Raw genomic sequence first — 112,988 nt, forward strand, 5'->3', positions numbered from 1 at the left:
GTGCCGCCCTCGATCAAGGATGACCTTCTGGTCCGGCTCTATGCGCTCGACTGCGTCGACATCGAGCCGTTGCGCACCGACCTGATGGCGCGGCTGGAGCATCACCGCGACCGCTATGAGCGCTATGAGCGCCTGCTCAACAAGCGCTTTCCCGACGGCACCGCGCCGCCGGCCGATGTCGGCAAGATGCTCAGTCTGCGCCTCGGCATGCGCCATGAGCACATGGTGGTGGAATGGTGCGGCGAGGCGCTCGACGCGCTCTCGGCAATGTCCGGCCGCAGCAACGTGCTGCCGCTCGACGACGGCAAGCGCGAAAGCAACGGCTAGGCACCCACCTCCCCTTGAAACGGGGGTCGCTTTGCTCGCCAGAGCAAAGCGGGTGGGGATCCGCTCGCTCCACATACAGCGTCGCCCGCGGCAAACCCCCATCCCGACCTTCCCCCTTTCAGGGGGAAGGAGAAATTTGGCGGCGACACAAGTCGCTGTCCTGATCCGGCGCAACAGGTTCCCGGATTCCCTAACTTTAGCGCCCGTCGGCCGCATTCCTTAACCCGTTATTTACCGTGACGGGAAAAAGTCAGCAGCTGAGGCAGACGCCCGGCGCAGAATTCGATTGTCTCTTAACGGGAATGCGCGGGGAGGCTGCGGGCGCAGGGTGTAGCGCCGGAGTCGGGACCGGACGGAATCATGAATTCGCGCGTATCGTGGAGTGTTGACGGCATCGATCCCTCCGTCCGCGACAGGGCCGAGGCGGCTGCGCGCCGCGCCGGGATGTCGCTGAACGACTGGCTCAACTCCACCATCGGTGAACCGAGCCCGCCGGATTGGCGCATGGAGCAACGGCAGCCGATGCCGAGCCGGGAAAGCCGCGAGGTCGCAGATATCCACCAGCGGCTCGACGCCATCACCAGGCAGATCGAACAGATTGCAAAGCCTCTGACGCGCGCCGAAGCGGTGCGCGCCGAAGTCCCGCGCGGCCAGCCCGCCGTCGCGCGGCAGCTGAACGATGCGATCTCGCGCCTCGATGCCCGGCTGTCGCAAATTTCGCGGCCGCAGCCGGCGCGCGAACCGCAGCCACAGCCGATGCGTGAATCGCAGATGCAGCGCGAGCCGCAGATGCACGACCGGCAACTGGAGGAGAGGCTGCGCCAGGCGGAAGCGGTCGAGCGCGCCGCAGCCCAGGTCTATCGCCCCTCGCCGCCACTGAGCCCGGCCTCGTTCGATTTCGCGATCGCGGAGATCGCCGCGCGCCAGAACGAGCTCGACGTGTCGGCACAACGGCAGATGCCGCCGCGCGGTGCGCCGCCGATGCCGCAATCGGCGCCGCCGATGGCCGCCTATGCGCCGCCGCCGGCTGCGCCGGCCGGACCCGACTTCTCCTCGCTCGAGCGTCATCTGCTCAAGATCACGAGCCAGATCGAGGCGCTGCAGCGGCCCGACCATATCGAGCAGTCGATCGCGGCCTTCCGCGGCGAGCTTGCGGAGATCCGCCAGGCGATCACCGAGGCGATGCCGCGCCGGGCGATCGAGTCGATCGAGAACGAGATCCGCTCGTTGCATCACCGGATCGATGAGCTCCGCCAGGAGGGCCGCAACGGCCAGGGCCAGGCGATCGCCGGCATCGAACGTGCGCTGTCGGAAATCCGCGAGGCGCTGCGCACGCTCACGCCCGCCGAGCAGCTCACCGGCTACGACGAGGCGATCCGCAATCTCGGCGCCAAGCTCGACATGATCCTGCGCGCCAACGACGATCCGTCGACGGTGCATCAGCTCGAGAGCGCGATCGCCGCGTTGCGCGCCATCGTCTCCAACGTCGCCTCCAACGACGCGCTGCTGCAGCTCTCCGGGGACGTGCATGCCCTGGCCGCGAAGGTCGACCAGCTGTCGCAAATGTCGCGCGCCGAGAGCCATGGCGATGCCTTCGCCGGGATCGAGCAACGCATTGCCGCATTGGCCTCGACGCTGGAGACCCGCGAGCGGCCGGCCGGCAATGACAACACCGATGCCATCGAAGGCGCCCTGCGCTCGCTGTCGGAGCGGATCGACCGCCTGCAGGTCGGCAACGACAGTTCGTCGGCATTCACCCATCTCGAGCAGCGCGTCTCCTATCTGCTCGAGCGCCTGGAGTCCGCCGACCAGCGCTCCGGCAATCTCGGCCGGGTCGAGGAAGCGCTGCATGACATCATGCGGCACCTCGAGGCGCAGCACGCCCACATCGCCTCGCTTGCCGACGCCGCCCGCAACGTCAGCACGTCCTCGCCGCAGCCGATGATGGACAGCGGCATCGTCGACATGGTGAAGCGCGAGCTGTCCGACATCCGCTTCAGCCAGTCGGAGACTGACCGCCGCACCCAGGATTCGCTGGAGACCGTTCACAACACGCTCGGCCATGTCGTCGATCGTCTCGCGATGATCGAGAACGATCTGCGTACCGTGCGCACCGCGCCGCCTGCTCCCGCGCCGGCCGAGTCGCGGATGGAAGCTCCGCGGATGGAAATGCCGCGGGCGGCGATGTCGCAGCCGATCGCGCAGCCCAAAGCTGAAGCGTACAAGCCTGACTCGTACAGGCCCGAATTGCCCAATCCTGCGCTGGCGCAGGAGCACTTCATGTCCGCGCCGCGCGAATTCCATGCCGCGCAGCCGGTCGAGAGCGCGGCGCCGCCGCCGCCGCTGCCGCCGCGCGCGATCAGCGAGATCCTCGAGCCGCATGCGGCGTCCGCTCGTGCCGCGATCGCGCCGGAACTGCCGCCGGATCATCCGCTCGAACCGGGCACACGCCCCTCCGGCCGCGTCGCTTCGCCGTCGGAGCGGATCGCGGATTCCGAGCGCGCGATCAGCGATCTTCCCGCCGGCAAGAAGGAGCCGGTCTCGACATCGAGCTTCATCGCCGCCGCGCGCCGCGCCGCGCAGGCCGCTGCCGCGCAACCCGTCAACGAGAAGGCGGCGCGCGCCGCGAGCAAGGCTGCAGCCAAGGCCAAGGAGAAGGCCGACAAGGCCGCGAAGGCGGCTGCCGCCAAGGCCGGCACGGTTGCGGCCGGCGCGCCGGCGACTGGCGCGCCGGAGGCACAGCCTTCGACCATCACCTCCAAGATCCGTTCGCTGCTGGTCGGCGCGAGCGTGGTCGTGATCCTGCTCTCAACCGCCAAGATGGCGATGAACCTGCTCGACACCAGCTCCGCGCCGCGGGTGCCGGCGATCGAGCATAGCGAGCCGGCCACGCCGCCCATGCAGCCGCCTGCCGAGAATTCCTTCGCGCCCGCCCCGGCTGCGCCGTCTGGCGTGCCCGGGCCGTCGATGACCTCGCCGACCCCGCTCGGCCGCCAGTCCAACAATACTCCGGCGCCGAACACGCTCGACAGCGCGCAGGTGACGATCCCACCGGCAATCGCGCCCGCACCCGCCGTCGCGCCTGAGCCGACCGCGGCGCCAACGGCCGCCGCCAACGACGTCACCGGCACGATTCCGACCGCACCGCCGCTCGGCGGCAAGCTCGTCATGGTCCAGATCCCGGCGGGCGAGAAGCTGCCCGATGCAATCGGTGGTCCGGCGCTGCGCAGCGCCGCGATCAAGGGCGATGCGGCCGCGGCCTATGAAGTCGGCGTCCGCTTTGCCGAGGGCAAGGGCGTGACCGCCAATGTCGACGAAGCCGCCAAATGGTATGCCCGCGCGGCGCAGGCCGGCGTGGTGCCCGCGATGTTCCGGCTCGGCACCTTCTACGAGAAGGGCCTCAGCGTGAAGCGCGACTTCGATGTGGCGCGACGCTACTACGTGCAGGCCGCCGAGCGCGGCAACGCCAAGGCGATGCACAATCTCGCCGTGCTCGACGCCGATGGCGGCGGCAAGGGCGCCGACTACAAGAGCGCCGCGCAGTGGTTCCGCAAGGCGGCCGATCGCGGCGTTGCCGACAGCCAGGTCAATCTCGGCATCCTCTATGCCCGCGGCATCGGTGTCGAACAGAACCTCGCCGAGTCCTTCAAGTGGTTCAGCCTCGCGGCCGCGCAGGGCGACGCCGACGCCGGCCACAAGCGCGACGATATTGCCAAGCGGCTCGATCCGCAGTCGCTGGCCGCAGCGAAGCTGGCGATCCAGACCTTCACCGCCGAGCCGCAGCCGAGCGATGCGGTCAACGTGCCGGCGCCCGCCGGCGGCTGGGATGGCGCGGCCGCGCAGCCCGCAGCGGCGAAACCGGTCAAGCAACCCTCGAAGCGGACTGCGGCGCTCGCCGCTCCAGCTCACTAAAGCATGATCCGGAAAAGTGCGAAGCGGTTTTCCGAAAAGATCATGCTCAAACAAAGAGCTAAGGCGCGATGACGATTCAACCTAATCTCATCGCGCTTTAGGTTCGAGACGGCTGCGGCGCCTTGACGGCGCCGCTGTCCTATACCTCCGGCCTTCGGCCGTGTAGACAGGCGCGCAGTTCCGCGCCGTCGGCGTACGTCCCGGAGGGTCAGGCTTGTCTGTCGACGATCGCCAGGATGATGGAACGGGCCACCGTTCGTCGCCGACCGGTCCCCGCGTTGCGCCGCCGCGGCAGGCGCCGTCTCCATTTGCCCGGCGCCCCTCAGCCCCGCCTCCGCCGACGCCCCAAGAGAACGTGGCATCGCCGCCCCGCGCCTTCCGGTTCTCGCTCTGGTCCATCATCATCTTCGTGCTGCTGTTGTCGAGCGTCGCCATCCAGGCTTACCGGGACCTGTCGACGCCGGGCGCCTGGGACTTCTGGCGCGAGACCTACATCGCGGCCAGCATGACGTCCGCGGTGATTCCCGACGTCGACATCGATGGATCGGGCCGCGGACGGCGGGCGCTTGCGATCAGCGGCAAGATCGGCTCGGCCAGCGCGAGCTGGTTCCGCGACCGGCTCAGCGAGGCGCGTCTCGCACCAGGCGACGTCGTGCTGCTGTCGTCGCCCGGCGGCGCGCTGAACCAGGCCGCCATCATGGGCGAGGTCATCCGCACGCGCGGGCTCGTCACCGCGGTCGCCACCGCCGATGCCTCGGGCAAGCTCCGCCCCGCGTCCTGCGCCAGCGCTTGCGTCCTGGTCTATGCCGGCGGCCAGACCCGCTATGGCATCGCGGGCTCACGGCTCGGCGTGCATCGCTTCACGACGAGCGCGCCGGTCAGCGATCCCCTCGCCGAGGCGCAACGCATCCAGGGCATGGTGCTGGGCTACATGACCAAGATGGGCGTCTCCTCCGCGATCGTCGAGGCGATGTCGCAAACCTCCGATATCCGCTGGCTGAACCCCAACGAAGCGCTCGCGCTGAACCTGATCACCAGGCCTGTCGATCGGCCCTAAAGCATGATCCGGAAAAGTGCGGAGCGGTTTTCCCTCGCGACAAACGCGGAACGCGTTTGCGCGGAAATCATGCTCAAACAAGGCGACACGGGCGTCATTAATCTGAATCATCAACCACGTCCGCAGCACGGCGGCCAGATGCGGCGAAAAATGCCCCCCGGGGTGGATTCTTTAGTCCCTCCCCCTGCCGAATTCGGTTATGCAAGAACGCGGCAATCGACCCGCGTTCGCCTGCGTCTTGCGCGCCGACCGGATTCGTTCAGCCGGAGAATGCCCGACCAGAACGACATCACGCCGTAATGCGGCCCTGTGCCGAGTTCGCGGCGAACCGACAAGAAGCGACGCGCGTGCAGCTCTATCTCCCGATCGCCGACATTCCGGTCAATGTCTTCCTCATCCTGGCGATGGGCGCGGCGGTTGGATTCGTCTCCGGCATGTTCGGCATCGGCGGCGGCTTCCTGATGACGCCGCTGCTGATCTTCGTCGGCATCGCGCCCGCGGTCGCGGTCGCCTCCGTCGCCAGCCACATCGCGGCCTCCTCGTTCTCCGGTGCCATTTCCTATTGGCGCAGACGCGCGATCGACCCGCTGCTGGCGGCGGTGCTGCTGATCGGAGGCACGCTCGGCACCACGCTCGGGGTGTGGACCTTCACCTTCCTGCGCTCGCTCGGCCAGCTCGACCTGATGATCGCGCTGTCCTACGTCATCCTGCTGACGACGGTCGGCGGGCTGATGTTCTGGGAAGGCCTGCGCGCGATGCTGCGCGCCCGCGGCGGCCGCCCCGTCACGCTGCGCAAGCCCGGCAGCCATGGCTGGATCCACGGCCTGCCGCTGAAGCTGCGCTTCAAGCGCTCCAAGATCTACCTCTCGGTCATCCCGGTGGTCGTGGTCGGGCTCGCGATCGGCTTCATCGGCGCAGTGATGGGGATCGGCGGCGGCTTCATCCTGGTGCCGCTGATGATCTATGTGCTGCGGGTGCCGACCTCCACCGTGATCGGCACTTCGATGGTGCTCACCCTCGTCACCATGGTGTTCGCAACCATGCTGCACGCGGTGACCAACCATCTGGTCGACGCCGTGCTGGCGCTGATCCTGATGGTCGGCGGCGTCACCGGTGCGCAGTTCGGCGCCCGCGCCGGCCAGAAGATCCGCGGCGAGCATCTGCGCCTGCTGCTCGGCCTGCTCGTGCTCGCGGTCGGCATTCGCTTTGCGGTCGAACTGGTGATCCGGCCGCAGGACCTGTTCAGCATCCGCGAAACCGGCGGAGCCCCGCCATGAGGCTGCGCGCGTCGCTCGCGATCATCAGCCTCGTCGCAGCCAGCCTGGCGGCCGCGCCCGCTCATGCCGAACGGCTGATCGTGTCGGTCTCCAACCACCGCGTCACGGTGACGCCGAACTATTCCGGCGGCGAGCTCGTGCTGTTCGGCTCGGTCGAGAAGGACGACAAGACGCCGGCCAATCGCAGCAATTACGATCTCGTCGTCACGGTGTCCGGCCCGCGCGCCGACATGGTGACGCGGCGCAAGGAGCGCAAGTTCGGCATCTGGATCAACACCGACTCGCGCCAGTTCCTGCAGGTGCCGGGCTATCTCGCGCTGTTCTCGAATCGCCCGTTCGACCAGATCGCCTCGCCCGAGGTGCAGCGGCGGCAGCAGCTCGGGCTCAACAACGTGCTGCTGATGCAGCGGGTCGGGCCCGACTATGCCGACGTGGTGCCGAACGACCCGTTCCGCAGCGCCTTCGTGCGGCTGCGCTCCGAGCACGGGCTGTACCGTGAGGCGACCTCGGCGGTGACCTTCCTGACCCCGACCCTGTTCCGCACCGGCATTCCGCTGCCGGCGGAGGTGCCGATCGGCACCTATAATGTCGAGATCAAGCTGTTTTCCGACGGCGCGCTGGTGACCAAGGCCGAGACCGCGTTCGAGATCGTCAAGGTCGGCTTCGAGCAATTCGTCGCCACCACTGCGCGGCATAACGGCCTTGTCTACGGCCTGATCACCGCGTTCATGGCGCTGATGACCGGCTGGATGGCCTCAATCGTGTTCCGCAAGGATTGATCTAGCCAGCCCTGCTTTGCAATGCGCTTTCGAACGCGTCGCTGAGGATCGAGAGGCCAAGATCGATCTCGTCGTCGCTGATTGTCAGCGGCGGGGCGATGCGGAATACGCTGCCCATGCCGGGCAACTGAACGATGTTGGTGCTCAGTCCAAGCTGCATGCAGCGCTGAGAGACACGCGTTCCAAGCGCTTCGTCAGGCTCCTTGCTGTAACGGTCGCGCACGATCTCGATGCCCTGCATCAGCCCCCTGCCGCGCACGTCACCGATGCATTCGAACCGGTTCTGAAGCGCGAGGAGCCCATCCCTGAGCCGCGTGCCCGCGATCCTGGCGCGCTCGACCAATCGGTCGCGCAGGATGATCTCGATGACCTTCAGCCCGACCGCGGCCGGCATCGGGTCCGACACATGTGTCGTGTAGAACAGGAAGCCACGTTCATGGCACCGCTCTTCGATCTCGGCGGAGGTGATGACCGCGGCCAGAGGCAGGCCGGCGCCGAGCGTCTTCGACAAGGTCAGGATATCAGGCACGACGCCGTCGCGCTCGAAAGCGAACATGGCGCCGGTTCGACCGAGGCCGGTCTGGGCTTCATCGACGATCAGCAGCATGCCGCGTACCCGGCACAGCTCTTTCAGCTCGGCAAGGTAGCCTTCGGGTAGATCGATCAGCCCGCCGGAGCTGAGGATCGGCTCGGCGATCATGCAGGCAAGCGAGCCGGTCGATTGGCGATCGATCAGATCGAAGGCGTAGGCCAGCTCGGCCCGCCAATCAGCCGCATTGCCGAAGCGCGGGCGATAGGGGTTCGGCGTCGGGATCGCGAGCGAGCCGACCGGCGCCGGACCATAACCCTTGCGGCCGGCCGAATAGGTCGTTCCGGCCGCGCCAGACGTCATTCCGTGCCAGGACTGCGCGAACGCGACGGTCTCGAAGCCGCCGGTGGCGAGCTTGGCCATCTTGATGGCCGCCTCGTTCGACTCGCCGCCCGTGCTGAGCAGCATGACGCGATCAAGCGCCGGCGGCAGCAGGCCCGCAAGCTGTTCGGCCAGCGCGACGACTGGGCGCGTCAGCATGCCACTGAAGAGATGGTCGAGCCGTTCGGCATGCTCGGTGATGGTCTGGACGATCTCCGGGTGACCATGACCGAGCACGGCGCTCATCTGTCCGGACGTGAAATCCAGGATGGCCCGGCCGTCGGCGTCATAGACGAAGGACCCGGAGGCGCGCTCGATGATGACGGGAGCGAACGTCCCACCGTAGCGAATGAGGTGCCGCCGCGCGCGATCCCAAAAGGATTTGTCGTTATTTCCGGCCATGCCCGCTCCTTGCTGCTCGGTCGCAGCGATCAAAGAACCCTCGCATCACATCTTATGCGCGCGGGAGGGCAATGACATTGCGATTTGAGATGCATTTCAGCCCTTCTTCTGCAATCAATTGCGTAAAAGATCGAAAATGCGAAAGAAATGGGAACCACGATCGTGATCGACGAGATCGACCGGAAGATCCTCGACGTGCTGCAGGTCGAGGGGCGCATCACGAATCTCGAGCTGGCCGAACGGATCGGCCTCTCGTCCGCCCCCTGCATGCGACGCGTTCGCACCCTCGAAGAGGCCGGCGTCATCAACTCCTATGTGGCGCTGGTGGACCCGACGCGGGTTGGACTCGGGTTCGACGTGATCGTCGAGGTCCGTCTCAAGCAACAGAACAGGGAATCCTTCGCGCGCTTCGAGAAGAAGGTGATCGCCCTTCCGGAGGTCGTCGAATGCTGCATGATTGCCGGCGATTGGGATTACTCGCTACGGATCGTGTCCTCGGACCTCGCGCGCTATCAATCGTTCATCCTCGACCGCCTCATGCATCCGGACAGCGATATCGCGAGCTATCGCACGACGATCATCCTGCGAAAGGTCAAATCGACGACCAAGATCGATAGCTCGCTGTTCGGCGAGGGCTGAGGAGTTCGAACAAGCTACAGCAGGAAGCCGATCCCCATCGCGATCACGCTGAGCGCCATCGCGCCGGTCGAGAGCCAGCCGAGCCAGTACAGCCAGCCGCCGACCACAAAGCGGTCCATGACGTCCCGGCGGCGGGCCATGAACATCAACAGCACCATCACGGGCACCGCGAGCACGCCGTTGACGACCGCGCTCCAGTACAGCGCCGCGATCGGATCGATCGGCGTGAAGTTGAGCGCGATGCCGATGCCGCCCGACAGCGCCAGCACCGAATAGAACGCGATCGCCTCCTTCGGCCTGCGCGTCAGCCCAACCCGCCATCGCCGGCCCTCGCCGACCGCATAGGCCGTCGCACCTGCGAGCACCGGGATCGCCAATAGGCCGGTGCCGACGATGCCGAGCGCGAAGATCACCTCGGCAAACGGCCCGGCGATCGGGCGCAGCGCCTCGGCGGCCTGCGCCGAGGTCTGGATATCGGTCTTGCCGGTGGCATGCAGCGATGCGGCGGCGGTGACGATGATCGACAATGCAATCAGGTTCGAAAACGCCATGCCCGTGATGGTATCGGCACGGATGCGCGAGAATTCGCGCCGGGCCCCGTAATGCCGCTCGATCAGCGGATGCTTGGCGACATCGACCCGCTGCTCCTCCGCCTCCTGCGAGGCCTGCCAGAAGAACAGATAGGGCGAGATCGTGGTGCCGAGGATCGCAACGATGGTCGTGAAATAGTCGGCGCTCCAGCTGATGCGCGGCAGCAGCACGCCGGCCAGCGCCTGCATCCACGACACCTTGGCAAAGGCGAGCGCCGCGACGTAGGCGAACAGGCTGAGCGTCAGCCATTTCAGGATAGCGACGTAGCGCCGGTAGTTCATGAAGATCTGCGCGGCCACCGAGGTGACGCCGAACAGCACCACATAGAGGATGGCCGGACCGCCGATCAGGAGCTTTGTGGCATCGGCCATGGCCGAGAGGTCGGCCGCGATGTTGATGGTGTTGGCAATCGACAGCAGCGCCACCACGACGGCGAGCAGCCAGCCCGGATAATGCCGGCATACATTGCCCGCGATTCCATGCCCGGTGACGCGGCCGACGCGCGCCGAGATCTCCTGGATCGCGCTCATCAGCGGAAACGTCAGCAGCATGGTCCAGCCGATGCCGTAGCCGAGTTGCGCGCCGGCCTGGCTGTAGGTGCCGATCCCCGAAGGGTCGTCGTCGGAAGCGCCGGTGATCAGCCCGGGTCCGAGCGTCTTCAGGACGCGGCTGAAACTGAACGGCTGTCGCCGGGGCTTCGCCGCCGGCGCATCGTCATGTTTGTCGTGTGGTGGGATCGTCCCTTGCCGCGTCATGTCCGGTTCCAGCCGTCTGACAACGAGCCGGATACCGGCAAGGTTCCTGGGACGAAACCTACGGCTCGATGACCGTGGCGATGCCGGGCTCGAGGATGCGCAGACGGCGGCCGAAGCCGAGCGTATCGAAGCTCGCGCGCAGGTCGCTCGCGCTCTGCCGGAAATGCGCCCAGCCGTCGGTATGAACCGGCACGATCACCGCGTCCGCAAAGGCGCGCGCGGTCTCGATCGCGTCATTGGTGTCCATGGTGAGATGGAAGGGGCCGCGGGTTTGCGCTGCGCCTGCGAACGGCAGCACCACGCAGCAGTCGAAACGCCGCGCAACCTCGGCGACGCCGTCGAACCAGGTGGTGTCGCCGCTGACATAGACCGGACGGCCCGGTTTTGCCGGCTGCACGACGAAGCCGATGACGTCGCCGGACAACGGCTCGATCCCGGCCGGTCCGTGCCGCGCCGGCGTCGCGGTGATGGTGAGCGTCCGGCCGCCCTTCTGCAACTCGGTCGAGGCCCAGGGTGCAAAGCCCTCGGCGTTGCCGCCGAGCCGCCTGGCGCCGGCCTCCGTCGTCAGCACGCGCCTCGCGCCTTTGAGGAAATCCCGGCCGGAATGGTCGAGATTGTCGGAATGCTGGTCGTGGCTCAGCAGCACCGCATCGATCGCGCCAACATCGCGCGCGCCGAGCGCGGGGCCCGTCAGCTTCTCCAGTTTCACATGCGGCAATCGATACTCGCCGGGCGCATCGAAGGTCGGATCGGTGAGCAGGCGGAACCCGTCGATCTCGATCAGGGCGGTGGGGCCTCCGACCAGCGTGATGGTGATGCTCACGACATACTCCTGTTGGCCGCGGCGGCTGCCGGGCGGGTCACCAGGTAAATGCCGAGCGCCACCGGAACGATCCCGAGCAGGTCGCGAAATTCGACATGCTCGCCGAGCACGAGGTAGGCGAACAGCATGCCGAGCGGCGGCATCAGGAAGTGATAGGCGCTTGCGGCGGTCGCGCCACACACTTTCAGCAGATGAAACCAGAGCAGATAGGCAAGGATCGAGCCGCCGAGCACGAGGAAGGTGAAGGCGCCGGCAAGCCGCATGCTGGGCACGATGTCGCTGACGCTGGAGAGCGCGAAGGCGAACGGCATCACCGCAAGGCCGCCGGCGATGTTCTGGATGCCGTTGCCGATCCACAGGCTGCCCTTCGGTGCCAGCAGCTTGAACAGCACGGTGCCGGCGACGATCGAGGCGAGCGAGGCCAGCGTGAACAGGATGCCATGCGGGCTGTCCGATCCGACCGACATGCGATGCCAGACGATGAAGGCGACGCCGACGATGCCGAGCACGAGACCAATCACCTTGCGCAAGGTCATGCTCTCACCGAGGAACAGCGCCGCCAGCATGGCGGTGAACACCGGATTGGCCGAGACGATCAGCGCGCCGAGTCCGGCGGAGACCGTCTTCAGGCCGGTATAGCCGAGGCCGAGATAGAGCGCGTTGTTGGCGACGCCGAGCACTGCGAACACCGCCGCATCGCGCCAGGTGAGATCCCATTGGTCGCGGCGCAGCCAGGAGATGGCGAGGATCAGAACCCCGGCGAGCGAAAACCGCGCGGCCAGCAGGATCAGCGGCGGGCAATCGGTGACGCCGATCTTGCCGGCGATGAACGCGTAGCTCCAGAGCAGGCAGAACAGGGCGATCAGCAGCGGCAGGGTGTTGAAGCGGGCGCGCGGGGCGGCCATCGAGGTTGCGGCGGACATGGGCGAATTCTCCTTCGGTCATGATCTAGGCCCACGCCTTGATATTTGGAAATTAAATGATAGACTGGCATGCAGTTGATTTATAAATGGAGGCTGCGATGCTCGACCTGGAGCTGTTGCGCAGTTTCGTCTCGGTGGTCGATGCCGGCGGCTTCACCCGCGCCGGAGAGCGCGTCCACCGCACGCAGTCGACGGTGAGCCAGCAGATCAAGCGCCTGGAGGAGGATGTCGGCCAGCCGCTGCTGATCCGTAGCGGCAAGGATGTCACCCCGACGGAAGCCGGCGAGCGGCTGTTGACCTATGCGCGGCGGCTATTGTCGCTCGCCGAAGAGGCCCGTGACGTGCTCTCGCGACCCGGCAGCGAAGGCGCGATCCGGATCGGCATCACCGAGGACTTTGCCGCCTATCGGCTGACAAAGCTGCTCGCCACCTTCGCGCGCAGCCATCCGAACTTGCGGCTCGACGTGCGCTCCGGCCAGAGCTTGTTCCTTTACCGTGATCTCGAGCGCGGCGATCTCGATCTGGCGCTGATCAAGCGCGCCGCCAATGAGAAGGGCGGCATCGCGGTCTGGCCTGAACGCGTGCACTGGGTCACCAGCAAGAGCCACCCGCGCGATACGACGGCCGGCTCGGTTCCGCTGATCGGTTTCGCCTCGGGCTGTCTCTACCGCGCCCGCGCCATCCATGCGCTGGAGAGCGCCGGCCGCAACTGGCACATGGCCTACACCTCCTCCAGCCTCGCCGGCATCCAGGCCGCGGTCGCCGCGGGCCTCGGGCTCAGCATTCTGTCGGAAATGTCGATCCAGCCCGAGCATCGCGTGCTGACCGCAAAGGACGGCTTTGCGCCGATCGACCGCACCGAGGTCGCCCTCGTCGCCGCCCCCGAAGCCAGCCCGGCGACACTGCGGCTGGCGGACAGGCTGGCGGAGTATTGCGAGAGCGTGCAGGCCAAGGCGGCTTAGGGCGAGATCGCGCCGCTACTCCGCTGTCGTCCCTGCGAAAGCAGGGACCCACAACCACAGGGTCGAGTTGTTAAAGCAGGCGGTGGCCCCATCGTTGCGCAACAACGACGATCGATGGTTCTGGTCTCGGGTCGCGCTGCGCTTGCCCGGGACGACGCCGAATGTGCGGCGCGGCAGGCGAAGGCGGCGTAGGGCTGAGACCGCACCGCTACTCCGCTGTCGTCCCTGCGAAAGCAGGGACCCATAACCACAGGGTCGAGTTGTTAAAGCAGGCAGTGGCCCCATCGTCGCGCAACAACGACGATCGGTGGTTATGGGTCCCGGGTCGCGCTGCGCTTGCCCGGGACGACACCGGGTGTGTGGTACGCGATCCTCAATAACACCGCGACGCGACGAACGCGTGGACGCGGTTGTCGCCGAGCACATGGGCCATGAAGCCGGGCGATCCGAAAATCCGTGTGAACGCGGCGTCGCGGATGCTCAGGCCCCCGGTGTAGGCGCCGAACGCCGGCATCACCGCGCGCTCGCCGTCACTGGCGAAGCAGCGGCGCTCGATCGAGCGGCCGCGGGTCGGCACCCGCGCCTTGGGGTGCAGGTGCCCGGCGATCTCGCCGGCTGCGCCGGTCGGCTCATGGCGGAACACGATCGGACCGATCGCGACTTCGGTCGCGACCACGCCGCCGAGATCGGACGGCAGCGCCGGATCGTGATTGCCCGAGATCCAGATCCAGTTGCGCCGCAGCTGCAACGCCGCGAGCGCCTCGCGATCCGGATCCGACAGGCGTTCATGCGCATCGCGATCGTGAAAGCTGTCGCCGAGCGCGATCACCCGCTGCGGATCGTGACGCGCAATCACGGCAGCGAGCCGGCTCAGCGTGGCGACCGTATCGTAGGGCGGCAGCAGCACGCCGCGGCTGGCGAAGCTCGAGCCTTTTTCCAGATGCAGGTCGGACACCACGAGCAGGCGCTGCGCTTCCCAGAACAGCGCGCCGGAGAAATCCGCCACGAATCCGACATCCGCCACCGTGACCCTCGAAACGCGCATGTCGTCACCGTCTCGCAAAACCTGCGCGCTTGCCGTCACGTCCTGTTCCCCAGAGTACCAGCGTTACGTCGTCGCCTCCCGCACGAGTTCCTCGGCCGCCTCGGCCAGGAGCTCGTCGGATGCTTCGCCATAAACTGACTCGCGGCCGATTTCCAGCAGCGCGGGGACGGCAAGCGGAGAAACGTGGTCGAGGTCCTTGTGGGTGATTCGGCCGTGGATGCGCGCAAGCATGTCGCTGAGGCGGCGGAGATCGAGCAATCCCGCGGCGGCGTCGCCGCGCGCGGCGCGCAGCAGCACATGGTCGGCCTGGTGCTTGCGCAGCACGTCGTAGATCAGGTCGGTCGAGAACAGCACCTGGCGGCGCGACTTCTCCTCGTCGGTAAAGCGGCGCGCGATCAGCCCGGAGATGATGGCGCAGTTGCGGAAGGTCCGCTTCATCAGCGCGGATTCCGCAAGCCACGCCTCGAGGTCGTCGCCGAGCATGTCGGGATCGAACAGCGCGTTGAGATCGAGCTTGCCGTGGCGGATCATGAAGGAGAGATCGCCGACGCCCCAGACCGCGAGCGCATATTCGTTGGCGACGAAGCCGAGCGGACGGGCGCGGGCGCGCTCCAGCCGGCGCGTCAGCAGCATGCCGAGCGTCTGATGCGCGAGCCGGCCCTCGAAGGGGTAGCAGACCAGATAATGGCTGCCGCCGCGCGGAAAGGTCTCGACCAGTAGCTCGCGCACCGCCGGGACACGCGAGAATTTTCGCTGCAGTGACAGCCAGTCGTGCACCTGGTCCGGCAATCCGTTCCAGGCGCGGCTGTTGTCCAGCAGCTTGCGGACGCGTTCGGCGAGATAGGTCGACAGCGGGAACTTGCCGCCCATATAGGACGGCACTTTTGCATCTTTATCATTGGCACGGGAGACATAGACCTGGTCTTCAACCAAGGCCTCGTAGCGCACCACCTCGCCGCCAAAGACAAACGTGTCGCCGGGCACGAGGCCCTCGATGAAGACTTCCTCGATCTCACCCAGCATCCGGCCGCCGCGGGCGATCGCGCCGGTCGATCCGCTACTTTTTCCTTGGCCGCCGGCGCGCGAGCGCACCAGCCGCACCTTGAGCATGGTCTCTTCGACGATGGTGCCGACGTTGAGGCGATAGCTCTGCCGCACCTTCGGATTGGTGACGCGCCAGCGGCCCTGCTTATCCTGCTTGATGCGCGCGAAACGCTCATAGGTCTTCAGCGCGTAGCCGCCGGTGGCGACGAAGTCGACCACATCGTCGAAATCGGAGCGTGCGAGCGATGCATAGGGCGCGACGGTCCTGACCTCATCATAGAGTTCATCGGACAGAAACGGCTTGCCGCAGGCGCAGCCGAGCACGTGCTGGGCCAACACGTCGAGCGCGCCCGAGCGCAGCGGCGGCGTGTCCTGCGCATTCTCGGCGATCGCGTCGATCGCGACACGGCATTCCAGCACCTCGAACCGGTTGGCCGGCACCAGCACGGCGCGCGAGGCCTCATCGAAGCGGTGGTTGGCGCGGCCGATCCGCTGCATCAGCCGCGACGAACCTTTCGGCGCGCCGATATTGATGACGAGGTCGACATCGCCCCAGTCGACGCCGAGATCGAGCGAAGAGGTACAGACCACGCCGCGCAGCTTTCCGGCGGCCATCGCGTCCTCGACCTTGCGGCGCTGCGCGACGTCGAGCGAGCCGTGATGCAGCGCGATCGCAAGGCCATCGTCATTCATGCGCCAGAGATCCTGGAACAGCATCTCGGCCTGGCTGCGGGTGTTGACGAACACCAGCGTGGTCTTGTTGCGCTTGATCAGCTCGTAGACCTCGGGCAGCGCGTGGCGCGCGCTGTGGCCGGACCATGGCAGCCGTTCCCGCGTGTCGAGCATCTCGACCACCGGCGGCGCGGCGCCGCCGGCGGTGACGACGTCAGCGGACGCGTTCTCGCCACCGGGCTGCGGCACCAGGAAGCGCGCGAGCTGCTCCGGCTCGGCGACCGTCGCCGAGAGACCAATGGCGCGGATCTGCGGCGCGATGGTCCAGAGCCGCGCAAGTCCGAGCGACAGCAGATCGCCGCGCTTGGAGGTGACGAGCGCATGCAGCTCGTCGAGCACAATGCGCTTCAGCGAGGAGAACAGGAACGGCGCGTCATCGGATGCCAGCAGCAGCGCCAGCTGCTCCGGCGTGGTGAGCAGGATGTCGGGCGGATAGCGCCGCTGCCGCTGCCGCCGCGACACCGGCGTGTCGCCGGTGCGGGTCTCGATCCTGATCGGCAGCCCCATCTCGGCGACTGGCGTCTCCAGATTGCGCGCGATATCGACCGCGAGCGCTTTCAGCGGTGAGATGTAAAGCGTGTGCAGCCCGCCGCTGCGGCGAACGCCACGGCCGGTGGAGATAAGGGCTGGGCGAACTGTCCTCGATTCAATTTCGTCGCTTGCGAGATCGTCGGGCTCCCTCCCCCTGAAACGGGGAGGGTTGGGGTGGGGGTCAGGCGCTTGCTCCGTGCCCGTGGCTGACCCCCACCCGTCGCGCTCGGCCGCGCTATCGCGCGCCGGAGCACGCCGACCTCCCCTTTCAGGGGGAGGTGAGCAGAAGCACCGCGGTCGAATCCTTCTCCACTCAACTCCACCAGTGTCGGCAAGAACCCCGCCAGCGTCTTGCCCGCCCCAGTGGGCGCGATCAGCAGCGCGGAGCGTTGCTCGCGCGCTTTCGCCAGCAGCGCGAGCTGATGCTCGCGCGGCGACCAGCCGCGTGAGGCAAACCAGTCGCGAAACCGGCGCGGCAGGAGATCGGCCGTTTCCGACGGCGGAACGGAGAAGAGATCGAGCGTCGACACGCCCAAGAGGTAGGTGGTTCAGGCGGCTTCGTCGAGGGCGGACGGAAATGGCGGCAGGTGGCAAGGGGCCGCGACAGGACGCTTCGACTCCCTCTCCCCGTCCTTCACGGGGAGGGTTGGGGTGAGGGACTGCTTCCGCGAGCGGCGAGTGCCGTGAGACCTGTGCCCCCTCACCCGGATCGCATCTTGCGATGCGATCCGACCTCTCCCCGCAAGCGGGGCGAGGTTAAGGAACAGCGTGCTCCACCGCTACTCCGTCATCGGCTGGCCGGAGAGGTCCCAATCCTTGCCGTTGAAGATCGAGACATAGAGCGTCTTCATCGGCGTGTAGTCGTCGGGCGTATAGCTGTAATTGATGCCTTCAAGGAAATAGGGCGAGTGGAAACCGGCGAGCGTGGTAGCCTGCTTCAGCACGTTGGCGCGGGTCAGGTCGTCGCCGCAGCGGCGCAGGATTTCGCCCATCGTTGCCGCCTGCCCATAGCCGGCGAAGGCGATGGTGTTGTCGGGGTCGATGTTCGGCAGGTACTTCTTGCGCAGCTCCTCGAACGCGATCACGTCCGGATCCTTCTCATACCGGGGTACGCCGACTTCCTTGTTGTAGCGGATCGCGACGATGTCCTTGGCGTTCTCGAGGCCCGCGGCGCTCAGGATCGAACGGCCGGTCGAGCCCGCCGACAGCAATTGCAGCGGCTTCCAGCCGAGCTCGGTCACCTTGCGGATCGACTGCGACGTCGCCTTGCCGGTGGTGATGTTGTAGAAGACGTCGGCGCCCGACTTCGAGAGATTGATGAGCTGCGAATCGACCGTCGGATCGGTGAGATCATAGGTCTGCTCCATGATCACCTGTGCCTTGCCGCCGGCATCGGCCAGCACCTTCTTGAACGGCCCGAGGAAGTCGCGGCCGAAATCATCGTTCTGGTAGAGGATGCCGACCTTGGCGTTGGGCTTCACGCTGACGACGTGCTTGGCGAGGATGCGCGCCTCGGTCGGATAGAGCGGCAGGCCGGCCATGGTCCATTTGAAGTTCTTCGGATCGTTCCACTTCGAGGCGCCGGTGTTGAGCAACAGCTGCGGCACGCCCTTGGAATTGAGGTATTTGTGCACGGAGGTCTGCGGCGCGGTGCCGAGCGAGCCATACAGCGCCAGCACCTCCTCCTGCTCGACCAGACGGCGTGTCGCCTCGACGCATTTCGGCGCGCTGTAGGCATCGTCCATGGTGAGGAATTTCACCTTGCGGCCGTTGATGCCGCCCTTGTCGTTCAGCATCTGGAAATAGGCTTCGCCGACGCGGCCCAGCACACCATAGAGCGAGCCGGGGCCGGAATGCGGCACGGTCTGGCCGAGCTTGATCTCGGTGTCGCTGGCACCCGGATCGTACTTCTTGTCGGCGGCCCGGACGAAAGGCGCGGGCAGCACGGACGCGGCGATCACAGACAATGCAGTGGCGCCGAACTCGCGCCGTGTATGTTTTTTCATTATTTCTCTCCCTGAGGCGAAAAGCTCTCGCATTCCGCTTTGCGCCGGGCAAGCGCGAAGTCATGACTTTGCGGCGCAATGCCGCGTCACGGCAAATGCGTAGCGTGTAGACTCAAGTTTGAGTGTGAGGCGACGCTCTCTTCCCTTCTCCCCTTGTGGGAGAGGGTGCGTTAAGGCTTGACCGCGACGGCGACGAGTCCGGGTGCCGGGATATTGTCTTCATTGCGCGCCGAGAGATCGTCGAGCTGGGCCAGCGTCAGCCCCGCGGCAGCGACGGTGTCGCGCACGTAAGCTGCGCTGTGGGCGTAGCGCAGTCCCTCGCCGATAATGACGCCTTCGCCGTCATGGGTCTCGGCCGTGAAGGCGAGCACGCCGCCCGCCACCAGCACGCGGCTGGCCTCGGCGAGCACCGGCGCGAGATCGGCGACATAGACCATTGCATCGGCGGCCAGGATCAATTCGGCGCTGGCCTCGCGCTTGGCCGAAACGGCCTTCAACATGTCGTCGACCTCGAGCTCGGCATAAAGGCCGGTCGCGCGCGCCTTGTCGATCATGCGCGGCGACAGGTCGATGCCGATGAAGCGATCGACATGCCGGGCGAATGCACCGGCCGCCAGCCCGGTGCCGCAGCCGAGATCGATCGCGCGCTTGAAGAAGGCCGGTTTCTTTGCGCCCGCACGCACCGACAGCACCGCCTTGAACAGCAGCGCCGGGCCGCGATAGCCGAGATCGCCGACCAGCGCGGCCTCGAAGCGCGGCGCATATTGATCGAACAGCGTCTGGACATAGCCCGGCGGCATCGAACTGACGGCCTCGACGCCGAGCTGCATCAGGTGAAGGCCGGCGCCATGCCGGTCTTCGGGATCGGCGTCGCGCGCGCCGCGGAACGCTGCGATCGCGGCCTCGCGCTGGCCGAGCTCCAGGCGGATCTTGCCCAGCGTGTACCAGGCCGACGGGAATTTCGGCACAAGCTCGATCGCCTGTTCGAGCAGCTCGGCGGCAGCCGGCAGATCGCCCTTCAATTGCAGGTCGCGCGCGAACTCGTAGCGGCGGTCGGCGACGAGGTCGCCGGAGGACAGAAACAGGCGGAGGGCCATTCGCTTTAAGGAACCAATCTCGGCCGGGTCCGGCCATCCATCAAAGCACGGACTTTTTCCGGAGATGGATGCACGGGTCAAGCCTGCGGATCCGGCTAAACATCGCGGATCGAGCGCCTATATAGGGACGATGCGCCCGCAAGACATCCTGATGCCCGTCCCGGCCGGGCTTTGCTGCAAGCCCGGCGGCTTCCACATCGATCCTGTCAGGCCGGTCGAACGGGCACTGATCACCCATGGGCATTCCGACCATGCGCGGGCGGGTCACGGCGCCGTGCTCGCGACCCAGGAAACGCTCGACATGATGCGGCTGCGCTATGGCGAGAATTTCGCCGGATCGGTGCAGGCGATCGCCTATGGCGAGGAGATCGGGCTCGGCGACGTCACGGTGACGTTTCATCCCGCCGGTCACGTATTGGGCTCCGCCCAGATTTCCGTCACCTGCAAGGACACCCGCGTCGTCGCCTCCGGCGACTACAAGGATGCGCGCGACCCGACCTGCGCGCCGTTCGAGCTGGTGCCCTGCGACGTCTTCATATCAGAGGCGACGTTTGGATTGCCGGTGTTCCGCCATGGCGATGCCGCCGGCGAAGTGAACAAGCTGCTGGCGTCGGTCAAATTGTTCCCGGAGCGCGCGCATCTGGTCGGCGCCTATTCGCTCGGCAAGGCGCAGCGCGTGATCGCGCTGCTACGCGAGGCCGGCTACGACGCGCCGATCTACCTGCATGGCGCGATGGAGAAGATCACTTACTACTATCAGGAGCGCGGCATTGCGCTCGGCGAGCTCCGGCCCGCGCGCGGCATGAAGAAGGCCGAGCTGGCCGGCACCATCACGCTGGCGCCGCCGAGCGCGACATCCGATGTCTGGACGCGCCGTTTCCCCGATCCGGTCACCGCATTCGCCTCGGGCTGGATGCGCGTGCGCGCCCGGGCCCGGCAGGGCGGCGTCGAGCTGCCGCTGGTGATATCAGATCATGCGGACTGGGACGGGCTGACGGCGACGATCGCGGCGACCGGCGCCGGCGAGATCTGGGTCACCCACGGCCAGGAAGATGCGCTGGTGCATTGGTGCAAGACCAAAGGCCTTGCCGCGCGGCCGCTCGATCTGGTCGGCTATGGCGACGAGGACGAGGGCGAGACGGCCGCACTGACCGGCGAGGCCAAGCCCGCTGGCGAAGCCGAGTCCGCCGGCGAGGCAGAAACATGAACCGCTTCGCCGAGCTGCTCGACCGCCTCGCCTACGAGTCCGGCCGCAACAACAAGATCAAGCTGTTAGTCGCCTATTTCCGCGAGACCGAGGACCCCGACCGCGGCTACGCGCTGGCGGCGCTGACCGGCGCGCTGTCGTTCAAGCACGCCAAGCCTGGCCTGATCCGCGACCTGATCACCGAGCGCGCCGACCCGGTGCTGTTCGGCTACTCCTACGACTACGTCGGTGATCTTTCGGAAACAGTCGCGCTGATGTGGCCGAAGGCGACTGATGCATCTCGCAACGAGTCATTGCTGGGCCACCGCGGGCAGGATAGCAGTGAGATTCTCCGCACCCACAACAACCCGCCGCCTCCCACCCTGACCGACGTCGTCACCACGTTGCGCACGCTCGGCAAGGCCGAGTTGCCGGCACAGCTGGCGCGCTGGCTGGACGAGCTCGACGAGATCGGGCGCTGGGCGCTCTTGAAGCTCGTCACCGGCGCGATGCGGATCGGGATCTCGGCGCGGCTGGCGAAGACCGCGGCTGCGGCGCTCGGCGACAAAGACCCGCACGAGATCGAGCTGATGTGGCCCGGCCTGTCGCCGCCCTATCTCGACCTGTTCGCCTGGCTCGAGGGCCGCGGCGACAAACCGGTCAACCGCGACCCTGCGCCGTTCCGCCCGGTGATGCTGGCGCACGCGATCGAGGATGGCGATTTCGCCAATCTCGACGCCGCCGATTTCAGCGCGGAATGGAAATGGGACGGCATCCGGGTGCAGGCGGTGTCCGGCCGCGACGCGCGCGGCCATGTCCAGGCGCGGCTCTATTCGCGCACCGGCGAGAACATCACCGGCAGCTTTCCGGATCTCGTGCCGTCGCTGCATCTGCCCGGCGCGATCGACGGCGAATTGCTGGTGCTGCGCGACGGCCGCGTGCAGACCTTCAACGTGTTGCAGCAGCGGCTGAACCGCAAAGTCGTTTCGCCGAAGCTGATCAAGGAATTTCCGATCCACCTGCGCGCCTACGACCTGCTCGGCGACGACGAGAACGATCTGCGCGAGCTGCCCTTCACCGAACGCCGCGCGCATCTCGAAGCCTTCGTCGCCAAGCTGAATGATCCGCGCATCGATCTGTCGCCAACCGTCCCGTTCGCGAGCTGGGAAGAGCTGGCCGCGGCGCGCGCCGATCCCAAGAGCGCCGGCGCCGGCGACGATGCCGACGCGGTCGAAGGCGTGATGCTGAAGCGGCGCGACGCGCCCTATCTGCCCGGACGGCCGAAGGGCCCGTGGTGGAAGTGGAAACGCGATCCACACATCATCGACGCCGTGCTGATGTATGCCCAGCGCGGCCACGGCAAGCGCTCGTCCTATTACTCCGACTATACGTTCGGGGTCTGGACCCATGGCGAGGCCGGCGACGAGTTGGTGCCGGTCGGCAAGGCCTATTTCGGCTTCACCGACGAGGAGCTGTTGCAGATCGACCGCTTCGTCCGCCGCAACACCACCGAGAAGTTCGGCCCGGTGCGCCATGTCGTGCATGAGCCGGATCAGGGGCTGGTGCTGGAGGTCGCCTTCGAGGGATTGCAGCGCTCGCCGCGTCACAAATCCGGCGTCGCAATGCGCTTCCCCCGGATCAGCCGCCTGCGCTGGGACAAGCCGCCGCGCGAAGCCGACCGGCTGGAGACGCTTGAACGGATGTTAATCTCCATGACAGGAAGTTAAATCCCAAGCGTGCATGGCAGCCATTGATCGCGGTGCGCGGGTTTCCCATGTGCACCGCCGTGACCTATAATGCGGGCGATTCCGCGGGAGAGAGCAATGCCAAACGACATCCGGGACTTGCCGGCCGGCCGCAGTGACGGCCTGTACCGCTTTCTCGGCGGATCGCCGCTCTCTGTGGCGTTCCGGTTGATTCTGCTGTCGATTTTGGTTGGTGTCGTGCTCGCCGCGATCGGCCTCGATCCGTGGAACATCCTCAACAGCATCCGCAGGCTGTTCCAGAGCATCTGGGATTTCGGCTTCGACGCGATCAACTGGGCCTGGCGCTACTTCCTGCTCGGCGCCGTCATCGTGATTCCGATCTGGCTGTTGTCGCGGCTGTTCGGCGCGCCGCGCGGCCGCTGATCCCAAGGAGGGTTCGCAGCCGATGCAATTGCGATTTGTCGGCTGCGGCGATGCATTCGGTTCCGGCGGCCGCTTCAACACCTGTTTCCACGTCAGCGGTGCACGCACCAATCTCCTGATCGATTGCGGCGCCTCGTCGCTGCCGGCGATGAAGCGGCTCGAGGTCGACCGCGACGCGATCGACGTGATCCTGATTACGCATTTCCACGGCGACCATTTTGCCGGCCTGCCGTTCTTCCTGCTCGACGCGCAGTTCTCCCGCCGCACCCGGCCGCTGGTGATTGCCGGGCCTCAAGGTATCGAAACGAAACTGCCTGCGGTGATGGAGGTGATGTTCGAGCATTCCTCCAAAACCAGGCAGCGCTTCGATCTGTCCGTCGTCACGCTGGCGCCGCGCGAAAGGCGCAGCTTTGGCGAGGTGGCCGTGACGCCCTATCCTGTCGTGCATGGCGAATCCGGCGGGCCGTTCCTGGCCTATCGCGTCGAGGCCGAGGGACGCATCATCAGCTACAGCGCCGATACCGAATGGACCGACGCGCTGATTCCGGCGGCGCAGGACGCCGACCTCTTCATCGCCGAAGCCTACATGTACGACAAGATGGTCAAGAACCATCTCAGCCTGAAGACACTGGAAGCGCATTTGCCGGCCATCAACGCCAAGCGCGTGGTGCTGACCCATATGAGCGACGACATGCTCGGCCGCGTCGACGATTTGCGCTACACGGCGGCAAGCGATGGCATGGTCGTGGTGTTCTGACCATGCACGCCTTGTCGGCTGCCCCTCCGCCATCGCATTGCTCCGAGAACAATTCCAGCATGGCCGCGCGACGGTTGACGCGATAGAAGCGAATATTCCTTGCAACTGTAGCCATGCACGCACCCATCCACCCGAAGATCACGACGCGCGAGGTGTTCGCCATCGCCGGCCCCGCGATGGTCGCCAACCTGACCACGCCGCTGATCGGCATCGTCTCGACCACCGCGATCGGTCGCCTCGACGATGCTGCGCTGCTCGGCGGCGTTGCGATGGCCTCGGTGATCTTCGACTGCCTGTTCTGGCTGTTCGCCTTCCTGCGCATGAGCACGCTGGCCTTCACCGCGCAGGCGCAGGGCGCCGGCGAGATCAAGGAATATGCCGCAATCCTGGTGCGCGGCTTCATCGTCGCCGGCCTGATCGGCGCGGCGCTGATCGCGCTGCAGGTGCCGCTCGCCGCCGTCACATTCCAGCTGATGGGCGGCAGCGAGGGCGTCACGCGCGCGGCCGAGAGCTATTTCATGATCCGGATCTGGTCGGCGCCGCTGGCGCTCGCCAATTACGTCATCCTGGGCTGGCTGGTCGGCCAGGCCCGCGCCAATCTGGCGCTGGCGCTGCAGATCGTGATCAACATCATCAACATGATCGCAACCGTGCTGCTGGTGCAGGTCTACGGCGCCGGCATCGCCGGTGCCGCGATCGCCGCGGTGCTTGCGGAGACCACGGGTTTTGCGGTCGGCATCGTCGTGGCGTGGCGGATCTCGCAAAATGGCTTCGCGGTTCCCGCGGCCACGCTGTTCGATCGCGCCAAGCTGATGCGCATGCTGGCCGTCAACCGCGACATCATGGTCCGCACCGCGGCGCTGATCGTCGTGTTCCTGTTCTTCACCGCCAAGGGCGCGCGCGAAGGCGACGTGACGCTGGCGGCGAATTCGGTGCTGAACAATTTCCTGCTGGTCAGCGCCTTCTTTCTCGACGGCCTCGCCAACGCCGCCCAGCAACTGTGCGGCCGCGCATTCGGCGCGCGCGATGCACGCGGCTTTTCCGATTCGACCCGGCTGGTGCTGCTGTGGGGCATCGGCTTTGCGCTGATGGTGTCGGTGCTGTTCGCACTGTTCGGAGCGGCGCTGATCAATCTGATGACGACCAGCGACGACGTGCGCCGCTATGCGCGCGAGTTCCTGCCGTTCGTGATCCTGGCACCCCTGCCCGGCGTCTTCGCGTTCGGCTTCGACGGCATCTATGTCGGTGCTACCTGGGCGCGCGAGATGCGCAATCTGATGCTGGCCTCGCTCGCGATCTTCCTCGCCACCTGGTGGGTGCTCAGCTCGTTCGGCAACACCGGCCTGTGGATCGCGCTGCTCGGCTTCTACGTCGCACGCGGCGGCCTGCAGGGCCTGCGCTATCCGGCGCTGCTCAGGAAGACGTTCAAGACTGTGTAAGTCCGTAGCCCGGATGAAGCGAAGCGAAATTTGGGGAGCTGTGCCGCGACGAGACTGTCCCGAATTGCGCTGCGCTTCCGGGCTACGAAGTTCTCTTCCCCTTCCTGAAAAGGGGGAAGGTCGGGATGGGGGTCAGCCACAGGCGACGCAGCTCATGGAGAGAGCTGATCCCTACCCGCTTTGCTCTGGCGAGCAAAGCGACCTCCCCTTTTCAAGGGGAGGTTGGGGCGCAGCCGGATTTCGCTTCATCCGGGCGACGGGCAACTACCTCACCGGCCAGTCCTCGGCGGTGATGGTCGCCGCGTCGGCGCCGACGATTTCCGACAGCGAATCCCGGCCGGTGCGCAGCAGGGTCGAGGACAGATCGCGCTTGATGTCGTCGACAAGGCCGAGGCCCTTGTAGACCAGCGAGGAGTAGAGCTGGATCAGGCTGGCCCCGGCGCGGATCTTGGTCAGTGCGGCGCCGCCGCTATCGATGCCGCCGACGCCGATCAGCGGAAACGCGCCTTCGACACGGACATAGGTCTCGGCCACCATCCGCGTCGACAGCCGGAACAGCGGACGGCCCGACAGGCCGCCCTGCTCCTTGGCGCGATTCTCCTCACGCAAGGTCGAGGGACGCGCCAGCGTGGTGTTGGCGACGATCATGCCGTCGACGCGCCGCGAGCGGGCGATGTGCACGACGTCGTCGAGCTCGGCAAGGCTGAGGTCCGGCGCGATCTTGAGCAGCACCGGCGAGTCGCCGGCGTTCTTGCGCACGCGCTCGCGGGTGTCGATGACCCGCGCCAGCAGATCGTCGAGCGCCGCCGATTGCTGCAGATTGCGCAGGCCCGGCGTGTTCGGCGAGGAGACGTTGACGGTGAAATAGCTCGCGACCGGCGCAAAGGTCTCGATCAGCTTCACATAATCGGCGGCGCGGTCGGGCGAATCCTTGTTGGCCCCGACATTGACCCCGACGATGCCGCCGGCGCTGGCGCGCGCGGCGAGCCGCCGCAGCACGGCCTCCGCACCATCATTGTTGAAGCCCATGCGGTTGATGACGGCCTCGTCACGCTCCAGGCGAAACAGCCGCGGCCGCGGGTTGCCGCCTTGCGGCTTCGGCGTCACCGAGCCGATCTCGACAAAGCCGAAGCCGAGCCGCAGCAGCGCGTCGGGCGCCTCCGCGCTCTTGTCGAAGCCCGCCGCCATGCCGATCGGGTTTGGAAAGTTGAGTCCGAAGGCGCGCACCGCGAGCTTGGGGTCGTCCGGCCGCTGCCGGATCGGCGGCAGCAGCTTCAGGCCCTGGATCGCCATGCGATGGGCATCCTCGGGATCGAACCAGCGCAGCAGCGGCAGCGAGAAGGCGTCGAAGGCACGGATCACGGCTTGAGCTCCGGAACGTCGTGGCCACCGTCGGAGCGCGCGCGCAGGTCGAGTATCTCCGTGACCGCGCCGAGGTCGAGCTCGCCATAGAGATGCGGGAACAGCTCGTCATTGCGTGACCGCTCCCAGCGCAGGGCGTCGCCGAGCGCATCGGCATCGACCGCGACCAGGAACAGGCCGGTTTGCCCGTGGTAGTGCTTGCGCGCGGTCTCGGCCACCTGGGAGGCGGTGGAAAAATGGATGAAGCCGTCGCGTTTGTCGTCGGCACTGCCCCGGTACACGCCCTGCCGTTCGGCCTCGCGCCAGGCCGAAGCGGGGGTGATTTTGTAGATCATCGGCACGGGCCGGCCTTCCCTTTTGTCCTTGAGTCTCTTGGGGTTTTATCCGGATTTGAGGGGAAAATGCCCCAGACGCCATCTGGCGAGCGAGGGACCGTATCGGCGGCGGCGGCGCAACTCAAGCGGTGTCGGGACAGATCCGGCGGCAGATTTGCGAAAATCGAAGTTTCAGGCAATAATTCCTACCATCCGGGATCTCCTCGATGGCCAAACAGCCCAAAGCCACCCGACCGCTGACCCACGCGCAGGTCTGGGCCGCGCTCGACCGGCTCGCCGAACGCGCCGGCCTGTCGCCGTCGGGCCTTGCCAAGCAGTCCGGACTCGACCCCACCACCTTCAACAAATCCAAGCGCGTGACCGGCGACGGGCGCGAGCGCTGGCCCTCGACCGAGTCGCTCTCCAAGGCGCTGGCGGCGAGCAATGCCAGCATGGAGACCTTCGTGCAGTTGCTCGGCGATGGCGCGCGCGGCGGACAGTCGGTGCCGCTGATCGGCTTCGCGCAGGCCGGGGCCGGCGGCTATTTCGACGACAGCGGCTTTCCCGCCGGCAAGGGCTGGGACGAAGTGGCGCTGCCGGCGACCACCGACGAACACGCCTATGCGCTGGAGATCGAGGGCGACTCGATGCAGCCGGCCTATCGCGAAGGTGACATCATCGTGGTGTCACCCGCGACCGCGATCCGCCGCGGCGACCGCGTGGTGGTGCGCACGACCGGCGGCGAGGTGATGGTGAAGGAATTGAGACGCCGCACCGCCAAGATGCTGGAACTCGCATCGCTCAATCCGGAGCACCCCGACCGCATGCTCGATGCCGAAGAGGTCGCGTGGATCGCGCGCGTCGTGTGGGCGAGCCAGTAGCGGTCATCGCGAGACGCCACAACAACGGTGTCGTCCCGGCCTAGTGCGCAATTGCGCACGGGAGCCGGGACCCATAACCACCGCTCATTGCGCTTACGCACGCTGGGGCCACAGCCTGCTCTAACAACCCAGCCCTGCGGTAATGGGTCCCGGCTTTCGCCGGGACGACGGCGGAGGTTGCGGTGCGCCTCTTACGTCGCGTAGTCCGGCTCCTTGCGATCCAGCATCCGCTTCAGCGCATCGAAATGCCGCTGCGCCGGGGACGGGCCGTTGTAGAGATGGTCGTCGCGGAAATCGCGCTTGGTCTTCTCCACCACATGCTGCGGCAATTGCTTGAGCGGCTGCTGGGTCCACATCGCATAGATCTGCACCTGCGCGGCGCGCTCGATGTAATAGAGCCGGTCATACGCATCGGCGACCGTCTCGCCGACGGTCGAGATGCCATGATTGGCCATGAACAGGATGGTCTTGTTGCCGATCACGTTGGCGAGCCGTGCGCCTTCCTCGGGATCGAGCGCGGGGCCGGTGTAGAGATCGTCATAGGCGATCGCTTCCGACAGCCCGACCTCGGTCTGCCCGATCTCCTTGATCCGCGGATCCTCGAGCCGTGTCAGCGCGCTCGCATAGGGCATGTGGGTGTGGAACACGGCCTTGGCCTGCGGCAGCGCCTTGTGGATCGGTGCATGGATGCAATAGCAGGAGCGCTCGACCTCACCCTCGCCGCGCTTCACCTCGGCGTCGTCGATGCCGACCTCCATGAAGGAGGATGCTGTCACCTCCGACCAGTGCATGCCGAACGGGATCTGGTAGTAGCGGTCGGTGCGGCCGGGCACCACCAAGGTGAGATGGTTGAAAATACCTTCCGAAAAGCCGTGGATATAGGCGAGCCGATGCGCCGCCGCGAGATCGACCCGCGCCTGCCATTCCTCGGCGCTCGAACTGTCCTGCAGCGATGTCGGCGAAACCCTGAACTGCATGCGCATGCTCCCATCTGTGCCGGCCTCTCGGCGGAGGCCGTGCTGATTTTATGGATGCGAGTGTAGCGCAATCCGGCGCCAGGCTCCGGTGAAATTGCCGATGGCCTGCTATCCGAATTTTGCGGGCTCGCCACCATTATGTGATGATGCGCTGCGAAGACGGCGGATCGGCGGCTTCGTTGGCTGCGGCGGAAAGCCACATGAGCGGCCTGACTTTCCAACCCAACGCAACACACTCCGCAAAGCCCAGAGTTACGCAATGACAGGACCATCCGACCGCAAGACCATCGCCATCGTCGGCCTCGGCAGCATCGGCGGCATCATCGCCGGCCTGCTGCGGGCGGTCGACAGGCATGACGTGATCGCCTGTGTCCGGCGCCCGCTCGATCGGCTCACGGTCGAGCGGGCGGAAGGCACGGTGGAGGTGCCGCTGCGCGCCCTCACCGATCCGGCGGAGGTGACGCCGGTCGACTGGGTGTTGTTGTCGACCAAGGCGCAGGACACGGAATCGAGCGCGCCCTGGCTGCAAAGGCTGTGCGGGCCGCGGACGCGCGTCGCGGTGCTGCAGAACGGCATCGGCCACGCCGAGCGGCTGGCGCCATTGGTCGGCGCCGCCACCGTTGTGCCGACCATCGTCTATTACAACGGCGAGCGGCTGGCGCCGGATCGCGTCCGTTTCCGCCGCGCCGGCGAGCATGAATTCGCGGTTGCCGATGACACGGACGGACGCGCGTTCGAAGGGCTGCTGGATGGTACGGCGATGCGCGTGCGGCGCTCCGCCGATTTCACCACGCTGGCGTGGCGCAAGCTTCTGCTCAATGCGGTCGCCAATCCGATCACCGCGCTCACCTTGCAGCGGCAGGCGGTGTTCCGCCGCGCGGACGTCAAGGCGCTGTGCCACGCCATCCTCGAGGAGGCGGCGAATGTCGGCCGCGCCGACGGCGCCCAGCTCGCGCCCGACGAGGCCGAGCTGATGCTGGCGACGTTGTTGACCTATCCGCCAGACGCCGGCACCTCGATGTATTTCGATCGTGTCGCGGGACGCCCGTTCGAAGCCGATGCTCTCACCGGCGCGATCGTCGCGGCCGGCGAACGGCACGGCGTGCCGACGCCGCTCAACGGCCTGCTGCTGACGCTGTTGCGCGCCACCAGCGACGGCCTGCGCGACGCGGCGCAGGCCGAGCGGCGATGAGCGGCGCGATCCCTACGACGACCGCGCCAGCGCGCCGTCGATCATGTTGACCGCGTTCTGCACGCCGTAGACCGCGACGAAGGAGCCGAAGCGCGGGCCCTTCTCCTGGCCGAGCAGCACCTGGTAGAGCATGTTGAACCAGTCGAGCGAGACGCCGGGACGGCCGTCCTTGCCCTTCTTGACCATGTCGAGGAACGGCTCGCGGCGGCCGATCTCATAGACCACGTTCTGGATGTCTTCCGCGCTCGCGTTCGCCGGCATGTTGGCGAGCGCATCGCGCAGATCCTGCAACGCCGCGCGCTCTCCCTCGGTCGGCTCGCGGAACTGCTTGGTCGGCGCCACGAAGTCGCGATAGTAGTTGATGGCGTAGCCGACCATCGCGTCGAGCTTCGGATGAGTCTGCGGCGTCACGCCCGGCCGGTAGCGGCCGATGAAACCCCACAGCGTCTCGGCATTCTCCGCGTTCGACGACGACACCAGCGTCAGCAGCAGCTGGAAGGTGACAGGCATGTCGGCCTGCGGCGGCTTGCCGGAATGGATGTGCCAGACCGGATTCTGCAGCTGCTGCCGCGCTTCCTGCCGCGTGAAGCCGTCGAGGAATTGCTGGTAGTCGTCGACATTGCGCGGGATGACGTCGAAATAGAGCCGCTTCGCCGCTTTGGGCTCGCGATACATGAACAGCGACAGCGACTCCGGCGAGGCGTAGCGCAGCCACTCGTCGATCGTCAGGCCGTTGCCCTTCGACTTCGAGATCTTCTGGCCCTTCTCGTCGAGGAACAGTTCGTAGTTGAAACCTTCCGGCGGCGTGCCGCCGAGCGCCGAGCAGATCTTGCCCGACAGCTTCACCGAGTCGATCAGGTCCTTGCCGGCCATTTCATAGTCGACGCCGAGGGCGTACCAGCGCATCGCCCAGTCCGGCTTCCATTGCAGCTTGCAACGGCCGCCGGTGACAGGAACGGTGACGGTCTCCTTGGTATCGGGATCTTCATACGAGATCGTGCCGGCCTTGGCGTCGTGCGCCGTCACCGGCACGTAGAGCACGAGGCCGGTGCGCGGGCAGATCGGCAGGAACGGCGAGTAGCTCGCCGCGCGCTCCTCGCGCAGCGACGGCAGCATGATCGCCATCACCTTCTCGATCCGCTCCAGCATGCGCAGCAGCGCGGCATCGAAACGGCCGGAGGTGTAGTACTCGGTCGAGCTCGCGAACTCGTAATCGAAGCCGAACTGGTCGAGAAAGGCGCGCAGCCGCGCATTGTTGTGCTGGCCGAAGCTCGGATGGGTGCCGAACGGATCGGGCACCTTGGTCAGCGGCTTGCCGAGATGCTGCTCCAGCAGCTCCTTGTTCGGCACGTTGTCCGGCACCTTGCGCAGGCCGTCCATGTCGTCGGAGAAGGCGAGCAGGCGGGTCTTGATCTTGTCCTCGGTGAGCACGCGGAAGGCGTGGCGCACCATCGTGGTGCGCGCGACCTCGCCGAACGTGCCGATATGCGGCAGGCCCGACGGGCCGTAGCCGGTCTCGAACAGCACCTCGTCCTTGGGATTTTTCTTCAGCCGCGCCACAATCGCTTTCGCCTGCTCGAACGGCCAGGCGTTGGATTGTTCGGCGAGCGCCCGCAGGTCGCTCGGGCTGGCAGAAGGATCAATCACGGACATTCCTCAGGTTCTCTCCAAAAAGGCCGCGAAAACTAACGCTTTCGCGGCAAAATGCAAAACGACGCTCCCTCGCCCCGCTCTTGCGGGGAGAGGGTTGGGGTGAGGGGCTCCATCCGCGTAACCGGCAAGAGAGGAATTCGCGGTGGGGGTCCCCCTCACCCGGAATTCAAGCTGCGCTTGAATTCCGACCTCTCCCCGCAAGCGGGGAGAGGTGAAGAGCACAGCATCAGAACGGGCTGACCGAGAAATAGCGCAGCCACAGATCGGTGAAGCGGCCTTTTTCCCAGATCCGGAACAGCGCCCAGTTCAGCGACTGCCGGAGCAGGTCGTTGCCCTTGCGGACGGCGATGCCCACGCCCTCGCCGAAATAGCGGCTCTCGACAAAGGGGCCGCCGGCAAAGGCGCAGCATTCGGCGGAATCGGTGCCGTTGATCCAGAACGCGAGCGAGATCGCATCGCCGAAGATGAAGTCGACCTCGCCGCGGCGCAGCGCCGCGCGCAGCGTGTCGTTATCCGGATAGGAATGGATCTCCGCGTCGGTGAACATCGCCTTGAGGTAGGCCTCGTGCGAGGTGCCGGCGATGACGCCGACCTTCTTGCCCTCGAGATATTCCGGGCGGATTTCCGGCATCGCGTTGTCGCGGCGCGACACGAAGCGGGCCGGCGCGCGGTAATAGGGATCGGTGAAATCGACCTTGGCGCGCAACTGCGGCGTCACCGCCATCGACGCGATGATGGCGTCGCCCCGGTTGGTCGCCAGGGCATCGATCAGGGTCTCGAAGCGGCGCATCTGGATGGTGCAGGTGACCTTGATCTCGTCGCAGAGTGAACGCGCGAGGTCGACGTTGAAACCGGCCGGATTGCCGTCGGGGCCGGTGAAATTGAACGGTGGATAGTCGGTCTCGGTCAGGAAGCGGATCACGGTGAGGCGCGACAAGTCCGGGCGGTCCGGCCGGCGCCGCGGGTCCCAGAAACCCGGCACCGCCTGCGGCGCGGCCTCGGCGGCGGCCTTGGGCGACAGGGTCGGGGCCGGCTGTGTTGCCGCTGGGGCCGCAGGCGCGGTTTGCGGTGCAGCCGGCGCCGGACTAATGGGCGGAGCCGGCGCAGGGGCCGCCTTGGCCGCCGGCGGCTGCGCTGGAGGCGTCTGCCCGATCGCAGGACCTGCCAGGGCCAGCAAGGCAGCCGCGATCATGCCCGCGGCCAGGCGAAGCTGGCGCGAACGGACGGCAACGGGCTGGACAGAGGGATTTGGCATAACCGGCAATTTCAGGAAATTGAACGGCTTATAGCCGAATCAGCGCCTGAAGCGAGCGCCGATTGGGTTAATTCTGAACCGGAAATGGCGATCAGAGATACCGTTTGAGATCGGCCGCCGCCTCTTCCGGCGTCCGTTTCAGATTGAACGGCGCAACGAAATGACCGTCGCGGTCCATCAGATAGATCAGCGCGGTGTGGTCCATCGTGTAGTCGCCATCCTTCAGCGGCACTTTCTTGGCGTAGACACGATAGCTCGACAGCACCTTGGCGATCGCGGCGGGATCGCCGGTCAGGCCCTTGAGGTGCGGATCGAAGCTCGACAGGTAATCCTTCATCGCGGTGGCGGTGTCGCGTTCCGGATCGACCGAGACGAAATAGGCGTTCACGCGATCGGCGTCCTTGCCCATCGCCTTCAGGACCTCCGAGATCTCGAACAGCGAGGTCGGGCAGATGTCCGGGCAATGGGTGAATCCGAAGAAAATCAGGGTCGGCTTGCCCTGAAGGTTCTTGTCGGTAATGGTCTGGCCGGACTGGTCGGTGAGCTGGAACGGCCCGCCGATCGCGGCCGGCGCGGCAACGGTGCGCAAGCCGCCGATCGCCCACAGCATGAGGAACAGGCCGACCGCCAGACTGCCCGCGAAGGCAGCGAAGATCACCAATGGGCGCGTGGTCCGGGGCATGATGCGAGAGCGTCCTTGTCAGAAGCAGGCGGAGATGCCGGCCGTGATCATTTCGAAAAACACCGCGGTCCCGTAGTGGAACCAGAGCGCGGCGGCGGCAAGCAGGGCCAATCCGCCGATACCGGCCGCGCCCCACAGGATCGCAGATGCTACCCGGGTCTGTGGAGCCGTTACGAGCTCGGATCGGGTGGAGATCGGCTGAATCATGAGCCTGAGATAAGCCCGGTTCCGGCAGGCAGCAAGCGCAATGGCGGCCGCAGGCCGTCAAATGATGGCGAGCTATTCCGGCGCCTGCTCGTCCATAACCCGACGTAAGCCCAGGCCAATGGCCGACGAACGTCAAACAGAGAAGCAGCCGGAGCCTAGTGCGCGGGCTTCGGCGCCGAGGCCTGGGCGTTGAGGTAGCACGGCTTGTACAGCGCCTGCAGTTGCTTACCGCGCAGGAAGATCATGCGCCGGGTCAGGCCACCACGCTCCGAAATCCATCTGCGTACCGCCGGCGGATACATCAGGTACAGCATATGGGTGGCTTCGGGATTGGGGACCGGGCGGCCGTTGTCGCCGTAATCCCAGGCTGCATGGAAGCCGAGGCTGGCGTGCGAGGTCACACAAATCCGGTCGTGAGGAACCTTGCCGAGCACGATGGTGCAGGCCGAGGCACACAGCCCGTCGATGATGACCGTCTCGCCCGAAGTCCGCAGGTCCTGATACCTGTCGACATAGACGCCGATCTTGCCGCCGCGATCGTCGGCGATCCTGACTACAGCTTGAGACACCCCCATTCCCGCCAGCAGGAGAACCGCAGCGAGCAACCCCGTCATCAACTTCATTTTGGCCAGCCCCAGTCGAAACCGAATCTGTTTGGTCTGTGATGCAAGACAATCGTGAGCGTGTTGTGCGCGCGGATTTTTGTCCAGACGAGTGAAGCCGGTCAAAACAAATTCAAATTGGGTGTTGCGCGCACGCTGCAGTGAGAATGGGGAAAGGTCCCAAACTGGAACAGCGCGGCGCACGTGCTTGGTGCTCCGCCGCCACAGGCAAGGTCCATTTGGCGTTGACCGCACGCAGTGAGGCGGTCTTGAATCCCAGCGGGACGGGGGACCTAAACATGGCTGACGATGCAGATGTGATCGTGATTGGCGCGGGGCTTGCCGGTCTCGTCGCCGCAACCGAGATTGCCGGCGCAGGCAAGCGCGTCATCGTGCTCGACCAGGAAGGGGAACAAAGTATCGGCGGCCAGGCCTTCTGGTCGTTTGGCGGCCTGTTCCTGGTGGATTCGCCGGAGCAGCGCCGGCTCGGCATCAAGGATTCCGCGGACCTCGCGCTGCAGGACTGGATGGGCACCGCCGGTTTCGATCGCGAGGAGGATTACTGGCCGCGCAAATGGGCCGAAGCCTATGTCGCATTCGCGGCGGGCGAGAAGCGCGACTGGCTGCGCGCGATGGGCCATCGCATCTTCCCGGTGGTCGGCTGGGCCGAGCGCGGCGGCTACGACGCGATGGGCCATGGCAATTCGGTGCCGCGCTTCCATGTCACCTGGGGCACCGGCCCCGGCATCGTCGAGCCGTTCGAACGCCGCGCGCGCGAAGCCGCGAAAAGCGGACGGCTGATCTTCAAGTTCCGCCACCGCGTCGATGCGCTCAGCGTCACCAACGGTGTGGTCGACGGCGTCAGCGGCGTGATCCTGGAACCGAGCTCGGTCGAGCGCGGCAAGAGTTCCTCGCGCAACGTCGTCGGCGATTTTTCCTGCCGCGCACCAGCCGTGATCGTCGCGTCCGGCGGCATCGGCGGCAATCATGATCTGGTGCGGCAGAACTGGCCGAAGCGGCTCGGCGAGCCGCCCAAATTCATGATCTCCGGCGTGCCCGAACATGTCGACGGCCGCATGATCGGCATCACCGAGGCGGCGGGCGGCCGGCTGATCAACCGCGACCGCATGTGGCACTATGTCGAGGGCATCCGGAACTGGAACCCGATCTGGCCGCGTCACGGCATCCGGATCCTGCCGGGACCGTCGTCGCTGTGGTTCGACGCGACGGGCAAGCGGCTGCCGGCGCCGCTGTTCCCGGGCTCCGACACGCTCGGGCAACTGCACTACATCATGGGCACCGGCTACGATTATTCGTGGTTCATCCTGACCCAGAGCATCATCAAGAAGGAGTTCGCGCTGTCGGGCTCGGAGCAGAACCCCGACCTCACCGGCAAGAGCTGGCGCATGACGATCAAGCGCGCCACCAACAAGGGCGCGCCGGCGCCGGTGGAAGCGTTCAAGCAGCACGGCGCCGATTTCATCGTGCGCGACAATCTCGCCGAGCTCGTCGGCGCCATGAACAAGCTCGCAGGCAACGACCTGTTGCAGCTCGACGCCATCAAGACCCAGATCGAGGCGCGCGACCGCGAGATCACCAACCCCTACGTCAAGGATGCGCAGGTGATGAACCTGCACAACGCGCGGCGCTATATCGGCGACAAATTGATCCGCACCGCGAAGCCGCACCGCATCCTCGATCCCGAGCACGGCCCGCTGATCGCGGTGAAGCTCAACATCCTCACCCGCAAGACGCTCGGCGGGTTCGAGACCGATCTCGATTCGCGCGTATTCGGCAGGGATCACCAGATCATTCGCGGGCTCTACGCGGCCGGCGAAGCCGCCGGCTTCGGCGGCGGCGGCGTGCACGGCTATCGCTCGCTGGAAGGCACGTTCCTCGGCGGCTGCCTGTTCTCGGGGCGCAATGCAGGACGCGCGGCGGCGAAGGCGGTGAACTGAGGCGTGCTACTCTGAGGTGCAGTCGAAAAGCCCGCCGGCGTGAACCGGCGGGCTTTTCTTGCTGAGCGGAAGTTTCCCCAGGCCGTGTTGCGATCAGGCCGTCCTGGTGAAGAGCGTCAGGATGCCGTTGGTGAGATTGACCGCGACAACTTGCGCCGAGCTGAGGCCCTTCGCCTTCAGCGCGGATACCGCTTCTTCAGATGCGTCGATGGAACCGCGAAGGTTCCGCAGGTCGTCTTCGCTTGCCTTTGCGACGACAGCCTCGACCCTTGACCGGACCTCAGGCTTGAGATCCTTGACGTCCACGACCTGTATGCTCCGGATGGCATTGGGCTGGTCAGATTGAGCCTGCGGCAGCGCCTTCGGTTGCGTTCCCTGCACCTGCGCCCAGGCAGGTGTTCCAAGCGAGAGCGCCGCAACGATGACGGATGCCGTAGAGATGCGGATGTGCATGAGCATTCCTTTGTTGATTGCCCCCAACATCCCGCGAGAACGCGCTCTCCTTGCTTAAGGTTCCGGCCGGAAACCGGCTCTCTCGACCGGTGCAGCATGAACTTACGGGACCGTCGCCGGGGGCGTCGCCAAAATATCGAAAACAACCCCATGCAAAGTAGCCGGCAGTGGCCCGCGCTCGACCAAGCAACTTGACACGTCGGGCAACTCAGACGTATTCTTCTAATATTCCGAAATTGCGCAAATGTCCCTCGCGCAAGGGCTGTCGCATAGGGCATATGCGGACTTCTGCAATTGAACGCTTTCACGTCGCGGGCGGGAGAGCGAACGCGCCTTGATTCGCGGCCGCAGCTCGATCTCATCCTGCTCTAGTCTGCCTCCGCGCTGAGGAAGCGGACGCCGAACGTATCGGCATTGGCCTCGCCCCAATCGTAGAGTGCCTGCAGCATCGGCTTCAGCATCTCGCCGCGCTTGGTCAGGCAATAGCGCGAGGAGCCGCCGCCGCGCTCCTGCCTGACGAAGCCTGAGTTGCAGAGATGGCGCAGGCGCTTGGTCAACACCTTGTCGCTGAGCTGCGGGATGTCGTGGCGCAACTCGTCATAGCGCATCGGCCTGACCGTGAGCCGGCTCAGGATCACGGTCTTCCATTTGCCGCTGAGCTGATCGATTGACTGTGCGCATGGGAACTCCTTTCGTTCTCTAGTCAATGCTCCCACAAGCGCGTCATACGTTGCGGTACCCCCCGTTCCTGTAACACCCAACTGTTGCCGTCCGGATCCGAGAAGTCGGCGAAGCTGGCGTAGTCCCTGCGAGCAGGGTCGAGCCCGGGTGCGAAACCTCCATCCCAGGCATCAACGGGTACCTTGTGCCGGATTTCACCGACCTCGACCCCACGTTCGAGCAGGCGGCTCCGCGCAACCTCAACATCGGTGACGACGAGATAGACGTTGCGAAGTGATCCGGCGGGCGCGTCGGTGAGCCCGCGACCGATCTGTATCGAGCAACTGGAGCCCGGTGGAGTGAGCTGCACGACGCGAAATGCGTCTTTCGGCGAATAGTCGACGTCGAGCGTGAAGCCGACCTGGTCGACGTAGAACCGCAACGCTCGCTGGACATCGCTCACCGGCAACGTGATCACCTCGACTGAGAGCTTTATGCCCGTTGCGCTGGTTGTGTTCATCACGCCCACGCCTCCTCTTCGGTCTGATTTGCGTCGCCCGCAGGGCTCACAAATCGATCACGACGTCACGAATCGGTTGTGAGCAGCAAACGAGAAGGTTGCCGTCAGCGGGCTTCTCGAGTGGCTGGGGTCCATAGGCGACCTCGCCCGAAACCAAACCGCTCTCACAGTTGTGACAAACACCGGTCCGGCACGACCAACGGACCGGGACGTCGCACGCCTCGGCGAGCTCCAAAATGCTCTGGTAGGCGGACGCCTTCCAGTGTGCGGCGATGCCACTTCGCGCGAACGATACCAGCGGACCGGTGTTGGCGTCGTCGCTGGGCAGATGTGGAGTTCGCGTCGCTGCGCCGACGACACCCGGAGTCATCGACTCGCTGCCGTTGAAGATTTCGACATGCATCCGCTCCGGCGCCACGTCCAAGGCTGCGAGCGCCTGTTTCATGTCTGCCATGAAGCGAGTCGGCCCGCAGAGGTAGACATCCGCCTCTCGCGGGACGCCGACCTTGTCGAAGACCGATCGCGACAGGTGACCGGTCGCGTCGAAATCCTCGCCCATCTTGTCGCGCGAGCCTGGCCTGCTGTAGCAAACATAGCTGCGGCCATAGGCGAGCGAGGGCATAAGGCGGCGGACTTCGGCGGCAAATGGATGGTGCGGCCGGTCGCGAGCCGCGTGCACCCACAAGATTTGCCGTGTCGAGCGGGCCGCCGCCAGCGCGTAAAGCATTGCCAGCACAGGCGTCGCCCCGATTCCCGCGCTGAGCAACACTACCGGCCGCTCCCCGGATTGCAGGATGAAGCTTCCCCGCGGCGAGCTGACGTCGAGAACATCGCCCATGCGGACATGCTCCCGCAGGTAGGTTCCGGCTGCCCCATCCGGCTCGACTTTCACGCTGATCCGGTAGCGCTCCGTCGAGAGGGGACCCGAGAGCGAGTAGCTGCGAAAGAGTGGCGGCCCGCCGCCGATCCGTCGAAGACGTAAGACCACGTACTGACCGGGCAGAGCCTGTCGCAGCGGCTGACCGTCCGGATGCCGCATCGACAGGGAGAGGACGTCCGCGGACTCCTGATCTATCGCTGCCACCGTGAGCGGTTGAAATCCTGGTGCAGCCGGATGCGCAGCCGCTGCCGGCGCGAGCCCTGCGTTGCCGCTTCCCGCGCCAGTCGTCTGATTCTGCAGTAACGCCTCAAACGACACGCGCCATCCGGGCGAAAGCGTCTCGATCCGCAAGGCGCGCTCCAATCGATCGCGTGGATGATTGGGTGAATAGAGAAGCGCGTTGATCTCTTCGACCGTCATTCGCTCATTCGCTTCTCCCACCTTCATGATTTCGTCGCCGGCGCCTACTTCGCCTTCCTGCAGGACGCGGAAGTAGAACCCCGGACGGCCGCTGGATGTCAGCAATGCCGGCATCCGCGGCTCGTTCATCCGAATGCCGACCCGATAGCAGGTCACGCGGGGCTGAGTAACCTCGAACACTGCGCCGCCGATCTGATAACGGTCGCCGATGCCAACGGCATCGTCGGGTAATCCCTCAATCGTGAAGTTCTCGCCGAACTGTCCATGAACGAAGTCGTTCCTCTTCAGCTGTTCCTGCCAGTAGCGATACGATTCGATCTGGTAGACGAAGACGGCTCGCTGCTCACCCCCGTGGCCGCTCAGGTCGCCTTGACCGTCTCCATCCAGATTCAATCGGCCGACCCGACAACGGCTGCGTACGGGATTTTTCCAGATCCCGGTGTGTACAGTGCGGCCCTTCCATTCGATATCACGCGGAAGTCCGACGTTCACCGACAGCAGTCGCGCCATGCCCCACTCCACTTTGATAGAGACCGAAGGTGCTTCCTAGCCGCCGCCACCTGGCTCATGGACCACCTCGGAGACATCGATGTTGCGATCTGGGCCATGCGCAACCACCGTCTGGCCCGGCTCGAGATGGAGTTGGGTGCCATCGAGATGGACCGAGACGATATCCGGTTCGAACGACACCAGGTTGAAGATGCCGCGAACCTCGGGATAGGGGTCAGGATACCCCCATGCCGCCAGACGTGCCTCATCGATGGAGTAGTAGCTGCAGAGCCCCTTGTATGGGCAGAAGGTCTGGAGTTTCACGGGAGTGAGGGCGGACTCATCGATGTCGGCGCGTGGAACGTACCAGCGCGGCGCGAAGCCGGACTCGTAGAGGACGAGCGGCCGCTTGGTATCGGCAATGATCCGGTCACCATGGCGGACCACGAGGTTACGGGAGGCGCGGCGGATATCGATGCGGTGGTAGGGGTCAGCGGCATGGCCCACGATTCGCTCGTCTTCCTCGTAGAAAGCGTCCATAGCCCGCCAAGCGAACGCAACGCGTGCCTGCAGTTCGCTCGCATGGGGAGGAAGGCTGGTGTGCTGCCATGCCCCTCGCGGTGCGACGTGCTGCTCGTCGGCCCGGACACTGTACCAGGACGTGAGCCCGAGATCGGCGTGTTGGGTGGTATGCTCGGTGCGTTCAAGGACGCGTGGGGAAATGTCGGTCTCCGGAAAATAGGCGACCGGATAGCGGCCCGGTTCGAAGAACAGGAGGACATTCTCGCTATCGGCGATCCAGATCCCCCCGAAGCGAACGCGCATGCGCCGGCGCAACCGCTCAACGTACAACAATCTCTTGGGCAGCGGTTCGGGCACGAGGAACCGGCCGATTGCTCCCGTTGAGAGTGGACCTTGTTGCCAGGACAGCCCCATGGTCTCCCCATGGATTCGATGTTCGAGCCCGCCAGCAATCTCCGAACGCAGATCCGGCGGCAAGGTTCCTCGACCGGCGTTCGTCAAACTCGCATCGATCCGAATTTAGTTACGCGCTAATGGAGTCCACTCCCTAAAGCAGGATGTGTCTTGGTTAGATCTGCTTGACGCGATTTCGGTTTCCCTCTCCCCCGCCGGAGAGAGGTAAACCTTCGGCGCCGTTCCAGTTGAACCTAATCTCATCACGCTTTAGGCCGCGATTTCCATGAGGTGCGCGCTGCAAAATGCGCAGTGGCGGTGGTCGCCCTGACGCGCTAGAGGTTTGATTCTGATCAAATCAGAACCAAACCTGTCGATCTCTTGTTTTGACGCGTTTTCTCCACGCGAACCGGTAGCCACGTCGCTTGAAAACGCTATAGACATGCCCGCCATTCAGTGGAGACCCAAATGAGCATTCAGCGTTTCGAAACCGGCCCGCGCATGAGCCAGGCCGTCGTGCACGGCAACACCGTCTATCTCGCCGGCGTCGTCGCCGGCAAGGCCGCGGGCGGCAGCGTCACCGACCAGACCAAGGACATCCTGTCGATCATCGACGGCCACCTCGCCAAGGCCGGCACCGACAAGTCGAAGCTGCTCAGCGCGACGATCTACATCACCGACATGAAGACGTTCCCGGAGATGAACGCGGTGTGGGACGGCTGGGTCTCGCAGGGCAACACCCCGGCCCGCGCCACCGTCGAGGCCAAGCTGGCGGCGCCGCAGTACAATGTCGAGATCATGGTTGTCGCGGCGAAATAGACGCGACGCACGTCATCCAAAGATACCGGATGCCCCCGGATTGCAAAGCGCAATTCGGGGCATTTTCATCTTGCACTCACGCGCTGATCCGCGCGCGCTCGCCGGCAGCCTCGCCGAGATCGGACTGAAGCCAGCGGGCAATCCGGCGCCATGAACCGGCGAGAGCCTTGCAGCCCATGAACAGTCCGAGGTGACCACACGGCTCGGTATGGCATTGCAGCCACGCGGGCGGCGTGGCCAAGAGCCGCGCTGTCGCAAATGCCTGGTCGGGCGGAACAACGATGTCGTTCTCTGCGGCGAGCACGAAGACGGGCTGCTTCACGGCAGCGAGATCGATCTTGCAGCCAAGCGCGAGGAAGTCTCCAGCCGCGATCCGGTTCTGGCGAAAGATCCAGTCGGTCACTTCGAGGTAGTAGGTGCCCGGCAGATCGAGCGTCTCGCTATTCCAGCGCGTGAAGCGATCGAGCAACGCCCGCGCATCCTCCGACTTGCGGTCGAGCCGCCTCTGCAGCGCCGCTTCCGCGTCACGCATGGTGAACGGGATGCTCCAGGCCTGCAGCATATGCTTGCCGCTGATGATCCCATCCCCCTGACGGACCAGCGCCTCGAAGCCTTGCGGTGGAAGCGAGGCGACCATCCGGGAAAGCTCCGACGGTACCGAGACGTCGACCGGGCTGCCGGCAAGCACAAGCCGCCGTACCTTGCCGGGAAAGCGCGCCGCGTAGAGCAACGACAGCCAGCCGCCCTGACAGAGACCTGCAAGGTCGACCGGCGGCCCGATCGTGTCGACGGCCACGTTGAGATCGGACAGAAAGGTGTCGATCGAGAAATATCGCATCTCCGGTGCCGCCGAGCGCCAATCCGTGAGATAGAGACGCGCAACGTCAGCCTTCTGCAGCGCCTCCATCAGGCTGTGGCCGGGGGCAAGATCCGCAATCTGCGCGCGATGCAGCGCATAGGGCGCGCAGACCAGCAGCGGCCGGCCTTCGGCCGCTCTTGAGAAATCCAGCAGGCACATCGACGGCAGCTGAAGCGCGACCGAATGGGCTGTCGTCCAGGGCAGCGCCGCCATTTCGCCCGACGAATCTGTGGGCTCGGGCGCACGATTGGGGTACCACTGCGAGTAGATGTCCAGCGCCAATCGCGCGGCTTCAAACGGCCATAGCCAGGCGTCCTGCGCCCAGTTGGTGCTCGCACTTCGATCCGATCGATTCGTCTTTTCGGGCAAGCTCATTCACCGATTGATCGCTACCGGGATAGTCTGGCCAACGCGGACCACCTTCACGCTGATCAAGAACCGACAAATTCAGGTCGGATCAGTTTACGCCAAACCGGCTGCAACGGCAGCCACGCCGGGATGTCACGATCTCGCGACCCCGGCGCGGCTTGCTGCCAAGCAAAGCCGTCGTTTCAGCGGACTAGGCGGCGCGCGCCGTGCCTTTCTCCGCCTCGAGCTTGCGTGCGAACAGCCAGCGGAAATAGGTCAGCGGGGCATCGGCGCCGATCGCGAGCAGCTGATAGTCCGGATCGGCGTCGAACACGCGCTGCTGCGCCTCGATGATGTCCTTGTCCTCGTTGAACCCTTCCTCGAGGCTATGCCGCAGCGACAGTGCGATGTTCAGATTATCGATGTCGAAATCGTGCAGGTAATTCCAGAAGAAGTGCGTGGTCGAGCGCGTCTCCGGCGTCATGAACTGCGCGTTGCGATATGACCGCGTGCCCGGAACCTGGACGCCCTTCTCGACGCCCTGCCCCGCCGGCGCGAACGTGGTGTCGAGCGTGAAGATGCCGGGCACGATCATGCGGCCGATATTGCGGCGGTCGATCTTGTCGGTTTTGTTCGCGATCACCTTCTTGTGGTAGGGCGGCGGCTCGGCGCCCATGTGCCAGCGCTCGACACGGAAACCGTCGTCCAGCTTCTCGATCGCGACCGGCTTGGTCTTGTAGGCATATTCCTCGGATCCGCCGAGCGTGTTGGTATGCACGAAGGCAAGATGCGCAAAGTCGCTGAGATTATCGACGATCAGGAGCCAGTTGGCCTTGTAGTGCATGTAACCCGGCAGGCCGCGCCACCTGGGATCCTCGAGCGGCGGATAGTCGAGGATCAGTTTCGGATCGGCCTTCTCCGGATCGCCGGTCCAGATGAAGATCATGTTGTAGCGCTCGACCACCGGATAGCTGCGCACGCCGAGCTTGGCGGGGATGGTGTCCTGCCCGGGGATCTGGATGCATTTGCCGTCGGCCGCGAACTTCATGCCGTGATACATGCACCTGATGTCGTCGCCCTCGATGCGTCCCATCGAAAGCGGCGCGGCGCGATGGCAGCAGCGGTCGTCCAGCGCGACGACTTTCCCGCTCGACCCGCGATAGAGCACGATCGGCCGTTCCAGGATGGTGCGCGCGACCATCTTGCCGTCGATCAGTTCGTGATTCCACGCCGCCACGTACCAGGTGTTGCGCAGGAAAATTCCGTCGTCAGCCATCTCACCCTCCCGATGCAAATTTGGTTGCGACGAGGTTAGGTGATTGCGTTCACCGGGATAATCCGATTTGGCTGGACACACTGTACCGGTGGATGGACAATCGGCCATGGAGTGGCGCGATTGGGAGCTGTTTTGCGAGGTTGTCGAACATGGCGGCTTCACCGCCGCCGCGCGCGTGCTTGGCCATCCCAAATCGAGCCTCAGTGCTGCGGTGCAGCGTCTCGAAGCCAATCTCGGGCTGCGCCTGATCGAGCGCACCACCCGGCACCTGCGGCTGACCGATTCCGGCGAAACCATCTATCGCAAGGTGCGCCCGCTGTTCACCGCGCTGCACGACACCCACAGCGAGGCGCTGGCGATGTCGAGCGCGGTGGCGGGCACGCTGCGCATCAAGGCGCCGTACGAATTCGGCGCGCATCATGCGGGGCCGGTCGCCTGCGCGGTGATGGGCCGCTATCCGGAGCTTTCGATCCGGATCGACGTCGAGCATGACATCGTCAACCCGATCGCCGAGAACTACGACATCGTGTTCGCGATGCTGGAGGCGCCGCTGCCGTCGGCCGGCATCGTGATCCGCCGCGTCTTCACCCTCGAGCGCGGTCTGTTCGCGGGAGCGGCACTGCTGGAGAAATTTGGCGAACCGCGCACGCTGGATGATCTGAGAAAGCTGCCGCTGCTGACCGGCCCCAGCGATCCGCCCTGGGCGATCACCGCTCCCGGCGGCGCGATCGAGCATCTCGCCGTCGATCGCGCGCGCCTGACAAGCTCGAATGCCCATGTCCGCCTGCAGGCCGCGCTCGCCGGTCATGGCGTGCTGCGGGTCACCGCGAGCTACACCCGCACCGCCGTCGCGGCCGGCGAGTTGCGGCGACTGCTGCCGGACCATGCCTGCGAGCCGCTCAACGTCCACGCGCTGTTGCCGGCGCGTCAATTTGTCCCGGCGAAGGTGCGCTGCTTCCTCGACGCGATGGAGGCGCATGCACGCGGCGATCCGGAGGCCTATATCAGGCCGTAGGGTCTTTTTGGCCGATCACCATTTTCCCGGGAACCTGTACGGCCGGTCGGCATCCAATGGTATTATTCCGCCAACAGTGAGGGCGATCCCGCCATGCGCCAGGCCCATGTAACGTCCCTGCCGCCGATCCGCTCGGACGATGCCGAGCTGGTGCAACGCGCGCGCGCCCGCGACGAGGCCGCAATCCGCGCCATCATGCAGGCCAATAATCGCCGGCTGTTCCGGCTGGCGCGCGGCATCCTGCGCAACGACCACGAGGCCGAGGACGTGGTTCAGGACGCCTATGTGCGCGCCTTTACTCATCTCGACCAGTTCCGCGGCGACTCCAGCCTCTCGACCTGGCTGTCGCGGATCGCAATGAACGAGGCGCTCGGCCGCCTGCGCCGCAGGCACAGCAGCGTCGAATGGTCCGATCTGCCGAAAGGCGCTCCTGAAGCCCAGATCATCCAGTTCCCCCTGTCGTCAACGGACGATCCGGAAAAATCCATGGCCCAGCGTGAGATCCAGCACGTCGTCGAGCACGCGATCGACGAGCTGCCGGAGGCGTTCCGCCTCGTCTTCATCACCCGCGTGATCGAGGGCATGAATGTCGAGGAGACCGCTGAGATCCTCGGCCTCAAGCCGGAAACCGTGAAGACCCGCCTGCATCGCGCCCGGACCATGCTGCGCGACAATGTCGAGCGGAAGATCGGCCCCGTCGTCATGGAGGCCTTCCCCTTCGCGGGCAAGCGCTGCGAGCGATTGACCGAGGCGGTTCTGAAACGGCTCCGCGCCACGGCCTGAATTTTTCGGGAACCTCTGCTCGCCCGCACCATCCAACTCCTGTGCAAGCAACGACGCGCCGCGCGCTACGCCCGGCTCAACAGGAGTTTCAAGCCATGTTCGTTCGATTGGGTATCGCGGTCGCCGCGCTCAGCCTTCTCAACTGCGCTGCGCTGGCGCAGGGCGCAAAGCCGACCGATCCGCAGATCGCGCACATCGCCTATACGGCCGGTGTGATCGACATCAATGCCGCCAAGCAGGCGGAAGAGAAGGCCTCCAACAAGGAGATCAAGGCGTTCGCCAAGGACATGGCGCGCGATCACGAGGCGGTGAACAAGCAGGCGCTCGACCTCGTCAAGAAATTGAAGGTGACGCCGGAGGACAACGACACCAGCAAGGCGCTGTCGAAGCAGGCGGCCGACAAGCTCGCCGAACTCGGCAAGCTGAAGGGCGCCGCCTATGACAAGGCCTATATCGACAACGAGATCGCCTACCACAAGGCAGTCAACACCGCGCTGGAGACGCAGCTGATCCCCTCGGCCAGCAATCCCGAGCTGAAGAGCCTGCTGCAGACCGGCCTGAAGATCTTCCAGGGCCACCAGCAGCATGCCGAACACGTCGCCGCCGGCCTGAAGTGAGGAGGCGCGCGATGTTGCCAGGACGCTGTCTCGCAACGCTGGCTTTGCTCGCGCTCGGCGCGATGGCCGTCCCGGCGCATGCGGCCACCATCCGGATCGTGATGGAGAATATGGTGATCTCGCCGGCCGAGGTGTCGGCCAAGGTCGGCGACACCATCGAATGGGTCAACAAGGACGTGCTGGCTCACACCGCCACCGCGAAGAACGGCGACTTCGACGTGACGATCGCGCCGAAGAAGACGATCAAGTCGGTCCTGACCAAGGCCGGCACGGTCGACTATTACTGCCGCTACCATCCCAACATGAAGGCGGTGCTGACCATCGCACCATAGCCCGCGCGATGACCTCGGAGGTAATCGATCGGCGCACGCGAACCTTCGATAGTCCGGACCGCCGCACAGCCCGGCACTATCGAAGGAGAGCACCATGACCGACCATGCCACCATCGCCCGCCGCTATATCGATCTCTGGAACGAGCGGACGCCGAGCCGGCGCCGCGAGATGCTGAGCGAGAACTGGACCGCCGATGCGCGCTATATCGATCCGCTGATGAGCGGCGACGGCCATGAGGGCGTCGACGCGTTGATCGCCGGCGTGCAGCAGAAGTTTCCGGACTTCCGCTTCAAGCTGATCGGGGAGCCGAACGGCTTCGGCGACCATGTCCGGTTCTCCTGGGGCCTCGGACCCGACGGCGTCGACAGCCCGATCAAGGGCACCGACTTCGCCATGCTGAAGGACGGCCGGATCAGGAGCATCACCGGCTTCCTCGACCAGGTGCCGGGCGCCTGAGGCGCCGCTTCCGCCCCGGCGATGTCGCTGCCAGAGCGTTTTCGAGCGAAGCGGATACCGGTTCGCGTCAAGAAAACGCGTCAAAACAAAGAATCGAGAGCCCCGTTCCGATTCCATCGGAACGGAAAAGGCTCTAGTCTTCCCGAAACACAGGGAGGACGCCATGAAGGCAGATTACGCCTTCAAGACTTCTGTCGTCAGCGACATCACGCCGGCGCTGCTGGCGATCGGCCGCGACAGCTTTCCGCAGGCCCTGATCGGCGCGCTGCGCCGCGTCGCCGGTGTCGGTCACTGCATGGTGTTCTCGTTCACCGGCCCGCGGACCGCCGCGTGCCTGCTCGATGTCGGCAACATCCCGACCGGGCGCGACCTCGGGATCGCCTATTCCGAACATTTCCATCAGGCCGACCCGAACCGGGATGCGGTATTCGAGGGGCAGGCGCAGGCCGCGCCGATCGTGCTGCCGAACTTTGCACGCCGGATGTACAGCGACGGCTACCGCAAGATTTTCTTCGACGACTCCGACATCGTCGACAAGTTCGCTTCCGCGATCTGGACCGGCGACACCTGCTTCTATGTCAACTTCTACCAGATCACCGCGCAAGGCCGCTTCAGCCGCGAGCAGATCGCGCGCCTGGCCGCGGTCGCGCCGGCGTTGACGGCGGCCGTGGCGCGGCATTTCCAGCGCGACCCGGCAGCGGATATTGATCCGATCGAGCGGTTGAAGACCTTGTTTGCAACGGCTGAGCCGCTCGCCAGGCTGACCGGGCGTGAGCAGGAAGTCTGCCTGCGCATTCTTTCCGGTCTCAGCTCGGAAGCGATCGCCGCCGAGCTCGGCATCGGGCTGCACTCCGCCCTCACCTATCGCAAGCGCGCCTATGACAAGCTCGGCATCTCCTCGCAGAACGAGCTGTTCGCGATCGCGCTGCGCCTGATGGCGTCGGCGCGTCAGCTGAACTGAGCGCGCTCCAGGCGATGGTCTCCCGCTGTCCCCAGCGGTGGGGACAGACGGGCCGCGCCTGCCGGCCTATGCTCGGCCCGAAAACCCGAGGCCAAACCGAGATCACGTCGTGAGCACCGCGCCCCATTTCGACATCGACGTCCCCGCCTTCTGGCAGGATCCCTACCCGGCGCTGGCGCGCATGCGCAAGGAGGCGCCGATCGCCTTCGTGCCGCAACTCGGCAGCACGCTGCTGTGCAGCCGCGACGACATCTTCATCTCGGAGAAGCAGATCGACGTGTTCTCGTCGCACCAGCCCGAGGGGCTGATGAACAAGCTGATGGGCCACAACATGATGCGCAAGGACGGCGATGCGCACATGAACGAGCGCAAAGCGATCTTTCCGGCGATCTCGCCGAAAACCGTCAGATCGCACTGGACGGCGCAGTTCGAAGTACACGCGACGCGCATCCTCGACGAACTGAAGCCGGACGGCGTGGTCGATTTCGTGCAGGCCTTCGCGCTGCCGTTCTCGGCCGAATGCCTGAAGTCGATCACCGGCCTCACCAATATGCGCTTCCAGGACATGAATGCGTGGTCGCAGGGCATGATCGACGGCATCGCCAATTATGTCGGCGATCCCGCGATCGAGGCGCGCTGCCATGCGGCGACTTCCGGGATCGATGCCGCGATCGACGACATGGTCCCTACCCTGCGCAAGACGCCCGACCTCAGCCTGCTCGGCGTGATGCTGCAGACCGACATGCCGATGGAGAGCGTGCGCGCCAACATCAAGCTTGCGATCTCGGGCGGCCAGAACGAGCCGCGCGATGCGATCGCCGGCACGGTATGGGCGCTGCTGACCCATCCCGACCAGCTCGCGCTGGCGACGACCGGCGCGATCCCGTGGCTGCAGGTGTTCGAGGAATATGCGCGCTGGATCTCGCCGATCGGGATGTCGCCGCGGCGGATCGCAAAGCCCTGGACGATCAGGGACGTCGCCTTCGAGACCAATGAGCGCGTGTTCCTGATGTTCGGCTCGGCGAACCGCGACGAGAAGCATTTCGACCGGCCCGACGCGTTCGACGTGCGCCGCGACGCCAGCAAGAGCATCGCGTTCGGTGCCGGACCGCATTTCTGCGCCGGCGCCTGGGCCTCGCGCGCCATGGTCGCCGACGTCGCGCTGCCCGCGATCTTCAACCGGCTGAAGAATCTGCGTCTGATCGAGCACCAGCCGGCGCGGATCGGCGGCTGGGCGTTCCGCGGCCTCCTGGACTTGCCGGTGACGTGGGACGCGTAAGGGTCGTTACCGTCCCCAGCGCAGCACGACCGGATCGAGTGTCCGCGCGATCTCGATCAGCCCCGCGCGGGTCGCCGGATGCAGCGGTTGCAGCGGGTGGCGCACCGCCTCGGACTTGATGACGCCGCCCTCGCGCATCAGCACCTTGCAGGCCTGCAGCCCGCATTGGCGATTTTCGTAATTGATCAGCGGCAGCCACCGCGCATAGGCCTGCATGGCCTCGTCGCGCCGGCCGGCGAAGAACGGATCCATGATCTGGCGGATGCCGTCGGGATAGCCGCCGCCGGTCATCGCGCCGGTGGCGCCGGCATCGAGATCGGCCATCAGCGTGATCGCCTCCTCGCCGTCCCACGGCCCCTCGATCTCGGCGCCGCCCTTCTCGATCAGACTGCGCAGCTTGTTTGCCGCCATCGGCACCTCGATCTTGAAATACCTGATGTTGGCGAGCTCCTTTGCCATCCGCGCCAGAAAATCCACCGAGAGCGGCGTGCCCGCCACCGGCGCGTCCTGGATCATGATCGGGACGTTGATGGCATCCGACACCACCCGATAAAACTCATAGATGCCCGGCTCGCCGACGCGAAAGGTCGCGCCGTGATAGGGCGGCATCACCATGACCATGGCAGCTCCGGCAGCTTCCGCCTCGCGGCTGCGAGCCGCGCAGACCGCCGAGGAGAAATGCGTCGTGGTGACGATGACGGGAGTGCGGCCGGCGACATGCTCGAGCACCGTATGCATCACGGTCTCGCGCTCGGCGTCGGTCAGCACGAACTGTTCGGAGAAATTGGCGAGGATGCAGATGCCGTGGGAGCCGGCGTCAATCATGAAGTCGACGCAGCGCCGCTGGCCATCGAGGTCGAGATTGCCGTTGGCGTCAAAGATGGTCGGCGCCACGGGGAAGACGCCGCGATAGGGGCGCTTTGCGACTGCGACTGATGTCATGATAACGACCTCCCAGGTTGTTGTCGGATTTTCTTGTCAGCTCTGGCGGAACGGCAGCGGCGGGCCATCGAGCCGGCGCAGGCCCGGCTCGCGCCGCTCCAGCCACCAACCATACTGCTTCGGCCAGGACGCGAACACCTCGCCGCCTCCACCGCCAAGCGCAAGCTCGGCATGCAGCGGCCAGTTCGGATCGAACAGCGCCTCGCGGCCGATCGCGACCAGATCGGCATGGCCTTTGGCCAGAACGTCTTCGGCCTGCTGCGGATGCAGGATGAGGCCGACCGCGATGGTCGCAATGTCGGCGGCGCGGCGGATCTCATCGGCATAGGGAACCTGAAAGCCGTAGCCGCGCGGAATCCGCGCCGCGGTCGCCGAGCCGAGCAGGCCGCCCGACGAGCAATCGATCAAATCGGCACCGCGCGCCCTGGCTTCGCGGGCAAACGCGACCTGGTCCTCGAGCGTCAGGCCGCCGTCGATACCGTCGACCGAGGAGATCCGCACCGACAGCGGCCGCTCCGCCGGCCAGGCCGCGCGCACGGTCTCGATGATCTCGAGCGGATAGCGCATCCGCCCGGCGCGATCGCCACCATAGGCATCGGTGCGGCGGTTCGACAATGGCGAGAGGAATTCGTGCAGCAGATAGCCATGCGCGCAATGCACCTCGACGAATTCGAAGCCGGCCTCGACCGCGCGCAAGGTGGCGCGCCGCCATTGCTCGCGCAGCGCGGCGAGCTCGGCCGCGTCGAGCGCGTGCGGCATCAGCCAGCCGTCTTCCATCGGGATCGCACTCGGCGCCACCGTCCGCCACGGCAAATCGCCGCGAGCGCGATCGGCCTCATCGAGAGCGGCATTGCCGTACCAGGGACGCTGCATGCTGGCCTTGCGGCCGGCATGCGCGAGCTGGATCGAGGGCACGGCGCCATTGTCCTTGAGGAAAGCGGCGATCCGCTCGAGCGGCGCGATCTGCTCGTCGTTCCAGATGCCGACATCGCCATGGGTGATGCGGCCCTCGGCGACAACCGCTGCGGCCTCGACCATCACGAGCCCGGCGCCGCCCTGGGCGAACTTGCCGAGATGCACGAGATGCCAGTCATTGGCGAGCCCGTCGGTCGCCGAATACTGGCACATCGGCGAGATCAGGATGCGGTTTCGGGAGGTCACGCCGCGAAGCGTGATCGGCTGAAACAGAAGCGGCTGCGACATCGGGACCTGCGGGAAGGTGTTGGCGGGAGAAATCGTGGCGGAAAGCTAGGCGGCGCGTCCCGAGATCGCAAGTCATGCCGCGGCGCAGGCGGCAAGACCTGCACGCATGCAGCACTTGCGCCCCGGCGCGATCTGCAAAACCCGCAACATTTGCCGCAGAACAATTTCCCGGCCGGTAAACACTTTCAGTCATCCCTGGGTCACATCTATGGATCGCAATTCGTCGCGGACATCCCTACATTGCCGGCATGAAGAAAATCGGATTCCTTTCGTTCGGGCACTGGACGCCCTCGCCGCAGTCGCAGGCCCGCTCAGCCGCGGATGTGCTGCTGCAATCCATCGACCTTGCGGTCGCGGCCGAAGAGCTCGGCGCGGACGGCGCGTATTTTCGCGTCCATCACTTCGCGCGCCAACTGGCCTCGCCGTTCCCGCTGCTGGCGGCCGTCGGCGCCAGGACCAGCCGGATCGAAATCGGCACCGCCGTGATCGACATGCGCTACGAAAATCCGCTCTACATGGTCGAGGACGCCGGCGCGGCCGACCTGATCGCGAGGGGGCGCCTGCAACTGGGCATCAGCCGCGGCTCGCCCGAGCAGGTGATCGATGGCTGGCGCTATTTCGGCTATCAGCCGGGCGAGGGCGAGACCGACGCCGACATGGGCCGGCGTCATGCCGAGATCTTCCTCGACATGCTGCGCGGCCAGGGATTTGCGCAGCCCAATCCACGGCCGATGTTTCCCAATCCTCCCGGCCTGCTTCGGCTCGAACCACTCTCGGAAGGCCTGCGCGAGCGCATCTGGTGGGGCGCCGGCTCGAACGCCACCGCGGTGTGGGCGGCAAAGCTCGGGATGAATCTGCAGAGCTCGACGCTGAAGAACGACGAGACCGGAGAGGCGTTCCACATCCAGCAGGCCGCCCAGATCCGGGCCTATCGCGCCGCCTGGAAGGAGGCCGGGCACACGCGCGAGCCGCGGGTCTCAGTGAGCCGCAGCATCTTCGCGCTGGTCGACGATCGCGACCGCGCCTATTTCGGCAACGGACAGGAGGAAGACCAGATCGGCTTCATCGACGAGAGGACGCGCGCGATCTTCGGCCGCGGCTACGCCGCCGAGCCGGACAGGCTGATCGAGCAGCTCAAGACGGATGAGGCGATCGCGGAGGCCGATACCTTGCTCCTGACCGTCCCCAACCAGCTCGGCGTCGACTACAACGCGCATGTGATCGAGACGATCTTGACCCGGATCGCGCCCGCTTTGGGCTGGCGCTAAATCCATCGCCAACGTCAGCGATACTCGACCGGCGCGCGGCCTCGTCACATCGAGCACGGCCGGGACAAGGACCCGCGCCGGCCGTCTTCTAGGGGGGCTGTTGAGAGGGAACGGCCGGACGCGGGCTTGAACCGACCGTTCTCGCCGGAGGTCGGTCGGCTCTATTCGACCAATGCCGGAACCCGCGACATCGTTCCGGCGGAACTTCGTTCTCAAACGCGGAGAACTACGGAAACATAACTGCGCGTTGTGAGAAGAACAGGTTGAGTACGGTTCGTTAGGCGCGCACGTTGCGTGAACAGATCGCCGTAATATCCCGGGATCATCACGGGTCAGGAATCCCTGTCGCGATTGCGCCGGGTCAGATCGAGCCGATCGACGCGCTCATCGATCCGCCGGTTCAGCTCCTCGTCTTCTCGCGTATTGCCGCCGCGACGGGCGCGAACCACCAATGCACAACATCCGAGCAGAACGATCGCGAAGAGCGCGTAGTACCACCATGCCATGCACTGATCTCAAATCAACGCTCGCGATACGGCCGGAAAGGTCATCGTTCAGGCCGATGAGGACGTGCCGATCTCGGCGCATAATAGGGGTTCACCAGACAGGTCGCCGGAAGCCCAACGGCGCCGGCCTGACACTGTTCCAGCGACGTGAAGACGCAGTCCATGCGCTCGCCGACCAGCATGCCGTAAACATGCATGCAGACGGGATAGCGCGGATCATACATTTGCGCGGATGCCGGCCTCGTCATCCAAAGCACGCCCAGCGCAAGCAGCAGCGCTCCAAGCAACCTCACGTCACGTCTCCTGCTGTCGCGAAATACATCGTCGTGCCGACAAACTGTCCCGCGACATTTGCCTGAAGGCTGGAGCGGGCGAAGGGAATCGAACCCTCGTATGCAGCTTGGGAAGCTGCCGTTCTACCATTGAACTACGCCCGCAAATCAATGACTTAGCAAGAACTTGCCGGAGTTCGTGTTGCGCTTTGTGTTGCACCGTTCCGACCACCGACTTATAGACCGCGCCGCCCGCGTTCGGCAAGGCATCTAGTGCCACATCCACTCGGGCGCGCGCCGCGCGGCGCTCCGTGCAATCGACACTTACGCGAGCAGTGCGAACCGCCTACAAGAATAGACCCCGGCGCGTTTCGTACCTCTCAAATTTGGCCTCGATCGTTGCTGGTTGTGGTTCGGGATGGCCGCGCGTACCTGATCAAATCTTACGCCGTCTCTTTTGCGCGGGGTCCCGCTTCGAGGCCGTAGGCGCGGGACAGCCCCAATCCGGAGGCCGCCCTTCAGAAGCTTGTCGGTCTGTTAAAACGGTTTGTGATAGCGTCGATGCGCGCATACATAAGAACACGCCATGGCCCCGAGGACGAAAGCATCAAATAATCCGGCCCTGATCACTTGGGCACGCGAGACGGCCGGCTTCTCCGTTGCCGAGGCCGCCGCACGCTTGAACGTGTCCGAAGAGCAGCTATTGGCTTGGGAAGATGTCGGATCGGACGATTCGCCTTCAATCCCTCAACTGCGCAAAATCGCGGCGCTGTTCAAACGGCCGCTCGCGGCGTTCTTCTTGGCGGAGGCGCCCTCGGGCTTCGCTGTGATGCGCGATTTGCGCCGGCTGCCCGGCACGGGCATCCGACATTTTAGCCCAGCCCTTCAAATGGAAATCCGCGCCTCGAATGAGCGGCGCGAGCTTGCGTTGGAGTTGGCTTCCGATCTCGAAGAGGAGCCGACGCAATTCGAGCTTTCGGCAAAAGTCACTGACGACCCCGAAACAGTCGGCGCAAAAATTCGAATCGCGTTGGGCGTCACTGACGACCTGCAAGCCAAGTGGAAGGACGCGGACGGCCGCGCTGCGTTCACCGCGTGGCGAACGCGCATCGAAGAGGCCGGCGTTCTAGTTTTCCAAAGCACAACGTTCGCTTCGGAGGAAGCATCGGGCTTCGCGATATCGTCCGGTACGCTGCCTGTCATCGCAGTCAATCGGAAGGACCCGCTGACGCGTCGAACATTCAGCCTGTTGCACGAGTTCGCACATTTGATGGTGCGCATTAGCAGCGTGTCTGAACTCGAAACCGACGTGACGAGGCCTCCCGAGGATCAGCGGGTTGAAGTCTTCTGCAATCACGTCGCTGCCGCCGCGCTGATCCCGAAGGAAAATTTGCTGGCCCAGCCAACGGTTGTTGCGCATGGTACGCGCTCCGTGGCGTGGAAGGATGGCGAGCTTGCCGATCTCGCCAGATTGTACGGTGCAAGCCGCGAAGCTCTATTGCGTCGTCTGCTTACGTTCGGGCGGACAACTCCCGAATTCTATTCATTGAAGCGCGCTCAATACAACGCCGAGTACGCCTTGCTCAAAAAGCGCCAAAAGGAAACTGCGACGGAAATGAAGCGGAATATGCCGCAGGAGACGATTAGCACCATCGGCCGTCCGCTCGTGCGCATGTTGCTCGGAAATTATTATCAAGACCGTCTGTCACTGAGCGCGCTGTCTGGCTTTCTAAATCTGAAAGTCAAACACATTCCCAAGCTGGAGCAAGCTGTGGGGATGAGGTAGTTCGCAATGGCGGTCAAGCCGATCTACAGCGTAGATAGCAGCGCGCTCATTCACGCGTGGCGCAGAGCGTACCGGCCGCAGAATTTCGAATTCATTTGGAAGGGCTTCGACGCGCTCATTGACGAAGGACGATTGCGCGCGTCGATGGAAGTGTATCTAGAGCTTGAGAAGAAGGACGACGAGCTCTTCACTTGGTGCAAAGAACGAAAGGAGACGTTGTTCGTTGAACTGGACGAGACCGTTCAAGCCAGCGTCACCAAGATCATGAGGGACCATCCACGGCTTGTCGACACTGTTAAGGGCCGCTCCGCTGCCGACCCGTTCGTGATCGCGCTCGCCGAGACGGGCAAGCCTCAGATGATCGTCTTGACCGAGGAGAAGCCGGGCAAGGTTAGAATTCCCGACGTTTGCGACGCTCGGAACGTCAAGTGGAAGAACCTTGCGGACATGATCGAGGACGAAGACTGGAAATCGGGCTGAGCGACACGAGGGGCCGACGACTTCAACGCGGAACGAGCATCCAACGCCCGACCAAAGCTTTCGGCCCAAGACCGCACGTCCGTTGGCTGATCGACCCTTTGCGTAAGGCTTCCGAGTTCTAGAAGTGCATCGCCGGACCATAGCCCGGGCGGAGCCAGCTGATCAAGCGCGCATTGAAGCCGATCGCCGCACCGCCCCCGCTAATGGCCCATCCTCACGAGCACGTCATTGATGACAAAAGCCGCGGCGGCAGCAGCATTGCAGGTGCCGCTTCGTGCATAGATGCAGGCATCGGCGATGCCGACGCGGGCACAGCTTTGCCTTGAAAAATCCGCCGGCAGATCACCGGCGGCCGCGGGCCGCGCAAGGATACGGTTGAAGGCCGGCCTGGTCGCCTGCAACAGCGGCGGCAGCATGAGCTCGGCGAGCGGATCGGCGGGCTCGAGCGCATAGAGCGGCACCGCCCCCACCAATCGTTCGCGACCCGGCAACAGCTGGAAACGAACATTGTAAAGTGCAAGGCCGCACATCTGCGGATCGCTGCGCAGTTCGGCGGCGAGCCGCGCCGCGCCGACACCACGCGTCCAGTAGTCGCGCATCCCTTCGCTGGCGCCGGCGAGCGTGACCGAGAGCAAGACCCAGACGCCGGTGACGATCGGCAACGCCCAGCGGCGCCATCCGGGTTTTGCGCGCAGCCATTGCACCCAATCGGCCGATCCCAGTGCCGCGACGATGATGAACAGCGCCACCGACAGGAAGACGAAGCGGTATTCCTTGTGCGCGATCAGGCTGTGGAAGACGAGGTTGACCAGCGCCACGGCCAGCAACAGCGGCGCATGGCGCGAGCCGCGCCAGATCGCGGCGAGCGGCAATACGATCGCCGCCGACCACACGATCAGGAAGTTGACGAAATAGGCCGAAGGGGGCGTCACGCCGAACTCGGTCGCGCGATCGTGCAGCAGGTTTTCCCTGATGTTGCCGATCAGCCAGGCGAACGGCACGGCGCCATGCGCAAGCTCGATCGCGGCGGAGAGCATCAGCGCGGCGAGACCGCCCGCGATCAAGGGAATCAGTTTTCGCCAACGCATCCAGCAGGCGCCGAGCGCAAGCACGGCGATGGCCGGCGCATACTGGAAGCGGCAGACAAAGGCAAAAGCGAGCAACGCGCCGCCGATCGCCAGATGCCGTTGCGACGGACGGCTGGTCACCAGCAGCGCCGCCGGCACGATCAGCGCCGTCGACAACGACTCGCCCAATGTGTGCGGCGCGAGCAGGATCAACTCGAACCAGACTGCCGCAGCGAACGCCGCGACGATGGCATGGGTTCGCGAGATCCGTGCACCAAAGAACCAGGCGCTGACCACGATCGACAGTGACGCAGATGCGGCGACCAGGCGCGGCACCAGGAAAGCGCCCTCGCCGCCCGGCGCAATCAAGCCGCCCACCGCGACCGGCCCGGCCAGCAATGTCGGCAGGAACCAGCCGCGAATGCCTTCGCGCCACTCCCACGTCAAAATGCCGTCATGACCGAGCATCCGCCACGCCGGCTCGAGATATTGAAAGATCTCGTCCGGATACATCACGTTGGGCCAGAGCGCGGCCGCAAGGCGCAGGACCAATGCCAGCAACAACAATGCGAACAGCGGATGAATACGCCCGGTCGATGTCCCGGCCACGGCTGTGCTGCCGCGCGCCGCATCCGCGCCGGTGCTGGTCATCGTTCCGCCGATCGTACCGTGGAGCAGCATGCTGACGACCAGATAGCGGGCAAAGCCTTTAAGATGCGTGACCGGAGGCCCGCCGGCCCGCGCGCAACCGCGCCACGGCATGCTTAACCGAACGTCAAGATTCCGGGTGCGCGCGCCAGCGACGATGTTAAGATCGCGCGCAGGGGGCTGGTGGCGTCATGGCGGGGCGTGGGTACACCATTTTCGACACGGCGATCGGCCGATGCGGTATCGCGTGGGGCGAGCTCGGCGTGGCCGGCGTGCAGCTTCCCGAGCTGCGCGAGATCGAGACCCGCAAGCGGCTATTCCAGCTTTATCCTGACGCGCGCGAGATGCGGCCTCCTGAAGAGGTCGCTGTCGCGATCGAGGGCATCGCCGCGACCTTGCGCGGCGGCAATGGTGAGCTTGCCGGCGTTGCGCTCGACATGAGCGGCATTCCGGCATTCAACGCGCGCGTCTATCAGTTTGTCCGCACCATTCCCCGCGGCGAAACCCGGACCTATGACGAGGTGGCGAGCGCCTTGCGCGCGTCCGGCGCGGTCTATTCGGTGGCACAGGCGCTCGGCCGCAATCCCTTCATGCTCATGGTGCCCTGCCACCGGGTGCTCGAGGCGGGCAATTATGCCGACCGGATCTCGCCGAACGGCGGCAGCATCTCGAAGCGGCGGCTGCTCTCGATCGAGGGCGCCCAGCCGACCACCAGCAAGACCCTTTTTGATGTGCTGCTGCCCGTTGCACGACTCCGGCCGCAAGCTTAAATCCCGGGTATGGTCCGAACCACGCTGCTGCAGCGCGATCGCATCACGGTGAACGAGTTTCGCTGTACGGCGGAACCCGGCGACGAGCCGTTCGCCGAGCAGTTCGCCTGCCACTCGGTGTCCTATGTGCGCAGCGGCAGCTTCGGCTGCCATTGCCGCGGCCGCTTCCATGAGCTGGTGGCAGGCTCGATCCTGGTCGGCCATCCCGGCGACGAATATACCTGCACGCACGACCACGTGGTCGGCGACGAATGCCTGTCGTTCTTCCTGGACCCGGAGCTGGTCGAGACCATCGGCGACCGCGCGGCGGTCTGGCAGGTCGGGTCGGTGCCGCCGCTGCCGGAACTGATGGTGATCGGCGAGCTCGCGCAAACGGCGGCAGCTGGCAACAGCGACGTCGGTCTCGACGAGATCGGCCACCTCCTCACCAGCCGCCTTGTCGAGCTGGTGTCCGACCGCAAGGCAAAGCCTCTCACCGCAGGCCTGCGCGATCGCCGCCGCGCCGTCGAGGCCGCGCTGTGGATCGACGCCAACTCACATCGTCAGATCGACCTCGACAATGCCGCGGAACAGGCCGGCTTGAGCACCTTCCATTTCCTGCGGCTGTTTTCCGCCGTGCTCGGCGTCACCCCGCATCAATATCTCGTGCGCTCGCGGCTGCGCCATGCGGCGCGGCGGCTCGCCGACAACGACAGCCCGATCACCGACATTGCCTATGACGTCGGCTTCGGCGACCTGTCCAATTTCGTGCGCAGCTTCCACCGCGCCGCCGGTGCCTCGCCGCTGAAGTTCCGCCAGGCCTCGCGCGGCGACCGCAAGATTCTCCAAGAACGTCTCGCGCTGCAATAGCTAGGCTGCTCCGGTCCGCGCGTCTTTCGATGCGCTTAGCGACTGGAGATTTCCCATGTACGACCATATCGGATTGCGCGTCGCCGACCTCGACGCCAGCGTGCGCTTCTACACCGCGGTGCTGGCACCACTCGGCTTCGTGCTCTGCTCGCGCGACGACAGCGGCGCCGGCTTCGGCCCGAAGGGCGAGCCCGCGCTCTGGCTGCATCTGCACAAGGGCAAGGCCCAAGGCGGCGCGCACGTTGCGTTCCGTGCGCCGAGCCATGACGCGATCAAGACATTCCATACCGAAGGCCTGAAAGCCGGCGGCAAGGACAACGGCGCGGCAGGCCACCGCAAGGACTACAGCCCGACCTATTACGCGGCATTCCTGCTCGACCCCGACGGCAACAATGTCGAGGCGGTGTCGACCTGAGCCTCAACCCGTCATTGCGAGGAGCGACGCGACGAAGCAATCCATTCTTTCATACCGCTGTGAGGTGGATTGCCTCGCTTTGCTCGCAATGACGGTCCTTCAAATGCAACAGCAAGGACTCAACCTCATGGCTTCCATTTACAAAGACATCCCGATCGACGCGCCTGCAGATCATGTCTGGGACGCGTTGCGCGATTTCGGCGCGCTGCATACGCGGCTGGTGCCGGGCTTCGTGACCGACACCAAGCTTGATGGCGACGTTCGCACCGTCAGCTTCGCCAACGGCACCGTGGCCCGCGAGACGCTGGTCGATTGCGACGACAAGCGGCAACGGCTGGTCTATGCGATCAGCAGCGAGCGGTTGAAGCAGCATTCCGCCTCGGTGCAGGTGTTCGCCGAGGGCGACGCGCGCTGCCGGGTGGTGTGGATCGCCGACGTGCTGCCGCACGAGGTCGCGCCATACATGGACGCGCAGATGGACCTCGGCGCGGCGGCGATGCAGGCCGCGATGGCCAAATCGGCGAAGAACGCAGCGTAGCAGGGCTAAAGCGCGATGAGATTAGGTTGAATCGTCATCGCGCCTTAGCTCTTTGTTTGAGCATGATCTTTTCGGAAAACCGCTTCGCACTTTTCCGGATCATGCTTTTGCGGCCGGAAACTTTATCACCGTCACCGCCGCGCAAAGGTCGCCTTTGCGCGGCGGTGACGGTATGAGAATTGTAGCGAGCGGCCTCCGCACGCCGTCGTCCTGGCGAAAGCCAGGACCCATAACCACCGAATTCGATTGAGCGTGCGATAGTGGCCCCAGCGTCGCACAACAACAAGCGGTTGGGGTAATGGGTCCTGGCTGTCGCCAGGGCGACGCTGAATGCATGCACATTCTCTCAGGACGACGGTGCGAGAGCCGAGACGGCAATTTCAGCGGCTCAAGATAGCGCCGGCTGCGGCTCGGCAACCGGCGCCGACTTGCCCCAGCGCGTCAGGATCACGCTGAGGCAGGACAGCACGCCGAGCACGCCCATCGAGGCGGCGGCGAGTGCGAAGAAGTTCTGCGCGCTCGCCTCATGCGTCGAGAGCCACCAGCCGCCGGCGCCGATGAAGATCAGCCGCGCGGTCTGCGCCAGCACCGGACCCAGCACCTTCGCCGCGCCCTGCGAGGAGAAATACATCGACATCGCCAGGCCGATGAACGCGTACATCGGCGCGGCCGTCGAGAGATATTGATGGCTGGTCGCCCGCACGTGCGGATCACTGGTGAACAGATTGACCCAGAGGTCGGGGAAGACGGCGATGAAGCTGCCGACCACGCCGACCGCAAGGAACGACACCGTGCCAGCGGTCCAGGCGATGCGCCGGGCCCGCGCGACGCGCTCGGCGCCGACCGCCATGCCGATCATCGGCACCGAGGCGATGCCGACCGCGAAGGCGACCGAGGTCAGCATGAATTCGAGCCGCGCGCCGATGCCGTAGCCGGCGAGCACCGCAGTGCCGAACTGCGCCAGCATGTGGGTGAAGATCGAGATCGTCAGAACCGATTGCAGCGGCGAGAAGCAGGACACCGCGCCAACCTTGAGGATGTCGATGAACATCGCCCATTGCACGCGCAGCCCCTTGAGCTTCGGCTTCACGCGGGCGCGGCCCGAGAACAGATACCAGCCCATCACGCTGATGCTGATCGAATAGGCGATCAGCGAACCTGCGGCGACGCCGCGCATGCCGAATTGCGGCACCGGCCCGAGGCCGAGCCCGAGCGTGCCGCCGAGAATGATCTGCCACACCGCGGACGACAGGATCATGGTCGACGGCAGCTTCATGTTGCCGGTGCCGCGCAGGATGCCGGCCATCGTGTTCATCAGCCAGGGCAGGATCGCACCGCCGAAGAACACCTGCGAATAGGCGGTCGCCTGCGCCAGCACATTGCCGCGGCCGCCGAGCAGTTCGAGCAGGCGCGGACCGAAGATCAGCATGCCCAGCATGAACGTCAAACCAAAGGTCAGGCCGATCAGCAGCGCATGCATCGCGAGCGTCGAGGCGCGCTCGATCTCGCCGGCACCGAGCGCACGCGCGATCGCGGATGCCACGCCGCCGCCCATCGCGCCGCCGGACATCGTCATGGTCAGGATCACGCAGGGAAACACCAGCGCCATCGCCGCAAGCGACTCGACGCCGAGCCGGCCGATATACGAAGTCTCCGCGATGACGACGCAGGTGCCGGCGGAGAGCGCGATCACGTTCGGCCAGGCCAGCCACAAAAGTGTGCGCAGGATCGGCCCGTCGAGCAGCGCATTGCGCGCCGGCTTGGTCACCGGCGGCGGCAGCGGCCGCTCTTGTTCATCAACAGGTATTTCGGCGAGGCCGAGATCGGACATTTCTACTCCCACGCGCGATCTGGGGAGCCGCGCCATGGTGTTTCCCTACCATGGGCGCGGCGGAATCCACGTGCGCGGGACGCAAGGGGGGCCTGCGCGATTGCAGGTGAACCCGGATGAACCTTGGCGCTAGCCGACCGACCAGACGAACGGTGCGCCGGCGGTGCTATTCGGCTTCAGATGCACCGGAATATGCCGCCCGCAGCCGGCGGCCAGCCCTTCGAACAGGCCGGTCAGCACGCTGGCGCAGGCCGGATGATAGTCGGCGACATCGGCCATCAGCTTCCAGCCCTGCTGGCGGATTTCGAACTGGCCCTCGGACTCCGTGATGTCAGCGACATCGTCCTGCGACTCGAACAGAGTGCGCAGGAATGCGGCAAATTCCGTGGCACGGCCACGGCTGCCGCCGAGCGCCTGCGCGACCTCGTCGTAATACTGCATGCCGATCAGCTTGCCGGTGAGATGCAGCAGATAGCTCGCATCCTCCGGGCCGAACACCTGCACGATGACCGGCGCGGCCGTCTTCACATATTCCATCGCGTAGTTGCGATAGGCCTTTTCCAGCCGCGGCTTCGGCCAGCTGTCCACCGGCAGCGCCGGCGCGGTCCCGGGATCGAACGGCGGCGCCTCGAGATGGCGCGCGAACACCAGGCGCTGATCGAGCTCGAGCGGATGATCGTATTCGCAATAATAGCCCTCAAGCCCGTCCTGCCCGTCGACGCTCTGCTTGGTGCAGACGAAGCCGAGCCGCAAATGCCCGAGCGCGACGCCGTTGTTGGCGTGCCAGCCGCGCAGCATCGCGCGCGAGACCTCGCCGGGCACGCCGCAGATCGCCGTGCCCTTCCAGATCCAGCGCGGCGGCGGATAGCGAATCCAGGCCTTGCGGTCGGTCTCGTACATGTATTCGACATGCACGCCGCCGATCCAGTTGGAGAGGTAATGATACTGCGCGGCCGCGACCGCCGGCGGCAGGCCGTCGAGGCCGAGCTTCTTCAAGCCGGGCAGGAAGCGCTCCTGCTGCTGGCGGCGAAACACGCGGAAGACGAACTCCGCGGCGTCAGTCGTGCCGCGCCGCGTGACCACGGTGAGGATCAGCCCGGTGAAGAAGGCATGATAGAGATCGGCGACGCCGCGCCACTTCCGCCATTGCGCTTCCTGTGCGCTTTCGCCTGCGGTCATGTTCGCTCCCTGGCTGTTGTTGGCGAGGCGAGCTCGCATGCGCAATCGTAGCCCGGATGGAGCGAAGCGCAATCCGGGGCAGCTCAATGCGCGTATGCAGCGTCCCGGATTTCGCTATGCTTCATCCGGGCTACGGAACACGCGCGCGAAACGGAATTGCACCCGAAATCCTTGGAGAGCTTCTGGAAGTGTGTCATCGGCATAGACGCGACGCAACTAGACACATATTCGGTGTCATCGCCCGACTCGATCGGGCGATCCAGTATTCCAGAGACAGTCGTTATCGATGGAGAAGCCGCGGCGTACTGGATTCCCCGCTTTCGCGGGGAATGACAGCGGCGGAGGAATTCCGCTACACGCGAAAATGCTTGGAGAGCTTCAGGCCCTGCGCCTGATAGTTCGAGCCGATGCGCTGGCCGTAGAGCGCATCGGGACGCTCCAGCATCCGCTCATAGACGAGACGGCCGACGATCTGGCCATGCTCGAGGATGAACGGCACCTCGCGCGAGCGCACCTCCAGCACGGCGCGCGCGCCCTTGCCGCCGGCGCCGGCATAGCCGAAGCCGGGATCGAAGAAGCCGGCATAGTGGACGCGGAATTCGCCGACCAGCGGGTCGAACGGCACCATCTCCGCGGCGTAGTCCGGCGGCACCTGCACCGCCTCTTTCGAAGCCAGGATGTAGAACTCGCCGGGATCGAGGATGAGACTGCCGTCGGGCCGCGCCTTGATCGGTTCCCAGAAATCGTCGACCGCATAGCCGCCGCGGCGATCGACATCGACCACGCCGGTATGGCGCTTGGCGCGATAGCCGACGAAGCCCCCCGAGCTCTCGCCGGAGAGATCGACGGAAAGCGCAACGCCATGGGTGAGATCGGCATCGTCGATATCGACCAGCCGCTCGGCGGCATGCAGCGCATCGAGCTCGTCGGCGGTCAACGTCGCCTCGCCGATCCGGAAGCGGACCTGGCTGAGCCGCGACCCCTCGCGCAGCAGCACGGGAAACGTCTTCGGGCTGATCTCGGCGTAGAGCGGGCCGTGATAGCCGGCGCCAATCATGTCGAAGCGGCGGGTGCCGTCGGCGATCACGCGGGTGAAGACGTCGAGCCGTCCGGTCGAGCTCTTCGGGTTGGCCGCGGCCACGATCTCCGGCGGCAGCGCCAGGCTCTCCAGCAGCGGCACGATGTAGACGCAGTTGGTCTCCAGCACCGCGCCGTCGGACAGATCGATCTCGTGCAGCTTCAGCTCGTCGATCCGCTCGGCGACGGTGGCATCGGGGCCCGGCAGGAAGCTGGCGCGGACCCGGTAGGCGATGTCGCCGAGGCGCAGATCGAGGCTGGCCGGCTGGATCTGGCTCTCGACGAAGTCATAGGCGGGCAGAATGAGGCCGGCCTCCGCCATCTCCGCGATCATGCGGTCGGGCAGGATTCCGTTGGATTCGTCTTCCAGCGTGAACGACACGATGCGGTCCCTCGGCGATCCCTCGAGATGGCCCAAAAATCATACTCCAGGCGGCCATCAAGCCCCAAAATATGGGCTTTTACGGGTTATCCGATGACCGTCTTGACGGAAAGGGCGCGAGGGAATATCAGCTGCACTTATCCCGTGGTGATTTGAGCCGGCCGGCTTGCAGCCACGTTAAATAAGTCGCTAAACAGGCCGGGGACAGTGTGATCCCGGCTTGTGGAGCTTGCTCCAGGCCGGTTTTTTTGTGGCCATTCTCCAGAGGAAATGGCCACCTCGGAGGTCACATGTCTGAATCTGAAACCACGGCCCGCTTTCGTCCCGAAACCCGCCTCGTCCATGGCGGCACGCTGCGCTCGCAGTTCGGGGAGACGTCGGAAGGGCTGTTTCTCACCCAGGGCTACGTCTACGACACCGCCGAGCAATGCGAGGCGCGCTTCAAGGGCCAGGATCCCGGCTTCATCTATTCGCGCTATTCCAACCCCACCATCGCGATGTTCGAGCGCCGCATGATCGAGCTCGAGGGCGCGGAAGCCGCGCGCTCGACCGCGACCGGCATGGCCGCGGTGACCACCGCGATCCTCGCGCCGCTGAAGGCCGGCGATCATGTGGTGGCCTCGAAGGCCCTGTTCGGCTCCTGCCTCTACGTGGTGCAGGACCTGTTGCCGCGCTACGGCATCGAGACGACCCTGGTCGACGGCCTCGACCTCGACCAGTGGCAGCGCGCATTGCGGCCGAACACTAAGACCTTCTTCCTGGAGAGCCCGACCAATCCGACGCTCGACGTGCTCGACATCGGCGCGATCGCCAAGATCGCGCATAGCGGCGGCGCCCGGCTGATCGTCGACAATGTGTTCGCGACGCCGATCTGGCAGAGCCCGCTGTCGCTCGGCGCCGACGTCGTGGTCTATTCCGCGACCAAGCATATCGACGGCCAGGGCCGCTGCCTCGGCGGCGTCATCCTGTCGTCGGAGGCCTTCATCGCCGAGCACATCCACAATTTCATGCGCCAGACCGGGCCATCGCTGTCGCCGTTCAACGCCTGGGTGCTGCTGAAGGGGCTGGAGACGCTCGGCGTCCGCGTTCGCGCCCAGACCGAGAACGCGGCGAAGATCGCCGAGGCGCTGGCCAAGCATCCGAAGGTCACGCGGCTGGTCTATCCGGGCCGCCCCGATCATCCGCAGGCAGCGACGGTGAAGAAGCAGATGGGTGCCGGCTCGACGCTGGTGGGCTTCGAGGTGAAGGACGGCAAGGCCGGCGCCTTCCGCTGCCTCAACGCGCTGAAGATCTCGCGCATCTCCAACAATCTCGGCGATGCCAAGAGCCTGGTCACGCATCCCGCGACCACGACGCATCAGCGCCTGGCACCGGAGGCCCGCGCCGAACTCGGTATCAGCGAAGGCTTCATTCGCTTCTCGGCCGGGCTGGAGCATCCCGACGACCTGATCGAGGACTTCGAGCGCGCGCTGGAGCAGGTTTGAGGCAAACGCCTCTCGCGGGCGGCGTGCGCCGTTCTTTCGGCGTCGTCGTGGCCGGGCTTGTCCCGGCCATCCACGTCTTGCTCGCAGCGACCGCCAAAGACGTGGATGCCCGGCACGAGGCCGGGCATGACGAGATCGTGGGACGATTGCGCGCTATCTCTTAAAGCGCGATGAGATTAGGTTGAATCGTCATCGCGCCTTAGCTCTTTGTTTGAGCATGATCTTTTCGGAAAACCGCTTCGCACTTTTCCGGATCATGCTTTAGAGCGATTGACCTTACGTCGCCGCCGTGGTGACGCCGCCGTCGACCACGATGGTCTGGCCGGTCATGAAGGTCGAGGCATCGGAGGCGAGATAGGCCACGGCGCCGGCGATCTCGTCGGGCTCGCCGATGCGGCGGAGCGGCGTCGATGCGGTGCGGCGCTTCAGATTGTCCGGGTCCTCCCACAGCGCGCGGGCGAAATCGGTCTTCACCAGGCCCGGCGCCACGCAGTTGACGCGCACGCCCTTCGGGCCCCATTCGCCAGCGAGGCTGCGACACAGCGCGAAGTCGGCCGCCTTGGAGATGCCGTAGGCACCGATCACGGTCGAGCCGCGCAGGCCGCCGATCGAGGAGATGATCACGACCGAGCCTTTGCCGCGCTCGGCCATCTGCGGGATCGCCAGCGCGGACAGCCAGATGTTGCTCTTGACGTTCGAGCCCATGATCTTGTCGAACGCCTCGTCCGTGATGTCGAGCAGCGGGCCGTAATACGGGTTCACCGCGGCGTTGCAGACCAGGATGTCGATCTTGCCGTAATGCTTGATCGTGCCCGAGACCAGCGCCTCGACCTCGTTGCGCCGCGCGATGTTGCAGGGGATGACGAGCGCATCGCCGCCCGCCTTTTTGATGCCGTCGGCGACTTCCTGGCAGGCGTCCGCCTTGCGCGAGGAGATCACGACCTTGGCGCCGAGCTTTGCGAGCAGCTCGGCCGAGGCGCGGCCGATGCCGCGGCTCGAGCCGGTGACGACCGCAACCTGGCCGGTGAGATCGAACGGGGTGTTCTTCATTGTTGTTGTTTCCCTGTTATTGGCACGTCATTCCGGGGCGCGACGCAGTCGCGAACCCCAGATGCGCAATCGCGCATCGGGGAATCCAGAGGTTGTGGCGCGAGATTCCGGGTTCTCGCTTCGCGAGCCCCGGAATGACGGAGACACCTTACGCCAGCAGCCCGCCGCCCTCGCTGACGCGACGGAGGTGATAGTCGGTGTCGCCGAGCGTGTTCTCGATCATGGTCAGCCGCTTGAAGTAGTGGCCGATCTTGGCCTCCATGGTCATGCCGATGCCGCCATGAAGCTGGATCGACTGCTGGCCGACGAACTTCAGGGACTTGCCCACCTGCACCTTGGCGGCGGCGACCGCCGACGCACGCTCCTTGGCATCGTCGAAGTCCGACGCCATGGTGGCGAACATCGACATGCTGCGGGCCTGCTCCAGCGCCACGAACATGTCGGCGGCACGGTGCTGCAGGCTCTGGAACGAGCCGATCGCAACGCCGAACTGCTTGCGGGTCTTGATGTACTCGACCGTCTCCTTCAGCGACTCGTCCATCGCGCCGACCGCTTCCGCGCACAGCGCGGTGCGGGCTTCGTCGGCGACGCGCTCGATCAGGGGCAGGCCGTTCTCGGGATCGCCGATCGCAGCGTCAGCGCCGACCTCGACATTGGTGAAGGTGATGTCGGCCGCGTGCAGGCCGTCCTGGGTGGGATAGCCCTTCCTGGTGACGCCCTTGGCATCCGCAGGAACCAGGAACACGCCGATGCCAGTCTTGTCGCGCTGGCCGCCCTTGGTGCGCGCGGTCACGATCAGCGTGTCGGCGTTCTCGCCGTTGAGCACGACGAACTTCTCGCCGTCGATCACGTAAGCGTCGCCCTTCTTCTTGGCCGTGGTCACGACGTCGAACAGATCGTAGCGCGAGTTCTTCTCGAGCTGGGCGAAGCCGAAGGTCTTGCTGCCGTCGATGATGCCGGGAATGTACTTGGCCTTCTGCTCGGCCGAGCCGCCATGGCGCAGGAAACCGCCGGCGACCACGACGGTGGCCAGATAAGGCTCGACCACCAGCGCCTTGCCGAGCGCTTCCATCACAATCATGGTCTCGACCGCGCCGGCGCCGAAGCCGCCGTCGGTCTCCGCGAAGGGCAGGCCAAGCAGGCCCTGCTCGGCGAGCTTGCCCCAGAGCGCTTTGCTCCAGCCGCCCTTCTCCTTCATGTACTTCTTGCGTGCATCGAAGTCGTAGGCATCCGCCAGCAACCCGTCGACGCTTTCCTTGAGAAGCCGCTGCTCCTCGGACAGATCAAAATCCATTTTACCATCTCTCCAAAATCAAGCGGGCACTGCTGTTGCCCAGATCCCCGATCGTCATCCCCGCGAAAGCGGGGATCCAGTACTCGGCGGCCATCATTGGGAATTCTGACCGCCGCGGCGTACTGGGTCCCCCGCCTGCGCGGGGGACGACAGCTGAACGTGCGGCTTACAGCCCCAGCACCGCCTTGCTGATGATATTGCGCTGGATCTCGTTGGAGCCGCCGTAGATCGAAACCTTGCGGTTGTTGAAGTAGCTCGGCGCGATCTGCGCGGTCCAATCCATGCTCTCGTTCGAGCCGGCATCGCCGTGCTCGTCATAGGGCGCGGCGAACGGACCGATGATCTCCATCAACAGCTCGGTCGTGGTCTGCTGGATCTCCGAGCCCTTGATCTTGAGCACCGAGGACGCCGGATTGGGCTTGCCCTTGCCGTGCTTGCCCTCGTCGGCGACGACGCGGAGCTGGGTCAACTCGAGCGCCTTCAGCTCGATCTCGCACGCCGTGAGCTTCTCGCGGAACGCCGGATCCTCGATCACCGGACGGCCGCCGGCCTCGACCTTGGAGGCCAGCGCGCGGATGCGGCGCAGCCGCTCCTTCGACACGCCGACCCGGGCGATGCCGGTGCGCTCATTGCCGAGCAGGAATTTGGCGTAATCCCAGCCCTTGTTCTCCTCGCCGATCAGGTTCTCGTAGGGCACCTCGACATCGTCGAAGAACACCTCGTTGACCTCATGGCCGCCGTCGATGGTCTGGATCGGGCGCACGGTGACGCCCTTCGACTTCATGCTGAACACGATGAAGGAGATGCCCATCTGTTTCTTCGCGGCCGGATCGGTGCGGCAGAGGCAGAAGATCATGTCGGCGTGCTGGGCGAGCGTGGTCCAGGTCTTCTGGCCGTTGATGATCCACTTGTCGCCACGGCGCTCGGCCTTGGTCTTCAGCGACGCGAGGTCCGAACCCGAGCCCGGCTCCGAGAAGCCCTGGCACCACCAGTCGTCGACATTGGCGATGCGCGGCAGATATTCCTTCTTCTGCTTCTCGTTGCCGAAGGTGTAGATCACCGGGCCGACCATGCTGACGCCGAAGGCGAGCGGCTGCGGCGCCGGATAGGACTGCAGCTCCTCGTTGAAGATATAGTGCTGCACGGTGCTCCAGCCGGTGCCGCCATATTCCTTCGGCCAGTGGGTGACGCCCCAGCCCTTCTTGTTGAGGATGCGCCACCAGGTGACCATCTCGTCCTTCGACAGATGGCGGCCTTCCTGCAGCTTGCGCCGGGTCTCCGGCGGCACGTTGTTCTTGAAGAACTCCCGCACCTCCTCGCGAAACGCTATCTCTTCCTTGGTGAAAGCGAGATCCATCGGATCCTCCTTTTGAAATTCAACTTCCTCGTCACTCTCTACTGTCGTCCCTGCGAAAGCAGGGACCCATAACCACCGGCCATCGTAACTGGCACAGCCGGCTGCCGCTCTGCCCCTTACGAGGGCCGCGGCGTATGGGTCCCGGCTCGCGCTTCGCTTGGCCGGGACGACATCGTTACTGCAGCACCTCGAACAGGCCGGCCGCGCCCATGCCGCCGCCGACGCACATGGTGACGACGGCGTACTTGGCCTTGCGGCGGCGGCCCTCGATCAGCGCGTGGCCGGTGAGCCGCGCACCCGACATGCCGTAGGGATGGCCGACCGAAATCGCGCCGCCATTGACGTTGATCTTCTCCGGATCGATGCCGAGCTTGTCGCGGCAGTAGAGCACCTGCACCGCAAAGGCCTCGTTGAGCTCCCAGAGATCGATGTCGTCGACCTTGAGGCCATGGCGCTTGAGCAGACGCGGCACCGCGAACACCGGACCGATGCCCATCTCGTCCGGCTCGCAGCCGGCGGAGACGAAGCCGCGGAAGATGCCGAGCGGCTTCAGCCCGCGCTTGGCGGCTTCCTTGTCGCTCATGATCACGGAGGCGCTGGCACCGTCCGAGAGCTGGCTGGCATTGCCGGCGGTGATGGTGAAGCCCTCGCCGCGCACCGGCTTGAGGCCGGCAAGCCCTTCGGCCGTGGTCTCCGGCCGCGGACCTTCGTCCTGCGACAGCGTCACCTCCTTCATCGTGACGGCGCCGGTCGCCTTGTCGGTGACCGCCATCATGGTGGCGATCGGCGCGAGCTCTTCCTTGAACTTGCCGCCCTGCTGCGCGGCGGCAGTGCGGCGCTGGCTTTCGAGGCCATACTCGTCCTGCCTCTCGCGCGAGATGTTGTAGCGTTTGGCGACGATCTCGGCGGTGTCGATCATGGGCATGTAGACCTCGCCCTTGATCTTGAGCAGCGCCGGATCCTGGGCGTGGAAGGAATTCATCTTGTCGTTCTGCACCAGCGAGATCGACTCGCCGCCGCCGCCGACCGCGATCTCGACGCCGTCGAAGATCACCGAGCGCGCGGCGAGCGCAATCGCCTGCAGGCCGGAGGCGCACTGCCGGTCGATCGTGGTGCCGGCGACCGTCACCGGCAGGCCGGCGCGGAGCAGCGCCTTGCGCGCGATGTTGCCGCCGGTCGCGCCCTGCTGCATCGCCGCGCCCATCACGACGTCCTCGATCTCCTTCGGATCGACCTTGGCGCGCGCCACCGCTTCGCCGATCGCGTGCCCGAGCAAGGTCGCGCCCTCGGTGACGTTGAGCGCACCGCGATAGGCCTTGCCGATCGGCGTGCGGGCGGTGGAGACGATAACGGCGTCGGTCATGAGCGGGATCCTGATGCAGTCTGTTGTTGCGTGGATTGAGGTGTCTTGGGCTGCTGCTGGCGCAATTCGTGACGCGACAGCTTGCCAACCGGGGTGCGCGGCAATTCGTCGACGAACTCGACCGCCGCGGGCAATTCATGCTTGCCGACCTTGCCGCTGAGGAATGCGCGCAGCTCGTCGATCGAGAACGCCGGCTGCCCGTCGCGCAGCTTGATGAAGGCTTTCGCGGCTTCACCGCGGTAATCGTCGGGAATGCCGATCACGATCACCTCCTGCACGGCGGGATGGGTGTAGATCGCCTGCTCGATCATCTGCGGATAGACGTTGAAGCCGCCGGAGATGATCATGTCCTTCTTGCGGTCGACCAGATAGAAATAGCCGTCGGCATCCATGTAGCCGATGTCGCCGGTGAGGAAGCGGTCGCCGACGAAAGCCTCCGCGGTCTCCGCCGGCCTGTTCCAGTAGCCCTTGGTGACGTTCGGGCCGCGGATGCGGATCTCGCCGACCTCGCCGACCGGCATCACCTTGGTGGAATCCTCCAGCGACACCACGTCCATCTCGATGCCGGGCAGCATCAAGCCGATCGAGCCCGGTTTCTCCGGTCCCTCCTTGGGGTGGCCGGTGCCGGGCGAGCAGGTCTCGGTCATGCCCCAGCCGCTCTTCAGCTTCATGCCGACGCGGCGCTCGAAGATCTTCGCGACCTCCACCGGCAGCGGCGCGCCGCCGGAGCCGGCGACCACCAGCGAAGAGAGGTCGCGCTTGTCGAGATCGGGCAGCGAAGCGATCGCGATCCACATTGTCGGCACGCCGGGAAACACCGTCGCGCGCTTGACCTCGATGTCGCGCATCACGGCCTCGACATCGAAGCGCTGGTGCAGCGAGATCAGATGGCCGCGCCGGATCGCCGACAGCAGCACGACGGTCAGTGCGTAGATGTGAAACAGCGGCAGCACGCAGATCACGCGCTCGATCGCATTGCGTTCGAGCCGCCCGGGCTTGCCCCAGACGTCGTAGATCGACACCGCCGCGGTGAGATTGCCATGGCTGAGCATGGCGCCCTTGGGCAGGCCCGTGGTGCCGCCGGTATATTGCAGCAGCGCGACGTCCTCGACGTCGACCGCCGGCCATTGCGACGGCCTGGTCGCGCCGTCGATGAACTGCCGGTGGGTGATGATCGCGGGATTGTCGGGCAGCGCCGTCTGCGGCGTGCCGACCTTGCCCCAATTGTCATCCTCGCAGACGATCAGACGGTCGAGCAGACCCTTGGCGAGGAATTTCAGCGCGGTCGGCAACAGCGCCGACAAATTGCTGGTGACCAGCACGCGCGCGCCTGAATCGGACAGCTTGTGCGACAGCGCGATCTCGCCGTCGAGCGGCGACAGATGCACGACGCGGGCGCCGGCCTTCAGCGCGCCGAAGAAATTGATCGGATGGTCAGGCGAATTGCCGAGGAACAGCGCGACCGACGTACCCTTGCCGTAGCCGGCCCGCATGAAGGCCGCAGCGGCGGTCTCGACCAGGGCCTCCAGCTCGGCGTAGCTGATCGGCCGGTCACGGAATTCGAGCACCGGGCGCGCGCCGAACTCGGCGGCGGCGCTCGAGAGCAGGTCCGGCAGCGTGCCGCGCGTGATCTCGTCGCTCCACTGCACGCCCTTGGGATAATATTGTTCGCCGGGATAGGTCATGAATGCCTTCGCAGGGACTCTAAAGGTCGTCATTCCGGGATGGCCCGAAGGGCCAGACCCGGAATCCATCAATCCACTCGTTCGACGGCGCCATGGGTTCCGGGTTCATCGCTTTGCGATGCCCCGGAACGACACATGGTTGGGCCGTCGCTCGATCACGCCGCCTTTGACGGCGCGGCGAGCGAGGCGAATGTCTTGCCCTCGTCGGCGAGCTTCTTGAGCAGCGGCGCCGGCTCGAGCGAGGGATCGTTGGTCTCCTTGGCATAGAAGGCCAGACGATCGGCGATGTGCTTGAGGCCGACAGTGTCGGCCCAGAACATCGGACCGCCGCGATAGATCGGCCAGCCATAGCCATAGAGCCAGACCACGTCGATATCCGACGGCCGCGCCGCGATGCCCTCGGCGAGGATCTTCGCGCCTTCGTTGATCATCGGATACATCATGCGTTCGAGGATCTCGTCGTCGCTGACGACGCGCTTCTTGCGGCCGAGGCGCGCAAGCGTCTCGTCGATCAGCTTCTCGACCTCGGGATCCGGCAGCGCCGCGCGCGAGCCCGGCTCGTACTTGTAGTAGCCCTTGCCGGTCTTCTGGCCGAAGCGGCCGGCTTCGCAGAGCGCGTCGGCGATCTCCGACTTGATGCCGCGGTCCTTGCGCGAGCGCCAGCCGATGTCGAGACCGGCGAGATCGCCCATCGCGAACGGGCCCATCGGCATGCCGAACTTGGTCACCACGGCGTCGACCTGCTGCGGCAACGCGCCCTCGAACAGCAGCTTCTCGGACTGCTTGCCGCGCTGCGCCAGCATGCGGTTGCCGACGAAGCCGTCGCAGACGCCGACCACTGCCGGCACCTTGGCGATCTTGCGGGCGATCGAGACGGCGGTGACCAGCGCGTCCGGCGCGGTCTTGTCGGCGCGCACGATCTCGCACAGCTTCATGACGTTGGCCGGCGAGAAGAAGTGCATGCCCAGCACGTCCTGCGGACGCTTGGTCGACTTCGCGATCTCGTCGATGTTGAGATAGGAGGTGTTGGAGGCCAGCACCGCGCCCGGCTTGGCATACTGGTCGAGCTTGCCGAACACTTCCTTCTTGACCGCCATGGTCTCGAACACCGCCTCGATCACGAGATCGGCGTCGCCGACGTTCTCGATGCCGACGACACCGTTGATCAGCGCCATGCGCTTGGCGGGCGCGTCCGCCGGAATGCCGCCGCGCGCGGCGGTCGCCTCGTAGTTCTTCTGCATGATGCCCATGCCGCGCTTGAGCTGCTCCTCGCCGGTCTCGATCAGGGTGACCGGGATGCCGGCATTGGCGAACGACATCGCGATGCCGCCGCCCATGGTGCCGGCGCCGAGGATGGCGACGCGCGCCACGTTGCGGCCCTTGGTGCCCTCGGGGACGCCGGAGATCTTGGCGGCCTCGCGCTCGGCGAAGAAGGCGTAGCGCTGCGCCTTGGACTGGTCGCCGTTCATCAGCTTGAGGAAGCCCTCGCGCTCCTTCTTCAGGCCTTCATCGAACGGCAGGTCGATCGCGGCGCCGACGGCGTCGGCAGCGGCGAACGGGGCCTCGAGGCCGCGCGACTTCTTGGTCAGCGCAGCGACCGCATTGGTGAAGATCGAACGATCGGCCTTGGCCGCGGCGAGCTTGCTGTCGTCATCGCGCAGCTTGCGCAGCGGACGCTTCTCGGCGACCACCTTGCGCGCAAACGCCTCACCGCCCGACGCCGGACCCTCGACGATCTCCTCGATCAGGCCGGCCTTCAGCGCCGCGTCCGCGCTGATCGGATCGCCGCCGACGATCATCTTGACCGCGAGTTCGGGACCGACCGCGCGCGGCAGGCGCTGGGTGCCGCCGGCGCCCGGCAGCAGGCCAAGCTTCACCTCGGGCAGACCGAGCTTGGCGTCCTTGGTGGCGACACGATAGTGGCAGGCCAGCGCGACCTCGAGACCGCCGCCGAGCGCGGTGCCGTGGATCGCGGCAACGATCGGCTTCGGCGAGCTCTCCATCAGGCTCAGCACTTCGGCGAGCCCGGGCGGCTTCGGCGGCTTGCCGAATTCGGTGATGTCGGCGCCGGCGATGAAGGTGCGGCCGGCGCAGGTCAGCACGATGCCCTGGACCTGCGCGTCATCGATCGCGCTCTTGATGCATTCGAAGATGCCGGCGCGCACCGCGGCGCTCAGCGCATTCACGGGCGGACTGTTAACCGTGACGACGGCAATATTGTCATGACGTTCGAGCTTGACGACTTCACTCACCGGGACTCTCCCTGGATGCTTGTTCTTGGACTTGTGTTGAGTAGCTGCACGACTTGCGTTGAGCCGCTACGATTAGACCAATTTCGCACTGCGAAATTTAATTCCACATCTTGACATGGAGGGTTATTTTGAAGCACGTGCCTTGTCAACGAGCATGACAAGGGCAGGGAATGAAGCGCGCCAGCAAGAAAGCCGCGACCGATCGCAATTTCGTCGTCGCGCTTTCCCGCGGACTGGACGTGCTGCGCGCATTCCAACCCAATGACGGGCTGCTCGGCAATCAGGAGATTGCGGCCCGCACCAAGTTACCGAAGCCAACCATTTCCCGGCTGACCTACACGCTTACCAAGCTGGGATACCTTACACCTGTACCGAAGTTCGAGAAGTACCAGCTCGCGCCGTCGGCGATGGCACTCGGCTACGCCGCGCTCGCCAATCTCGGCGTTCGGCATTTGTCCGAGCCCTATCGAGAAGAAGTGATGCGCGCGACCGGCGGCGCGGTCGCCGTCGGCGGCCGCGACCGCCACAGCATGATCTATTTCGGCCAGAGCCGGAACGGCCTGGCGCTCGGCGTACAACTCGACGTCGGCTCGCGGGTGCCGATCGCAACCACGGCGATGGGACGTGCCTATATTTGGGCATTGCCGCCCGACGAGCGCACGGCTTTATTACGCGAGCTGCGCGATCACTATGGCAGCCGCTGGGCCAAGATGCGCGACGGCATCGAGCGCTCCGGCGAGACGGTGGCGAAGCACGGCTTCACGATGTCCGCAGGCGACTGGCAGAACGACGTCGCCGCAGTCGGCGTCGCATTGAGATTGAACGACGGAACCGGTCCTTACGCCTTCAATTGCGGCGCGCCGGCATTCCGCTTCACGGAAGACAGATTGCTCAACGACATTGGACCTCGTCTTGTCGCGATGGTAAGGAACATCGAGCAGGCGCTCGGTGGAATGGCGCCGCAATCCAAAAAAGAAGAACGCAAAAAGACCAGAGTAGGAGGGAAAGTTGCACGTTTGGCCGAGGGGATCAGATAGCCTCCATCACGCCCAGCGAAACGCATCGCAGGGCCGCTCGCACCGCTCGAAGACGGCGGGCGAGACGAGATGACGCAGGCACAGCTCGCGCAGGGGAATGATCCCCTGCTCGCGGTTCGCGACGTCAGCGTCGTGTTCGGCGGCATCATCGCACTGAACGGCGTGTCGTTCGACATGCGCCATGGACAGATCCTCGGGCTGATCGGGCCGAACGGCGCCGGCAAGACGACGCTGTTCAATTGCCTGTCGCGGCTCTATCAACCGTCGTCCGGCGACATCCTGATGGAAGGCAAGAGCATCCTGTCGCGCCCGCCGCACCGGATCTCCGAGATCGGCATCGGCCGCACCTTCCAGAACGTCGCGCTGTTCCCCAACCTGTCCGTGATCGACAATGTGCGCGTCGGCGCGCATGCGCGCACCTCGAGCGACATCGTCAGCGACTCGCTGCGCCTCGCCTGGGTCCGCCGCGGCGAGACCGACATGAACAAGAAGGTGCACGACATCCTCGGCTATCTCGATCTCGAGGACGTCGCCCACACCGTGGTCTCGGGACTTCCGTTCGGCACCCAGAAGCGCGTCGAACTGGCGCGCGCCCTGGCCGCGGACCCGAAGATCCTGCTGCTCGACGAGCCGGCCGGCGGCCTCAATCACGAGGAAGTCTACGTGCTCGGCGACCTGATCCGCAAAATCCGCGACGACCGCAAGATCACCGTGCTGCTGGTCGAGCATCACATGGGTCTCGTGATGTCGATCGCCGACCACGTCGTCGCGCTCAATTTCGGCCGCAAGCTTGCCGAAGGCACGCCGGCCCAGGTCCAGGCCGACCCTGATGTCATCAAGGCCTATCTGGGGAGCAAGGACCAATGACCACGATGCTCAACGTCAAGGACCTGCGCGCCTATTACGGCCAGGTCCAGGCCCTGCACGGCCTCAACTTCTCGCTCAACGAGGGCTCGCTGACGACCCTGCTCGGCGCCAACGGCGCCGGCAAGACCACGACGCTGCGGGCGATCTGCAACATGGTGCGCTCGACCGGCGCGATCGAGTTCGAGGGCAAGCCGATCGGCACGCGCTCGACCGAAAACGTGGTCCGCCTCGGCATCGCCCACGTGCCGCAGGGCCGCGGCACCTTCACCAACATGACGGTGGAGGAAAACCTGCAGCTCGGCGCCATCAGCCGCGCCGACAAGAAGGCGATCGGCGGCGACATCGAGCGGATGTACGAGCATTTCCCGGTGCTGAAGCAGCGCTACACCCAGCAGGCCGGCACGCTGTCCGGCGGCGAGCAGCAGATGCTCGCGGTGGCGCGCGCGCTGATGCTGCGGCCGCGCCTGATGCTGCTCGACGAGCCGTCGTTCGGCCTCGCGCCGCTGATCGTGCGCGACCTGTTCCGGATCCTCGGCAAGATCAATCGCGAGGAAAAGGTGACCATCCTGGTGGTCGAGCAGAACGCGCAGCTCGCGCTCGAGCTCGCCGACCAGGCCTATGTGATCGAAACCGGACGGATCGTGATGTCGGGCAATGCCAAGGACATCGCGAACAACGAAGACGTCCGCAAATCCTATCTCGGCTACTGAGGGAGCTGGCACAATGGAGCTTTTTGCCAACCAGGTCCTGGCCGGCATCGCCACCGGCGCGATCTATGCCTGCATGGCGCTCGCGGTGGTCATGATCTACCAGGCCATCGACCATCTGAATTTCGCCCAGGGCGAAATGGCGATGTTCTCGACCTTCGTGTCCTGGCAGCTGATGCAATGGGGCGTGCCCTACTGGGGCGCCTTCGTGCTCACCGTCGCCTTTTCGTTTGCCGCCGGCATCGTCATCGAGCGGCTGCTGTTCAAGCCGCTGGCGAAGGCGCCGATCCTGACCAACGTCGCCGGCTTCATCGCGCTCTACGCGATCATCAACTCGGTCGCCGGCCTGATCTGGGACTTCACCATCAAGCAGTATCCGACGCCGTTCGGCTCCTCGCCGTTCCTCGGCAGCCAGCTGATCTCGACCCACCAGGCCGGCATGATCGGCATCACGCTGTTGATGCTGCTCCTGCTGTTCTTCTTCTTCCGCTTCACCCGGGTGGGTCTGGCGATGCGGGCGGCAGCCTCGCTGCCGGAATCGGCGCGCCTCGTCGGCATCAACACCTCGTGGATGATCGCGCTGGGTTGGGGCATGGCGTCCGCGATCGGCTCGATCGCCGGCATGATGATCGCGCCGGTGGTGTTCCTCGAACCGAACATGATGCTCGGCGTGCTGATCTATGGATTTGCCGCGGCCGTGCTCGGCGGCCTGTCGAGCCCGTTCGGCGCCGTCATGGGCGGCTTCCTGGTCGGCGTCTTCGAGAACCTCGTCGGCACCTACATCCCCGGCGTCGGCAATGAACTGAAACTTCCGATCGCGCTTGCGCTGATCATCGTCGTCCTGGTCGTGAAACCGGCAGGCCTGTTCGGCCGCGCCATCGTGAAGCGAGTTTGATCATGAGCGCCGCTGAAGAAATCGTCACAGAAGGCTCCGCTGTCGAGGCCGTTCCCAAGCGCGCCATGACGCTCGGCTATGGCACCTCGCTCGTGGTGCTCGCCGCGCTCGTCCTGATCCCGCTGTTCGTGAAGAACTTCATCATCTTCCAGATGACGATGCTTCTGATCTACGGCCTTGCGGTGCTGGCGCTCAACATCCTGACTGGCGGAAGCGGCCAGTTCTCGCTCGGCCAGAGCGCGTTCTACGCCGTCGGCGCCTATACTTCGGCGATCCTGATGGAGCATGCGGGCATGAACTATGCCCTCACGCTGCCGATCGCCGGCATCATCTGCTTCGCCTTCGGCTTCCTGTTCGGCCAGCCGGCGCTGCGGCTATCCGGCGTCTATCTGGCGCTCGCGACCTTCGCGCTCGCCACCGCGATGCCGCAGCTGCTCAAGCTCGGCTATTTCGAGCACTGGACCGGCGGCGTGCAGGGCCTCGTGGTCACCAAGCCGGACGCCCCGTTCGGCCTGCCGCTGTCGCAGGACATGTGGCTGTATTACTTCACGCTGGTCGTCACCATCGCGATCTACGTGGCTTCGGTGAACCTGCTGCGCTCGCGCTCCGGCCGCGCCTTCATGGCGATCCGCGACAACGAGATCGCGGCCTCCGCGATGGGCGTCGACGTCGCGCTGTACAAGACGCTGGCGTTCGGCGTCTCGGCCGGCATCACCGGCGTTGCCGGCGGTCTCGGCGCCATCGCGGTGCAGTTCGTGGCACCCGACGGCTACACCATCCAGCTCGCGATCTCGCTGTTCCTCGGCATGGTGGTCGGCGGCGTCGGCTGGCTGCCCGGCTCGATCGTCGGCTCCGCCTTCATCATCTTCGTGCCCAACATCGCCGAGGGTATTTCGAAGGGCCTTTCGGGCGCCGTGTTCGGCGTGCTGCTGTTCCTCGTCATCTTCCTCGTGCCGCATGGCGCCAGGCAGGTTGCGATCGTTGCCCAGCAGCTGGCCGCAAAGTTCAAGAAAAACTGAAGCATGATCCGGAAAAGTGCGAAGCGGTTTTCCGAAAGAGATCATGCTCAAACCAGTTAAGAGCCTATAGAAGCAAACCAGGAGATATTATGCTTTCTACCGTTCGGATCGCCGCGATTTCCGCGGCGATCGTCGCTGTTGCCGCGACGTCCACTGCCGCATTCGCCCAAAAGAAATACGACACCGGCGCAAGCGATACCGAGATCAAGGTCGGCAACATCATCCCCTATTCGGGACCAGCCTCCGCCTATGGCGTGATCGGCAAGACCGAAGAAGCCTATTTCAAGATGATCAACGATCGCGGCGGCATCAACGGCCGCAAGGTCAATTTCGTCAGCTATGACGACGCCTATTCGCCGCCGAAGGCGGTCGAGCAGGTGCGCAAGCTGGTCGAGAGCGACGAGGTGCTGCTCGTCTTCAACCCGCTCGGCACCCCGTCCAACACCGCGATCCAGAAATACCTGAATTCCAAGAAGATCCCGCAGCTGTTCGTCGCGACCGGCGCCACCAAGTGGAACGACCCGAAGAACTTCCCGTGGACCATGGGCTGGCAGCCGAGCTACCAGAGCGAAGCGCAGATCTACGCCAAGTGGCTGATGAAGGAGAAGCCCGACGCCAAGATCGCGATCCTCTATCAGAACGACGATTTCGGCAAAGACTACCTCAAGGGCACCAAGGACGGCTTTGGCGCCAAGGCGGCCTCCAGCATCATCATGGAGGAGAGCTATGAGATTTCGGAGCCGTCGATCGACGGCCACATCGTCAAGATCAAGGCCGCCAATCCCGACGTGCTGCTGATCTACACCACGCCGAAGTTCGGCGCGCAGACCATCAAGAAGACCGCCGAGCTCGGCTGGAAGCCGCTGCAGATCATCACCAACGTGTCGGCCTCGGTCGGCAGCGTGATGCAGCCGGCCGGCTTCGACAACGCGCAGGGCGTGTTGTCGGCCGCCTACGCCAAGGACGGCGCCGACACACAGTGGAACAACGACCCCGGCATGAAGAAGTGGGCCGAGTTTCTCGACAAGTACATGCCGGGCGCCGACAAGACCGACGGCGGCTATGTGTACGGCTATGGCGCCGCACAGACGCTCGCCAAGGTGCTCGAAATGTGCGGCGACGATCTCACCCGCGCCAACGTCATGAAGCAGGCGGCGAGCCTGAAGGACTTTACGCCCGACACCCTGCTGCCCGGCGTCAAGATCAACACCTCGGCCACCGACTTCGCCCCGATCGCCCAGCTGCAGATGCAGCGCTTCAAGGGTCAGAAATGGGAACTGTTCGGCGACATCATTTCCGGCGACGTCCCCTCCGAGTGACGTTGCACTGCGGGAATAAAACAACGGCCTCCGCGATATCCGTCGCGGGGGCTTTTTGTTGACGCCCCGCGCCGATGGTATTGAATACCCAAAACCAAGAGTCCGAGGTGGGGAAACCATGACTGCCGTACGCCCGTCCCTGGCGGCGCTGTTGTCCGCATTCGCTCTGATCTTGACGAGCTGCAATGTCGCGCTGGCGCAGAAGAAATACGACACCGGGGCCAGCGACACCGAGATCAAGATCGGCAACATCATGCCCTACAGCGGCCCCGCCTCGGCCTACGGCACGATCGGCAAGACCGAGGCCGCCTACTTCAGGATGATCAACGATGCCGGCGGCATCCACGGCCGCAAGATCAAGTTCATCTCCTACGATGACGGCTACTCGCCGCCCAAGACGGTGGAGCAGGCGCGCAAGCTGGTCGAGAACGACGAAGTTCTGCTGCTGTTCGGCTCGGTCGGGACCGCGACCAATGCGGCGATCCGGAAATACATGAACGAGAAGCAGGTGCCGCAGTTGTTCATCGCCTCCGGCGCCTCGAAGTGGAACGACCCGAAAGATTATCCGTGGACCATGGGCTGGCAGCCGTCCTACCAGGACGAGGCGCGGGTCTACGCAAAATACATCATGAAGCACAAGCCCGACGCCAAGGTCGCCGTGCTCTACCAGAACGACGATTTCGGCAGGGACTACCTCAAGGGCTTGAAGGACGCCTTCGGCGACAAGGCATCGATGATCGTCGCCGACGAGGCCTACGAGACATCCGAGCCCACGATCGACAGCCACATCGTCAAGCTGAAGGCCACCGGTGCCGACACATTCGTCAGCATCACGACGCCGAAATTCGCGGCACAGGCGATCAAGAAGGCCGCCGAGATCGCGTGGACGCCGTTGCAGATCGTCGCCAACGTCTCGGCCTCGGTCGGCGGCGTGATGCAGCCGGCGGGCTTCGAGAATTCGCAGGGTATCCTGTCGGCATCCTATCTCAAGGACGGCGCCGATCCGCAGTGGGACAAGGATCCCGGGATGGAAAAATTCCTTGCCTTCCTCAAGAAGAATTATCCCGACGCCAACAAGCTCGACGGCGCCACCTCGTTCGGCTACGCCGCCGCACAGACCATGGTGCAGGTGCTGGAGATGTGCGGCGACGACCTCACCCGCGCCAATGTCATGAAGCAGGCCGCAAGCCTGAAGGATTTCGTCCCCGGCACGCTGCTGCCGGGCATCAGCATCAACACCTCGGCCACCGATTTCGCGCCGATCAAGCAACTGCGCTTGATGCGGTTCAAGGGCGAAAGGTGGGAGCTGTTCGGCGACATCATTTCGAGCAATCTGAGCAACTGATCGTCACGTCGGTCTGTTCGGTCCGCGCGCTCAACTCAACGGCGCCGCTTTACTCGACCGCAATCTCTGCGGTTGGCGCCACGCACACGCGAACGCGTTGGCGAATTTTTGAGCAGCGGCCCGCCTTGAGGGTGGTCGACTAAAGACGCAGCCCCTGCGGCAATGCCGCAGGGGCTTTTCATTGAGACACCCCAGGTAAGATGATAGTTTTTACGACCAATAATGAGCCCTCGAAACAGGGGGCCGCGACACATCATCTGCAATCAGGGAGAGAAACGGCATGTCTGCAATACGACAATTGACGGCATTTGCTGCTGCGCTTGCGCTCGTCGCGGCATCCGGCAGCGCGGCGCTTGCCCAGAAGAAATACGACACCGGCGCCTCCGATACCGAGATCAAGATCGGCAACATCATGCCCTATAGCGGCCCCGCATCCGCCTATGGCGTGATCGGCCGCACCGAGACCGCCTATTTCAAGATGATCAACGACCAGGGCGGCATCAACGGCCGCAAGATCAACTTCATCTCCTATGACGACGCCTACTCGCCGCCGAAGACGGTGGAGCAGGCCCGCAAGCTGGTCGAGAGCGACGAAGTGCTGCTGATCTTCAATTCGCTCGGCACGCCGCCGAACTCGGCGATCCAGAAATACATGAACCAGAAGAAGGTGCCGCAGCTGTTCGTCGCCACCGGCGCCACCAAGTGGAACGACCCGAAGGACTTTCCCTGGACCATGGGCTGGCAGCCCAACTACCAGAGCGAGACCCAGATCTACGCCAAATACATCCTGAAGAACAATCCCAACGCCAAGATCGCGGTGCTCTACCAGAACGACGATTACGGCAAGGACTATCTGAAGGGATTCAAGGACGGGCTCGGGGCCAAGGCCGCCTCGATGATCGTCGCCGAGGACAGCTACGAGGTCTCGGAGCCGACCATCGATTCCCACATCGTAAGGCTGAAGGCCTCGGGCGCCGACGTCTTCATGAACATCACCACGCCGAAATTCGCGGCGCAGGCGATCAAGAAGAACGCCGAGCTCAGCTGGAAACCGCTGCACTTCCTCAACAACGTCTCCGGATCGATCGGCAGCGTGATCAAGCCCGCGGGCTTCGAGAACGCCCAGGACATCATCTCGTCGCAGTATTTCAAGGATCCGACCGACGCGCAGTGGAAGACCGACAAGGCGATGATCGGCTGGAACGAATTCCTCGATAAATACTATCCGGAAGCGAACCGGGCCGATGCCTCCGTGATGTACGCCTATATCGTCTCGCAGGGCCTGGTCCACGTGCTCAAGGCCTGCGGCGACAATCTGACCCGCGAGAACATCATGAAGCAGGCGGCCAGCATTCGCGATTACGAGCCCGGCGGCCTGCTGCCCGGCGTCAAGGTCAACACCTCGGCGACCGACTTCGCGCCGCTCTCGCAACTGCAACTGATCCGCTTCAAGGGCGAGACCTGGGAGCGCTTCGGCGAAGTCTTGAGCGCCGACGTCGGCGGTTAGGCCGGAAAGGTCGACCAAAGATACCGCCCCTGCGGCGTTTGCCGCAGGGGCTTCTCATTGAGGCGAACCGCCTAAAATGATAATCACTGCAGCCAAATAAAGAGCTCTCCAAGCAAGAGGGCCGAGACACATGCGTCTGACAAACAGGGAGAGAGACATAGATGTCCGCTACCAAGAAACTTGCGGTCCTCGGGGCCGCGCTCGCGCTCGTCGCGACATCCGGCAGCGCTGCGCTTGCCCAGAAGAAATACGACACCGGCGCCAGCGATACCGAGATCAAGATCGGCAACATCATGCCCTACAGCGGCCCGGCATCCGCCTATGGCGTGATCGGCCGCACCGAGGCCGCCTATTTCAAGAAGATCAACGACGCCGGCGGCATCAATGGCCGCAAGATCAACTTCATCTCCTACGATGACGCCTACTCGCCGCCGAAGGCCGTGGAGCAGGCCCGCAAGCTGGTCGAGAGCGACGAAGTGCTGCTGATCTTCAACTCGCTCGGCACGCCGTCGAACTCGGCGATCCAGAAATACATGAACTCCAAGAAGGTGCCGCAGCTGTTCGTCGCCACCGGCGCCACCAAGTGGAACGACCCGAAGGACTTTCCCTGGACCATGGGCTGGCAGCCCAACTACCAGAGCGAGACCCAGATCTACGCCAAGTACATCCTGAAGAACATGCCGAACGCCAAGATCGCGGTGCTCTACCAGAATGACGATTACGGCAAGGACTACCTGAAGGGCCTGAAGGACGGGCTTGGCCAGAAGGCCGCCAGCATGATCGTTGCAGAAGAAAGCTTCGAGACCTCCCAGCCGACCATCGACAGCAACATCGTCAAGCTGAAGGCGAGCAACGCCGACGTCTTCATCGACATCGCAACGCCGAAATTCGCGGCGCAGGCGATCAAGAAGGTCGCCGAGATCGGCTGGAAGCCGACCCACTTCCTCAACAACGTGTCGGCCTCGGTCGGCAGCGTGATCAAGCCGGCCGGCTTCGAGAACGCGCAGGACATCATCTCCGCCGCCTACCTGAAGGACGCTTCCGACAAGCAATGGGACAATGACCCCGGCATGAAGGAGTTCTACGCCTTCATGGCCAAGGACTTCCCCGAAGGCGACAAGCTCGACGGCGGCACCGTGGTCGGCTTCGGCGTCGCGCAGACGCTGGTCCAGGTGCTGAAGCAGTGCGGCGACAACCTCACCCGCGAGAACATCATGAAGCAGGCCGCAAGCCTGAAGGACTTCCGCACCGAGGTGCTGCTGCCTGGCGTCAAGATCAACACCGCGGCGAACGATTTCGCGCCGATCAGTCAGCTGCAGCTGATGAAGTTCAAGGGCGAGAAATGGGAACTGTTCGGCGAAGTCATCAGCGCCGACGTCGGCGGCTGACTTCCCGCCACCCCTCGACCGGGAAAGGCCCCCTGCGATACCGTCGCAGCGGGCTTTTTGTTGGCGCGTTTTCGGGCGAAGCCGGTACCGGTTCGCGTGAAGAAAACGCGTCGGAAACCAGAGTTTATAGCCACAGCCTGCTCGCAGGCCGGCCCGGGCAATGCCTGCTTACACTTTGCTCGGCAATACGCTAGGTAAACCGGCAAGAACCCCGACAAGAAACCGACGCCCTTGCGCGGCGGCAACAACAAGGAGATTTCGGGAAATGCCGATGCCGATCCGACACCGTGTCGCAACCGCCCTGCTCGGCCTCGCCGTCGCCGCCGCGACCGGCAATGCCGCATGGGCGCAGAAGAAATACGACACCGGTGCGAGCGACACCGAGATCAAGATCGGCAACATCGTGCCCTATAGCGGCCCGGCGTCGGCCTATGGCGTGGTCGGCAAGGCGATGGCCGCGGTGTTCAAGAAGGTCAACGACGACGGCGGCATCAACGGGCGCAAGATCACTTTCGTCTCCTACGACGACGCCTACTCGCCACCGAAGGCCGTCGAGCAGGCCCGCAAGCTGGTCGAGAGCGACGAGGTGCTGTTCCTGTTCGGCACGCTCGGCACCGCCTCCAACACCGCGATCCAGAAATATCTCAACGCCAAGAAGGTGCCGCAGCTGTTCGTCGCCACCGGCGCGACCAAGTGGAACGATCCGAAGGCCTTCCCCTGGACCATGGGCTGGCTGCCCAGCTATCAGAGCGAGTCGCGGATCTACGCGAAATATCTGCTCAAGGAAAAGCCCGCCACCAAGGTCGCGGTGCTCTACCAGAACGACGACATGGGCAAGGACTACCTCAAGGGGCTGGAAGACGGCTTCGCCAGCGACCCCGCGCGCGTCGTCGCCAAGGAGAGCTATGAAGTCGCCGAGCCGACGATCGATTCCCATGTGGTGCGGCTGAAATCCTCCAATCCCGACGTCATCGTCTTCTTCACCACGCCGAAATTCGGCGCGCAGGCGATCAAGAAGCTCGGCGAGATGAACTGGAAGCCGGTGACCATCGTCTCCAACGTCTCGGCCTCCACCGCGACCGTGATGCGTCCGGCCGGCCTCGACAATGCGCAGGGCGTGATCTCGGCCGCCTACGCCAAGGACGCCAGCGATCCGCAGTGGAAGGACGACGCCGGCATGAAGGCGTTCGACGAACTGCTCGCCAAATACATGCCCGACACCAACCGCGTCGATGCCTCGGCGATGACCGGCTACAACATGGCGACCACGATGGTCGAGGTGCTGCGCCGCTGCGGTGACGACCTCACCCGCGCCAATGTGATGAAGCAGGCGGCGAGCCTGAAGCAATTCGCGCAGGGCGGCCTGCTGCCCGGCGTGACGCTGTCGACCGGGCCTGCCGACTTCCAGCCGATCGAACAGCTCCAGCTGATGCAGTTCAAGGGCGAGCGCTGGCAATTGTTCGGCGACGTCATCAGCGGCGAAGTCGGCGGAAACTGACCGCGTTACATAAGGCACAACCATGACCGACCGTCGTCCTTTCCTGCGTTCGATCTTCGATGCCGCGGTGGCGGCTGCGCATCCCGATGTCGTGCTGGCGCCGCGGTTGCGGCCGGTGCCGAAGGGACGGGTGATCTGTCTCTGCGCAGGCAAGGGCGCCGCGGCGATGGCCGCGGCGGCCGAGCGGCATTATCTCGACGCGCTCGAGCTCGATCCGTCGCGGCTGGTCGGCATCGCCACCACCCGCCACGGCCATGGCGTGCCGACCCGCCGCATCAAGGTGGTCGAAGCCGGCCACCCGGTGCCCGACGAGGCCGGGCTCAAGGCGGCGGACGACACGCTGCGGCTGGCCGCGACAGCGACCCCGGACGATCTCCTGCTGGTGCTGCTGACCGGCGGCGGTTCGGCGAACTGGATCGCGCCGGTCGACGGCGTGAGCTTTGCCCAGAAGCAGCAGGTCAACCGCGCGCTGCTGCGCTCCGGCGCGCCGATCGGCGAGATGAATACCGTGCGTAAGCATCTGTCGCGGATCAAGGGCGGACGGCTGGCGCGCGCCGGCCAGCACGCCGCCGAGATCGTCACGCTGGCGATTTCCGACGTGCCGCATGACGATCCCTCCGCGATCGCCTCCGGGCCGACGGTGCCGGATCCGACCACGCTGGCCGATGCCCGCGCGCTGGTCGCCAGATACAATCTCTCCATCGACAACGCGGTCCGTCGCGCCCTCGACGATCCCGCGAACGAAAGCTGCAAGCCCGGCGATGCCGCCTTCGCGCGGGCGACATTCGAACTGCTGGCAAAGCCGAAGGCCTCGATCGACGCCGCGGTGAAGGTCGCGCGGGACGCCGGCTACGAGACCATCGCGCTCGGCGCCGATCTCGAAGGCGAGGCCCGGGAGATCGCGGCCGAGCACGCGCGGCTCGCGCTGAAGGCGCGCAGCGAAGGCAAGCGGGTTGCGATCATCTCCGGCGGCGAGCTGACGGTGACGGTGCGCGGCAACGGCCGCGGCGGCCCCAACCAGGAATACGCGCTGGCGCTGGCCGGCCTGCTGAAGGATACGCCCGACGTCTCGGCGCTGGCCGCCGATACTGACGGCGCCGACGGCGGCGCCGGCAGCGCGACCGACCCGGCCGGCACAGTGATCGACCAGGCGACATTCGCGAAGATGAAATCGATCGGCCTCGATCCGAAAGCCTATCTCGAGAACAACGATGCGACGGGGTTCTTCGCCCAGACCGGGGATTTGTTGCTGACCGGGCCGACGCTGACGAATGTCAACGATGTGCGGGTGATCCTGGTGGATTGATCCACCTTCGTCATTCCGGGACGCGCGTCAGCGCGAACCCGGAATCTAAAGCATGATCCGGGAAAGTGCGAAGCGGTTTTCCGAAAAGATCATGCTCAAACAAAGAGCTAAGGCGCGATGACGATTCAACCTAATCTCATCGCGCTTTAGTGATTGTCGCGCGAGATTCCGGGTTCGTCGCTACGCGACGCCCCGGAATGACGAGAGTGTCAAAACTCCTGCGCGAGCTTCGCCAGCATCTCCAGCAGCGCGGCGTGGTTAGCCGGACCGAGCACCTCGATCAGCCGCGCCTCGTGCTTGTTGGCGACCAGCTTCTTGGCGCGCGCCAGCACGGCGCGGCCCTTGTCGGTCAGGACGAGGATGTGGGAACGGCGGTCGTTGGTGGAGCGCATCCGCGCGCAAAGGTCGCGGCTCTCCAGCGCGTCGAGCATCGCAACGAAATTCGGCCTGAGGATGCCGAGCGTGTTGGCGATCTCGGTCTGGTTGCGGCCCGGATTCTTGTCGAGCAGAAGCAGCACCGAAAACTGCGCCGGCGTCAGCTGCAGCGGCGCGACGCAGCGCAGGAAGTCCTCGAATACCCTGAGCTGCGCGCGCTTCAACGAATAGCCGAGCAATCCGGACAGTTCGCCCAGTTGCAGCATGCTGTCGTCCCCGGCAGAATCGGCCGGTTCCCTGCGCAGGGCGCGCGACGAACGGAGGGCATCGGTGGCGGTCTTGGAAACAGTCATCGCTCCAGGCTCGCAATCCCGGTACAAGAATCCCGCACGACACTCGGGGACCTTGAGATTATATCTAATAATTGTTATGGACTATATCAAATGTCGGCACCTTTCAACAGCCGATATCGGCCGACCTGACCGGCACGACCGGTCGAGGCGGTCCGACGCTTGAGGGGGAGCGCTCGGCCTTGAACACAACGATCATGCTGTTCCTGCTGCAGGACGGCATCACCAATGGCGCGATCTACGCATTGCTCGGGCTGGCCCTGGTGCTGGTGTTCGCGGTCACGCGGGTGATCCTGATCCCGCAGGGCGAATTCGTCACCTACGGCGCGCTGAGCTACGCCATGCTGGCGACCGGCCAGGTGCCCGGCACCGCACGGCTTGCGGTCGCGATGGGCCTCGTCGCCTTCGCCCTCGACCTGTTCTTCGCCCGCAACGCGCTGCATGCGCGGCTGGTGATCCGCTCGGTCGCGCTCAACATCGCCTTTCCCGTCGCGCTGCTCGGTCTGATCTACGCGCTGGTCGGTCCCGGCACGCCGATCGCCGTCAACATCGCCCTCGCGCTCCTGATCGTGGCGGCGATCGGGCTGTTCCTCTACCGCATCGCGTTCCAGCCGATCGCGCATACCTCCGTGCTGGTGCTGCTGATCGCCTCGGTCGGCTGCCATCTGGCGCTGCAGGGCCTCGGCCTGGTGTTCTTCGGCGCCGAAGGCCTGCGCGCGCCTGCGCTGTCGAATGCCGCAGTGACCGCCGGCCCGCTGCGCTTCACCGGGCAGAGCCTTGCGGTCTACGGCCTGACGATCGGCTTCATCGTCGCCCTGTGGCTGTTCTTCGGCTACACCAAGACCGGCAAGGCGTTGCGCGCCACCGCGATCAACCGCCTCGGCGCCCGCCTGGTCGGCATCCGCACCACGCTGTCCGGCCAGATCGCGTTCCTGCTCGCCTCCGTCATCGGCGCGATCTCCGGCATCCTGATCGTGCCGATCACGACGCTCTATTACGACACCGGTTTCCTGATCGGCCTGAAGGGCTTCATCGCCGCCATCATCGGCGGCCTGGTCAGCTATCCCCTGACCGCGGTCGCCGCCATCGTGGTCGGCATTGTCGAGGCCTTCTCGTCGTTCTACGCCAGCAATTTCAAGGAAGTCATCGTGTTCACGCTGATCCTCCCCGTGCTCGTGTTGCGCTCGCTCGCGGCGCCCGAGGTCGAAGAAGAGAAGGATTGAGCGCGATGACGCAGCGCCTTCCCCTCATCATCTTCGCGCTCGTGATGGCGGTGATTCCGCTTGTCCCAGGCATCCCGCCGTTCTGGATCGTGCTGCTCGACAATATCGGCCTCGCCGCGCTGGTCGCGATGGGCCTCGTGCTGCTCACCGGCGTCGGCGGCCTGACCTCGTTCGGCCAGGCCGCGTTCTGCGGGTTCGGCGCCTACACCACGGCGGTGCTGACCACCGCCTACGGCGTCTCGCCCTGGCTGACGCTGCCGGCTTCGCTCTTGGTCAGCGGCATCGCCGCCGTGCTGCTCGGCATCGTCACGGTACGCCTATCCGGCCATTATCTGCCGCTCGGCACCATCGCCTGGGGCATCGGGCTGTTCTATCTGTTCAGCAAGCTCGAATTCCTCGGCCGCAACGACGGCATCTCCGGCATTCCGCCGCTGTCGATCGGCTCGTTCAAGATGCTGAGCCCGGATGCGATCTACTATGCGATCTGGGTCGCGGTGCTGCTGTCCGCGCTACTCACCATGAACCTCTTGGACTCCCGCACCGGGCGCGCGATCCGCGCCTTGCGGCGCGGCCATGTTGCGGCGGAAGCGTTCGGCGTGCAGACGCCGCGCGCGAAGCTGCTGGTGTTCATCTATGCCGCGGTGCTGGCCGGCCTGTCCGGCTGGCTCTATGCGCATTTCCAGCGCGCCGCCAACCCGACGCCGTTCGGCGCGCAGGCCGGCATCGAGTATCTGTTCATCGCCGTGGTCGGCGGCGCCGGCTACGTCTGGGGCGGCGTGCTCGGCGCCGGCATCGTCGTGATCCTCAAGGAGGTGCTGCAGAGCTACCTGCCCTACATCTTCGGCGGCCAGAGCCAGCTCGAGACCATCGTGTTCGGCATCATGCTGGTGCTGCTGCTGCAGCTCGCGCCTCAGGGTGTCTGGCCCTGGCTGATGTCGCGGCTGCCGTTCAAGCCCACCCGCAAGACCCCGGACACGTCCGCGAAGCTGGAGCACCGCGAACGGGCGCCAGGAACGTCTCCGATCCTTCTGCACATCGACAAGGCGCGCAAGCAGTTCGGCGGCGTGCTCGCGGTCAACGACGTCTCGTTCGACGTCAACGCCCGCGAGATCGTCGCGCTGATCGGCCCGAACGGCGCCGGCAAGAGCACGACCTTCAATTTGATCACCGGCGTCCTGACCGCAACCAGCGGCAAGATCTCCGTGCTCGGCAACGAGGTCGCGAACGCTCCGCCGCAGGAGGTCGTCAAGCTCGGCGTTTCCAGGACTTTTCAGCACGTCAAGCTGGTGCCCGACATGACCGTGCTGGAGAATGTCGCGATCGGCGCGCATCTGCGCGGCAATTCCGGCGCGATCTCCAGCATGCTGCGGCTAGACCGCGCCGATGAGGCGAGGCTGCTGGCGGAAGCCGCGCGGCAGATCGCGCGCGTCGGCCTGTCGGACCAGATCGACCAGCTCGCGGGCTCGCTGTCGCTCGGGCAGCAACGCATCGTCGAGATCGCCCGCGCGCTGTGCGTCGATCCGATGCTGCTGCTGCTCGATGAGCCGGCCGCCGGCCTGCGCCACATGGAGAAGCAGCGGCTCGCCGCGCTGCTCCGGCAATTGCGCGACGGCGGCATGTCGGTGCTGCTGGTCGAGCACGACATGGGGTTCGTGATGGATCTCGCCGACCGCATCGTGGTGCTGGATTTCGGCACCAAGATCGCCGAGGGCACGCCGGCCGCGATCAAGCGCAATCCCGACGTGATCAAGGCCTATCTCGGAGCCGCCGCATGAGTGCTCTGCTATCGGTGACCGACGTCCACATCTCCTACGGCAAGGTCGAGGCGGTGCGCGGCGTTTCGCTCGACGTCGCCCAGAACGAGATCGTCACAATCATCGGTGCCAACGGCGCCGGCAAGACCACCTTGCTCAACGCCATCATGGGCGTGCTGCCGCTGAAGGGTCGCACCAGCTTCGCCGGCGTCGACATGGCGCCGCTCGATATCGAGGACCGCGTCGCCACCGGCCTCAACCTGGTGCCCGAGCATCGCGAATTGTTCGGCACCATGAATGTCGAGGACAATCTCGAGCTCGGCGCCTTCCGGATTGCGAAGGCCGTCGCGGCGGCCTCGCTGGAGCGGGTCTACACGCTGTTTCCGAGGCTCAAGGAGCGACGCAAGCAGCTTGCCGGCACGCTGTCCGGCGGCGAGCAGCAGATGCTGGCGATGGGCCGCGCGCTGATGGGCGCGCCGAAGCTCTTGATGCTGGACGAGCCGAGCCTCGGCCTCGCCCCGATCATCGTCGCCGACATCTTCCGCATCGTCGGCGAGCTCCGCGCAGCCGGCGTCTCGGTGCTCCTGGTCGAGCAGAACGCCCAGGCCGCATTGCAGATCGCCGACCGCGCCTATGTCATGGAGCTCGGCGAGTTCGTGCTGTCAGGTACCGCCAAGGACATCGCCGCCAACAAGGGCGTCGCCGCGAGCTATCTCGGCTTCCAGCACGAAGGCGAGAGCGCGATTTAGATTGCCCTTGTTGTACGTCGGTTGCCAGTGGTGATTGAGGTACTGCCGACGGCGATAGACCGTCACCCCACCCCGCTTCGCATCGCTACTCGCGATGCGAAGCGACCCTCCCCTCCAGGGGAGGGTAAGAGCCGTCCATCGACTTGCATTCGCGCGAAGATTGCGCTCCACTTCACCCTCCCCTGGAGGGGGAGGGTCGAGCGCGCGCGGCGATGCGCAGCATCGCGGGTGCGATCGGGGTGGGGTGAAGCCACACAAATGGTCTCAGCATCGATCCTAAGAGCGGCTGCGAAGAAGCTGCGCGCGAATACCACGCCGCACGAGCGGATATTGTGGCGTGCACTGAAGGAGCTGCCGATGGAAGGAACGCATTTCCGAAGGCAAGCCCCGATCGGTCCCTATGTCGTCGACTTCTTTTTGCCCGGTCAAGCGACTCATCGTCGAGCTGGACGGTGGACACCACAACGACGATGAAACTGCACTGCGCGATCGCGAGCGGCAGCAATGGCTGGAGAACGAGGGATATCGCGTCATCCGCTTCTGGAATTCGGAGATCACGGCTGACCTCAGTGCCGTGCTGGAGCGGATTTATGTCGAACTCTACGGCACTCGCGAGGCGGAAGCCGTGCCATTGAGGCACCACCGGCGGCGATAGACTTTCACCCCGCCCCGCTTCACATCGCTCGCGCGATGCGAAGCGACCCTCCCCCTCCAGGGGAGGGTAAGAAAAAAGCCGGCCCGCATCGGGACCGGCTCCTTCGTTCTTACGGATCGCGACCGGCTTACATCGCCGGGACGTATTTGCCGTCCTTGACCGTCAGCAGGATACGCGAACGGTCGTCGAGGCCGTAGCGATCCTTTTCGGTCCAGTTGTAGACGCCCTGGGTCGCGACGATCTCCTTCTCGGAGATGAACGCCTTGCGGATCGCCTCGCGGAATTCCGGCGTGCCGGGCTTGGCGGTCTTCAGCGCCACCGGGATGACGCGCTTCATCACCTCGAAGGCATCGTAGGAGTGGCCGGCGAACTGGCTGCGGCTGTTGGCGCCGTACTTGGCTTCATAGGCCGTATTCAGCGCGAGGCCGGGCTTCTTGGTCAGCGCGCTGTCGGGCTGGGTTTCCGGCGACATGATCGGGCCGGCCGACATGATGACACCTTCCGCGGCCGCACCGGCGATGCGGATGAAGTCCATGCTGGCGGCGCCGTGGGTCTGGTAGATCAGACCCTTGTAGCCGCGCTCGCGCAGCGCGGTCTGCGGCAGCGCCGCGGCGGTGCCGGAAGCACCGACCAGGATGGCATCGGGATTGGCGGCGACGAGCTTCAACACCTGGCCGGCGACCGAGGTATCCGGACGCGCGAAGCGCTCCTCGTCGGTCATGGTCAGGCCCATCGGCACGGCCTGCGCCTTGAAGTCGTTGACCCAGAGATCGCCGTAGGAATCCGAATAGCCGATATAGCCGACGGTCTTGATGTTGTGCGCCTTCATGTGCTCGTAGAGCACCTTGCCCATGATCGGAATCGACTGCGGCAGGTCGACCGACCACTTCATGCGCGCCTCGTTGATCGGGAACGGCGCGAGGCCGAAATGCGGGATGCCGGCCTCGTTGGCGACCGTCGACACCGCGATCGACGGCGGCGTGGTGCAGGAGCCCATGATGATATCGGCCTTAGACTCGGTGACGAAGCGCCGCGCGTTGGTGGTCGCAGCCGTCGGATCGCCGCCGTCGTCGAGCACAATCAGCTTCAGTGGTACGCCGCCGATCTCCTTCGGCACGAAATCGAGCGCGTTGCGCTCGGGAATGCCGAGCGCCGCGGCGGGCCCCGTGGTCGAGATCGAGATGCCGATGGTGATTTCATTGGTCTGCGCCAGTGCGGGCGCGCCCGGCAGCGCGATGGCTGCTGCGAGCGCCGCGGCGAGAGTGGCCTTCCTCATTCATTCCTCCCTGCAGTTAAGTTTTTTGGGTTTAAACCGGTTTTGCGGGCCAATTCAGCCCCTTCTTTAGGTCATGAGGGGGTGCGAGTCAGCCCTTCATGAAGCGGTCAATGATCTCCTGCGGAAACGGCGCCGATTTCAGCTTGGCGGGATCGTCCGGGTGGCGGCCGACCAGCACCCGGGTTTCGAACGCCTCGATCGCCAACGCCTCACCCTTGAACACGCGGTGCACCACCTCGAAGCTCGAGCGCTTGATGCTCTCGATCCGGCTCTCGATGGTAATCCAGTCGCCATGGGTCGACGGAATATGGAATTTCGCCCGCGTGTCGACCATGGGTATGCCGACCAGGCCATACTTGTGGACGAGGTCCTGCTTCGAATAGCCGGCGGCTTCGAACATGATCGAGGTCGAGTCGTCGAACATCGCGAAGTAGCGCGGGTAGTAGACGATGTTGGCGGGGTCGCAATCGCCCCACTGGATCTGCACGTCGCGCCGATTGACGAACATGGTTTATCCTCGATCGAGCATGAGCGATCCGGAAGGGCGTTCGTGCTCTTCCGGATCATGCTTCAGCGCGGCGCCATCCGGAGCGCGGCATCGAGCCGCACCACTTCGCCGTTCAGATAGGGGTTGTCGATCATGTGCAGCGCCAGCGAGGCAAACTCGTCGGCCTGGCCGAGCCGGCGCGGAAACGGGATCGCTGCGGCGAGCGAATCCTGCGCTTCCTGCGGCAGGCCGGCCAGCAAGGGCGTCATGAACAGGCCGGGCGCGATGGTCAGCACGCGGATGCCGAATTGCGCGAGCTCGCGCGCGATCGGCAGCGTCATCGCGACGATGCCGCCCTTCGATGCCGAATAGGCCGCCTGCCCGATCTGGCCGTCATAGGCCGCGACCGAGGCCGTCGAGATCACGACGCCGCGCTCGCCGGTTGCGAGCGGCTCGAGCTTGGCCATGTCAGCGGTCGCAAGCCGCAGCATGTTGAACGAGCCGATCAGATTGACGTTGATCACCTTGTCGAAGTCGGCCAGCGCCATCGGCCCCTCGCGGCCGATCACGCGTTTGGCCACCCCGATGCCGGCACAGTTCACCAGCACGCGCGCCGGGCCGTGCGCCTTGGCGGCGGCAGCGACCGCGGCTTCGGCGGCCGCAGCATCGGCGACGTCGCAGACCACGGGAATGCCGCCGATCTCGGCCGCGACGCTCTCGGCGAGCTTGGCGTTGAGATCGCAGACCGCGACCTTGGCGCCCTGCGCGGCGAGACGGCGCGCGGTCGCAGCGCCCAATCCCGATGCACCGCCGGTGACGATGGCGGCATGGTCCTTCAACTGCATGGCTTTCTCCTGTTCGAGAACTAGACGAGTGTGATCACCGATGCCGGCGGCACCGGCGCATAAAGCGCTTCGATGATGTCCGTGCGATGCTCCAGCACCGCGCGCTGGTTGATCGAGCCCTTGTCGGTGACCTCGCCGCGATCGATCGACAACGGCGTGTCGAGCAGGATCGCGCGCGCGATCCGGTTCGACGAGCCGGTGGCGCCGGCCAGCACGCGCGCGAAGCGCTCGCGGAAAGCCGCCCGCACCAGCGGATCATTGGCCGCGGCCGCGATGTCGCCAGAGGCGAGCTGCGGATTGATCAGGCGGCAGCCGTCGAGATCGAGGATCACGATCGCGGCAAGCTCGTCGCGGTTGAGCCCCGCGATCACGACGTCGCGCACCAGCGGCGCGCAGGTGCCGACGAAGAGCGCCCGCAAGGGTCCGACGCTGACCCAGGTGCCGCTCGCCAGCTTGAAATCCTCGGCGATGCGGCCGTCGAAATCGAACCCGGCATCGAGATCACCAGCGTCGGCGGGCTTCAGCGCGTCGCCGAACTTATAAAAGCCTTCCTCGTCGAACGCCTTGGCGGTCAGCTCGGGCTGCCGCCAGTAGCCCGGCGTCACGTTCGGGCCCTTGGCACGGACCTCGAGCTTGCCGTTGTTCGGAACGAGCTTCGCATCATTGCCCGACACCGGAAGCCCGACATGGCCGGAGCGGCTGGTATCCGGGCGCACCGACATGAAGAACGGCGAGGTCTCGGTGGCGCCGAGGCCGGTCAGCATCGGCACACGATAGCCCTTCTCCTGCACGGCGAGCGCATCGAGGCTGTTCCAGACGAACGGCGACAGCGCGGCGCCCGAGAAGAACATCGCATGCAGCCGGGCGAAGAATTTTGCCCGCAGACCGGCGTCGTCGCGCAGATAGGGCAGCAGCGATTCATAGCCCTTGGGCACGTTGAAATAGACGGTCGGCGAGATCTCGCGCAGGTTTCGCACGGTCTCCTCGATGCCGCCGGGCATCGGCTTGCCCTCGTCGAGATACATCGAGCCGCCGTTATAGAGCGTCAGCCCGACATTGTGATTGCCGCCAAAGGTGTGATTCCACGGCAGCCAGTCGACGATGACCGGCGGCTCGTCCTTGAGGAACGCCAGCGTCTCGCGCAGCATCACCTGGTTGGCGCAGATCATGCGCTGGGTGTTGATGACGGCCTTGGGATTGCCGGTCGACCCCGACGTCAGCAGGAATTTCGCGATCGTGCCCGGACCGATCGCCGCATGGGTCGCATCGAGGCGCGGGTCTTCCGGCGTCGCCAAGAGACCGGCAAGGCGCGTCACCTCACGGCCGGGCACGGCGCCGCGGCTCGCGGCGATCTCGACATCGGATCCGACATTGGCACGCAGCGCGTCGGCGAACTTGTCGGCATCGTCGACAAAGATGAGGCCTGGCGTCAGAAGCTTGATGACGAAGCTGAGCTTGCCATAGTCGCGCGACACCAGCGAATAGGCCGGCGACACCGGGCAGAACGGAACGCCGGCATAGAGCGCGCCGAGCGCCATCAGGGCATGATCGATCGAATTGCCCGACAGGATCACGATCGGCCGCTCGGCCGACAATCCGCGCACGATCAAGGCGGAGGCGATGCGCCGCACAGCCTTGAGCAGTTGCGCGTAGGTGATTTGCCGCCAGCCGCCACCGGCGGCACGCTCGGCCATGAACACGCGGTTCGGCTCAGCCTTCGCCCAGTGGTGCAGCCGATCGGTGATGCGAACCGGAAAATCAGCGAGGCTGAGCTTCGGTCGGAGATAGATGGTGCCGTCGTCGCGGCGCTCGACGGTGACGTCAGGATTGCCGAACGAGATCGGGCGCAGCGGATGCGCGCTCGCAGTGTTCCCAGACGGCGCGGCGCTCATGTCGGCTTCACCTTGGCGGTCTTGCGATCAAGAAACGCGCGGATGCGCTTCTTGGCTTCCTTGTCGCTCTGCGCCACCGTCGCCATCAGCGATTCCATCAACAGGCCGGTCTGCGGATTGGCCTCGGCGATCATCGGCAGCGCCTGCAACACGGCGAAGTTGGTCAGCGGCGCATTGGCGGCGACGCGCTCGGCCAGCTCCAGCGCTTTCGGCAGCGCGCCGTCGGCCTCGGTGAGATATTGCGAGAAGCCGTAGGCGGCGCCCTCGGTCGCCGAATAGACCCGCCCGGTCAGCATCATGTCCGCCATCCGCGGCACGCCGATCAGGCGCGGCAGCCGCACCGATCCGCCGCCGCCGACGAAGATGCCGCGCTGACCCTCCGGCAGCGCGAAATAGGCCGACGGCTCGGCGACCCGGATATGCGCGGCGCAAGCCAGCTCCAGCCCGCCGCCGATCACCGCGCCCTTCAGCGCGGCGATGACCGGCACGCGGCAATACTGGATGCGGTCGAACACGCGGTGCCACATCTGAGAATGCACCAGGCCCTCGGTGGCGTCGCGCTCGGTCAGTTCGGAGAGATCGAGGCCGGACGAGAAGTGATCGCCGATACCATGGATGACGACGGCGCCGACCGCATCCGGTATCGCGGAAAAGCAATCCCGCAGCGCCAGGATGATGCCGTCGTTCAGCGCATTGCGCTTAGCGGGACGGTTCAGCCCGACCGTCAGCACCGCCCCTCGCGTCTCGATCCTGAGCAGCGAGGCGTCTCCCCCGCCGGCAGCGTTTCCCATGGCGTTATTGTTTCCCGTTCAGAATAGTTATGTTTTATAACGATTAGCAGGAGAGTCAATATGGGCGCGCACGGCCGGTGGGCGTCGACCCTTCGAGACGGCCGCTGCGCGGCCTCCTCAGGGTGACGGTGATGGAGTTGATACGCGCGCGCCCTCCTCCCGTCGTCCCTGCGAAAGCAGGGACCTATAACCACAAACGGTTATTGCTGCGGGACGGCGGAACGACGAGTCCCGTTCACGACACAGGCCGCGGAGTATGGGTCCCTGCTTTCGCAGGGACGACACCGAATGTTGGGGCGGATCGCGGCAGGTGAGACTGCAAGAGTGCGAAACTAAAGCACCTGATGCACGTCGATCACGACGCGGTCGGCGTGGCGGGCGGCGGAGCCGACGAAGATGTGCTGCATCAGCCAGCGGTAGTTTTCGGCGCCGGTTTCGAATTTCGGCACGGTGCGGAAATAGATCAGCTTCGGATCGACGGCCTCGCCGCGCTTCAGCTTCTGCAGCAGTTCGACCGGCCCGAAGCGGATGCCCTTGTTCGCGACATAGACGACGGCGCCGTCGTCGGTCTCGAAGGCGTATTTCGCCTCCAGTTCGATCAGCTCATTGGGCCGGATGATCTGGAAGTCGGCACCGAACGTCAGCACCTTGCCGTTGACCTTCTCGCCCCTCACCTCGCCGCCGATGATCGGAATGATGCGGCGGATGCCGGTGCCGATGTCGCCGGCGGATGTTACCTCCGCGATCCGGGCGGTGATGGTGAAGACGTATCTGGTCTCAAGCTCGGGATTCATAAGCCTAACCAATCATGCGCTGCGGCAGCCAGGTCGCGAGCAGAGGGAACAGGATCAGGATCACCAGCCGGATCAAATCGGTGATGACGAACGGCAGCACGCCGACAAAGATCGTCGACATGTTGACGTCCTTGATCACGCTCTTGATCACGAACACGTTCATACCGACCGGAGGATGGATCAGGCCGAGTTCGACCGTCATGACGATGATGATGCCGAACCAGATCGGATCGAAGCCGAGCGCGGTCACCACCGGAAACACGATCGGCACGGTGAGGATCACCATCGCCATCGCGTCCATCAGGCAGCCGAGCACCAGATACATCAGGAGGATCAGCGCCAGCACACCATAGGGGCCGATGCCGAGCCCGGTGAGGAATTCGGTGACGTGCTGCGGCGTCTGGGTGATGGTAAGGAAATAGCCGAAGCAGAGCGCGCCGATCAGCACCGTGAACACGGCGGCGGCGGTGCGCGTCGCCTGCAGCAGCGATTGCAGGATGCCTTCCCTGGTCAGCTTGCCGCGCAGGATACCGATGATGAAGGCGCCCACCGCGCCAACCGCGCCGGCTTCGGTCGGGACAAAGAAGCCGCCATAGAGCCCGCCGATCACGAACAGGAACAGCAGCAGCGGCGACCAGACGTCACGTAGCGCGACGAAGCGCTCGTGCCACGACGCCTTCTTTCCCGCCGGCAGGAAGCCGGGCCGCGTCACGCCGATGATGCCGATCGTGATCATGTGCATCAGGATCGCGAGCAGGCCCGGCACCACGCCCGCGATGAACAGCTTGCCGATGTCCTGCTGGGTGATGATGCCGTAGACCGCGAGCACGGTGGACGGCGGCAGCATCGCTCCGAGCGTGCCGCCGACCGCGATCACGCCCGCGGCGAATGATTGCGGATAGCCGAAGCGGCGCATCTCGGGATAGGCCACGGCCGAGAAGGTCGCGGCGGTCGCGACCGACGAGCCCGAGATCGCGGCGAAGCCGCCGCAGGCTGCGATCGTCGCAATGCCGAGCCCGCCCTTCCAATGACCGACGAAAGTGTTGGCGGCGCGGAACAGCTCGCGGCTGATGCCCGAGACCGACACGAAGGCGCCCATCAGCAAGAACATCGGGATCACGCCGAAGGAATAATCCGTCACCGTGCGCATCGTGGTCTGGCCGACCAGCTTGAGCGCCGGCGCGAAGCCGGTGAGATAGCCAAAACCGGTGATGCCGACGAGGCCCATCGCCATGCCGACGGGGACACGGAGCAGCATCAGCACGAACAGGCTGACAAAGCCGATAACGGCGACGGTCTCGGGACTGAGGTCGAGACTCATGGCCGTCTACTCCGCGGTCTTGATCTTGGCATCATGGATATCTTCCGGATGGAAGATCAGGCGGTAGGTGCGGATCGCGATCAGCAGCACCGCGGAGACGTCGCCGATCCACGACACCAGGAAGAACGGCCAGACCGGCACGCCGAGATCCATGGTGACGATATGGCTGTTCCTGGTGTCGATCACCTTGTCGACCAGCGTGTAGGTCTGCACGCTCACCACGAACAGCAGCACCAGCGTCGCGAAGATGTCGATCCAGCGCTGGTAGCGCGGCGAGGCGTTGGCCCAGACCAGATCCACGGTGATGTGGGTGCCGCGATAGCTCGTCGCCGCAATGCCCCAGAAAATCAGGATGCCGAGCAGGAACTGGCCGAAATTGTAGTAGTCGGGGATCGTCACCGCGAAGAATTTTCGCATGAACACCGCGGTGAAGGTATTAAGCGCGACGACGCCGACGAAGAAGGCCGCGACCCATTCGATCGAATCGATGAAGCGATCCATGAAATTCTTGCGCGCCGGCTCGGGTGGGCCGGTGATGACGCCGTCTTGGGAGACTTCGGAATTGGCAGCCATGCTTCGAGATCCCACCCCGCGTCATGGCCGGGCTTGTCCCGGCCATCCACGTCTTCGTTACCGTTCAGCAGTGAGGCGTGGATGCCCGGGACAAGCCCGGGCATGACGACCTCATTTGCCTCGGCAGCGCCTTAGATCCCCGCCTCGAACTTCTTCAGCGTGGCCTCCAGATCGGCGCCGATCTTTGCCGCATCGCCGCCGGCCCTTTTCACCGCCTCGGCCCAGCTATCGCGCAGCGGCTTGACCGCCTTCTTCCACTCGGCGAGCTGATCCGAAGTCAGCGGATAGACCTCGTGGCCTTCCAGCGCCTTCATCTTGGTGCGGCCATTGGCTTCGAAATCGGTCCAGGGGTCGGTGACCTTGGAGGCCCATTCCGGCGTGCAGTGGTCGTCGATCACCTTCTTCTGGGCAGCCGACATCGAATTATATTTGGCGAGGTTCATGTTGTAGGTGAACACCGTCGAATAGAGCGGCACGTCCATGTGGTACTTCACCACCTTGTCGATGCCGAACAGGAAGATCGAGCCCCAGGGGAAGGTGATTTCGTCGGCCACACCGCGCTCGATCGCATCGCGCGATTCCGGCGCGGAGGCCTGCACATTGGTGCCGCCGAACATCTTCACCATCTCGCCGATGGTGCTCTGCGCGGGCCGCACCTTGACGCCGGAGAGGTCGCTCGGCAGCACGATCTTCTTCTTGCCGTGCAGCGCACCCGGATCGTGGATGAAGGCGAAGCACAGCTTGGTGTCCTTCATCTCGGTCGGCGCATATTTGTGGTACCACTCGTTCAGCGCCAGCGTGCCCTTCTTGCCGTCGGAGAAGGTGAACGGAAGCTGGCCCGCGGCCGCGATCGGGAAACGGCCGGGCTGATAGCCGGGATTGACATAGGTGACGTCGGCGATGCCGTCGCGCGCCATGTCGTAATGGTCGAACGCCTTGCCGAGCTGCTCGGACGGAAACACGGTGACCTTGATGGTGCCGCCCGATGCCTTCTCGATGTCGGCGGCCCAGGCCTGGGTCGCCGGCACCAGCGGATGCGCCGGCGGCACCCATAGCGACACCTTGAGATTGACGGTCTTGTCCTGCGCGACAGCAGGTCGCGCAGCCGGCACGATGGCGGCGGCCATCAACACCGCCAACACTGTTTTCCTCATCACGTCTCCTCCTCTCCAGGGCGAGCTTGGTGCCCGGCCTCATTACTTAACATGTTATCTAATTCAGACGGATATTCAAGACGAAATCCGCCGGGCGGACGCCTCGTCGCACCCTCCGCCCCGGTCCCACGCCGCCGCATCTTGCGCTGCGGCGAACGTGCGTCGCGCGCAAATCCGTCTTGCCAAAACCGTTATATGATATAGTTGCCTTGGCAAGTTGACGGCGCGGGCACCGGCTAAAAGCCTATCCGATCGGGAGGACAAGGTATTGCGGACAAAAGTAGCAATCATTGGTGCAGGTCCGGCCGGACTGTTGCTTGGGCAACTACTTCATACTTTCGGCGTAGACAACATCATTCTTGAGCGGCAGACCCCGGACTATGTGCTGGGACGGATTCGCGCCGGGCTGCTCGAGGAAGGCACCGTGTCGCTGCTCGAGAGCGTCGGTGCCGCTTCCCGGCTGCACCAGGAGGGCCTGATCCATCACGGTCTCGAACTGGCGTTCGGCGGCGCGCGGCACCGCATCGATCTGCATGGCTCGACCGGCAAGACCGTGACCATCTACGGCCAGACCGAGGTCACGCTCGACCTGATGAATGCCCGCAAGGCGGCCGGCCTGACCTCGATCTACTCGGCGGCCGACGTCAAGCCGCTTGATTTCGACACCGATCATCCGCGCGTCAGCTACGTCAAGGACGGCGTCACCCACGAGATCGCCTGCGACTTCATCGCCGGCTGCGACGGCTTCCACGGCATCAGCCGCGCCAGCGTACCGGCGTCGGCGATCACCAGCTACGAGCGGGTGTATCCGTTCGGCTGGCTCGGCATCCTCTCGGAGACGCCGCCGGTCTCGCCGGAACTGATCTACAACAACCATGCGCGCGGCTTTGCGCTGTGCACGATGCGCTCGACCCACCGCAGCCGCTATTACGTGCAGTGCCCGCTCGACGATCATGTCGACCAATGGTCGGACGAGCGGTTCTGGGACGAATTGAAGCGGCGCCTCGACCAGAAGGCCGCCGACGAGATCGTCACCGGCCCCTCGATCGAAAAGAGCATCGCGCCACTGCGCAGCTTCGTCGCCGAGCCGATGCGGTTCGGCCGCATGTTCCTGGCCGGCGACGCCTCGCACATCGTGCCGCCGACCGGCGCCAAGGGCCTCAACCTTGCCGCCAGCGACGTGCATTATCTGTCGCAGGCGCTGCGCGAATATTACGACGAGAAATCCTCCGCCGGCATCGATGGCTATTCGGCGAAAGCGCTGGCGCGGGTCTGGAAGGCGGTGCGCTTCTCCTGGTGGATGACCTCGATGCTGCACAAATTCCCCGACGAGGGCGAATTCGCCGCGCGCATCCAGATCGCCGAGCTCGACTACCTCGTCAGCTCGAAGGCGGCCTCAACCTCGCTGTCGGAGAATTATGTGGGACTGCCGTTCTGATCACCGACTGCCGGCTTCGTCATCCCGGCGGCGCAGCAAGCCTCGAAGGATGCACGGCCCGGCCGGTGGCCGTCGATCCTTCGAGACAGCGCTACGCGCCTCCTAGGATGACGGGACGTGATGCCTGTGCTTAGGCAGCCGCCACGGCCGGCTTCGGCATCAGCCAGGCCAGCACCAGCGCGATCAGCAACAGCGCCGGGACGTCGCCCAGCAGGTGACCGCGCTCGGCCTCGTCACTGACCGCCTGCACGGCCATGATGCCGCCATGCACGACGCTCGACCACACCGTGAACCAGATCAGGCTGCGGTGCTGCAGCGGATCCCGCGCGGCGAGCAGCAGGAATACGCCGAGCGTCGCATAGATGCCGACGATCATCATCGGGTAATGCGAATGGCCGTGGCCCCAGGACCAGCCGGACGGCCAGAGCTGGAACAGCGGATAGACGGCGAAAATCGCGATCAGACCGACCACGACGAGCGCGATGCGAAGATAGGTCAGGCGGGTCACGGCCGACATGGTCTCTCCTCATGCCATGGACGCGGCGCGAAGCATGTCACAAACTGCGGCGGGATGCGCGTGAACTGCGTCACGGTTGGGAAGCGGCCGCGATGCTGATATTGTATCCCGCACCCGGCGCGAGCGAGCTTCAAACAGCCGTGCAAATCCCGTTTAAAACTTTGTAGGCGGTGAAACCGTCATCGACATCGCGTTCAATGGCATCAACGCAACGTCATATGCGAGCTTCAGATGACCACCGATACGCAAGTCGTGCCCGACAATCCCCAAGACGTCCCTCAAGGCTTCGAGCCGCTGTTCCGCAAGAGCCCGCTCACCGAGCCCTGGGAGCCGCTCTACCAAAAGAAGACCGAGCGTGCCGTCATCATCGGCCTGCGGCTGGCGAGGCCGCATACCAACGGCCGCGGCCTGATCCATGGCGGTCTGATCGCAGCCCTTGCCGACAACGCGATGGGCTATAGCTGCGGCCAGGCGACCGGCTGGACCACCTCGTTCGTCACGATCTCGCTCGCGGTCGATTTCGTCGGCTCCGCCAATGTCGGGCAATGGCTCGCGATCGAGAGCGACGTGATCAAGACCGGCAGCACGATCTGCTTCGCGCAGAGCCTGATCAAGGCCGACGGCGTGACCATCGCGCGCGCCAGCGGCACCTTCCGCGTGGTGCCGAAGAAGCCGCCGGTGAGCTAGTCGAAATACCAGTCGGTGATCTCGGTCACGAGATCGATGAAGGTCCGCACCTTGGCCGACAACAGCCGCGTCGTCGGATAGACGACGTGGATCGGCACCGCCGGCTGCTCGAACTCGGCGAGCACGATCTGGAGCCGCCGCGCCTTCAGCGATTCGGCGGCCTGATAGGCCATCACCCGGGTCAGTCCGCCGTCCTGCTCGGCGTACTGGATGGCGGCGTCCGAGCTGTTGCTGGTGAAGCGCGGCGTAGGGGTGATGCGGACTTCGCGGCCATCCTCCATGAAACGCCAATCCGGCGTCGCGGTCATGGCGCCGAACTGGATCGTGTCGTGGGCGGTGAGGTCCGCCGGTCGCTTCGGCTCGCCGCGACGCTTGAGATAGCCGGCCGACGCCACCACGATGCGGCGCATCCGGCCGACATGCCGCGCCACCAGCGTCGAATCCGGCAGGTGCCCAAGCCTGACCGCGAGGTCGACGCCGTCCTCGACCAGATTGATCCTGCGATCGGACAGCCGCAGATCGACGCCGACGCCGGGATAGCGCTTCAGATAGGCGCTCACCACCGGGCTGACATGGAGCCGCCCGAAGCCGAACGGTGCCGAGATCACCAGCCGCCCCTCGGGGCGGGTGCGCTCGTTCTCGACCGCGTCCTCGGCCTCCTCGACATCGGCGAGGATCCGGCGCGCCCGCTCCAGATAGCGCGAGCCGGCGTCGGTCAGCGTCACCTGCCGCGTGGTCCGCTGCAGCAGCCGCGCGCCGAGCCGCTCCTCCAGCGCCGCGATCAGCCGCGTGATGGCGGACGGCGACAGGCCGAGCTTGCGGGCGGCGGGGGCAAACCCCTCGAGGTCCGCCACCGCGACGAAGGCCTGCATGGCGTCGATCCGGTCCATGGCACTATTGCATAATTGGCAACAGTGAAGTGTCAATGCACAAGATTGCTTACGATCTAGGAATGTCCATCTTAAGCAGTGAGGACAACCGCTTAAGGCGCCCGTCACGGGAGGCACCGATGTCAGATGGTCACAGCTATCCGAGCGACGTCGCATTCAGTCCGGCGGTGAAGGCGATCCAGACCCGCAAGGGCTCGCGCGCCACCTACGCCGAGGTCGAGGCGCATGGCGGCTGGCGCAGCGAGATCGACGAGAACCTCGTCGGCTTCCTCAGCGAGGTGAACAGCTTCTATCTCGCGACCGCATCGGCCGACGGCCAGCCCTACATCCAGCATCGCGGGGGGCCGAAGGGCTTTATCAAGGTGCTCGACAAGCACACCATCGCGTTCGCCGATTACAGCGGCAACCGCCAGTTCATCACGCAGGGCAATCTGTCGGAGAATGCGAAAGCGTATATCTTCGTGATGGATTATGCGCACCGCCGCCGCGTCAAGCTGTGGGGTGAGGCGAATGTGGTGGAGGACGATCCGGCGTTGACGCGCGCGCTGATGCCGCAGGGTTACCGGGCGCGGCCCGAGCAGGTGATCCTGTTCAAGGTCGCGGCGTGGGACACCAACTGCCCGCAGCACATTCCGCAGAAGTTCGACGCGGCCGATGTGGCGGCGGCGCTGGCCTCGCGCGACCAGCGCATCGCCGAGCTCGAGGCGGAGCTCGCCGCATTGAAGGGCCAGCCCGCTCCTGCCGCGCCGGCCCAGGCATGATTCGGAAAAGTGCGAAGCGGTTTTCCGGAAGGATCATGCCCCGAACTAAACCTAAAGCGCGATCGCGCTTTAGGCCGCCTGCTGCTGCAGCGGCGCCCAGGCGAATTCCGGATAATATTGCCGCATCATCCGGCCGACATAGGCGGTGAGATTGTCGAACTTCTCGGTGCGCTCGCGCAGCGGCGAATCGAAGAACGGGGTGAGGATTCCCGCCAGCGCGCCGAACGCGGTGGCATCGGTGCCGCACGGCGCATCACCCATCAGATACGGCTTGTCGCCGAGCTGGACCGCCAGCGCGAACAGCGAGCGGATCGCGAGATCGACGTCTTCGTCAGGTCCGTGGCGGCCAAGCCCGCTCAGCAGATAGTTCTCGGCAACGCGGAACTGGGCGTCCTCGCGCATCTTGTCGCGCATATGGTCGGGCGCGCCGTCGAAGAAATGCGCGGGCCCCTTGGCGAAATTGGTATCGTCGACCCATCGCGCGCCGACCAGCGCCCAGTAGACGTGATGTTCGATCATGCGCTCGAAGGCCCAAGCCTGGGCGCGCGCCTGCAGGCTGAGCGGCGCGTCGAAATCGAAGCCGTATTTGCCCTCGATATGGGCGCGGATGAAGGTCGAATCGGCGATCGTCTCGCCATCGTCGGCGATGAACGGCAGCTGGCCCTTGGGAGAGGCCGGCGGCATCGCCTTCTCCTTGCGATAGTCGAGCCCGGCCATCTTGAGCTGGACCTCGGTTTTGGTCACGAAGGGGCTGATTTCCGGCAAGCCGAAGCCCGTGCCAAAGCCAAAAAGCGTAATCATATGAAGCTCCCGATCGCCTGTGGTCGTGAATTGAAGCTAGCCGTCCCCTGCTGCCAGCATGGTGTCAGCAGTAGTGGCATTCACTGTCGAACGGGCCGACGGGTGCGAGGCGGCGAACCGCCTCGCGAACGCGCTTGACCAGCCGTGCCCGCCCGTAGGACCAGACCGTGCTGATCGACTGTGCGATCAGCGCGACCAGGGCCCAGCGCAGGTCGCCGGAAGTGGAGTAGACCGTGACCAGCTGTTCCAGCGCAAAGCCTTGCGCCTGCCGGAAACCGAGTTCGTCAAGATTCGTCATGGACAAATTCCCTTCACTTGAGGTGTTGTCCTGATATAGCCCCCACCTGCTGCCAACATGCTGTCAGCAGTAGCCGGCCGGGGCCCAGAAAAGCCTGCGCACCGAGAGAGACGAGACCCGTCAAGACACTCGTCAAGACGGCTGCCGAAACAGCTACCGAGACACTCGACCAGACACGTGCCAAGAGAGCGATCGAGAGAGTTGCCATGAGACGCGCCGACCGGCTGTTTCAGATCATCCAGGTGCTCCGACGCACCCGTAAGCCTTTGACTGCCGATGCAATCGCAGCCGAGCTCGAGACATCGAAGCGGACGATCTATCGCGACATCGCCAGCCTTATCGAGCAGCGGGTGCCGATCCGCGGCGAGGCCGGCATGGGCTACATCCTGGAGAAGGGATTCGACCTGCCGCCCTTGATGCTGACACCCGACGAGATCGAGGCCTGCGTGCTCGGCGCGCAATGGGTGGTCGGCCACGCCGATCCGGCGCTGGCGCGCGCGGCCGAGGACCTGATGGCCAAGATCGCCGAGACCGTGCCCGACCGGCTGCGGCCGTTCGTGCTTGAGCCGGCGAGCCGGGCCCGCTCGGCCTGGAACCGGGAGCCCGACCGCATCGACATGGTCAGGACCCGCAGCCAGATCCATGAGGGCAAGAAGATCACGCTGAACTATCGCGACGAGCATGGCCGCGATAGCGAGCGCACGATCTGGCCGATCGCGGTCGGCTATCACGAGGCGGTGCGGCTGCTCGCCGCCTGGTGCGAGCTGCGCAAGGATTTCCGCAGCTTCCGCACCGACCGCGTGGTCACGGCGGTCTATCACGACGAGAAATATCCGGAGCGGCGCGACCTGCTCAGGGCGCGCTGGCGCCGCAGCCTGGTCTGGGAAGCGCCGAGGGACACCTGATGGCTGACAACGCGACCGACGCAGCCGACGCAAACCCCTGCCAGTCCTGCGGCGCCTGCTGCAGCTATTCGGAGAACTGGCCGCGCTTCACCATCGAGGACGACGCGCAGCTCGATCTGATCCCACCGCAATTCGTCAACGCGCGACAATCAGGCATGCGCTGCGAGGGCGATCGCTGCTCGGCGCTAGCGGGCCGGGTCGGAGAAGCAACGCGCTGCGAAGTCTATGCGGTGCGGCCGGAGGTATGCCGGACCTGCCAGCCGGGCGACGCGGAATGCGCGATGGCGCGGCGCCGGCACGGGCTGCCGCTCATCGCGAGCGCGCAGCCGATCTGACCAGACGTTACGCCGTGACCCTGTCGCTGACGTCCTCGTCGTCGAGCTCGTCATCGACGATCGGCGCGAAGGTCGTCAGCGGCTTGGTCGACAGCGTGATCGGCTTGCGGCCACCATGCGAAACGGTCGCGGCGCGGGCCGGCTCGCGCGACAGCGCGTAGAGCGTCGAGCCGACACGGCCACCCGAATTCGCCAGCTCCCACTCGCTGCAGCTCGAAGCAATCGCCACCGCGAGCGCGTGCAGATGGCTGCGGCGATAGCAGAACAGCGCGAGCCTCGCCCTGACGTCGGGCGCGACATTGGCAACCAGCAACGAGAGCCCGTTCGGATTGGCGCGGTACATCTGGCCGAGCAGATCGTCGGCAACCGGGCAGGCATCGTTCTCGAAGGCGTCGCGGCTTGAAAACATTTGCAAATCCCCCTCGATCGGGAAGATGCCGCGTAATCCTCTAACGAAAGGTTAACCACGGCTTCCGGTCGCTTCCGGAGGGCCTTGCCCGTTGCGCGCGAATCACATCCGCCCGCGTCGCGGGCATCTGGATTCCTGGTCCCAGGATGTGAGGAAAGGCGCGCGAAACCCGCTCAGTTCGCGGCCATATAGATCGACAGCGCGAAGCCGGTGAGGTGGTGCAGCGCCTGGTCGACCCCGATCAGGGTCCAGAACCAGGGATGGCCGGATTCCAGCGTCACGCCGAAATGCGAGGCGCAGATGCCCTTAGCCCGATCGACGATGATGTGGATCACGAAGTCGATGAAGGCGACGTACCAGAACCGCGGCGCCACCACCAGGATCAGCGCCAGGGCAACCGCGAGATGGACCAGGCAGTGCGCCAGCAGCGGCAGCGCCCAGCCGGTCTTCTGATCCTTGCCGATCGCCATCCAGGCGTTCTGCAGCATGAAGTCGGCGATGATGTGCTTTGCGGTGAGAAGCAACATCCATCCCACCAGGGCACCAACCGACACCGACGATGACATGGAAGGAAACAACAAGCTGACGCCCTTTTACTTCGATGAATGTGATTGCAAGAAATCCGGGTCAGGCCGTCAGCACAATTGCGCAGACCGAAGCGTGTCTCATTTATGACATCTCCGACGGCGGAATGCACCTGCGCCTCCTCGAAAATCACATCTCGGTCCGACGGTCGATAGTGGCAATGGTCATGTGGCATCGCGGCGCAGGCCGGCCGAGATTAAGGTTACGGCCGGCAGCCGGTTTGCATTCCCCCCGGGGAGGTATATCGTCGGCAACATAGGAAATTTTCTTTCTTTTATAGCCATTTACGGATTCACCGGGCAGCGCCGCGCCGATCGGGTTACGGCAACGGGCCGTCCCGGACGGGTGACGAGCCAGGTAATCAGCCATGAGTGCCGAAGCCCCCTCGCCTGCGCCGATGCCGCCGCGCCCACCGGTCGCCAAACCGGTCGTCAAGACCAACCGCGCGCAGATCATCATCTTCACCCTGCTGACGCTGCTGCTGAGCGCGGTCACCGTGATCGGCGGCCGCCTCTGGCTGCGCAATTCCGAAACGCTGGTGTTCGCGGTCGGCGATGCCAAGGGCCCGGAGGCGAAATTCGCCGCCAAGCTCGCCACCGTGCTGAAGAACAATTCGTCACGGCTGCGGCTGAAGATCGCGCCGAACCCCGACAACGCCAAGGCGCTGGCGCAATTCGATCGCCGCGACGCCTCGCTTGCCATCCTGCGCACCGATGCAAGGGTGCCGCCGCGTGCCCGCGCCATTGCGATCCTCGAGCATGACGTGGTGCTGGTGCTCAGCCCCGGCGGCAAGAAGATCAAATCGCTGAGCGAGCTCAAGAAGAAGCGGATCGCGGTCGTCGGCGACGGCGAGAACAGCGTCAATTTCGTCCGCAGCGCGCTCGAGATTGCCGACAGCCCCGACGCGGCGCAGCGGGTACAGCAGGCGCCGCCGAACACACCTTTCGACAAGCTGTTCGCCTCCGGCTTTGCCGCCGTGATCGCGATCGAGCATGCCTCGAAGATCGTGAAGGACAAGACCTACGAGCAATATGCCAAGCGCGCCGGCGGCTTCACGCTGAATTCAATCGACGCGGCCAAGGCGCTGGCGCGCAAATACCCGGCGATTTCGGAGGAGACGGTCTCGACCGGCATGCTGTCGTCCTCGCCGGCGATCCCCGATGACGAGGTCGACACCATCGGGCTGGAATGGCTGCTGGTCGCGCAATCCTCGATGTCCACGACGACAGCCGCCGAGCTCGCGCGCATCATCTATGAGAACAAGTCGGAACTCGCGCTCGACGACGGCTTCGCCTCCAAGATCGAGCCGGCGGCGACCGACAAGGACGCCTTCATCGTCGCCCATCAGGGCGCCGCCGAATACATCAACGACGATACCAAGTCGTTCATGGATCGCTACAGCGACGTGATGTATCTCGGCGCCGCCGCGCTCAGCATCATCGGCTCGATCTTCGCCGCGATCTACACCAAGATCACCCGCGTCGCACCGGAGAAGGCCAGCGAGCTGGCGGGCAGGATCCTCGACATCGGCGAGCGCGTCGAGCACGCCACTTGCGCCGAGCATCTCGACGAATTGCAGGACGAGCTCGAGGCGATCCTGCGCGGCGCGGTGACCGGCCTGCGCGACGGCACCGTTTCCGGCGACGGAATGGACACGTTCAAGCTCGGCTACGAATTGGTCCGCGACGAGATCGCACTGCGCCGCGATCACCTCAAGCGCCACCCGGCGACGCCGGATGAGAACCTCGTGGTGGTGAAGGCGGCGAATGGGTGAAACCAAGCCGTTGGTCACGCCACAAATACAACTGTCGTCCCTGCGGTCGCGCCACATGCACCACTGTCGTCCTGGCTTTCGCCAGGACGACACCGCCTATATTGAACGGCCGGTGAACCATACATCCGCGCTCTCGCGACACGCAGCGGAGCGGGCTACTACCCGACCGCCGCGTCCGTCGGCGTCGCAGCGGCGCCCTCGTGATCCATATGCAGGTAGTTCGGGTTGAACAGGCCGGCCTGCATCAGCCGCTCGAGATTGGGGACGACCAGGGTCTTTCCCTTGAGCACGATCAGGCCGCCGGCGCGCAATTCCTGCAGCGTTCGGTTGACGTGAACCTTGGAGAGCCCGGTGGCATCGGCGAGATCGCCCTGGGTCAGCGGGAAATCACAGCTGTCGCCCTGGGTCAGGCCTGCGGCACGCAGCCGGAGCCAGATCTCGCACAGCAGATGGGCCATCCGCTCCAGCGCCGTTCGCTGGCCGAGGCTCATGGTCCATTCGCGCTGGATCGCCGCGTTGACCAGGGTTTCCCACCAGAACGCGGTCACGATGCGCGGATGTCCGGCTGCGACCTTGTCGAAGAATTCGCGGGAGAGGTCGGCGATCGACACAGCCGTGACGGTACCGATCGAATGGTCCATCTCGCGCAGGATGAAGACGTTCACATCGCAAATGTCGCCGGGCAGGAAGAAAGCCACGATCTGACGCCGGCCGTCCTCGAGCTGCTTGTAGCGATAGGCCCAGCCGGACAGGATCAGATGGACGTCCTTCGGCTTCTCGCCCTCGCGGACGATGTCGACCCGCGGACCAAAATGGCGGACGCGCTCGGTAGACGCGCGATTGAGAAGGACCTGGTCTACCGGCGAAAGCCGTGCAAACTGCTCCAATTTCCGGACTAGCGACGCCAACGATTGGTCTCCCGCATGTTTAATCGGGCAACTGCAGGACCGACTTCAATTACGTATGTTACCTTGCACAGCTATTGACGTATGTTCACTAGTGTACAGACGTCCCAAGGATGCGACGGTTACATCCCCGAGCATCACACACACCTCGGCTCCCGGTGGGTACCACCGGTGAAATACGGGTCCCCCGCTCAAGGGGACGTCTAAGGGACGTTCAGACGAACGGCACGCCGTAGTAGTCGTTCACCGCGCGCGTGGTGCCGATATCGGACCAATTCCACTCGCGCTCGCTGCCGTATTTCGGCGCGCCGCGCAGCTGGCTCTCGGTGACGCCGGTGACATAGCCGCCCAGCCTCGTGTCGTATTTGA

General features: G+C 65.0%; 108 protein-coding genes, 1 tRNA gene, 1 pseudogene and 1 riboswitch (2 of these 111 running past the window's edge). Of the genes and pseudogenes, 53 read left to right on the forward strand and 57 right to left on the reverse strand.

Annotated features, from left to right (window positions below; genetic code table 11):
• From QA639_RS38960 to QA639_RS38980, 5 genes are all read left to right on the forward strand, one after another.
• On the forward strand, positions 1-327 hold the 3' portion of the coding sequence (locus QA639_RS38960; protein WP_050385920.1) for a PadR family transcriptional regulator. Its footprint begins 261 nt before the window's first position; 327 of the gene's 588 nt are visible here — the last part of the coding sequence; its start codon lies off the left edge, out of view; the stop codon is at positions 325-327.
• A gap of 360 nt (positions 328-687) precedes the next feature.
• Complete coding sequence (locus QA639_RS38965) at positions 688-4,239, forward strand: hypothetical protein (RefSeq protein ID WP_283088719.1); 3,552 nt, start codon at positions 688-690, stop codon at positions 4,237-4,239.
• Positions 4,240-4,453: 214 nt separating this feature from the next.
• A complete protein-coding gene (locus tag QA639_RS38970) occupies positions 4,454-5,296 on the forward strand; it encodes a COG3904 family protein (RefSeq protein WP_157347274.1) in 843 nt (280 codons plus the stop codon).
• 347 nt (positions 5,297-5,643) lie between these two features.
• On the forward strand, positions 5,644-6,573 hold the full coding sequence (locus tag QA639_RS38975; protein ID WP_028334608.1) for a sulfite exporter TauE/SafE family protein: 930 nt from the start codon (positions 5,644-5,646) through the stop codon (positions 6,571-6,573).
• Positions 6,570-7,352, forward strand: coding sequence for a TIGR02186 family protein (locus tag QA639_RS38980; RefSeq protein ID WP_028334607.1), 783 nt, complete (start codon positions 6,570-6,572; stop codon positions 7,350-7,352). The genes QA639_RS38975 and QA639_RS38980 overlap by 4 nt, the downstream gene beginning before the upstream one ends.
• Position 7,353: 1 nt before the next feature.
• Here QA639_RS38980 and QA639_RS38985 read toward each other — a convergent pair whose 3' ends face one another.
• On the reverse strand, positions 7,354-8,664 hold the full coding sequence (locus tag QA639_RS38985) for an aspartate aminotransferase family protein (protein WP_038377556.1): 1,311 nt from the start codon (positions 8,662-8,664) through the stop codon (positions 7,354-7,356).
• Between the two features lie 147 nt (positions 8,665-8,811).
• On the opposite strand from QA639_RS38985, the gene QA639_RS38990 reads away from it, so the two are divergent.
• On the forward strand, positions 8,812-9,303 hold the full coding sequence (locus tag QA639_RS38990) for an Lrp/AsnC family transcriptional regulator (RefSeq protein WP_028334605.1): 492 nt from the start codon (positions 8,812-8,814) through the stop codon (positions 9,301-9,303).
• Positions 9,304-9,317: 14 nt separating this feature from the next.
• Here the strand turns inward: QA639_RS38990 and QA639_RS38995 are convergent, their stop codons facing one another.
• From QA639_RS38995 to QA639_RS39005, 3 genes are read right to left on the reverse strand one after another with little or no spacing between them, the layout of a single operon-like run.
• Positions 9,318-10,649 (reverse strand): NRAMP family divalent metal transporter, encoded by a 1,332-nt coding sequence (locus QA639_RS38995; RefSeq protein WP_283088721.1) that lies wholly within the window; start codon positions 10,647-10,649, stop codon positions 9,318-9,320.
• Between the two features lie 58 nt (positions 10,650-10,707).
• Positions 10,708-11,472, reverse strand: a complete 765-nt coding sequence (locus QA639_RS39000) for an MBL fold metallo-hydrolase (RefSeq protein ID WP_050385916.1) — start codon at positions 11,470-11,472, stop codon at positions 10,708-10,710.
• Entirely contained in the window at positions 11,469-12,395 is a 927-nt protein-coding gene (locus tag QA639_RS39005) for a DMT family transporter (RefSeq protein ID WP_050385915.1), read from the reverse strand. Before QA639_RS39005 ends, QA639_RS39000 begins: the two co-directional genes overlap by 4 nt.
• Before the next feature lie 98 nt (positions 12,396-12,493).
• On the opposite strand from QA639_RS39005, the gene QA639_RS39010 reads away from it, so the two are divergent.
• The gene (locus QA639_RS39010; RefSeq protein ID WP_028334601.1) at positions 12,494-13,357 is read left to right on the forward strand and encodes a LysR family transcriptional regulator; all 864 of its coding nucleotides are present in this window, start codon (positions 12,494-12,496) and stop codon (positions 13,355-13,357) included.
• A gap of 373 nt (positions 13,358-13,730) precedes the next feature.
• Here QA639_RS39010 and pdeM read toward each other — a convergent pair whose 3' ends face one another.
• The 5 genes and pseudogenes from pdeM to QA639_RS39030 form a co-directional block, all read right to left on the reverse strand.
• Positions 13,731-14,402, reverse strand: a complete 672-nt coding sequence (gene pdeM / locus QA639_RS39015; RefSeq protein ID WP_038377543.1) for a ligase-associated DNA damage response endonuclease PdeM — start codon at positions 14,400-14,402, stop codon at positions 13,731-13,733.
• Positions 14,403-14,465: 63 nt separating this feature from the next.
• Positions 14,466-16,829, reverse strand: coding sequence for a ligase-associated DNA damage response DEXH box helicase (locus QA639_RS39020; protein ID WP_428841202.1), 2,364 nt, complete (start codon positions 16,827-16,829; stop codon positions 14,466-14,468).
• Between the two features lie 191 nt (positions 16,830-17,020).
• A pseudogene (locus tag QA639_RS42120) lies at positions 17,021-17,239 on the reverse strand (hypothetical protein); the annotation flags it as partial.
• A 249-nt stretch (positions 17,240-17,488) separates the two neighbouring features.
• Entirely contained in the window at positions 17,489-18,715 is a 1,227-nt protein-coding gene (locus QA639_RS39025; protein ID WP_028334599.1) for an ABC transporter substrate-binding protein, read from the reverse strand.
• Between the two features lie 170 nt (positions 18,716-18,885).
• Positions 18,886-19,812 (reverse strand): class I SAM-dependent DNA methyltransferase, encoded by a 927-nt coding sequence (locus tag QA639_RS39030; protein WP_157341989.1) that lies wholly within the window; start codon positions 19,810-19,812, stop codon positions 18,886-18,888.
• Between the two features lie 130 nt (positions 19,813-19,942).
• On the opposite strand from QA639_RS39030, the gene QA639_RS39035 reads away from it, so the two are divergent.
• The 5 genes from QA639_RS39035 to QA639_RS39055 all read left to right on the forward strand — a co-directional run bounded on the left by QA639_RS39035 (position 19,943) and on the right by QA639_RS39055 (position 25,323).
• Positions 19,943-21,019, forward strand: a complete 1,077-nt coding sequence (locus QA639_RS39035) for a ligase-associated DNA damage response exonuclease (RefSeq protein ID WP_283088722.1) — start codon at positions 19,943-19,945, stop codon at positions 21,017-21,019.
• Positions 21,016-22,725 (forward strand): cisplatin damage response ATP-dependent DNA ligase, encoded by a 1,710-nt coding sequence (locus QA639_RS39040; protein ID WP_283088723.1) that lies wholly within the window; start codon positions 21,016-21,018, stop codon positions 22,723-22,725. Before QA639_RS39035 ends, QA639_RS39040 begins: the two co-directional genes overlap by 4 nt.
• Positions 22,726-22,821: 96 nt before the next feature.
• On the forward strand, positions 22,822-23,127 hold the full coding sequence (locus QA639_RS39045) for a DUF6460 domain-containing protein (RefSeq protein WP_028334595.1): 306 nt from the start codon (positions 22,822-22,824) through the stop codon (positions 23,125-23,127).
• Positions 23,128-23,149: 22 nt separating this feature from the next.
• Entirely contained in the window at positions 23,150-23,884 is a 735-nt protein-coding gene (locus tag QA639_RS39050) for an MBL fold metallo-hydrolase (RefSeq protein WP_157341996.1), read from the forward strand.
• 113 nt (positions 23,885-23,997) lie between these two features.
• The gene (locus tag QA639_RS39055) at positions 23,998-25,323 is read left to right on the forward strand and encodes an MATE family efflux transporter (protein WP_050382682.1); all 1,326 of its coding nucleotides are present in this window, start codon (positions 23,998-24,000) and stop codon (positions 25,321-25,323) included.
• A gap of 264 nt (positions 25,324-25,587) precedes the next feature.
• Here QA639_RS39055 and QA639_RS39060 read toward each other — a convergent pair whose 3' ends face one another.
• Together QA639_RS39060 and QA639_RS39065 are read right to left on the reverse strand one after the other, a co-directional pair.
• On the reverse strand, positions 25,588-26,685 hold the full coding sequence (locus tag QA639_RS39060) for a quinone-dependent dihydroorotate dehydrogenase (protein ID WP_225160952.1): 1,098 nt from the start codon (positions 26,683-26,685) through the stop codon (positions 25,588-25,590).
• Positions 26,682-27,026 carry a DUF952 domain-containing protein gene (locus QA639_RS39065; RefSeq protein ID WP_028334591.1) on the reverse strand — a complete coding sequence of 115 codons (345 nt, stop codon included), beginning with the start codon at positions 27,024-27,026 and terminating at the stop codon, positions 26,682-26,684. Before QA639_RS39065 ends, QA639_RS39060 begins: the two co-directional genes overlap by 4 nt.
• A 200-nt stretch (positions 27,027-27,226) precedes the next feature.
• Here QA639_RS39065 and QA639_RS39070 point away from each other — a divergent pair, with 200 nt between their 5' ends.
• The gene (locus QA639_RS39070) at positions 27,227-27,880 is read left to right on the forward strand and encodes a S24 family peptidase (protein ID WP_157341998.1); all 654 of its coding nucleotides are present in this window, start codon (positions 27,227-27,229) and stop codon (positions 27,878-27,880) included.
• Positions 27,881-28,071: 191 nt separating this feature from the next.
• Here the strand turns inward: QA639_RS39070 and QA639_RS39075 are convergent, their stop codons facing one another.
• Positions 28,072-28,857: a class II aldolase/adducin family protein gene (locus QA639_RS39075; protein ID WP_244978441.1), complete on the reverse strand. Its 786-nt coding sequence runs from the start codon at positions 28,855-28,857 to the stop codon at positions 28,072-28,074.
• Positions 28,858-29,116: 259 nt separating this feature from the next.
• On the opposite strand from QA639_RS39075, the gene QA639_RS39080 reads away from it, so the two are divergent.
• A complete protein-coding gene (locus QA639_RS39080; RefSeq protein WP_283088724.1) occupies positions 29,117-30,049 on the forward strand; it encodes a 2-dehydropantoate 2-reductase in 933 nt (310 codons plus the stop codon).
• Between the two features lie 12 nt (positions 30,050-30,061).
• Here QA639_RS39080 and QA639_RS39085 read toward each other — a convergent pair whose 3' ends face one another.
• From QA639_RS39085 to QA639_RS39105, 5 genes are all read right to left on the reverse strand, one after another.
• Entirely contained in the window at positions 30,062-31,702 is a 1,641-nt protein-coding gene (locus QA639_RS39085) for a lysine--tRNA ligase (protein ID WP_283088725.1), read from the reverse strand.
• 226 nt (positions 31,703-31,928) lie between these two features.
• Positions 31,929-32,957 carry an ABC transporter substrate-binding protein gene (locus tag QA639_RS39090; protein ID WP_283088726.1) on the reverse strand — a complete coding sequence of 343 codons (1,029 nt, stop codon included), beginning with the start codon at positions 32,955-32,957 and terminating at the stop codon, positions 31,929-31,931.
• A gap of 91 nt (positions 32,958-33,048) precedes the next feature.
• Positions 33,049-33,639, reverse strand: a complete 591-nt coding sequence (locus QA639_RS39095) for an SCO family protein (RefSeq protein ID WP_026191944.1) — start codon at positions 33,637-33,639, stop codon at positions 33,049-33,051.
• 18 nt (positions 33,640-33,657) lie between these two features.
• Positions 33,658-33,846 carry a hypothetical protein gene (locus QA639_RS39100; protein WP_283088727.1) on the reverse strand — a complete coding sequence of 63 codons (189 nt, stop codon included), beginning with the start codon at positions 33,844-33,846 and terminating at the stop codon, positions 33,658-33,660.
• 155 nt (positions 33,847-34,001) lie between these two features.
• A complete protein-coding gene (locus QA639_RS39105) occupies positions 34,002-34,469 on the reverse strand; it encodes a hypothetical protein (protein ID WP_028334585.1) in 468 nt (155 codons plus the stop codon).
• A 278-nt stretch (positions 34,470-34,747) separates the two neighbouring features.
• Between QA639_RS39105 and QA639_RS39110 the strand changes: the two genes are divergently transcribed.
• Complete coding sequence (locus QA639_RS39110) at positions 34,748-36,406, forward strand: FAD-binding dehydrogenase (RefSeq protein ID WP_283088728.1); 1,659 nt, start codon at positions 34,748-34,750, stop codon at positions 36,404-36,406.
• 93 nt (positions 36,407-36,499) lie between these two features.
• Here the strand turns inward: QA639_RS39110 and QA639_RS39115 are convergent, their stop codons facing one another.
• From QA639_RS39115 to QA639_RS39135, 5 genes are all read right to left on the reverse strand, one after another.
• Positions 36,500-36,859, reverse strand: coding sequence for a hypothetical protein (locus QA639_RS39115; protein ID WP_028334583.1), 360 nt, complete (start codon positions 36,857-36,859; stop codon positions 36,500-36,502).
• 368 nt (positions 36,860-37,227) lie between these two features.
• Entirely contained in the window at positions 37,228-37,497 is a 270-nt protein-coding gene (locus QA639_RS39120) for a winged helix-turn-helix transcriptional regulator (RefSeq protein ID WP_283088729.1), read from the reverse strand.
• A 65-nt stretch (positions 37,498-37,562) separates the two neighbouring features.
• The gene (locus QA639_RS39125; protein WP_157342012.1) at positions 37,563-38,039 is read right to left on the reverse strand and encodes a VOC family protein; all 477 of its coding nucleotides are present in this window, start codon (positions 38,037-38,039) and stop codon (positions 37,563-37,565) included.
• A gap of 46 nt (positions 38,040-38,085) precedes the next feature.
• Complete coding sequence (locus tag QA639_RS39130; protein ID WP_283088730.1) at positions 38,086-39,849, reverse strand: MOSC and FAD-binding oxidoreductase domain-containing protein; 1,764 nt, start codon at positions 39,847-39,849, stop codon at positions 38,086-38,088.
• A gap of 36 nt (positions 39,850-39,885) precedes the next feature.
• Complete coding sequence (locus QA639_RS39135) at positions 39,886-40,827, reverse strand: DUF427 domain-containing protein (protein WP_244978442.1); 942 nt, start codon at positions 40,825-40,827, stop codon at positions 39,886-39,888.
• A gap of 384 nt (positions 40,828-41,211) precedes the next feature.
• Here QA639_RS39135 and QA639_RS39140 point away from each other — a divergent pair, with 384 nt between their 5' ends.
• Entirely contained in the window at positions 41,212-41,562 is a 351-nt protein-coding gene (locus QA639_RS39140) for a RidA family protein (RefSeq protein WP_028334578.1), read from the forward strand.
• Positions 41,563-41,638: 76 nt separating this feature from the next.
• On the opposite strand, the gene QA639_RS39145 is transcribed toward QA639_RS39140, so the two are convergent.
• Complete coding sequence (locus tag QA639_RS39145) at positions 41,639-42,634, reverse strand: alpha/beta fold hydrolase (protein ID WP_028334577.1); 996 nt, start codon at positions 42,632-42,634, stop codon at positions 41,639-41,641.
• A 346-nt stretch (positions 42,635-42,980) separates the two neighbouring features.
• Positions 42,981-44,045 carry an aromatic ring-hydroxylating dioxygenase subunit alpha gene (locus QA639_RS39150; protein ID WP_283088731.1) on the reverse strand — a complete coding sequence of 355 codons (1,065 nt, stop codon included), beginning with the start codon at positions 44,043-44,045 and terminating at the stop codon, positions 42,981-42,983.
• A 106-nt stretch (positions 44,046-44,151) separates the two neighbouring features.
• On the opposite strand from QA639_RS39150, the gene QA639_RS39155 reads away from it, so the two are divergent.
• The 7 genes from QA639_RS39155 to QA639_RS39185 all read left to right on the forward strand — a co-directional run bounded on the left by QA639_RS39155 (position 44,152) and on the right by QA639_RS39185 (position 49,489).
• Complete coding sequence (locus tag QA639_RS39155; RefSeq protein WP_157342018.1) at positions 44,152-45,060, forward strand: LysR family transcriptional regulator; 909 nt, start codon at positions 44,152-44,154, stop codon at positions 45,058-45,060.
• A gap of 93 nt (positions 45,061-45,153) precedes the next feature.
• Positions 45,154-45,843 (forward strand): RNA polymerase sigma factor, encoded by a 690-nt coding sequence (locus QA639_RS39160; protein ID WP_050382661.1) that lies wholly within the window; start codon positions 45,154-45,156, stop codon positions 45,841-45,843.
• A gap of 95 nt (positions 45,844-45,938) precedes the next feature.
• Entirely contained in the window at positions 45,939-46,460 is a 522-nt protein-coding gene (locus QA639_RS39165) for a DUF4142 domain-containing protein (protein ID WP_028334573.1), read from the forward strand.
• 11 nt (positions 46,461-46,471) lie between these two features.
• Complete coding sequence (locus tag QA639_RS39170; protein WP_028334572.1) at positions 46,472-46,792, forward strand: cupredoxin domain-containing protein; 321 nt, start codon at positions 46,472-46,474, stop codon at positions 46,790-46,792.
• A gap of 94 nt (positions 46,793-46,886) precedes the next feature.
• Entirely contained in the window at positions 46,887-47,249 is a 363-nt protein-coding gene (locus QA639_RS39175) for a nuclear transport factor 2 family protein (protein ID WP_028339048.1), read from the forward strand.
• Between the two features lie 163 nt (positions 47,250-47,412).
• The gene (locus QA639_RS39180; protein WP_028334570.1) at positions 47,413-48,210 is read left to right on the forward strand and encodes a helix-turn-helix transcriptional regulator; all 798 of its coding nucleotides are present in this window, start codon (positions 47,413-47,415) and stop codon (positions 48,208-48,210) included.
• Between the two features lie 109 nt (positions 48,211-48,319).
• On the forward strand, positions 48,320-49,489 hold the full coding sequence (locus QA639_RS39185; RefSeq protein WP_283088732.1) for a cytochrome P450: 1,170 nt from the start codon (positions 48,320-48,322) through the stop codon (positions 49,487-49,489).
• Between the two features lie 6 nt (positions 49,490-49,495).
• On the opposite strand, the gene QA639_RS39190 is transcribed toward QA639_RS39185, so the two are convergent.
• The gene (locus tag QA639_RS39190; protein ID WP_283088733.1) at positions 49,496-50,431 is read right to left on the reverse strand and encodes a dihydrodipicolinate synthase family protein; all 936 of its coding nucleotides are present in this window, start codon (positions 50,429-50,431) and stop codon (positions 49,496-49,498) included.
• A gap of 36 nt (positions 50,432-50,467) precedes the next feature.
• On the reverse strand, positions 50,468-51,634 hold the full coding sequence (locus tag QA639_RS39195; protein ID WP_283088734.1) for an NADH:flavin oxidoreductase/NADH oxidase: 1,167 nt from the start codon (positions 51,632-51,634) through the stop codon (positions 50,468-50,470).
• Positions 51,635-51,882: 248 nt separating this feature from the next.
• On the opposite strand from QA639_RS39195, the gene QA639_RS39200 reads away from it, so the two are divergent.
• Entirely contained in the window at positions 51,883-52,902 is a 1,020-nt protein-coding gene (locus QA639_RS39200) for an LLM class flavin-dependent oxidoreductase (RefSeq protein ID WP_283088735.1), read from the forward strand.
• Between the two features lie 332 nt (positions 52,903-53,234).
• Here QA639_RS39200 and QA639_RS39205 read toward each other — a convergent pair whose 3' ends face one another.
• The 3 genes from QA639_RS39205 to QA639_RS39215 all read right to left on the reverse strand — a co-directional run bounded on the left by QA639_RS39205 (position 53,235) and on the right by QA639_RS39215 (position 53,845).
• Positions 53,235-53,408: a hypothetical protein gene (locus QA639_RS39205; RefSeq protein WP_283088736.1), complete on the reverse strand. Its 174-nt coding sequence runs from the start codon at positions 53,406-53,408 to the stop codon at positions 53,235-53,237.
• Positions 53,409-53,449: 41 nt separating this feature from the next.
• Positions 53,450-53,701, reverse strand: a complete 252-nt coding sequence (locus QA639_RS39210) for a DUF3551 domain-containing protein (protein ID WP_428841121.1) — start codon at positions 53,699-53,701, stop codon at positions 53,450-53,452.
• A 70-nt stretch (positions 53,702-53,771) separates the two neighbouring features.
• A tRNA-Gly gene (locus QA639_RS39215) sits at positions 53,772-53,845 on the reverse strand.
• Positions 53,846-54,266: 421 nt separating this feature from the next.
• Here QA639_RS39215 and QA639_RS39220 point away from each other — a divergent pair.
• Positions 54,267-55,466, forward strand: a complete 1,200-nt coding sequence (locus QA639_RS39220) for an XRE family transcriptional regulator (RefSeq protein ID WP_283088737.1) — start codon at positions 54,267-54,269, stop codon at positions 55,464-55,466.
• A 6-nt stretch (positions 55,467-55,472) separates the two neighbouring features.
• A complete protein-coding gene (locus tag QA639_RS39225) occupies positions 55,473-55,946 on the forward strand; it encodes a DUF4411 family protein (protein WP_283088738.1) in 474 nt (157 codons plus the stop codon).
• A 200-nt stretch (positions 55,947-56,146) separates the two neighbouring features.
• Here the strand turns inward: QA639_RS39225 and QA639_RS39230 are convergent, their stop codons facing one another.
• Entirely contained in the window at positions 56,147-57,694 is a 1,548-nt protein-coding gene (locus tag QA639_RS39230; RefSeq protein WP_283088739.1) for a glycosyltransferase family protein, read from the reverse strand.
• Between the two features lie 158 nt (positions 57,695-57,852).
• Between QA639_RS39230 and QA639_RS39235 the strand changes: the two genes are divergently transcribed.
• The 4 genes from QA639_RS39235 (at position 57,853) to QA639_RS39250 (ending at position 60,233) form a co-directional block, all read left to right on the forward strand.
• The gene (locus QA639_RS39235) at positions 57,853-58,431 is read left to right on the forward strand and encodes a methylated-DNA--[protein]-cysteine S-methyltransferase (protein WP_283088740.1); all 579 of its coding nucleotides are present in this window, start codon (positions 57,853-57,855) and stop codon (positions 58,429-58,431) included.
• 9 nt (positions 58,432-58,440) lie between these two features.
• The gene (locus tag QA639_RS39240; protein ID WP_283088741.1) at positions 58,441-59,280 is read left to right on the forward strand and encodes a helix-turn-helix domain-containing protein; all 840 of its coding nucleotides are present in this window, start codon (positions 58,441-58,443) and stop codon (positions 59,278-59,280) included.
• Between the two features lie 55 nt (positions 59,281-59,335).
• Complete coding sequence (locus tag QA639_RS39245) at positions 59,336-59,695, forward strand: VOC family protein (RefSeq protein ID WP_016843721.1); 360 nt, start codon at positions 59,336-59,338, stop codon at positions 59,693-59,695.
• Between the two features lie 127 nt (positions 59,696-59,822).
• Positions 59,823-60,233 (forward strand): SRPBCC family protein, encoded by a 411-nt coding sequence (locus QA639_RS39250; protein WP_028334562.1) that lies wholly within the window; start codon positions 59,823-59,825, stop codon positions 60,231-60,233.
• Positions 60,234-60,621: 388 nt separating this feature from the next.
• On the opposite strand, the gene QA639_RS39255 is transcribed toward QA639_RS39250, so the two are convergent.
• The 3 genes from QA639_RS39255 to QA639_RS39265 form a co-directional block, all read right to left on the reverse strand.
• Entirely contained in the window at positions 60,622-62,064 is a 1,443-nt protein-coding gene (locus tag QA639_RS39255) for an MATE family efflux transporter (RefSeq protein ID WP_283088742.1), read from the reverse strand.
• Between the two features lie 129 nt (positions 62,065-62,193).
• Positions 62,194-63,243 (reverse strand): hypothetical protein, encoded by a 1,050-nt coding sequence (locus QA639_RS39260; protein WP_283088743.1) that lies wholly within the window; start codon positions 63,241-63,243, stop codon positions 62,194-62,196.
• Positions 63,244-63,595: 352 nt separating this feature from the next.
• Entirely contained in the window at positions 63,596-64,654 is a 1,059-nt protein-coding gene (locus QA639_RS39265) for a 2'-deoxycytidine 5'-triphosphate deaminase (RefSeq protein WP_244978467.1), read from the reverse strand.
• Between the two features lie 182 nt (positions 64,655-64,836).
• Positions 64,837-64,916: riboswitch (SAM riboswitch) on the forward strand.
• Between the two features lie 76 nt (positions 64,917-64,992).
• On the opposite strand from QA639_RS39265, the gene QA639_RS39270 reads away from it, so the two are divergent.
• Positions 64,993-66,186 (forward strand): O-succinylhomoserine sulfhydrylase, encoded by a 1,194-nt coding sequence (locus tag QA639_RS39270; RefSeq protein ID WP_157342282.1) that lies wholly within the window; start codon positions 64,993-64,995, stop codon positions 66,184-66,186.
• A gap of 276 nt (positions 66,187-66,462) precedes the next feature.
• Here the strand turns inward: QA639_RS39270 and QA639_RS39275 are convergent, their stop codons facing one another.
• The 6 genes from QA639_RS39275 to QA639_RS39300 form a co-directional block, all read right to left on the reverse strand.
• Complete coding sequence (locus QA639_RS39275; RefSeq protein ID WP_283088745.1) at positions 66,463-67,236, reverse strand: SDR family NAD(P)-dependent oxidoreductase; 774 nt, start codon at positions 67,234-67,236, stop codon at positions 66,463-66,465.
• Between the two features lie 148 nt (positions 67,237-67,384).
• Complete coding sequence (pimD, locus tag QA639_RS39280) at positions 67,385-68,530, reverse strand: pimeloyl-CoA dehydrogenase small subunit (protein ID WP_028338110.1); 1,146 nt, start codon at positions 68,528-68,530, stop codon at positions 67,385-67,387.
• A 166-nt stretch (positions 68,531-68,696) separates the two neighbouring features.
• Entirely contained in the window at positions 68,697-69,887 is a 1,191-nt protein-coding gene (gene pimC / locus QA639_RS39285; RefSeq protein ID WP_057016017.1) for a pimeloyl-CoA dehydrogenase large subunit, read from the reverse strand.
• A gap of 175 nt (positions 69,888-70,062) precedes the next feature.
• Positions 70,063-71,250 carry an acetyl-CoA C-acyltransferase gene (locus tag QA639_RS39290; RefSeq protein ID WP_028338108.1) on the reverse strand — a complete coding sequence of 396 codons (1,188 nt, stop codon included), beginning with the start codon at positions 71,248-71,250 and terminating at the stop codon, positions 70,063-70,065.
• On the reverse strand, positions 71,247-72,935 hold the full coding sequence (gene pimA, locus QA639_RS39295) for a dicarboxylate--CoA ligase PimA (RefSeq protein ID WP_050382632.1): 1,689 nt from the start codon (positions 72,933-72,935) through the stop codon (positions 71,247-71,249). The genes QA639_RS39290 and pimA overlap by 4 nt, the downstream gene beginning before the upstream one ends.
• Positions 72,936-73,090: 155 nt before the next feature.
• Positions 73,091-75,187 carry a 3-hydroxyacyl-CoA dehydrogenase NAD-binding domain-containing protein gene (locus QA639_RS39300; protein WP_283088746.1) on the reverse strand — a complete coding sequence of 699 codons (2,097 nt, stop codon included), beginning with the start codon at positions 75,185-75,187 and terminating at the stop codon, positions 73,091-73,093.
• Positions 75,188-75,357: 170 nt separating this feature from the next.
• Between QA639_RS39300 and QA639_RS39305 the strand changes: the two genes are divergently transcribed.
• The 11 genes from QA639_RS39305 (at position 75,358) to QA639_RS39355 (ending at position 88,075) form a co-directional block, all read left to right on the forward strand.
• Positions 75,358-76,224, forward strand: a complete 867-nt coding sequence (locus QA639_RS39305) for an IclR family transcriptional regulator (RefSeq protein WP_157342284.1) — start codon at positions 75,358-75,360, stop codon at positions 76,222-76,224.
• Positions 76,225-76,293: 69 nt separating this feature from the next.
• Positions 76,294-77,091 carry an ABC transporter ATP-binding protein gene (locus tag QA639_RS39310; RefSeq protein ID WP_028338105.1) on the forward strand — a complete coding sequence of 266 codons (798 nt, stop codon included), beginning with the start codon at positions 76,294-76,296 and terminating at the stop codon, positions 77,089-77,091.
• Positions 77,088-77,801 carry an ABC transporter ATP-binding protein gene (locus QA639_RS39315; protein WP_028338104.1) on the forward strand — a complete coding sequence of 238 codons (714 nt, stop codon included), beginning with the start codon at positions 77,088-77,090 and terminating at the stop codon, positions 77,799-77,801. Before QA639_RS39310 ends, QA639_RS39315 begins: the two co-directional genes overlap by 4 nt.
• A 13-nt stretch (positions 77,802-77,814) precedes the next feature.
• A complete protein-coding gene (locus QA639_RS39320; protein ID WP_028338103.1) occupies positions 77,815-78,693 on the forward strand; it encodes a branched-chain amino acid ABC transporter permease in 879 nt (292 codons plus the stop codon).
• 2 nt (positions 78,694-78,695) lie between these two features.
• On the forward strand, positions 78,696-79,712 hold the full coding sequence (locus QA639_RS39325) for a branched-chain amino acid ABC transporter permease (RefSeq protein WP_028338102.1): 1,017 nt from the start codon (positions 78,696-78,698) through the stop codon (positions 79,710-79,712).
• 89 nt (positions 79,713-79,801) lie between these two features.
• Positions 79,802-81,031, forward strand: a complete 1,230-nt coding sequence (locus tag QA639_RS39330; protein WP_028338101.1) for an ABC transporter substrate-binding protein — start codon at positions 79,802-79,804, stop codon at positions 81,029-81,031.
• A gap of 118 nt (positions 81,032-81,149) precedes the next feature.
• Positions 81,150-82,376 carry an ABC transporter substrate-binding protein gene (locus QA639_RS39335; RefSeq protein ID WP_283088747.1) on the forward strand — a complete coding sequence of 409 codons (1,227 nt, stop codon included), beginning with the start codon at positions 81,150-81,152 and terminating at the stop codon, positions 82,374-82,376.
• A gap of 280 nt (positions 82,377-82,656) precedes the next feature.
• Positions 82,657-83,883 (forward strand): ABC transporter substrate-binding protein, encoded by a 1,227-nt coding sequence (locus QA639_RS39340; protein ID WP_050382628.1) that lies wholly within the window; start codon positions 82,657-82,659, stop codon positions 83,881-83,883.
• 161 nt (positions 83,884-84,044) lie between these two features.
• The gene (locus QA639_RS39345) at positions 84,045-85,271 is read left to right on the forward strand and encodes an ABC transporter substrate-binding protein (protein ID WP_283088748.1); all 1,227 of its coding nucleotides are present in this window, start codon (positions 84,045-84,047) and stop codon (positions 85,269-85,271) included.
• Between the two features lie 265 nt (positions 85,272-85,536).
• A complete protein-coding gene (locus tag QA639_RS39350; protein ID WP_253625106.1) occupies positions 85,537-86,769 on the forward strand; it encodes an ABC transporter substrate-binding protein in 1,233 nt (410 codons plus the stop codon).
• Between the two features lie 22 nt (positions 86,770-86,791).
• Complete coding sequence (locus tag QA639_RS39355) at positions 86,792-88,075, forward strand: glycerate kinase type-2 family protein (protein WP_283088749.1); 1,284 nt, start codon at positions 86,792-86,794, stop codon at positions 88,073-88,075.
• 209 nt (positions 88,076-88,284) lie between these two features.
• Here the strand turns inward: QA639_RS39355 and QA639_RS39360 are convergent, their stop codons facing one another.
• Positions 88,285-88,803, reverse strand: a complete 519-nt coding sequence (locus QA639_RS39360; RefSeq protein WP_028336531.1) for a MarR family winged helix-turn-helix transcriptional regulator — start codon at positions 88,801-88,803, stop codon at positions 88,285-88,287.
• A 179-nt stretch (positions 88,804-88,982) separates the two neighbouring features.
• On the opposite strand from QA639_RS39360, the gene QA639_RS39365 reads away from it, so the two are divergent.
• The 5 genes from QA639_RS39365 to QA639_RS39385 all read left to right on the forward strand — a co-directional run bounded on the left by QA639_RS39365 (position 88,983) and on the right by QA639_RS39385 (position 93,181).
• Entirely contained in the window at positions 88,983-90,023 is a 1,041-nt protein-coding gene (locus QA639_RS39365) for a branched-chain amino acid ABC transporter permease (RefSeq protein WP_283088750.1), read from the forward strand.
• Positions 90,024-90,028: 5 nt separating this feature from the next.
• The gene (locus QA639_RS39370) at positions 90,029-91,798 is read left to right on the forward strand and encodes a branched-chain amino acid ABC transporter ATP-binding protein/permease (RefSeq protein WP_051376278.1); all 1,770 of its coding nucleotides are present in this window, start codon (positions 90,029-90,031) and stop codon (positions 91,796-91,798) included.
• Positions 91,795-92,526 carry an ABC transporter ATP-binding protein gene (locus QA639_RS39375; RefSeq protein WP_283088751.1) on the forward strand — a complete coding sequence of 244 codons (732 nt, stop codon included), beginning with the start codon at positions 91,795-91,797 and terminating at the stop codon, positions 92,524-92,526. Before QA639_RS39370 ends, QA639_RS39375 begins: the two co-directional genes overlap by 4 nt.
• Before the next feature lie 258 nt (positions 92,527-92,784).
• Positions 92,785-93,000: an endonuclease domain-containing protein gene (locus tag QA639_RS39380; RefSeq protein WP_283088752.1), complete on the forward strand. Its 216-nt coding sequence runs from the start codon at positions 92,785-92,787 to the stop codon at positions 92,998-93,000.
• Positions 92,927-93,181 (forward strand): endonuclease domain-containing protein, encoded by a 255-nt coding sequence (locus QA639_RS39385; RefSeq protein WP_283088753.1) that lies wholly within the window; start codon positions 92,927-92,929, stop codon positions 93,179-93,181. The genes QA639_RS39380 and QA639_RS39385 overlap by 74 nt, the downstream gene beginning before the upstream one ends.
• Before the next feature lie 127 nt (positions 93,182-93,308).
• Here the strand turns inward: QA639_RS39385 and QA639_RS39390 are convergent, their stop codons facing one another.
• The 9 genes from QA639_RS39390 to QA639_RS39430 form a co-directional block, all read right to left on the reverse strand.
• The gene (locus tag QA639_RS39390; protein WP_028336534.1) at positions 93,309-94,457 is read right to left on the reverse strand and encodes an ABC transporter substrate-binding protein; all 1,149 of its coding nucleotides are present in this window, start codon (positions 94,455-94,457) and stop codon (positions 93,309-93,311) included.
• 88 nt (positions 94,458-94,545) lie between these two features.
• On the reverse strand, positions 94,546-94,965 hold the full coding sequence (locus tag QA639_RS39395; RefSeq protein WP_028336535.1) for an acyl-CoA thioesterase: 420 nt from the start codon (positions 94,963-94,965) through the stop codon (positions 94,546-94,548).
• 62 nt (positions 94,966-95,027) lie between these two features.
• Positions 95,028-95,789, reverse strand: a complete 762-nt coding sequence (locus tag QA639_RS39400; RefSeq protein ID WP_028336536.1) for an SDR family NAD(P)-dependent oxidoreductase — start codon at positions 95,787-95,789, stop codon at positions 95,028-95,030.
• 20 nt (positions 95,790-95,809) lie between these two features.
• Positions 95,810-97,681, reverse strand: a complete 1,872-nt coding sequence (locus QA639_RS39405) for a feruloyl-CoA synthase (protein WP_283088754.1) — start codon at positions 97,679-97,681, stop codon at positions 95,810-95,812.
• A complete protein-coding gene (locus QA639_RS39410; RefSeq protein WP_028336538.1) occupies positions 97,678-98,472 on the reverse strand; it encodes a crotonase/enoyl-CoA hydratase family protein in 795 nt (264 codons plus the stop codon). The genes QA639_RS39405 and QA639_RS39410 overlap by 4 nt, the downstream gene beginning before the upstream one ends.
• 332 nt (positions 98,473-98,804) lie before the next feature.
• A complete protein-coding gene (locus QA639_RS39415; protein WP_157342295.1) occupies positions 98,805-99,266 on the reverse strand; it encodes a DUF3237 domain-containing protein in 462 nt (153 codons plus the stop codon).
• Between the two features lie 4 nt (positions 99,267-99,270).
• Positions 99,271-100,587, reverse strand: coding sequence for a TRAP transporter large permease (locus QA639_RS39420; RefSeq protein ID WP_028336540.1), 1,317 nt, complete (start codon positions 100,585-100,587; stop codon positions 99,271-99,273).
• A gap of 6 nt (positions 100,588-100,593) precedes the next feature.
• On the reverse strand, positions 100,594-101,160 hold the full coding sequence (locus QA639_RS39425; RefSeq protein WP_050382608.1) for a TRAP transporter small permease: 567 nt from the start codon (positions 101,158-101,160) through the stop codon (positions 100,594-100,596).
• A gap of 131 nt (positions 101,161-101,291) precedes the next feature.
• Positions 101,292-102,314: a TRAP transporter substrate-binding protein gene (locus QA639_RS39430; RefSeq protein WP_050382605.1), complete on the reverse strand. Its 1,023-nt coding sequence runs from the start codon at positions 102,312-102,314 to the stop codon at positions 101,292-101,294.
• A 268-nt stretch (positions 102,315-102,582) separates the two neighbouring features.
• On the opposite strand from QA639_RS39430, the gene pobA reads away from it, so the two are divergent.
• Positions 102,583-103,752, forward strand: coding sequence for a 4-hydroxybenzoate 3-monooxygenase (gene pobA, locus QA639_RS39435; RefSeq protein ID WP_157342297.1), 1,170 nt, complete (start codon positions 102,583-102,585; stop codon positions 103,750-103,752).
• Positions 103,753-103,882: 130 nt separating this feature from the next.
• Here the strand turns inward: pobA and QA639_RS39440 are convergent, their stop codons facing one another.
• Positions 103,883-104,269, reverse strand: coding sequence for a DUF6632 domain-containing protein (locus QA639_RS39440; protein WP_050382601.1), 387 nt, complete (start codon positions 104,267-104,269; stop codon positions 103,883-103,885).
• Between the two features lie 231 nt (positions 104,270-104,500).
• On the opposite strand from QA639_RS39440, the gene QA639_RS39445 reads away from it, so the two are divergent.
• The gene (locus tag QA639_RS39445) at positions 104,501-104,956 is read left to right on the forward strand and encodes a PaaI family thioesterase (RefSeq protein ID WP_050382599.1); all 456 of its coding nucleotides are present in this window, start codon (positions 104,501-104,503) and stop codon (positions 104,954-104,956) included.
• Here QA639_RS39445 and QA639_RS39450 read toward each other — a convergent pair.
• Entirely contained in the window at positions 104,953-105,846 is an 894-nt protein-coding gene (locus QA639_RS39450) for a LysR family transcriptional regulator (protein WP_028336545.1), read from the reverse strand. The two genes, QA639_RS39445 and QA639_RS39450, sit on opposite strands and share 4 nt — an antisense overlap.
• 119 nt (positions 105,847-105,965) lie before the next feature.
• Here QA639_RS39450 and QA639_RS39455 point away from each other — a divergent pair, with 119 nt between their 5' ends.
• A complete protein-coding gene (locus QA639_RS39455; protein WP_028336546.1) occupies positions 105,966-106,607 on the forward strand; it encodes a pyridoxamine 5'-phosphate oxidase family protein in 642 nt (213 codons plus the stop codon).
• Positions 106,608-106,676: 69 nt separating this feature from the next.
• On the opposite strand, the gene QA639_RS39460 is transcribed toward QA639_RS39455, so the two are convergent.
• Positions 106,677-107,408 carry a glutathione S-transferase family protein gene (locus tag QA639_RS39460; protein ID WP_028336547.1) on the reverse strand — a complete coding sequence of 244 codons (732 nt, stop codon included), beginning with the start codon at positions 107,406-107,408 and terminating at the stop codon, positions 106,677-106,679.
• A 64-nt stretch (positions 107,409-107,472) separates the two neighbouring features.
• On the reverse strand, positions 107,473-107,706 hold the full coding sequence (locus QA639_RS39465) for a hypothetical protein (RefSeq protein ID WP_028336548.1): 234 nt from the start codon (positions 107,704-107,706) through the stop codon (positions 107,473-107,475).
• Between the two features lie 206 nt (positions 107,707-107,912).
• Here QA639_RS39465 and QA639_RS39470 point away from each other — a divergent pair, with 206 nt between their 5' ends.
• Positions 107,913-108,611 (forward strand): helix-turn-helix transcriptional regulator, encoded by a 699-nt coding sequence (locus QA639_RS39470; RefSeq protein ID WP_028336549.1) that lies wholly within the window; start codon positions 107,913-107,915, stop codon positions 108,609-108,611.
• The gene (locus tag QA639_RS39475; protein ID WP_028336550.1) at positions 108,611-108,946 is read left to right on the forward strand and encodes a YkgJ family cysteine cluster protein; all 336 of its coding nucleotides are present in this window, start codon (positions 108,611-108,613) and stop codon (positions 108,944-108,946) included. Before QA639_RS39470 ends, QA639_RS39475 begins: the two co-directional genes overlap by 1 nt.
• 7 nt (positions 108,947-108,953) lie before the next feature.
• Here QA639_RS39475 and QA639_RS39480 read toward each other — a convergent pair whose 3' ends face one another.
• Together QA639_RS39480 and QA639_RS39485 are read right to left on the reverse strand one after the other, a co-directional pair.
• On the reverse strand, positions 108,954-109,355 hold the full coding sequence (locus tag QA639_RS39480) for a hypothetical protein (RefSeq protein ID WP_016847470.1): 402 nt from the start codon (positions 109,353-109,355) through the stop codon (positions 108,954-108,956).
• 173 nt (positions 109,356-109,528) lie between these two features.
• Entirely contained in the window at positions 109,529-109,882 is a 354-nt protein-coding gene (locus QA639_RS39485) for a DUF3307 domain-containing protein (protein ID WP_016847469.1), read from the reverse strand.
• A 425-nt stretch (positions 109,883-110,307) separates the two neighbouring features.
• Here QA639_RS39485 and QA639_RS39490 point away from each other — a divergent pair, with 425 nt between their 5' ends.
• Positions 110,308-111,714, forward strand: coding sequence for a TAXI family TRAP transporter solute-binding subunit (locus QA639_RS39490; RefSeq protein ID WP_244978453.1), 1,407 nt, complete (start codon positions 110,308-110,310; stop codon positions 111,712-111,714).
• 158 nt (positions 111,715-111,872) lie between these two features.
• Here QA639_RS39490 and QA639_RS39495 read toward each other — a convergent pair whose 3' ends face one another.
• Positions 111,873-112,622: a Crp/Fnr family transcriptional regulator gene (locus QA639_RS39495; RefSeq protein ID WP_028336552.1), complete on the reverse strand. Its 750-nt coding sequence runs from the start codon at positions 112,620-112,622 to the stop codon at positions 111,873-111,875.
• A gap of 211 nt (positions 112,623-112,833) precedes the next feature.
• Positions 112,834-112,988, reverse strand: partial view of a PRC-barrel domain-containing protein gene (locus tag QA639_RS39500; protein ID WP_016847466.1) — the 3' end only. Its footprint extends 208 nt past the window's final position; the window shows 155 of its 363 coding nt (coding positions 209-363); its start codon lies beyond the right edge, outside the window; it ends in the stop codon at positions 112,834-112,836.

The sequence above is a fragment of the Bradyrhizobium pachyrhizi genome, from assembly GCF_029714545.1.
Taxonomy (GTDB): Bacteria; Pseudomonadota; Alphaproteobacteria; order Rhizobiales; family Xanthobacteraceae; genus Bradyrhizobium; species Bradyrhizobium pachyrhizi.

Bases quoted from the DNA above. Each gene is read 5' to 3' on its own strand.
- QA639_RS39105 (WP_028334585.1), bottom strand. From the start codon at position 34,469: ATGAAGTTGATGACGGGGTTGCTCGCTGCGGTTCTCCTGCTGGCGGGA.
- QA639_RS39265 (WP_244978467.1), bottom strand. From the start codon at position 64,654: ATGATCGCGGAGATGGCGGAGGCCGGCCTCATTCTGCCCGCCTATGAC.
- QA639_RS39350 (WP_253625106.1), top strand. From the start codon at position 85,537: ATGCCGATGCCGATCCGACACCGTGTCGCAACCGCCCTGCTCGGCCTC.
- QA639_RS39470 (WP_028336549.1), top strand. From the start codon at position 107,913: ATGAGACGCGCCGACCGGCTGTTTCAGATCATCCAGGTGCTCCGACGC.
- pimC (WP_057016017.1), bottom strand. From the start codon at position 69,887: ATGGATCTCGCTTTCACCAAGGAAGAGATAGCGTTTCGCGAGGAGGTG.
- QA639_RS39100 (WP_283088727.1), bottom strand. From the start codon at position 33,846: ATGATTCAGCCGATCTCCACCCGATCCGAGCTCGTAACGGCTCCACAG.
- QA639_RS39480 (WP_016847470.1), bottom strand. From the start codon at position 109,355: ATGTTTTCAAGCCGCGACGCCTTCGAGAACGATGCCTGCCCGGTTGCC.
- QA639_RS39005 (WP_050385915.1), bottom strand. From the start codon at position 12,395: ATGTCCGCCGCAACCTCGATGGCCGCCCCGCGCGCCCGCTTCAACACC.
- QA639_RS39010 (WP_028334601.1), top strand. From the start codon at position 12,494: ATGCTCGACCTGGAGCTGTTGCGCAGTTTCGTCTCGGTGGTCGATGCC.
- QA639_RS39050 (WP_157341996.1), top strand. From the start codon at position 23,150: ATGCAATTGCGATTTGTCGGCTGCGGCGATGCATTCGGTTCCGGCGGC.
- QA639_RS39430 (WP_050382605.1), bottom strand. From the start codon at position 102,314: ATGAGGAAAACAGTGTTGGCGGTGTTGATGGCCGCCGCCATCGTGCCG.
- QA639_RS39390 (WP_028336534.1), bottom strand. From the start codon at position 94,457: ATGAGGAAGGCCACTCTCGCCGCGGCGCTCGCAGCAGCCATCGCGCTG.
- QA639_RS39335 (WP_283088747.1), top strand. From the start codon at position 81,150: ATGACTGCCGTACGCCCGTCCCTGGCGGCGCTGTTGTCCGCATTCGCT.
- QA639_RS38985 (WP_038377556.1), bottom strand. From the start codon at position 8,664: ATGGCCGGAAATAACGACAAATCCTTTTGGGATCGCGCGCGGCGGCAC.
- QA639_RS39420 (WP_028336540.1), bottom strand. From the start codon at position 100,587: ATGAGTCTCGACCTCAGTCCCGAGACCGTCGCCGTTATCGGCTTTGTC.
- QA639_RS39250 (WP_028334562.1), top strand. From the start codon at position 59,823: ATGGCTTCCATTTACAAAGACATCCCGATCGACGCGCCTGCAGATCAT.
- QA639_RS39310 (WP_028338105.1), top strand. From the start codon at position 76,294: ATGACGCAGGCACAGCTCGCGCAGGGGAATGATCCCCTGCTCGCGGTT.
- QA639_RS39190 (WP_283088733.1), bottom strand. From the start codon at position 50,431: ATGACATCAGTCGCAGTCGCAAAGCGCCCCTATCGCGGCGTCTTCCCC.
- QA639_RS39180 (WP_028334570.1), top strand. From the start codon at position 47,413: ATGAAGGCAGATTACGCCTTCAAGACTTCTGTCGTCAGCGACATCACG.
- QA639_RS39425 (WP_050382608.1), bottom strand. From the start codon at position 101,160: ATGGCTGCCAATTCCGAAGTCTCCCAAGACGGCGTCATCACCGGCCCA.
- QA639_RS39085 (WP_283088725.1), bottom strand. From the start codon at position 31,702: ATGTCCGTGATTGATCCTTCTGCCAGCCCGAGCGACCTGCGGGCGCTC.
- QA639_RS39395 (WP_028336535.1), bottom strand. From the start codon at position 94,965: ATGTTCGTCAATCGGCGCGACGTGCAGATCCAGTGGGGCGATTGCGAC.
- QA639_RS39240 (WP_283088741.1), top strand. From the start codon at position 58,441: ATGGTCCGAACCACGCTGCTGCAGCGCGATCGCATCACGGTGAACGAG.
- QA639_RS39260 (WP_283088743.1), bottom strand. From the start codon at position 63,243: ATGACCGCAGGCGAAAGCGCACAGGAAGCGCAATGGCGGAAGTGGCGC.
- QA639_RS39235 (WP_283088740.1), top strand. From the start codon at position 57,853: ATGGCGGGGCGTGGGTACACCATTTTCGACACGGCGATCGGCCGATGC.
- QA639_RS39380 (WP_283088752.1), top strand. From the start codon at position 92,785: ATGGTCTCAGCATCGATCCTAAGAGCGGCTGCGAAGAAGCTGCGCGCG.
- QA639_RS39325 (WP_028338102.1), top strand. From the start codon at position 78,696: ATGAGCGCCGCTGAAGAAATCGTCACAGAAGGCTCCGCTGTCGAGGCC.
- QA639_RS39385 (WP_283088753.1), top strand. From the start codon at position 92,927: ATGTCGTCGACTTCTTTTTGCCCGGTCAAGCGACTCATCGTCGAGCTG.
- QA639_RS39040 (WP_283088723.1), top strand. From the start codon at position 21,016: ATGAACCGCTTCGCCGAGCTGCTCGACCGCCTCGCCTACGAGTCCGGC.
- QA639_RS39465 (WP_028336548.1), bottom strand. From the start codon at position 107,706: ATGACGAATCTTGACGAACTCGGTTTCCGGCAGGCGCAAGGCTTTGCG.
- QA639_RS39400 (WP_028336536.1), bottom strand. From the start codon at position 95,789: ATGCAGTTGAAGGACCATGCCGCCATCGTCACCGGCGGTGCATCGGGA.
- QA639_RS39320 (WP_028338103.1), top strand. From the start codon at position 77,815: ATGGAGCTTTTTGCCAACCAGGTCCTGGCCGGCATCGCCACCGGCGCG.
- QA639_RS39485 (WP_016847469.1), bottom strand. From the start codon at position 109,882: ATGTTGCTTCTCACCGCAAAGCACATCATCGCCGACTTCATGCTGCAG.
- QA639_RS39345 (WP_283088748.1), top strand. From the start codon at position 84,045: ATGTCCGCTACCAAGAAACTTGCGGTCCTCGGGGCCGCGCTCGCGCTC.
- QA639_RS39170 (WP_028334572.1), top strand. From the start codon at position 46,472: ATGTTGCCAGGACGCTGTCTCGCAACGCTGGCTTTGCTCGCGCTCGGC.
- QA639_RS39475 (WP_028336550.1), top strand. From the start codon at position 108,611: ATGGCTGACAACGCGACCGACGCAGCCGACGCAAACCCCTGCCAGTCC.
- QA639_RS39200 (WP_283088735.1), top strand. From the start codon at position 51,883: ATGAAGAAAATCGGATTCCTTTCGTTCGGGCACTGGACGCCCTCGCCG.
- QA639_RS38995 (WP_283088721.1), bottom strand. From the start codon at position 10,649: ATGACGCGGCAAGGGACGATCCCACCACACGACAAACATGACGATGCG.
- QA639_RS39255 (WP_283088742.1), bottom strand. From the start codon at position 62,064: ATGTCCGATCTCGGCCTCGCCGAAATACCTGTTGATGAACAAGAGCGG.
- QA639_RS39410 (WP_028336538.1), bottom strand. From the start codon at position 98,472: ATGGGAAACGCTGCCGGCGGGGGAGACGCCTCGCTGCTCAGGATCGAG.
- QA639_RS39075 (WP_244978441.1), bottom strand. From the start codon at position 28,857: ATGCAGTTCAGGGTTTCGCCGACATCGCTGCAGGACAGTTCGAGCGCC.
- QA639_RS38990 (WP_028334605.1), top strand. From the start codon at position 8,812: ATGGGAACCACGATCGTGATCGACGAGATCGACCGGAAGATCCTCGAC.
- QA639_RS39370 (WP_051376278.1), top strand. From the start codon at position 90,029: ATGACGCAGCGCCTTCCCCTCATCATCTTCGCGCTCGTGATGGCGGTG.
- QA639_RS39245 (WP_016843721.1), top strand. From the start codon at position 59,336: ATGTACGACCATATCGGATTGCGCGTCGCCGACCTCGACGCCAGCGTG.
- QA639_RS39450 (WP_028336545.1), bottom strand. From the start codon at position 105,846: ATGGACCGGATCGACGCCATGCAGGCCTTCGTCGCGGTGGCGGACCTC.
- QA639_RS38965 (WP_283088719.1), top strand. From the start codon at position 688: ATGAATTCGCGCGTATCGTGGAGTGTTGACGGCATCGATCCCTCCGTC.
- QA639_RS39140 (WP_028334578.1), top strand. From the start codon at position 41,212: ATGAGCATTCAGCGTTTCGAAACCGGCCCGCGCATGAGCCAGGCCGTC.
- QA639_RS39045 (WP_028334595.1), top strand. From the start codon at position 22,822: ATGCCAAACGACATCCGGGACTTGCCGGCCGGCCGCAGTGACGGCCTG.
- pdeM (WP_038377543.1), bottom strand. From the start codon at position 14,402: ATGCGCGTTTCGAGGGTCACGGTGGCGGATGTCGGATTCGTGGCGGAT.
- QA639_RS39375 (WP_283088751.1), top strand. From the start codon at position 91,795: ATGAGTGCTCTGCTATCGGTGACCGACGTCCACATCTCCTACGGCAAG.
- QA639_RS39355 (WP_283088749.1), top strand. From the start codon at position 86,792: ATGACCGACCGTCGTCCTTTCCTGCGTTCGATCTTCGATGCCGCGGTG.
- QA639_RS39155 (WP_157342018.1), top strand. From the start codon at position 44,152: ATGGAGTGGCGCGATTGGGAGCTGTTTTGCGAGGTTGTCGAACATGGC.
- QA639_RS39340 (WP_050382628.1), top strand. From the start codon at position 82,657: ATGTCTGCAATACGACAATTGACGGCATTTGCTGCTGCGCTTGCGCTC.
- QA639_RS39125 (WP_157342012.1), bottom strand. From the start codon at position 38,039: ATGAACACAACCAGCGCAACGGGCATAAAGCTCTCAGTCGAGGTGATC.
- QA639_RS39175 (WP_028339048.1), top strand. From the start codon at position 46,887: ATGACCGACCATGCCACCATCGCCCGCCGCTATATCGATCTCTGGAAC.
- QA639_RS39490 (WP_244978453.1), top strand. From the start codon at position 110,308: ATGAGTGCCGAAGCCCCCTCGCCTGCGCCGATGCCGCCGCGCCCACCG.
- QA639_RS39360 (WP_028336531.1), bottom strand. From the start codon at position 88,803: ATGACTGTTTCCAAGACCGCCACCGATGCCCTCCGTTCGTCGCGCGCC.
- QA639_RS38980 (WP_028334607.1), top strand. From the start codon at position 6,570: ATGAGGCTGCGCGCGTCGCTCGCGATCATCAGCCTCGTCGCAGCCAGC.
- QA639_RS39195 (WP_283088734.1), bottom strand. From the start codon at position 51,634: ATGTCGCAGCCGCTTCTGTTTCAGCCGATCACGCTTCGCGGCGTGACC.
- QA639_RS39205 (WP_283088736.1), bottom strand. From the start codon at position 53,408: ATGGCATGGTGGTACTACGCGCTCTTCGCGATCGTTCTGCTCGGATGT.
- QA639_RS39055 (WP_050382682.1), top strand. From the start codon at position 23,998: ATGCACGCACCCATCCACCCGAAGATCACGACGCGCGAGGTGTTCGCC.
- QA639_RS39110 (WP_283088728.1), top strand. From the start codon at position 34,748: ATGGCTGACGATGCAGATGTGATCGTGATTGGCGCGGGGCTTGCCGGT.
- QA639_RS39145 (WP_028334577.1), bottom strand. From the start codon at position 42,634: ATGGCGGCGCTGCCCTGGACGACAGCCCATTCGGTCGCGCTTCAGCTG.
- QA639_RS39115 (WP_028334583.1), bottom strand. From the start codon at position 36,859: ATGCACATCCGCATCTCTACGGCATCCGTCATCGTTGCGGCGCTCTCG.
- QA639_RS39225 (WP_283088738.1), top strand. From the start codon at position 55,473: ATGGCGGTCAAGCCGATCTACAGCGTAGATAGCAGCGCGCTCATTCAC.
- pimD (WP_028338110.1), bottom strand. From the start codon at position 68,530: ATGGATTTTGATCTGTCCGAGGAGCAGCGGCTTCTCAAGGAAAGCGTC.
- QA639_RS39270 (WP_157342282.1), top strand. From the start codon at position 64,993: ATGTCTGAATCTGAAACCACGGCCCGCTTTCGTCCCGAAACCCGCCTC.
- QA639_RS39080 (WP_283088724.1), top strand. From the start codon at position 29,117: ATGACAGGACCATCCGACCGCAAGACCATCGCCATCGTCGGCCTCGGC.
- QA639_RS39305 (WP_157342284.1), top strand. From the start codon at position 75,358: ATGAAGCGCGCCAGCAAGAAAGCCGCGACCGATCGCAATTTCGTCGTC.
- QA639_RS39090 (WP_283088726.1), bottom strand. From the start codon at position 32,957: ATGCCAAATCCCTCTGTCCAGCCCGTTGCCGTCCGTTCGCGCCAGCTT.
- QA639_RS39290 (WP_028338108.1), bottom strand. From the start codon at position 71,250: ATGACCGACGCCGTTATCGTCTCCACCGCCCGCACGCCGATCGGCAAG.
- pimA (WP_050382632.1), bottom strand. From the start codon at position 72,935: ATGACCTATCCCGGCGAACAATATTATCCCAAGGGCGTGCAGTGGAGC.
- QA639_RS39130 (WP_283088730.1), bottom strand. From the start codon at position 39,849: ATGGCGCGACTGCTGTCGGTGAACGTCGGACTTCCGCGTGATATCGAA.
- QA639_RS39070 (WP_157341998.1), top strand. From the start codon at position 27,227: ATGGCCAAACAGCCCAAAGCCACCCGACCGCTGACCCACGCGCAGGTC.
- QA639_RS39035 (WP_283088722.1), top strand. From the start codon at position 19,943: ATGCGCCCGCAAGACATCCTGATGCCCGTCCCGGCCGGGCTTTGCTGC.
- QA639_RS39220 (WP_283088737.1), top strand. From the start codon at position 54,267: ATGGCCCCGAGGACGAAAGCATCAAATAATCCGGCCCTGATCACTTGG.
- QA639_RS39440 (WP_050382601.1), bottom strand. From the start codon at position 104,269: ATGTCGGCCGTGACCCGCCTGACCTATCTTCGCATCGCGCTCGTCGTG.
- QA639_RS39445 (WP_050382599.1), top strand. From the start codon at position 104,501: ATGACCACCGATACGCAAGTCGTGCCCGACAATCCCCAAGACGTCCCT.
- QA639_RS39330 (WP_028338101.1), top strand. From the start codon at position 79,802: ATGCTTTCTACCGTTCGGATCGCCGCGATTTCCGCGGCGATCGTCGCT.
- QA639_RS39460 (WP_028336547.1), bottom strand. From the start codon at position 107,408: ATGATTACGCTTTTTGGCTTTGGCACGGGCTTCGGCTTGCCGGAAATC.
- QA639_RS39275 (WP_283088745.1), bottom strand. From the start codon at position 67,236: ATGAAGAACACCCCGTTCGATCTCACCGGCCAGGTTGCGGTCGTCACC.
- QA639_RS39315 (WP_028338104.1), top strand. From the start codon at position 77,088: ATGACCACGATGCTCAACGTCAAGGACCTGCGCGCCTATTACGGCCAG.
- QA639_RS39230 (WP_283088739.1), bottom strand. From the start codon at position 57,694: ATGCTGCTCCACGGTACGATCGGCGGAACGATGACCAGCACCGGCGCG.
- QA639_RS39095 (WP_026191944.1), bottom strand. From the start codon at position 33,639: ATGCCCCGGACCACGCGCCCATTGGTGATCTTCGCTGCCTTCGCGGGC.
- QA639_RS39025 (WP_028334599.1), bottom strand. From the start codon at position 18,715: ATGAAAAAACATACACGGCGCGAGTTCGGCGCCACTGCATTGTCTGTG.
- QA639_RS39150 (WP_283088731.1), bottom strand. From the start codon at position 44,045: ATGGCTGACGACGGAATTTTCCTGCGCAACACCTGGTACGTGGCGGCG.
- QA639_RS39030 (WP_157341989.1), bottom strand. From the start codon at position 19,812: ATGGCCCTCCGCCTGTTTCTGTCCTCCGGCGACCTCGTCGCCGACCGC.
- QA639_RS39415 (WP_157342295.1), bottom strand. From the start codon at position 99,266: ATGAATCCCGAGCTTGAGACCAGATACGTCTTCACCATCACCGCCCGG.
- QA639_RS39160 (WP_050382661.1), top strand. From the start codon at position 45,154: ATGCGCCAGGCCCATGTAACGTCCCTGCCGCCGATCCGCTCGGACGAT.
- QA639_RS39165 (WP_028334573.1), top strand. From the start codon at position 45,939: ATGTTCGTTCGATTGGGTATCGCGGTCGCCGCGCTCAGCCTTCTCAAC.
- QA639_RS39455 (WP_028336546.1), top strand. From the start codon at position 105,966: ATGTCAGATGGTCACAGCTATCCGAGCGACGTCGCATTCAGTCCGGCG.
- QA639_RS39405 (WP_283088754.1), bottom strand. From the start codon at position 97,681: ATGAGCGCCGCGCCGTCTGGGAACACTGCGAGCGCGCATCCGCTGCGC.